Source organism: Pararhizobium sp. (genome assembly GCF_965279435.1).
Lineage (GTDB): Bacteria > Pseudomonadota > Alphaproteobacteria > Rhizobiales > Rhizobiaceae > Pararhizobium.
In genome coordinates this window covers 2998156-3108383 of the sequence record NZ_CBDIHY010000003.1, presented here as the reverse complement: position 1 = coordinate 3108383, position 110228 = coordinate 2998156, and the positions used below count along the sequence as shown (strand labels likewise).

Here is a 110228-nt window from a genome sequence, read left to right as displayed (position 1 = left end):
GCCCTGCACGCCTTGAGCATTGGCAGCAAAGATACCGATGGTCACATAGCCCATGTGGGCAACCGACGAATAGGCAATCAGCTTCTTGATGTCGGACTGCATCATCGCAACCAGCGATGTGTAGATGATCGCGACGACCGACAGCGTGAAGACGAAGGGCGCGAAATATTCAGACGCAAGCGGGAACATCGGCAGCGAGAAGCGCAGGAAGCCGTAGCCGCCGAGCTTCAGGAGAACGCCAGCCAGGATGACCGAACCCGCCGTGGGCGCCTGAACGTGCGCGTCGGGAAGCCAGGTATGGACCGGCCACATCGGCATCTTCACCGCAAACGAGGCGAAGAAGGCCAACCATAGCCAAGTCTGCATCTGCGCCGGGAACTGATAGGCGAGCAGTTCTGCAATGTCGGTCGTGCCGGCCTGCCAGTACATCGCCATGATGGCGAGCAGCATCAGCACCGAGCCGAGCAGCGTGTAGAGGAAGAACTTGTAGGCAGCGTAGACGCGCTCCTTGCCGCCCCAGACGCCGATGATGATGAACATCGGGATCAGGCCAGCTTCGAAGAACACGTAGAACAGCACGATATCGAGCGACACGAAGACGCCGATCATGAACACTTCCAACAGAAGGAAGGCAATCATGTACTGCTTCAGGCGCTTTTCGACCGAGAGCCAGCTGGCGACGACGCAGAACGGCATCAGGAAAGCCGACAGCACCACGAACAGCATGGAAATGCCGTCGATGCCAAGATGGTAGGAGATGCCAGTGCCGAGCCAAGCGTGCTTCTCGACCATCTGGAAGCCGGGGTTCGAATTATCGAAGCTCCACCAGATCCAGCAGGATAGCAGGAAGGTCACGACCGTCGTCAACAGCGAGATGTTCAGGATATTGCGGCGGCCGGAGGCGCTGTCTTCACGCGTCAGAAGCAGAAGAGCAACGCCGACCAGCGGCAGGAAGGTGACCGCGGAGAGAATGGGCCAATCGGTCATCAGAAGGAGCTCCCGAGCATCATCCAGGTAACAAGCGCCGCGATGCCGATGAGCATCACGAAGGCGTAGTGATAGAGGTAACCGGTCTGCAGGCGAACGACCCGGTCAGTCACGTCCATGACGCGGGCGGCAATGCCGTTCGGGCCATAGCCGTCGATGATCCGGCCGTCGCCTTCCTTCCACAGGAAGGTGCCGATGCGCTTGGCAGGACGAACAAACAGGAAGTCGTAGAGTTCGTCGAAATACCACTTGTTGAGCAGGAACTGGTAAAGACCGCGATGCTGCTCGGCCAAGTACTTCGGCGTCTCCGGCGAGCGGATATACATGTACCATGCCGTGACGAAACCGAGGAGCATGGCAATGAACGGGCTCAGAGCAACCCAAGCCGGAACGTGATGGAATTCTTCCAGCAGCTTGTTTTCTGCTCCGGTAAACAGCGCGCCCTGCCAGAATTCGGCATATTCATAGCCGTAGAAGTATCCCTCACCGAGGAAACCGGCAACCACAGCGCCGAAAGCCAGGATGTAAAGCGGAACCAGCATGACCTGCGGCGATTCGTGCACGTGATGCATGACCTCGTGCGAAGCGCGCGGCTTGCCGAAGAACGTCAGGAACATCAGGCGCCACGAGTAGAAGCTCGTGAACAACGCTGCAATGACCAGAAGCGTGAAGGCGAAACCGCCAACCGAGGAATGCGACGCATACGCCGCCTCGATGATCACGTCCTTGGAGAAGAAGCCGGCGAAACCAAACGAGGTAAACGGAATGCCAACGCCAGTGATCGCCAAGGTGCCGATCAGCATCATGGTGAAGGTCACCTTGATGTGCGGACGCAGGCCGCCCATGTGGCGCATGTCCTGTTCGCCATCAACGGCATGGATGACCGAGCCGGCGCAAAGGAACAGCAATGCCTTGAAGAACGCGTGCGTGAACAGGTGGAAGATGGCAGCGCCATAGGCCCCTGTACCGAGCGCCACGAACATGTAGCCGAGCTGCGAGCAGGTCGAATAGGCGATGACGCGCTTGATGTCGTTCTGGACGAGGCCGACGGTCGCCGCAAAGAATGCGGTGATCGCGCCAATGACGGTAACGACCATCAGAGCCGTCTGCGACAGCTCGAACAGTGGCGACATGCGGGCAACGAGGAAGACGCCGGCCGTGACCATGGTCGCAGCGTGGATCAGAGCCGAGACAGGTGTCGGGCCTTCCATGGCGTCCGGAAGCCAGGTGTGCAGCAGGAACTGCGCCGACTTGCCCATTGCGCCCATGAACAGCAGCAGGCAGACGCCGGTAATGGCATCGGCCTTGTCGAGCTGCATGCCAAACAGCTTGATGACGACTTGGCTGGCGTCGGCAGCGCCTTCGGCCGGCAGATAGCTGGCAGCGGCGGCAAAGATAGTCTCAAAACTGATCGAACCGAACAGGTAGAAGACGCCGAAAATGCCGAGCGCAAAACCGAAGTCACCGACGCGGTTGACGATGAAAGCCTTCATCGCGGCAGCCGATGCCGACGGCTTCTTGTACCAGAAGCCGATCAACAGATAGGACGCGAGGCCCACCCCCTCCCAGCCGAAGAACATCTGCAGCAGGTTGTCGGACGTCACCAGCATCAGCATGGCAAAGGTAAACAGCGACAGATAGGCAAAGAAGCGCGGCCGATGCGGATCGTGATGCATGTAGCCGATCGAATAAAGGTGAACAAGGCAGGATACCGTGTTGACGACGACGAACATGACGGCCGTCAGCGTATCAACGCGGAAAGCCCACTCGGCATCGAAGCTGCCGGACTGGATCCAACGCATCACGGTAATCTTGATCAGCTCCGTCTCGCCGAGCGCGACGTGGAAGAACACGACCCAGGACAGGACAGCGACAATAATCATGAAGCCGGTAGTGACGTATTCCGAAGCCTTGGCGCCGATCGAGGTGCCGAACAGGCCCGCGACCAGGAAGCCGATCAGCGGCAGGAAGACGATGGCTTGAATAATCGTATTCATTGGCCGCTCAGCCCTTCATCATGTTGACGTCTTCCACGGCGATGGAGCCGCGGTTACGGTAGAAGACGACGAGAATTGCAAGACCGATAGCAGCTTCCGCAGCCGCCACAGTCAGAATGAACAGGGCGAACACCTGGCCGGTGATGTCGTTCAGGAAGTGCGAGAACGCGACCATGTTGATGTTGACCGCCAGCAGAATGAGTTCCACCGACATCAGAATGATGATGACGTTCTTCCGGTTGAGGAAGATGCCGAAGACGCCCAGTATGAACAGGATGGCGCTGACGGTCAGATAGTGGGAAATACCGATTTCCATAATGTGTTCCTTGACCTCGCGTCCGTCTTAAAGGCCCTGCCCCGACTTCACCTTGACCACTTCAACAGCGGTCTTGGGCGAACGGGCAACCTGTGTGGGAATATCCTGGCGCTTGATGTTGTCGCGATGGCGCAGCGTCAGAACGATGGCGCCGATCATGGCGACCAGAAGAACCAGGCCGGCAATCTGGAAGAAGTAGACGTAGTGCGTGTAGAGCACGTCGCCGAGTGCGGCCGTGTTGGTTCGATCGGTGATTGCCGGGATCGGCATCGAGATCGACTTGGCAATTTCCGGCGAGAAAGAGCTGCCGCCGACCACGATGATCAGCTCGGCTGCCAGAATCAGGCCGATCAGCGCGCCGACCGGCGCATATTCAAGCACGCCCGACCTCAGCTGCGTGAAGTCGATGTCGAGCATCATCACCACGAAGAGGAAGAGAACCGCGACCGCGCCGATATAAACGACCAGCAGGATCATCGCCAAAAACTCGGCGCCCGTCAGAAGAAACAGGCCGGCGGCGTTGAAGAACGTCAGGATCAGGAACAGCACGGAATAAACAGGGTTCCGCGCAGAAATCACCATGAACGCCGACGCAACCGCGACGAATGAAAAAAGATAGAAAAAAAGAGCCTGCAGACCCATGATCGGTGCCTTTTTCGTCTTCCCCGGGTAGGCATGGCAGCGAGGCCATCCTTCCCACTGGCGCACCGGTTCATGCCGGCCACGCCCAAGATCAGTGTAACGCCCGCCTCAAACGGCAGGCGCAGTCCCCATGCAAAGTCTCAGCGGTACGGCGAGTCTATTGCGATGTTGCGGGCAATTTCGCGCTCCCAACGGTCGCCGTTCGAAAGCAGCCGGTCCTTGTCGTAGTAGAGCTCTTCGCGCGTCTCGGTGGCGAACTCGAAGTTCGGGCCCTCGACGATCGCGTCTACCGGACAGGCTTCCTGGCAGAAACCGCAATAGATGCACTTCACCATGTCGATGTCGTAACGGACCGTGCGGCGGGTACCATCGTTGCGCCGCGGGCCAGCTTCGATGGTGATCGCCTGGGCAGGACAGATCGCTTCGCAAAGCTTGCAGGCGATGCAACGCTCTTCGCCGTTCGGATAACGGCGCAGGGCATGTTCGCCACGGAAGCGCGGGCTGATCGGCCCCTTTTCAAACGGATAGTTCAGCGTTGCCTTCGGCGCGAAGAAATAGCGCATCGACAGGAAAAACGCGTTGACGAATTCCTTGAGGAACAGCGAACTGACGGCTTGCGACAGACCTGCCATCATCAACCTCCAAACATGCCGGCCTGGGAGGCGCCGGCTGATATTGCGAAACGGGGGGTAAACATCAGGCCCACACCACCAGTTTCAGCGTGACTGCAACAATGAAGACCATGGCGAGCGACAGCGGAAGAAAGACCTTCCAGCCGAGACGCATCAACTGGTCGTAGCGATAGCGCGGCACGAAGGCTTTCACCATGGCGAACATGAAGAACACCATCGAAGACTTCAGGATGAACCAGATGATGCCCGGAACCCAGTTGAGGAACCACACATCGACCGGAGGCAGCCAGCCGCCGAGGAAAAGAATCGTCGTCAGCGCGCACATCAGGCAGATGGCGGCGTATTCGCCGAGCATGAACATCATGTACGGGGTCGAGCCGTATTCGACCATGAAGCCGGCGACCAGTTCCGATTCCGCTTCAACGAGATCGAAGGGCGGACGGTTGGTTTCAGCCAGCGCCGAGATGAAGAAGATGATGAACATCGGGAACAGCGGCAGCCAGTACCAGTCAAGGAACGAACCAGGCAGGCCCATCATCGTACCGAGGCCATCGCGCTGCGAATTGACGATATCGGTCAGGTTCAGCGAACCGGCGCAGAGCAGCACGGTAACGATGACGAAGCCGATCGAGACTTCATAGGAGACCATCTGAGCTGCGGAGCGCAGCGCCGAAAGAAATGGATATTTGGAGTTCGATGCCCAGCCGCCGATGATGACGCCGTAAACCTCAAGCGAGGAGATGGCGAAGACATAGAGGATGCCGACATTGATATTGGCCATCACCCAGTTGGCGTTGAGCGGGATAACCGCCCAGGCTGCGAGCGCCAACGTCACGGAAACCAGCGGTGCGAGCAAGAAAAGGATCTTGTTCGAACCGGCCGGAATGACCGGCTCCTTGAAGACGAACTTCAAAAGATCGGCGAAGGACTGGAAAAGTCCCCACGGGCCTACCACATTCGGTCCACGGCGCATCTGCACCGCTGCCCAGATCTTGCGGTCGGCCAGCAGAACGTAGGCGATGAAGACCAAAAGCGCGACCAGAAGCAGCAGCGACTGGCCGATCATGATGGCCGTTGGCCAGACATAGGTCGAAATGAAAGCGTCCATTTTCGTCTTATTCCTTCGCGCTCATTCCGCCGCAGCTTTGAAGTTGTTGCGTGCCAAAGCCGAACATTCGGCCATGACGGCGGATGCGCGTGCTATCGGGTTCGTCAAATAGAAGTCTTTGACCGGAGACGCAAACACCGATTTGCCCATCTCACCGGCTTTTTGTGCAAGTGCGGCAATTTCACCGCTTGCGCCCGCCTCGATCATGTCGATCGCGGCGAAATGCGGGTGTGCCGTGTAGAGTTTCCCGCGCAATTCACTAAGCGAATCAAACGGCAGCTTCTTGCCAAGCACATCGGACAGCGCGCGAATGATCGCCCAATCCTCGCGGGCGTCGCCCGGTGCGAAGCCGGCGCGGTTGCCCATCTGAACGCGGCCTTCGGTATTGACCCAAAGGCCGGACTTTTCGGTATAGGTCGCGCCCGGCAGAATGACATCGGCGCCGTGTGCACCTTCGTCGCCATGCGAGCCGATATAGACGGTGAAGCCGGCGGTCTTGCCGGAGAAATCCATTTCGTCGGCGCCGAGCAGGAACAACACGTCTGTTCCTGTCAACATTTCAGCGGCAGACTTGCCCCCCTCACCCGGCACCAAGCCGAGATCGAGACCACCGACACGCGAAGCGGCCGTGTGGAGAACAGCAAAACCATTCCAGTCGGCAGTGACGGCACCAACGGCACCTGCGAGCTTGGCGGCTGCAGCCAGAACCGAAGCGCCATTACCGCCGGAGATTGCGCCCTGACCGATGATGATCATCGGACGCTCTGCCTTCTTCAGCACGCTGAGGAACTTGCCCTTGCCAGCGACGAGTTCGGCCAGCGAATCCGTGCCTGCGCCGAGATACTCATAAGAGTAGCGCAGTTCCGCTTGCTCGCCGATCACGCCGATCGGGAAATTCGCCATCCGGAACCGCTTGCGGATACGGGCGTTGAGAACCGATGCTTCAAAGCGCGGGTTCGATCCAATGATCAACAGCGCGTCTGCGTTTTCGATGCCCTGGATCGTCGGGTTGAACAGATAGCTTGCGCGGCCGAACGACGGATCGAGGGCTGCGCCATCCTGGCGGCAATCGATGTTGGTCGAGCCGAGCGAGGAGATCAGCGCCTTCAGCGCGAACATTTCTTCAACGGACGCCAGATCGCCGGCGATTGCGCCGATCTTGTCGCCGCTGGTCTTGGCCACTGCGCCCTCGATGGCGGCGAAGGCTTCGTTCCAGCTGGCAGGCTGCAGACGGCCGTCCTTCTTCACGTAGGGGCGGTCGAGACGCTGGGTCTTCAGGCCATCCCAGATGAAGCGGGTCTTGTCGGAGATCCATTCTTCATTGATCTCTTCATTGACACGCGGCATGACGCGCATGACTTCGCGGCCACGCGTATCGACGCGGATTGCCGAGCCGACGGCATCCATGACGTCGATCGATTCGGTCTTGCCGAGTTCCCACGGACGGGCGTTGAACGCGTATGGCTTGGAGGTCAGAGCACCAACCGGGCAGAGATCAACGACATTGCCCTGAAGCTCAGACGTCATCGCTTGTTCGAGATAGGTGGTGATCTCGGCATCTTCGCCACGGCCGATCAGGCCGAGTTCGGCAATGCCCGCGACTTCGGTGGTGAAACGGACGCAGCGCGTGCAGTGAATGCAGCGGTTCATCACGGTCTTGACCAGCGGGCCGATATATTTGTCTTCGACGGCGCGCTTGTTCTCGTTGTAACGGGTCGAATCGACACCGAAGGCCATTGCCTGATCCTGCAGATCGCATTCGCCGCCCTGGTCGCAGATCGGGCAATCGAGCGGATGATTGATCAACAGGAATTCCATCACGCCTTCGCGGGCCTTCTTGACCATTGGCGTGGTCGTGAAGACTTCCGGTGTTTCGCCGTTCGGGCCGGGACGCAGGTCGCGCACGCCCATGGCGCAGGAGGCTGCCGGTTTCGGCGGCCCTCCCTTCACCTCGATCAGACACATGCGGCAGTTTCCGGCGACTGACAGCCGCTCATGGAAACAGAAGCGCGGAACTTCGGCGCCGGCTTCTTCGCACGCCTGAAGCAGCGTGAAATGATCCGGGACCTCGATCTCTTTTCCGTCGACTTTCAGCTTTGCCATCTTAGTCTCAATCCTGTCTTTCGTTCACCAGCGTCAGCAGCGAACAGATATTATTAGGCACGCCAATCTTTGAGCCAAAACCACCGGTCCCGCCCGAAATTCAATCTCAGCCCGTCATCAGGGCCTTTGCCTGCGCGACCCAGCCGTCCCGCGTAATACGACCGGCAAAACCCAGCTGGTCGTCAAAACGCTGCACGTCCTTATCGCTCCACAAAGCGACATCGGCATAACGCCGCACGCCCATTCCATTCAAAACCTGCTCCAGCTTCGGTCCGATGCCGGAAATCCGCTTCAGATCATCCACCTGCGTTTCGACAACGCGGGCGGCCTTCTGCCGCTTCGGCTTTTCAGCCTTGGCCGGAACAACCGCAACCGGCTCGACAGCCGCCAGCTTGGCCTTTACCGGCCGAGCCTTGCTTGGGGCCTTACCGGGCGCCTTCGCCTTCACTACCGGCGCAGCGTTTGCCGCTGCAGCCGGTGTTTCCAAAGGTTCAGCCGCCTTAACCATCACATGCTTTTCATCCGCCACAACGCCGGTCTTCTGCGCCGTTTCGGCCAGTCCCTGCATCGCGCCGAGCATAAAACCGGCGATCTGGCTGGTCATTCCAAAACCGATCGCCGTGACCGCTGCCATTGCTGCCGCCGGGTGCTGCATCAGCGGATGCAGCGGCACCTTCGGCATGTCCTTCAACCATTCGGCCATGCCGAACGGATCGTTGCCGGCCGGGGACTCGGTCGAGGGGTTGGCAGGTCCTGCCTGCGTCCCCTTCCCCGTTTCGTTTCCCGGCTTGGCCATATTGGTTACTCCGCCGCAGCCAGCACCGCGCCATGCGACGATGAATTGCGGGTGTATTCGTCGATGCGCGCTTCCATCTCGGGACGGAAATTGCGGATCAGACCCTGGATCGGCCATGCAGCCGCGTCGCCGAGCGCGCAGATGGTGTGACCTTCGACCTGCTTGGTAACGTCGAACAGCATGTCGATTTCACGCTTCTGGGCGCGGCCCTGAACCATGCGTTCCATCACGCGCATCATCCAGCCGGTGCCTTCACGGCACGGCGTGCACTGGCCGCAGCTCTCGTGCTTGTAGAAGGCAGCGAGGCGCCAGATGGCCTTGATGATGTCTGTGGAGCGATCCATGACGATGATGGCAGCGGTGCCAAACGACGACTTGACGTCACGCATGCCGTCGAAATCCATCGGCGCATCGATGATGTCTTCAGCCTTGACCACCGGACAGGACGAGCCACCCGGGATGACGGCCAGAAGATTGTCCCAGCCACCACGGATACCGCCGCAATGGCGCTCGATCATTTCGCGGAACGGTGTGCCCATCGCATCTTCAAATGTGCAAGGCTTGTTGACGTGGCCGGACACCATGAACAGCTTGGTGCCGACATTGTTCGGACGGCCGATAGCCGAGAACCAGGAAGCGCCACGGCGCAGGATGGTCGGAGCAACGGCGATCGATTCGACGTTGTTGACCGTCGTCGGGCAGCCATAGAGACCCATGTTGGCCGGGAATGGCGGCTTGAGGCGCGGCTGGCCCTTCTTGCCTTCGAGGCTTTCCAGAAGTGCTGTTTCTTCGCCGCAGATGTAGGCGCCGGCGCCGTGATGGACGTAGATGTCCATGTCCCAGCCGAGCTTGTTGTTGATGCCCAGAAGACCGGCGTCATAGCACTCGTCGATCGCCGCCTGCAGCGCTTCGCGCTCGCGGATATATTCGCCGCGCACATAGATATAGGCAACATGCGCGCCCATGGCGAAGCTCGCGATCACGCAGCCTTCGATCAGCGTATGCGGATCGTGACGCATGATGTCGCGGTCCTTGCAGGTACCGGGCTCGGATTCGTCGGCGTTGACGACGAGATAATGCGGGCGGCCGTCGCTTTCCTTCGGCATGAAGGACCACTTGAGACCGGTCGGGAAGCCAGCGCCACCACGGCCACGAAGGCCCGAAGCCTTCATCTCGTTGATGATCCAGTCACGGCCCTTTTCCAGGATCTGCTTGGTGCCATCCCAGTGGCCACGGCCCATCGCGCCCTTAAGCGACTTGTCATGGATGCCGTAGATATTGGTAAAAATTCGATCTTTATCGTCGAGCATGGTTCACCTAACTTATCGCGGCTTCTTGCCGAAAACTTTGATGTATTCGGCTTCGCCGCCCTTGGCCAGCGCCTCAGCCTGCTTGACCCAGTCGTCACGTTCGATGCGGCCCTTGAAATTCAGATAGCCGTCCACCCATTCGCGCTCGACCAGCTTCCATCCCGCGACCTGCGCAAACGTGAAGATGCCGAGTTCGTGCAGGGTGCCTTCAATCTTCGGGCCAACGCCGGAGATCAGCTTCAGGTCGTCCGGAGCATCCGGCTTGGCAACGCCGGCGGGACGGTTCTTGTCCTCGAGCGATGGCTTTGCCGTAGCGGCGGCAGGCTTGGCGGGTGCGCCACCTTCAGCCTTGGTTTCGCCGGAGACCTTGTCGTTGGCGGCGGATTCGGACTTTGCCGTCACCGGTGTCTTCAAGGCCGGATCGGCTTCCGGAGCATCGGTCTTCGCACGTCCGGCATTCGACGGCTGTACGTTGACGGCAGTCTCGTCGCTGACCTTCTTGGCGCGTGGTGCTGCCGGCTTTTTTTCCGGTGTCAGCAATGTGCTCAGACCGCCAACCGGAGCCGAGAAGATCCGGTCGATCTGCGGGCCTGGCTTGACGTCGGCGCCCTTGCCTGCATCGAAACGGTCGATGATGTATTCCAGCTGCGGAACCGTCAGGTCTTCATAGGTATCCTTGAAGATCATCACCATCGGTGCGTTGACGCAGGTCCCCTGACATTCGACTTCTTCCCAGGACAGCGTGCCGGCTTCGTTCGGCGTCAGCGGATTGGGATGAATGCGCTTCTTGCAAAGGTTGATCAGCTCTTCCGAACCGCGCAACATGCACGGCGTCGTGCCGCAGACCTGAACATGGGCACGCGTGCCAACCGGCTTCAGCTGGAACTGCGTGTAGAAGGTAGCGACCTCAAGGGCGCGGATATACGGCATGGTCAGCATGTCGGCGATGCTTTCGATCGCTGCCTTGGTGACCCAACCATCCTGCTCCTGCGCCCGCATCAACAGCGGAATGACCGCAGATTGCTCGCGGCCCTTCGGATATTTCTTGATCGTGGCCTTGGCCCAGACGGCATTGTCCTTGCTAAACGCAAAGGCCGCTGGCTGGACGTTTTCTTCGGCTAGTCGACGAACGGACATTCTTCCCGCACCTTATCAGTTAATCGAACCGCACCGCGATGTCGTCAGGGTGACGAATTCGCAGGCATAGGCTGACTGGTCTTTTTGCAAAAATACGATGTAGCGCGTGCCGTTCGGCACTGCGGCCCTGATCTCGTAACCCTGGCTCAGAAGCCTGCCCATGCCGCTGCCCGACGAACTGCTGATCGCAGGGTCGCCGGACTTCGGCGCGGTTTCCTGCGCAAAGGCAGGGGCCGCAGCAAGCATCGAGGCCAAAATTGTCAGGGCCATTCTGCGCATCAACGATCAACCTCGCCGAACACGATATCGAGCGAGCCGAGAATGGCGGAAACGTCCGCCAGTTGGTGGCCGCGACAGATATAATCCATGGCCTGAAGATGGGCGTAACCCGGCGCGCGGATCTTACAGCGATACGGCTTGTTAGTGCCGTCGGAGATCAGATAGACGCCAAATTCGCCCTTCGGCGCTTCGACAGCCGCGTAAACCTCGCCCGCAGGCACATGGTAGCCTTCGGTGTAGAGCTTGAAATGGTGGATCAGCGCTTCCATCGAACGCTTCATCTCGCCACGCTTCGGCGGCACGATCTTGCCGTCAAGCGAGGAGACCGGGCCAATTTTGGCGTCGCCCAGCAGACGATTGACGCACTGGCGCATGATCTTGGCGGATTCGCGCATTTCGATCATGCGGATCAGGTAACGGTCGAAGCAGTCGCCGTTCTTGCCGATCGGAATGTCGAACTCCATGTCGGCATAGCATTCGTAAGGCTGCGACTTGCGCAGATCCCATGGGGCACCCGAACCGCGCACCATGACGCCGGAAAAGCCCCAGGCCCAGGCATCGTCCAGCGTCACGACGCCGATATCGACATTGCGCTGTTTGAAGATGCGGTTGCCGGTCAAAAGTTCGTCGATATCATCGACGGTTTTCAGGAACGGCTCGATCCACTTGCCGATGTCTTCGACCAGTTCGTGCGGCAGGTCCTGATGGACGCCGCCCGGACGGAAATAGGCAGAGTGCATGCGCGCGCCACAGGCCCGCTCGTAAAACACCATCAGCTTTTCGCGCTCTTCAAAGCCCCAGAGCGGCGGCGTCAGCGCACCAACGTCCATGGCCTGCGTCGTGACGTTCAGGAGATGCGACAGGATACGGCCGATTTCCGAATAGAGAACGCGGATTAACTGGCCGCGGATCGGCACTTCCGTCGCGGTCAGCTTTTCGACGGCCAGCGCATAGGCATGCTCCTGATTCATCGGTGCGACATAGTCGAGCCGATCGAAATAGGGCACGGCCTGCAGATAGGTCTTGGTCTCGATCAGCTTTTCAGTGCCGCGATGCAAAAGGCCGATATGCGGATCGACGCGCTCGACAATCTCGCCGTCCAGTTCCAGCACGAGACGCAAAACGCCGTGCGCCGCCGGATGCTGCGGGCCGAAATTGATGTTAAAATTCCGGACGTTATGTTCGTTCATGCCGCTTGCTCCGAGCCGAAACACCTTCGCGATAGCGTCGGTGCCGGCCTTCCTTGTTCTTACTGCTTTGCCTTCTCGTCGCCAGGCAGAACGTAGTCCGTTCCTTCCCAGGGCGACATGAAGTCGAAGTTTCGGAATTCCTGCTTCAGTTCGACGGGCTCATAGACGACGCGCTTGACTTCATCATTGTAGCGAACCTCGACGAAACCGGTCGTCGGGAAGTCCTTGCGCAGCGGGTAGCCCTCGAAACCGTAGTCTGTGAGGATGCGGCGCAGGTCCGGATGACCTGTGAAGAGGATGCCGTACATGTCGTAGGCTTCCCGCTCGAACCAGTCGGCGCCCGGATAGACGGCACACGCCGACGGCACCGGCTGATCTTCGCCAGTCGCGACCTTCACACGGATGCGCAGGTTCTGCTTCGGCGACAGCATATGATAGACGACATCGAACCGGTCAGGACGCTGCGGCCAGTCGACACCGCAAATATCCGTAAAGTTGATGAAGCCGCAGCGGGCGTCATCGCGTAGGAATGTCAGGAGCGCGATCAGATTGTCGGCTGTGGACGTCAGCGTCAGTTCGCCATAGCTGATGACGGCATCCGAAATCAACGCACCGCGTGTCTCGCGGATATAGGTGGCAAGTCCGTTCAGGGCTTCACTCATGTTCAGGTCCCCTGCCCTTACCGTTCGATCGTGCCTGTGCGGCGGATCTTCTTCTGCAGCAGGAGCACACCGTATAGGAGCGCTTCTGCCGTGGGAGGACAGCCCGGCACATAGATATCGACTGGAACGACGCGGTCACAGCCGCGCACCACCGAATAGGAATAGTGATAGTAACCGCCGCCATTGGCGCAGGAGCCCATCGAGATGACGTAGCGCGGCTCAGGCATCTGGTCATAGACCTTGCGCAGAGCCGGAGCCATCTTGTTGGTCAGCGTGCCGGCGACGATCATCACGTCGGACTGGCGCGGTGAAGCGCGCGGCGCAAAGCCGAAACGCTCAGCGTCGTAACGCGGCATCGACATCTGCATCATTTCGACGGCGCAGCAGGCCAGACCAAAGGTCATCCACATCAGCGAACCGGTACGGGCCCAGTTGATCAGCTCGTCGGTCGAGGTAACCAGAAAACCCTTGTCGGCGAGCTCATTGTTGATCTCGCCGAAATACTTGTCATTGCTGCCGATCAACTGGCCGGTCGAGGGATCGACGATCCCCTTCGGCTTAGGCGCAACGAGCGTCGTGCTGGATGTCAGTTCCATTCCAGCGCTCCCTTCTTCCATTCATAAATAAAGCCGATGGTCAGAACACCGAGGAACGACATCATCGAGAAGAAGCCGAACCAGCCCATATCCTTGAACGAGACTGCCCAGGGAAAGAGGAACGCTACTTCGAGGTCGAAGATGATGAAGAGAATCGACACGAGGTAGAATCGGATGTCGAATTTCATGCGGGCGTCGTCGAATGCGTTGAAGCCGCACTCATAGGCCGAAAGCTTTTCGTCGTCAGGCGCCTTGTGGGCGACGGCGAACGGCGCGATCAGCAGCGCCAGCCCGATAACCAGCGATATACCGATGAAAATCGCGATCGGAATGTAGGAGCCGAGAAGGTCTGTCATTGTATCCGTCCCTGCCTGCGAGGCGCGCTGGAGAAGCGCAAAACAAAGGCTCACAGGCCGAAAAATATGTTGCAACGCCAAAGTGGTTAGCGCAGCCAGCGCCGCTGTGCAAGCCTTCAGAACGGTTTTCACCCCCTTGTGTCGCGGGAATGAAGACCCGCCAAAAGTTAGCATCTCCGATGGGCAGGCGCAAATACCGTGGAATCCCCGCTGGCCCATGCCAGACAGACCACCAAGGCATTGGGCGGCAACGCCGGGGACATAAGGTCGCGCTTGCTAAAATCGATTGAAATCGAAACGCAAAAACCCCGAAGAGCTGGCACGAAGGCGCACTCGGCGCGCGAAGTGGAGCTGCAACCACAGTGCATGGCCCCTATCCGGCTTTTGCATGGGTGACGACAAACCCAGGCCGCTTCTGCCCGAAAATCGAAGGTGGCAGCGCAACACCAAGAGCTGTTTACGGCGCGCTTTGCAACCCAGGATGACAAGCACAATCCTCGCACAAGCTTACCTAGGTAATGTATTTCTAATTGAGGGAGAGGTCATGGATGATATCCTCTGGCATGAGAGTGTTTTACTCGAACTGAACGACCGCCAAGACGTGATCAGCGTGTCCAGTTCGCGGGAGGCGGCCGACCTGCTCCTCAACAACTGGCCGAAGAAACGCGGCCCGAGCTACAAGCTGGCGGTCATCACCTGCCTCGATTCGTTTCGCGGAAAACAACCTCCCGAACTTGTCCGGCAGGATCTGATCGCAGCGGCGATCGAAGCGCACATCTATGTGAAGCCACGCTCCATCAGCATCTGACGCCCTCGCCGGCAATATACAACGCGAGCGGCCGCTATCGGCCACCACGGACAAAGATCTTTCAGCAATTGCCGCAACGGAACAGAGGAAGGTCTGTATACCGTGAAAAAGATTGCGCATCATCGCTATCCCCTCTTTGCGGGGATGAGGCCACCAGCAGCACGACGGCATACGCCGGATATCCTCGAAGACGACAGATGGCGCGCCGGGCAAGCCGGCACATGCATGCCGCATACCGTGCGGATCAGCCTGCTGTGCGAGGGAGAGCGCTGCGGCGAAGCCAGACCGCTGACAGCCACTGACCTGCATGACATGCTTTCTTTCAGCTTCGGACTGGATGCCACAACAGTGCGTTTCGTCTGCAATCAGATGGAGGAAGCCGGCATATGCGAACTGCGCGATGAGACCGGCAGTTCGGGATATCTGATCGAGAGAATCCTGCATGCCTGACGGCATCAAACCTCAGAACTCCTGATCGTCGCGCCGCGTAGCGCAGACGGCAAGAACCGACCGGGACCAGAGGTCCCGTCGGCTTTCAAATCACACTTGCATTTGAAATCTTAGCGGAAAATGGCGCGAGTGACGGGGCTCGAACCCGCGACCTCCGGCGTGACAGGCCGGCACTCTAACCAACTGAGCTACACCCGCGCATTATAGTACAAAGTATCCGGACATAAGCAGAAACTGCTATTCTTGAAATGGCGCGAGTGACGGGGCTCGAACCCGCGACCTCCGGCGTGACAGGCCGGCACTCTAACCAACTGAGCTACACCCGCGCATTTCATTTCAAGTCGTCCAGATGCTTTTGCATCCGCTCGAAGCGGCTAGGCCGTTTCGATGAGCGGCTAACTACGAGGTTCGTCTTTGGGTGTCAAGCAGGTTTGGAGACAAAACCGTGACAGCCATCGAATTGTTTCCACAGGCATGAAAAAGCACCCGCAAAATTCCGGGCATGCCGGGGAAGCACTTCCCCCTGCAGCATAATTTGCCTGCTCAGCCCTCCCCTTTCCCGTCCGTCACGACCCTGCCGGTTTTCCACATCCGATTTATCAGGCGACAGCCAGCGTTCGTGGGACTTTGCAAAAAAATCGAAAAAATCTTCCAATCGGCTCTTGCGGTTTTCTGCCGATACGCATAGATCACGGCCACCGACGCGGCAGACATTGCTTCTGCTTCGCGACGGGCGATTAGCTCAGTTGGTAGAGCGCCTCGTTTACACCGAGGATGTCGGCGGTTCGAGTCCGTCATCGCCCACCATTCCTTTTTCTCTCCTAAAATTTCCTTCTCAACGCTGTCTTCAGCGTTTTTGCGCGCTTTCTTAAACAGCAGCATTGATGGCTCTTGTCATATGGCCGAGGCGTTGCCATTTGTCTGCGAGCGAAAAAGCCAGCCGATCCAGCTCGATAGAACAGAGAGCCAGGACTGGCGATCGGGCGGTGAAGGGGAAATGTCACATGAAAAAAACGATTCTGGCAGCAATGCTTGCCGCAGGTCTTGCTGCCTGTAGCGCAATGCCGGAAATAAGCCCTATCCCCGGCAGCATTACCTACGGTGGCCAACCGAAGACCAAGCTGACCAAGGCTCCCGTCGGCAGTGTCGTTCATCACCAGTTGAATGACCAATACGGCAAACGTGCCGAGGAAACCTATATCATCGAGCCTGACCGTTCCCTGCGGCTGGTGCGCAGGCATCAGATCATCGATCCGAACTGACCTGGCCCGCGTTAGCGGAGGGGTTTTGTGCCGGAGAATCAGAAGAATAACAGCGCCGCGCATCCTTCATGACGCGCGGCGCTGTCGTCAGTTAGACCTCTTCCTTCTTCCGGACCGGCGCCTTGCGCTTGGGCTCTTCCGGGGCGTCTGGCGAGTAAGGGGTTTCACCCTTCGGCGTCGGCGCCAGCAGGTTTTTCAGTGCAGACAGCCGGTCTTTCAGCAGTGGGCGGAAGCGCGTTGCACGAAAGGGCATATCGGCTGCGCCATACCCTTCCGGGCCGTCATCATTGCCCCTGTCGATTTCCGCCAGCTTCACACCGATGAATTCGCCATCAATGTAATGGCTGTAGGGGCCGACCCAGCGGATCGTGTAGATCTGCCCCTTGCGAATGCCCTGATCGATCGAGACGTTCTTGAACTTATCGTCGATACAGACGACCTTTTGTCCAACATGAAAATTGTTCATCGGTAAACCCCTTAAGCGGCAGTCTGTGGGCACATGCTCCCGAGACGTAAACCTTCGCCTTCAGATATCGGTGTTCGCCCGCCTATTGCAACGCGCAAACGGCAAGAATCATTGGCCCGTCTTCATGCGGCGCCTGCGGGATGCTTATTTTACCTGATATTGTTCGTCGCTGACCAGTTCCATCCAGTCGACCGCCTTGCCGTCAAGCGCCTCCTGGATGGCGATATGGGTCATGCCGGTCGTGGCCGTGGCGCCGTGCCAGTGTTTTTCACCCGGCGGGAACCAAACGGTATCCCCTGCCCTAATGTCGCGTACCGGTTCGCCCCAGGCCTGTGCCAAGCCGCTACCGGCGGTGACGATCAGTGTCTGGCCAAGCGGATGAGTGTGCCAGGCGGTGCGGGCGCCCGGCTCGAAGGTGACGGACACGCAGCGGATCCGCGCCGGTTCCGGCGCGTCATGTATCGGGTCCTGCCGCACGCTACCGGTAAAATACTCTGCCGGTGGACGAACCGACGGACGTGATCCACAGGCTTTGATTTCCATGGCAATGGGCTCCCTTGGTGTTTGCCGCCAATACAGCGGTCGTAATTCATGGCGGAACATAGCGCGTTCCGGCCCGATGTCTCCTCGACATCTCCGTGCCAGCTTCACAGACTGGATTATAGGCACAGGCATCGCTGCCGTCACAGCGTATGGATCGTTACGTCCGGGCAAGCCTTGTGGGCAATGTCGCAGAGATGCTGGTGATGGGTGAGATAGATCACCTGCCCGACCCCGGCCATATCGGCCATCAGCGAAAAAGCATGCTCGGCGCGTCCATCATCGAAAGTTTCCATGATGTCGTCGGCGATGAAGGGAAGCGATTCGCGCGTTGCGGCGATCTCGTGATACCCGGCCATGCGCAGCGCCAGATAGAGCTGGAAGCGGGTCCCCTTGGACAGGTCGCGTGCCAGTTTCGATCCGCCGCCGGCAGCATTGGCGATCAGGAATTCGTCGCCCTTCTCGGCCTGAGTCGTCAACCCCTCGTAGTCGCCGCCGCTAATGACGCTGAAGGCCGTTGAAGCCCGGCGCATCATGGCGCTGCGGTGACGCTCGCGATAGAGCCTGAGCGCCGTTTCACCGGCCAGAATGCCCATGCGCAGCCGCAGATAGACGGTCGCCCGCTCCTCGATCTCCGCCAGCACCGTGCGGCGTTTTTCCTCGATATGGGCGGCTGCATCGCCGCCACCGATGGCAGCCAGCGCCTTTTCGGCATCGCGGCGCTCGGCATGCAATTCGGCCCCGTCCCGCTCGGCTTGCTCAAGCCGGGCCTGCAGCGCCGCCATTTCCAGGCGCAGCCCGTCCGCATCGACGGCGCTCAACAGCATTTCCGCCTCGTCGGCTCGGCCGACGCCGAGCCGGGCGGCCAGATCGGTCTCCGCCTCGGCAATCCGTTCGCGCAAGCGCTGCCTCGCCTTGACCGTTTCCAGATGGGCTCCAACCTCCACCAGCGAGCCGCTCTCAAACAGATCAAGCATGCCGCGCTTCTGCGCATCGTGGCGTTCGCGCGATTCGCCCAAGGTATGCCGTTCGACTGTGCGTGCATCATTCTCGTCAGACAGGCGCCGGAACAGCGCTTCCTGCCGTTCGGCACCAGCCAATCGGTCGCGAATCGTCTGAATAGGAACGAGGGGCTCGTCGGACGCTGCGATGGTTAGCTTTTCAGCAAGCGTCCGGACGGTGGCCGCGAAGGCCAGTTGATCCTTGCGCATGCCATCGATTCGATGATCGAGATCCGCCTTGCGCTGAATCAGCTTATCCAGATCCTGAAGGATGGTTAGAACGGGGGCGATCTCCTGCGGTGACAGAGGCGTCGTTGCCTCAGCCAGCCACGTAGCCGCGATAGTCTCCTGCCAGCGCGCGGTCCACTCTGTCATGTCAGCGTCGGCCGACGCCCATGCGGCCGTCCGTGTGCGCAGAACGGTCTCTGCCCGGTCCACGGCTTCCGCAGCTGTGACATGCGCCCGGTGGGCCGCCTGCAAATCGTTGATGATGCGCTCGGCAAAAGCGATGGCATCTTCCAGCCGTGCCGGCATGCCCTTGGCAACGCCGCTATCCTGCAGCGCCTGCGTCAGACGCTCCATGGCCTTGGTTTCATCCGCTGCGGCCAGCCGAGCGTCCTGGCGCGCGACACGTAGCTGGTTGCGCACCTCCAGAACTGCCAACCGTCGCCCAAGCCACGCCACCAGCTGGTTGAGCTTGGTATCCTCGGGCAATCCACAGCCGATGGCTGACGTCGAAATCTCCGACCGAAGTGCTGTAATCGCCGCATGCGTTGCTGCATGCTGCTGGCGGAATGCGGCAAGCTTGCCGTTACGTTCGGCGAGAGACAGCGAGAGCCCGCGTGCCTGCGCAAGGTCCTGCGATCGCGCCAACCTCAGCGCGGCCGCCTCGTCGTCCTTCTGGAGCACCGTTTCGAAAACGCGGGCGCTATCACCGTCCAGCTGTTCCGCATGCACCTGCCAGGCACGGTCGCGCTCCTGGCGCAGCGTCAAAGCCGCATCGTCGGCGGCAAAGCCGCCTGTCCGCGTCAACTCCTGAAGCTTGGCCTCATCCGCAGCCGTCAGCGCCTTCTCTTCGGCGATCCGGTCATCGAGCCGCTTCAGCTGTTCCGTCAACGCTGTACGCCGTGCCGTCCATTCGGCGATTTCGGTTTCGTCAGGAATGGAAACGGCTGCTAGACTGTCCGCATCGAGTTGCGCTGGCGACAGCGTTGCAAGCTTGTCGGTCAGAGTGTCGTCCAGTGCTGCGATCTGGCGGTTTGCCGTTTGTTGCCGCAGCAGGCAATCATTTTGACGCAGCGTTCGCAGTACATCGGCCATAAGCGCCGGATCCCCGCCACACGAAGAACTTTCAGAAGCGAGTGACGCCTGTACCCGGAGAGCCTCCGCGTTTTCCGCTTCGGCAAGCCCCTTTTCCCGCAGGGCAGCATCCAGTCGCTCGCTCAGCGCGGCGTTTTTCTGGGCGAGATCCTGCAGCCTGCCGGTGACGGCGGCCGGCAGAATCAGCGCAGCGGCGTCAGGCATATCCGCCCGGTCCAGCCGGCCAACACGGACAGCAATATCAGCGATGATCTTAGCACGCTCGTCGAGGCGATTCGGCATGTCGCTGGCAGCCGTGCGGTGACGGGCTTCCAATCCGGAACCTTCCAGATCTCGGATATCACCGGCAAGCGCCAACACGGCGGCATCCCGCTCGATGGCGGCGATTTCGGTGGTTCTCCGGTCGATGTCGCCGTCCAGCTGCGCGAGACGGGCATCGATCTCGGTTTCGTCGCGCTGCAATTGCGGCAGAAGGACATGCCAGGCGGCCGGTGGTTCCGGCAGGTCGGCGAAACCAGCAAGGTCTGAGCGCAAGCCGCGCAACCGCGCCAGAAGCGGCAGCCCCTCGATGCGGTCGCGAGCATGATCGAGAGAAACGCGCAGTTCGGCCCGCGCCTTGACGGCAAGCTCATGCCGCTCGGCAGCCGCGTCACGCACCTTGCGCAGACCGGCGAATTCACGAGCATTGATATCGATGGCGGACTTTTCGTCCTTCAGCGCCTCGAGTTCGGCCTTCAGCTCCGCCAGCTTATGCTTGCGGCCCTGCGGCTTGTAGAAAGCGTCTGCCTGCGCCTTCAGGCCAGACAAGATGGCGCTACTGTCGGGCAGCCCAGAGCTTGCCGAAAACAGCAGGGCACCAAGCTCGCCCTCGCTTTTCAGGATGCTTTCGCCCCCCTTTTCGATACTGTCATCGTCGAGCGAGAACATCATTTGATAGGTCGCCCGGTCGATCGACCCGAGCGCTGCCGAAAACAGGTTGTCCGGCAGCGGCTGGTCATCAGGCCCCAGCAGCGAGTTCTGATTGCGCTTCACCCGCGAGACAGAATGCACCCTGCCGCCGGTCTCGATGACACCGCCGACCCGCATCGTCGCATAGGGATGCAGGAAGCCATAGCCGCTCAGCCGCTCGATGCCGAACAGCAGATCGAGGAATGCTGCAAACAGCGTCGATTTTCCGGCTTCGTTCGGGCCGTAAACAAGGTGGAAATCTGCCTTTCCGGGGCGCGCCTCGCCAAAATCCAGACTGCGGCCGGTGAATTTTCCATAGCGAAGCAGATCGAGACGGTTAAGACGCATCAGTGATCAGCCCCCGCATCACCGCCGTGCAGATAGGCAAGCACGTCATCGCTGCCGGCAAGCGCCATCGTCTCGGCCAAACGCCCGGCCGCCTGTTCATCGCTGGCCAGGCTTTCGCGCAATTCGCGCGGCAGCTGCGCCAACAGCTCGTCGATCACCGCCCCCGCTTCCTGGCGAAAGGCGTGCGACGCCAAAACATCGGTGCGAATTAAGCTGGCCAGTTCCTCCACAGGGTCTGGGCCGCTCAAGGCTGTGCCCGCGTCCATGCCCCGGCAATCGATATCGATCTTCTCGACCCAGCACCCGTTGAGGCCTGCGGCAAGATTGGTGATTTCGGCCAGCAGGAAATCGGGATCGCGGCGAAGTTTCCACGCGAGCGGCGTCGTGCCGGTCAGTGAAATTCTGAGGATGAGATGGTCGGCGCCCGCCTGATGTCGCAGCGATGCCAGAGTTTCTCCCACCCTCTCCAGCATCTGGCGCCAGTCCTGTGCACCACTGAGATCGATAGCAACGCGCTCAAACACCGCCTGCCCGATCTGATGCTCCCGGTATCCCAGCACACCATCATCGCCGACGGTGACCAGTGTTACCGTCTTTGGCCCTGCCTCGTTGATATCGCGGCCCTGCGGCATGCCCGGCATGACGATCAGTGGCGCCTCCGAATGAACCTGCCGCATATGGACATGGCCGAGCGCCCAATAGTCGAAACCGTGCCGCGCAAGCTCGGCGACGCTGGTCGGCGCATAGGGATCATGGCCCGGCGTACCGGCAAGGCTGGTATGCAGCATGCCGATATTGACGGCATCGGCGACCGGTGGATAAAAGGACGGCAGAAGGCTGTCGGGCGCGTGCGGATTGGCAAAGCTGATGCCGTGGATATGGACCTCCCGTCCATCGCCGAGAGACTTGGCAAGCACCGGCTTCGCCCGCCCGGCGAACACATGCACATTGGCCGGGAACGTCAACTCGCGCGTCATTGCCGACTGCGAATCATGATTGCCACGGATCAGAAACACCGCAATCCCAGCCGCTTCCAACCGGCGTAATTCGCTCGACAGATAGAGCGCCGTGTTCATCGAGGTCTGGGAGCCATCATAGAGGTCGCCCGCGATCAGCAGGGCATCGACACTCTCCGCGAGGCACAGGTCAACGATCCTTGCGAGCGCGGTCCGGGTCGCGCCGCGCACCAGCTCGGCGAGTTCCGGATTTTTCAGTGCAAGACTACGCAAGGGTGAATCGAGATGAAGGTCGGCGGTATGGACGAAACGAAAGGGCATAACCGACCATGGCCCGACGTCCGGCCCCGCGTCAATGCCGCCGAAGGCTCACTCCAATGTCTATTCAGCGCTTTCATCGTTGCAACATTATTGGGGAGATGCGGGACCTTGGCGCAAGGGGCCGGAATTAGACTTGACTATAACACTAACAATACCGTCATTTGACATGGCCCCTCATAATATCCATATGAAACATCATGAAATCCACATTTGAAGTCTCCGACAAGCTCTTTGAGCTTTACCATCGCGTCCACCGCCTCATCAACGAATCGATGACGGAGGAAGGTGTGTCGTTGGCACGCAGCAAGTTCCTGTTTTTCCTCAGCAAGCTTGGTCCCTGCCGGTCGACCGACATCGCCGGCGCACTGAATTTTGCACCGCGAACGGTGACGGAAGCCATCGACGGGCTGGAGCGCGACAAGCTGGTGGTGCGCAAGCCCGATCCGGAAGACCGCCGCGCCAAGATCGTTTCGATTACCGATGTCGGACGCGTTGTTCTCGAAGCCGCCGAGCATCCGCGAAAACAGCTGATCGAGGAAATCTTCTCGGCACTCGACGATCAGCAGCTCGACCAGATGCACGACATTGTCAGCCGGCTCGTCGCCAAGGCGGATGAAATCCGCAAACGCAAGGAAGCGGAAGGAAACAGCGAAACTGCAGCTGAATAGCTGCATCTCTCGCCGACCCCAGCAGGTTCAAATAAAAAGGCCGGAACATCATGTTCCGGCCTTTTCCGTTCTCCGATCCTTGAAGGCCTTACATGGCGTTCATCGTACCGATCGAGAAGAACAGGGTTTCGCCCGAGGAGCCGTCGACACCATCATTGTCGGTGACGACATAGCCGTTGCCGGCAGCATCGACGGTGAAGCCTTCGACCTTGTCGACGACGTAACCATTGGTGGCGCTCTTCAGGTCCGGAATGAGGTCACGAACCTCTTCCTTCGTCACGACCGGCAGGGTACCGCCAAGCTTGGCCGGCTTGAGGTCGGCAAGCGCGACACGGTAGAGCTTCTTCAGCTTGGCTGCATCGCCGATCAGGTTGTCACGCTCGATGATGTAGGCGTAGTCGCCGTTCGCGGTGATTTCGGAAAGGCCGACCCAGCCTTCTTCGGTCTTCTCGAGCGGATAACGCACGGCGCCCCATTCCTTCGAGGAAAGCTTGTAGGAAACGAGCTTCACAAAGCCCTTCTCGTCATCGCCCCATTCGCGCTGCATGGCCATCCACAGAACCTGGTCATCGCCTTCGCCAACGCTGGTGATGCCTTCGAAGCCAAAGCGCTTTTCGTGGGCACGCAGCTCGGCGGGAATGGCGATTTCCTTCTCGATCTCGCCCTTCTTGTTCACGTGAATGATCGCGTGGCTCACCAGCTTGTCGGCGTCACCTTCATTGGCGAGCCAGAAGCCGCCCTCACCGTCCGGCGTCAGGCCTTCGCTATCGAGCTTCTGGGCCGCTGCACCGTTGCGGGTGATGCGCAGAGCATCGACGATCTTCGCCGGCTTTGCGGTCGCATCGATCGTGAAGATCGTCGGCTGCGAGGCATAGAAGCTGTCATTGACGGCATAGAGCATGCCCGGCTTGTCCTTGACCGCAGCAAGACCGGAAAGCGCGCCGAAACCGATCAGATCTCCGTCCTTCTCGGTGGAGACGATCTGCGGATAGGCGGCTTCGCCTTCCGCACGCTCATAGATCATGACATGCGAGCGGGCGCCGCCATCTTCGACGAGGTCGGTTTCGTTGGCGGTCACGAACAGGTTGCGGCTCGCAATGGCGACAGCGCCTTCAGGACCGATGCCCGACGGCAGAAGCTGGAGAAGCTCCGGCTCGGCGCCGGTGTCCTTGTAGACGCCGACGACGGATGCGCGCTCGGCAAGCACGAAGAACAGGTTGTCATCACCGAACTTGGCGGCTTCCAGGCCTTCCGGCTCGGCGCCCTTCTTGTTGCGCTTGTCCGGGTAGTGACCGATCTTGGCGATCTCGCGCTCGAAGCCAGCACCGTTCTCGTAGAGAACCTTGCCGGTCTTGTCGAAGATAGTGAAGCCGCGGGCGCCGCCCTTCCAGTCGCCTTCATTGGCGACGACGAGACGGTTGTCGTCCAGCCACTTCACGGCGTCCGGCTCGCGCGGGACATCCTTCATCTCGCCGGTGAACTTCAGTGCACCGTCCTTCTTGGTGTCGATGCCTTCAAGGTTGACAGTGCCGGCGGAGAAATGGCTCTTCACGGTACCGGTCTTGCCGTCGATGATGACGATGTAGTTGTTTTCCTGCAGTGTCAGCGCGATCTCGTCCTGGCCATTGAAGGCGACGAATTCCGGCTCCGGGTCGTCGCCGGCGACATCGGCAAGGCCGGTCAGGGTGACGTGCTTGATCGAACCGCAATCAACGACGCCGTCCTTCAGCGACAGAATCACCAGATCGCCGGCCGGCATCTGCGGGATGGCGCCGTCATTGACCTCTTCGTCGCGCTCGTTTTCGATGGCGATCGCGGCAATCGTCTTGTCCTTGTTGAGGGCGATCGAGTCCGGCTGGCCGCCGAGGTCGCAGGTCGTGTCGATCGCCTTCGAGGCAATATCCACCTGTGCGAGGATGCCCGATGGCTTGACGAAGCTTTCGCGCGTGTTGATCGCGACAAGCGCCTTGCCGGCAGCGATCGTCACCGAGGTCGGCTCACCGTCGAACGCGACGGAACCGCCGGCCTTCGGGGCCTTGGCATCGGTGATATCGATAAAGCCGATCGCCTTGTTCGGGCTGTCTGAATAGACCAGCGTGTTGCCGTCCTCGCTGGCGGCAATGATTTCAGCCGAGGTAACGGACTTCTTATCCGTACCGGCCGGCAGATTGTCGGCGACGGCGAACGAGGCAATACGATTGAATACCGGCTCTGCACTGACAGCCGATGCGGTCGAGGCGGCAAGCACGGCAGCAAGTGCTGCGGTGAGCGAAAATGTCTTCACGGGATGTCCCTCCTGAGCAATGAATATGGAGGGGTTTTGATCGCGCTGTGTAACACCCGCATGACAGAGGATGTATATTAGACAACAACAAGGTGGCAGGCAAAGGCAGTCGCCCCAAACGAAAAGAGGCCCGGGGAAAAACCCGGGCCTCAAATCAACCTGCTATCGAACCGTTGGCGTTTTCGCCACGGTGCGGCAGACGAAACATGAAACTTAGTTCACGGCGTCCTTGAGACCCTTGCCGGCCGAGAACTTCGGCACGTTGCGGGCAGGGATATCAACTTCTGCGCCAGTGGACGGGTTACGACCCTTGGATGCTTCGCGGCGGCTAACCGAGAAATTGCCGAAGCCGACGAGGCGAACGTCGCCGCCGTTCTTCAGTTCTGCCTGGATAACGTCGAAGATTGCATCAACTGCAGAAGATGCATCTGTCTTCGAGAGTCCGGCCTTCTCGGCAACTGCGGACACGAGCTCATTCTTGTTCATGTTTCCACCCCTTTCAATACTGGTTCGAAACGACTCAATTTTAAAGCCGAGGGCAGCATACGCGCGACCCCCGCCTTGGCAAACCCAATCGCTCCGAATCCCATGGAATGCAAGGCTTTGCGAGAGGTTTTACATAAAAAAGACCGGCAAAAATGCCGGTCTTCCACTGTTTCCGTTCCAAATCGGTGCTTGCTTGCCGGCACGCACCGCTTCAGGTTCAAGTCAAGTGCCTAGTGGGCAATCAACCCGCCGGCGTCATCTGCCGGATCGGCTGCCGCAACCGGCACCGCCTGCTTGGCCGGATCCCATTCGATTGCGACCGGAACCCTGAGCAACGCATGCTGCAGAACCTCGCCAATATGCGAGACCGGAACGATCTCCATATTGTTCTTCACGTTGTCCGGAATATCCGCCAGATCCTTGGCGTTTTCTTCCGGGATCAGCACCTTCTTGATGCCGCCGCGAAGCGCCGCGAGCAGCTTTTCCTTCAGGCCACCGATCGGCAGGACACGACCGCGCAGGGTGATTTCACCCGTCATTGCCACGTCCTTGTTGACGGCAATCCCGGTCATGATCGACACGATCGCGGTTGCCATGGCCACACCGGCGGACGGACCGTCCTTCGGTGTCGCGCCTTCCGGCACGTGCACATGGATATCGCTCTTGTCGAACAACGGCGGCTCGATGCCGAAGTCGATGGCGCGCGAGCGGACATAGGATGCCGCAGCCGAAATCGATTCCTTCATCACGTCGCGCAGGTTGCCGGTCACCGTCATGCGGCCCTTGCCGGGCATCATGACGCCTTCGATGGTCAGAAGCTCACCGCCGACTTCCGTCCAGGCGAGACCGGTGACGACACCGACCTGGTCGGTGCGTTCGGCTTCGCCGTGGCGATAGCGCGGAACACCAAGATAGTCGTTGATGTTCTCGGCAGTCACTTCAACCTTGTCGGTGCGACCCTTCAGGATTTCCGTGACGGCCTTGCGGGCAACCTTCATCAGCTCGCGCTCAAGGCTACGCACACCGGCTTCGCGGGTGTAGGTCTGGATGATCGCCGACAAGGCACCGTCGGTGATCGAGAACTCCTTCGGCTGAAGCGCGTGGTCGGCAATCGCCTTCGGCAACAGGTGCCGCTTGGCGATTTCCAGCTTTTCTTCTTCCGTGTAGCCAGCGATACGGATCACTTCCATGCGGTCCATCAAAGGTGCCGGAATATTCAGCGTGTTCGCCGTGGTGATGAACATCACGTTCGAAAGGTCGTATTCGACCTCCAGATAGTGGTCCATGAACGTCGAGTTCTGTTCCGGATCCAGCACCTCCAAGAGAGCTGACGACGGATCGCCACGGAAATCCTGGCCCATCTTGTCGATTTCATCGAGCAGGAAGAGCGGGTTGGACTTCTTTGCCTTCTTCATCGACTGGATGACCTTGCCGGGCATCGAGCCGATATAGGTGCGGCGGTGACCGCGGATTTCGGCTTCGTCACGAACACCACCGAGTGCCATGCGGATATATTCGCGGCCGGTCGCCTTGGCGATCGACTTGGCAAGCGATGTCTTACCGACGCCCGGAGGACCGACGAGGCACAGGATCGGCCCCTTGATCTTCTGCGAACGTGCCTGGACCGCCAGATACTCGATGATCCGTTCCTTGACCTTGTCGAGGCCGAAGTGATCGAGTTCCAGCACCTTTTCGGCGTGGTTGAGATCCGTCTTGACCTTCGACTTCTTCGACCACGGAATGCCGAGCAGCCAATCCAGGTAATTGCGCACGACAGTGGCTTCCGCCGACATCGGGCTCATCTGGCGCAGCTTCTTGACTTCCGCGTCGGCCTTTTCACGGGCTTCCTTGGACAGCTTGGTCTTGGTGATGCGGTCTTCCAGCTCGGCCATCTCGTCGCGGCCTTCCTCGCCGTCGCCAAGCTCCTTCTGGATCGCCTTCATCTGTTCGTTCAGATAATATTCGCGCTGGGTCTTCTCCATCTGGCGTTTAACACGCGAACGGATACGCTTTTCGACCTGCAGAACCGAAATCTCGCCTTCCATGAAGCCGAGCGCCTTTTCAAGGCGCAGCTTGACGCTGGTCGTCTCGAGCATTTCCTGCTTTTCGACGATCTTGATGGAGAGGTGTGATGCAACGGTATCGGCCAGCTTCGAGTAGTCCTCGATCTGGCTGGCAGCGCCGACGACTTCAGGCGAAATCTTCTTGTTGAGCTTCACATAGCTCTCGAATTCAGACACCACCGAACGGCTCAGCGCTTCGACCTCGACCGGATCTTCTTCCGGCTCGGACAGCGGGTGTGCCATTGCTTCATAGAATTCTTCGCGGCCGGTATAGCCGTCGATCTCGGCGCGCGCACGGCCTTCGACCAGAACCTTGACAGTGCCGTCAGGCAGCTTCAGCAACTGCAGCACGTTGGCGATGGTGCCGATCTGGTAGATCGCAGCCGGTTCCGGATCATCGTCGCTGGCATTGATCTGGGTGGCAAGCATGATCTGCTTGTCGGTCCCCATGACTTCTTCCAGTGCGCGGATCGATTTTTCACGGCCAACAAACAGCGGCACGATCATATGCGGGAATACCACGATGTCGCGTAGCGGCAGCACCGGATAGGTCGCGCTCTCGATTGCCGGAGACGTTTTGCTCGTCATGTCATTTCCTTTCCGTCCCGTTTCCGGGCCCGTTACCCGAAGCGTTCAAGAGCGCTTCCGGTCCTCATTCTTTCCACTGTCAGGTGGAGTGTGTGACGTCTGTTTTCAACCCTTTGCCGACTACCGACCTGGGAGGCGGCATAGCCGGGTAGTAAACGGCATCTGACTGTTGCGGGCCTTGCCGCGGGAGTGAACGCACACGCTTCGTGCCGGGACACATCGACACAGAATCGTTACATAATCGCGTTGTTGTCCGCGTTTAGCAATCGCTGATTCTCTCGACTATTCCTTCAGCAGCAACATGCAGCGGTCAAGCTTTCAACGGATGGATATCCGCAAAATATGCAGGGCTGACCTGCACTTATTGCTTATGTGCGCGATGCCCGAAGACGCAGACCAAGCCTTTCGGCACATTTCCGCATAAAAAAGGCCCGCACATGGCGGGCCTCTTTGAAAAATGCCGATCCGATCAGGCTGAGACGTTGGCCTTCTCCTCGGAACGTTCCGAGTAGATGTAGAGCGGACGGGCCGAACCCTTGACCACCTCGTCGGAGATGACCACTTCGCGCACACCTTCCAACGTCGGCAGTTCGAACATCGTGTCGAGCAGGATCTTTTCCATGATCGAGCGCAGGCCACGGGCACCGGTCTTGCGGATGATGGCACGCTTGGCGATTTCGCGCAGCGCATCCTCGTGGAATGTCAGTTCCACGTCTTCCATCTCGAACAGGCGCTGGTACTGCTTGATCAGCGCGTTCTTCGGTTCCGACAGGATCTGGATCAGCGCCGGCTCGTCGAGATCCTCGAGCGTTGCCAGAACGGGCAGACGGCCAATGAATTCCGGGATGAGGCCGAACTTGACCAGATCTTCCGGCTCCAGCTCACGCAGGACTTCGCCTACGCGGCGATCTTCCGGCGACTTCACCGAAGCACCAAAGCCGATCGAGGTCTTTTCGCCACGTGCCGAAATGATCTTGTCGAGGCCGGCAAAGGCGCCGCCGCAGATGAACAGGATGTTGGTCGTGTCAACCTGCAGGAACTCCTGCTGCGGATGCTTGCGGCCACCCTGCGGAGGAACGGATGCGACCGTGCCTTCCATGATCTTCAACAGCGCCTGCTGCACGCCCTCACCCGACACGTCCCTGGTGATCGACGGATTGTCGGACTTGCGCGAGATTTTGTCGACTTCGTCGATATAGACGATGCCGCGCTGCGCACGCTCGACATTGTAGTCGGCCGACTGCAGGAGCTTCAGGATGATGTTCTCGACGTCTTCGCCGACATAACCGGCTTCGGTCAATGTCGTGGCATCAGCCATCGTGAACGGCACATCGATGATGCGGGCCAAGGTCTGGGCCAGATAGGTCTTGCCGCAACCGGTCGGGCCGACGAGCATGATGTTCGACTTTGCAAGCTCGATGTCGCTTCCTTTCGCGGAATGCGCCAGACGCTTGTAGTGATTGTGGACGGCAACCGACAGGATGCGCTTGGCCTGTTGCTGGCCAATGACGTATTCGTCGAGAACCTTGATGATCTCCTGCGGCGTCGGAACGCCATCGCGGGACTTGACCATCGAAGTCTTGTTCTCTTCGCGGATGATGTCCATGCACAGTTCGACGCATTCATCGCAGATGAACACTGTCGGTCCGGCAATCAGCTTGCGGACCTCGTGCTGGCTCTTTCCGCAGAAGGAGCAGTATAGGGTATTCTTGGAGTCACCGCCGTTGCTACCGCTGACCTTGCTCATATCACTTTCCTTCCAGCACGCCGGACACCCAGACAAGGTGTAACGGACTACTCAACCCGCTCCGCACATTTTGCGCGTTCATGCGCAAAATGACGGCGCTTTCGGGAGTACGAACCGGCCTCAAACAACCATGTTTGATGCCCGGCAGCAACGAATCTCCCACCGAATACCGAATGCTAGGACTTCAAACTTCAACATAGCATTAACGGTCGATACTAACGGCTTTGGCCTGCGGATAAAGCCCCATGACTATTACAAATGTGTCACAAATGCATCTATCCGCACACAAAAGCTTGAATTCACGCTTCAGCAGCGGATTCCATCGCCTCACGTGACGTGATCACCTTATCGACGACACCCCAGCTCAACGCTTCATCCGCAGTCATAAAGTGGTCACGATCAAGCGTCTGTTCAACCTCTTCCAAAGTCCGGCCAGTGTGCTTGACGTAGACTTCGTTGAGGCGGCGCTTCATTTTCAGGATATCGCGGGCATGCCGTTCGATGTCGGATGCCTGGCCCTGGAAGCCGCCGGACGGCTGGTGAACCATGATGCGGGCATTCGGCGTCGCAAAGCGCATGTCCTTGTGGCCGGCGGCCAGAAGCAGCGAACCCATCGAGGCGGCCTGACCGATGCACAGCGTCGAGACAGCCGGCTTGATGAACTGCATCGTGTCATAGATAGCCATGCCGGCGGTGACGACACCACCCGGCGAATTGATGTAAAGCGCGATTTCCTTCTTCGGGTTTTCAGCTTCGAGGAACAGCAGCTGGGCGCAGATCAGCGTTGCCATCTGGTCTTCCACAGGACCCGTCAAAAAGATGATGCGTTCTTTCAGGAGACGCGAAAAGATATCGTAGGAGCGCTCGCCGCGATTGGTCTGTTCAACGACCATCGGCACCAGAGCCATAGCGGTATCAACGGGATTTCTCATGTCAAACCTTTGTCTATCTGGTGCGCAAAACCGTTTGCACACCGGGAATCATCGGGAATATCTCTTGTCCATACATAGAGTGTCCAAGTACCCGACTTCAAGTCGCGAAGTCTTCATAACGTTAATACACGTCCCGCACCGGAACGTTGCCACCGCAGCGTATGCAGGATCGTTTAGCGTGTTCTAACGGTCAGGATAGGTGCAAACCGCCATTTTCGCTTTTCCACACAGGCTTTGGGGCATTCTGAGTGAAAAATCGGTAAATGCGGATCACAGTTGCGATTCGATCGGCAGAATACCGATGACGCCGGCGATCAGGCGGCGCCAGAAACCGACTTCCGGTTCGCGGCGAAGGACGCGCACTTCATCGCCTTCGCGGTCGTGCCAACGCAGGCGTCCCTTGTCGAGCGATAGCCGGAAGCTGTTTTCCGGGCTGGTTTCCGCATCGAAAATCGCCTCGACCTCTCTGACCAGCGCCGGGTGGGTAAAGAGCACGCCCATTTCCGTATTCAGAGACGCCGAACGGGGATCGAAATTCATCGAGCCGACAAAGCCGGTTTTTCCATCGACCGTGAAAGCCTTGGTATGCAGACTGGCGCCGCGCGAACCGAACAGCGACATCCGCTGCGGGTCGCCGAATTCATGCGTTGCCTTCAGTTCGAACAGCACAGCACCGCCCCGAAGCAGCGCCTTGCGGTAGTTGGCGTAGGCGCCGTGGACGGCTGCGACGTCCGTGGCGGCCAGCGAATTGGTCAGCACCTCGACCTTGACCTGCCGCTGGACCAGCCGTGAGATTTCGGCGATCCCTTGTGCACCGGGGATGAAATAGGGGGAAATCACCCGGACACCATGCTGCGCCGATGTCAGGGCCGGCATCAGTTCGCGCATGACCCAGTTGTTGCGCTTCTGCAGAAATGCCTTTTCCGGCGGATCCGACACCAGCATGGCAGCGCTTGTCCAATGCAGCACTGTACCGGCGGGCAATAGGGCACTGTCCGGGATCATCGTATTGACATGAGCCAGATAATCCCGGCCGCCGGGTGTCGCCGCGATGGTCTCCAGCTTCGCCCTGAAAGCCGGCAGGTAATGGGCGCGCGGCGTGCGCAGCAAGCCGATCGGCACCACCACCGGGCTGTTCCAGTAGCGATCGAAGACTACGGCGGCATCGTCGGCGACCGGCCCCAGCATCCAGACATCGAGGTCGCGAAAATTCGACTGTTCATCCGCATCGAAATAGGCGTCGCCGATATTGCGGCCACCGGCGATCGCCAGACGGCCATCGGCGATCCATTGCTTGTTGTGCATGCGCCGCGTGGCGCGGAAGGGCCGCATCATCATTTCCAGGCCGCGCTTCAACCGATCGGTGCGGGCGCGGCTTGGATTGAACAGCCGCACCTCGATATTCGCATGGCCATCCAGCGCCAGGCACATGCGGTCGTGCAGCCCGGCATTGATATCATCCAGCAGCAGCCGTACGCGGACGCCGCGATCGGCTGCCGCCAGCACTTCGCGTATCAGCATCCGCCCGGTCAGATCGTTCTTCCAGTAATAATATTGCAGATCGAGGCTGCGGCCTGCCCTGCGCGCCGACAGGGCTCTGAGTGCAAAGGCAACCATATTATCCGAGATCAGCGAAATTCCGTTGAGGCCGGCATGCTCGTCCAACAGAGGGGCTGCCAGCCGGTCGAGTTCTGTCTGATCGGCCTGCGGCTGCAGGGCAGTCGATGCCGATCCCTGAAGGTGGCGCCCGAAACGGCCATAGGCATAGACGGCAACCAGCGCCAAAAAGCCGAACACAGAAGCGGACAGAGCGACGATATGGGCGCGCATGCTACGACGGCCTGTTGGTCATGACTGAGCAGCGGAAACCGCCTCGACCGGTTTTCCCTCGCCAAGCGCGGCCTTGAGATCGATATAGGCCTTGATCGGCAGGTGATCGGACGCGACGCGGGAGAGTGGTGTGTTGTGCACCTCGACGGCTGTGACCAGATTGTGCGGACTGCCCATCACCCGGTCGAGCGCCAAAAGCGGAAAGCGCGATGGGAAACTCGGCACCGCCGTTGCGGCGTGATCGAAGATGGGGCTGAGCGAACTCAGCGCCGAGCGGCGGCCCATGCGCCACTCGTTGAGGTCGCCGATCAACAGCGTCGGCCGCTCCTCCGCCTCGCTGATGGCAGCGATGATCGCTTCCGCCTGGCGGGCGCGCGAATGCCGCAGCAGCCCGAAATGGGCGGCAACGATTCTCAGAGGACCGGCCTTCAGGTCGAGATCGACGACCAGTGCACCACGCGGCTCGACGCCGGGCAGCTTCAACTGATGAACCTTGGCAACAGCCCCTTCGCGCAACAGAAGCACATTGCCGTGCCAGCCATGCCCCTTGGCAGAGAAGGCAGCAATCGGCACCGCGATCAGATGACAGTCGCGGCGCAACCGTTCCAGATCGAGCAGCCCTGCCCGTTCGCCAAACCGTTGATCGGCCTCCTGCAGCGCGATGATATCAGCACCGATTTCGCTGATCACGTCGGTGGTGCGGCCGGGATCGAAACGGTTGTCGGTGCCAACGCATTTATGGATGTTGTAGGAGGCGATCACCGTGTCGCCGCGTTCGCCTGCGGGGTCCCTGCCTGCAAGCGACACGCGCTTACCGCGAATTGCGGCCAGAATGCCCTTTGACAGGCTGGTATGCGACGAAGCCATAGTCTCTCTCTGGTCGTTGCCGTTCATCATCCATGACATAGACATGTCGCACCGCAAGGCAAGACAGTATCCGGCATAAGCCTGTTTTTCGCCAAGTGAGCTAGAAATTTTCCGGGTGGGGAAATCTGGTAGCGGCAAGACAAACTCCTTGTCGGATACCCCGCACTGACCATAAATCAGCGGCGTAGTCCGTCATTTCATCCAGTGAGAATGCACAATGCCCGCACCGTCAGCCATTTCCATCACGCCTTCGACCCGCACCGCCAGCATCGACGTTCGCGATCCCGGCTTTTACAAAAACCCGCTCGCCACCTACGCCGCCCTGCATGCGCAATGTCCGTCGTTCTTCTGGGAAGAGCAGCAGCAATGGTATTTTGCCGGTTATGACCAGGTAAACAGCCTGCTGCGCGATCGCCGCTTCGGCCGGCAGATCCTGCATGTGGCGACCCGCGAGGAGCTGAACTTGCCGGAGCCCAAGCCGCATCTGGCGGATTTCGACCGGCTGGAGGCCCATTCGCTACTGGAAGTGGAGCCGCCGGCGCATACGCGGCTGCGTACGCTGGTCAACCGTGCTTTTGTCTCGCGCCAGATCGAACAGCTGAAGCCCGAGATCGCCGCACTCTCCCATTCCCTGATCGACGGTTTCGAGAAAGATGGCCAGGTCGAGCTTCTGAAGACCTATGCTGAAATCGTTCCGGTGACGGTGATCGCGCGCATGCTCGGCGTGCCGCTGGACATGGCGCCAAAACTGCTCGACTGGTCGCACCGCATGGTCAAGATGTACGTGTTCAATCCGACGGTCGAGACCGAACATGACGCCAACCGGGCTTCCGCCGAATTCGCCGATTATCTGAAGGGCATCATCGACTGGAAGCGGAAAAATCCTGCCGACGATCTTTTGACCCACATGATCACCACCGAAAAGGACGGCGAGCGGCTATCCGACGACGAGTTGATCTCGACGGCAGTGCTTCTGCTCAATGCCGGACATGAAGCCACCGTGCATCAGCTTGGCAACGCAGTGCGCACCCTGCTTGAGACCGGCACCTCGGTAAAAGACGTGTTTTCCAGCGATACGGCGACCGAACGGACCATTGAAGAAACAATGCGCTACGCTGCGCCGCTGCATATTTTCCAGCGTTACGCCCTGTCCGACATCGAGCTTGAAGACGGTATCAGCCTGAAAAAGGGCGATATGATCGGCCTTCTGCTCGGAGCTGCCAATGTCGATCCGAAGAAATTCTCCGATCCCCTCACCTTCCGCCCCGAAAGAAACGAAGGCGCCCACGTTTCCTTCGGCGCCGGCGTGCATTTCTGCATCGGCGCGCCGCTGGCACGGCTGGAGCTGAAATTGTCGCTGCCGATCCTGTTCGAGCGGCTGCCCGGCCTGCGGATGACAAGCGAGCCACGGATTAAGGACAGCTATCATTTCCACGGTCTGGAGCGGCTGGACCTGGCATGGTAGAGAAAGCGGCGCGGCTCACACGCCGCGCCAACTCACCTTTTACTCCGGAAAATCAGCACCCTCGGTCACGTCTGCCCAGGCTTCGAAATCACGGCGCAGCGTCTCGATCTTGGCGCGGCCACCGGCCAGCGCCGCTTTGCCCAAGAGTAGGCGTAGCGGCGGATTTTCGGCTTCGACAGCCTTGACGATAGCTTTAACGGCGCGCTCCGGATCGCCGGCCTGCTTGCCGCTCCGTTCCCGAATGACCGAGGCATTCTTGCCGGCCGTATCGCTGTAGTCGTCGATCGTCTGCGGTGCCTCATTGGCCGAACGTCCGGCCCAATCAGTTCTAAAGCCGCTGGGTTCGACCAGGAGAACCTTGATGCCGAGTGGCGCCGCCTCAAGCGACAAAGCCTCCGACAGGCCTTCGACGGCAAACTTGGTGGCGTTGTAGAAGCCAACGGCCGGTCCGCCGCGAATGCCGCCGATCGAGGATATGTTGACGACAGTACCGGAGCGTTGCTTGCGCATGGCGGGCAGGACGGCGCGGGTCATCGCTGCAAGGCCCCAGACGTTGATTTCGAACATGCGCCGGACTTCGTCCAGCTCGCTTTCCTCGACCGAACCGAAATAGCCGATACCGGCATTGTTGACGAGCACGTCGATGCGGCCGAAACGGGCAAGGGCCGCCTTGACGGCGACTTCGACCTCTTCTGGCTTGGTGACGTCGAGCTGCAAGGCCAGAGCCTTGTCTTCGTTGCCCTTGACGAGATCTTCGACCTGCGCCGGATTGCGGGCTGTCACGACGGTCGGATAGCCCAGCGATAAAGTCTGCTGTGCCAGTTCCCGGCCAAAACCGGTCGAACATCCGGTGATGAACCAGACGGGTTTATCGGCGTGAGACATTGGATTTCTCCTAATGATGGAAGAGACGGCGAGCGCCGCCCCGAGGGAACCTCCATCGGATATAGGACGGCTAAACCCGAATGACATAGTCCTTGCGAGTCGTTTCAATCACTTCCCAGGTTCCCTTGAAGCCGGGTCTGAGGATCATGCTGTCGCCGGCCTTCAGATGGGTTGCGGCACCGCCGTCTTCGGTGACGATCGAGATGCCGGACAGGATGTGGAAATATTCCCATTCGTCATAGACGATGCGCCATTTGCCGGGCGTCGCTTCCCAGATGCCGGCATAAATGCCGCCTTCGGCCTCCTCGAAACTCCAGGTGCGAAATTTTGGCGTGCCGGAGATCAACCGGTCTTCAGCCGGGGCGCCCGCTTCGGGCTCGAGTGCCGTCGGATCGAATGTCAGCGCGTGGGTCATGGCATGCTCCGCAATGGACAAAGAGATGGCCGGCGAACCGGCCATCTCTGGATGGATCAGGCTTTCGCCAGCGACTGTTCGAGATCGGCGATGATATCGGCGGCATCCTCGATACCAACCGACAGACGGACGACTTCCGGGCCAGCGCCGGCGGCCGTCTGCTGCTCTGCCGTCAACTGCCGGTGCGTAGTCGAGGCCGGGTGGATGACCAGCGAGCGGGTGTCGCCGATATTGGCCAGATGCGAGACCATTTCCAGGCCCTCGACAAAGCGCTTTCCGGCCTCGTAACCATCCTTCAGACCGAAGGTGAAGACAGCGCCCGCACCACGTTTGGAGTATTTCTGCTGCAGCGTGTGGTTGGCGTCGCTCTCAAGACCGGCATACTTCACCCAGGCAACCTTATCATGGCTGCTGAGCCATTTGGCGACGGCCAGTGCATTGTCGCAATGGCGCTGCATACGCAGCGGCAGGGTTTCGATACCAGTTAACAGCAGGAAGGCGTTGAACGGCGAAATGGCCGGCCCGAAGTCGCGCAGGCCCAGCACCCGGCAGGCGATGGCAAAGGCAAAATTGCCGAAGGTCGCGTGCAGTACCATGCCGGCATATTCCGGGCGAGGTTCCGACAGGATCGGGTATTTTCCGGATTTCGACCAGTCGAACGTACCGCCATCGACGATGACGCCGCCCATCGAATTGCCATGGCCACCCATGAACTTGGTCAGCGAATGCACGATGATATCGGCACCGTGCTCGATCGGCTGGATCAGGTAAGGTGTGGCCATCGTGTTGTCGACGATCAGCGGCAGGCCGTGTTTCTTGGCAACAGCAGAAATGGCGGCGATATCGACGAACGTGCCGCCCGGGTTGGCAAGGCTCTCGATGAAGATCGCCTTGGTGCGGTCATCGATCTGGCTTTCGAACGCGGCGATATCGTTGGTATCCACCCAGCGCACCTGCCAGTCGAACGACTTGAAGGCATTGCCGAACTGGTTGACCGAGCCGCCATAGAGCTGCCGGGCTGCGAGGAAATTGTCGCCGGGGCTCATGATCGCGTGGAACACCAAAAGCTGGGCCGCATGGCCGGAGGCAACAGCCAGCGCTGCCGTGCCGCCTTCGAGCGCCGCGACGCGCTCTTCCAGAACCGCCTGGGTCGGGTTCATGATTCGCGTGTAGATGTTGCCGAAAGCCTGCAGGCCGAACAGCGAGGCGGCGTGATCGGTATCGTTGAAAACGAAGCTGGTCGTCTGGTAAATAGGCGTTGCGCGTGCGCCCGTGGTCGGGTCCGGTGCTGCACCTGCGTGCACGGCGAGTGTGTTGAAACCGGGTTTGTTCGTCATGGATGTGTCCTCCCTTGATCAAGTTCGGCGCACTATTTCAGAGGCGATACCGTGCGGTCAAAGACTGTTTTGCCTGATTTGCACGCCGGGCGAGCAAGGAATTCCAAAATGGCGACGCATGGCCTTTAAATTCAGCCAACCAACCGCGGGTACTCGATCGCCGGACAGCGGTCCATTACCACCTGAATGCTGTTTTCCTCAGCCTTTGCCGCAGCTTGGTCGTCGCGCACGGCCAGTTGCGCCCAGATGAATTTGGGCCGGTTTTTAAGGGTAAGGATTTCATCGACAAGAGCCGGCAGCGCGTCAGCGGCCCGGAAAACGTCGACCATGTCGATCGACTCGGGAATATCGGCCAGCGTCGCATAGACCTTCTGGCCATGGATTTCCTTGCCGGCCTGGCCCGGATTGACCGGGAAAACCGTGTAGCCCTTGCGCAGCAGGAACGCCATGACACGATGGCTCGGCCGCTCGGCATTGGGTGATGCGCCAACAAGGGCAATGGTTTTCGTCGAGCGCAGAATGTCTGTCAGATAATAGTCCGGATACACATCATGATTCATCGTCGAGTTCCGCGCTTTATAATCGTTGAGCCGATCATTGGGACCGCATTCCTATCTGTCAACCGAGCATCTCCGGGTTCGCATGTAAATTTGCTGGAGACAACGGCTGGCGCGTGACCAAATCTGGCCTTCTGTCAAAATCGCATTGCTTTTAAAGCCTTACCACCGCAAAACTCGATGATTGCGCCGTCTTGCCTCTCTATCCTCCGTCTTCTCGCATTCCTGAAGGTTTCCCGTGCCTCTCGACGTCATTGCTCTCGTTCTGTTCGGAGCGCTTCTGCATGCGACCTGGAATGCACTGGTCAAGGCCGGAACGGATAAATCGCTCGATGCTGCGATGATTGCGCTCGGGGCAGCCGTCGTTGCCCTACCCTTCCTGCCCTTCATGCCCTTGCCGCATCCGGATGCCTGGCCATTCATCCTGGTGTCGGCGCTGTTTCAGTTTGCCTATTTCCAGCTTGTCGCCGCAGCCTACCGCGCCGGCGATATCGGCCTTGTCTATCCGCTAATGCGCGGCGTTGCTCCCTTGCTGGTGGCCGCGACAAGCGGCGCGATCATCGGCGAAAATCTCTCCAGCGGGGCAATTGCTGGCGTGCTGACGATCTCGACGGGCGTGCTGACGCTTGCTTTCGAGGCGCGCAAGGGTGGCAAACGTGCCATTCTGCTGGCGCTTGCCAATGCCGTTGTGATCGCCAGCTATACCTATGTCGATGGGATCGGCGCCCGGGTGGCACTCAACCCGATCTCCTATACGCTGTGGATGGCACTACTGCCGCCGGTGCTGCTTTTTTCATGGGCTTTTTCCAAGCGCGGCTTTGCCCCTGTGCTCTTCCACGTCCGCCATCAATGGTGGCGCGGGCTGATCGGCGGCGGCGGCTCGATCGGCGCCTATGGGCTGGCGCTGTGGGCGATGACAAAGGCCCCGGTCGCAACGGTCGCAGCCCTGCGCGAAACCTCGATCCTGTTTGCCATCGTCATTTCGATCGTCTTCCTGAAAGAACGCGCCAGCCTCTTCCGCATCGCCGCCGCCTGCTTGATCGCACTCGGGGCGCTGATGCTGAAGCTGGCTTGAAAAATTTGCGAGCATGACGTATGTACAAGATCACGTACAGAGGATCCACCATGAACGTCATCAGCCTATCCGAACTTCGCGCCAACATGGCAAAGCACTTCGACCGGGTCGAAGAGGATCACGACGAACTGATCGTGACGCGGCAGAACCGCGAACCGATGGTCGTCATGTCGCTCCGCGATTTTGAAAGCTGGAAGGAGACGATGTATCTGACATCGAACCCCGTCAACAAGGAGCGGCTGCTGCGGTCTATTGCCGAGCTTGACGAGGGCAAAGGCATCGAAGTCGATATCGATGCGCTCTTGTCCGCCAAATGAAAATCCAGTTTTCGCAGGATGCTTGGGAAGACTTGCAACATTGGATCGCGACTGATCATAAAACCCTGCAGAAAACTCTGAGCCTGCTCAAGGAATGCCAGCGCACGCCATTTTCCGGCACCGGAAAGCCTGAGCCCCTGCGCAATGAGCTCAAGGGCTGGTGGTCTCGACGGATCACACTGGAGCATCGGCTTGTCTACCGGGTTTCAGGGGCCGCTGAAAACCAGACGCTTGAAATCGCGGCTTGCCGAAGCCACTATTCCTGATCTCTCTTCCACTCCGGTGTCCGCTTGCCGAGAACCGCATCGATCCCCTCCTTCGCATCGGACTTCAGCATATTGTCCACCATCACCCCAGTGGCAAAATCATAGGCCTCAGTGATGCTCATCTCGGCCTGCTGATAGAACGCCCGCTTGCCGATTCGGAGCGCCTGCGGTGACTTCGAGGCGATGACGGCTGCGTATTTGTTGACGACCTGCTGCAGATATTGTTTCGGCACAATGCGGTTGATCAGGCCGAAATCCTTGGCGGTCGAAGCATCGATGGTTTCTCCGGTCAAGAGCATTTCCATCGCCTGCTTGGGATGGGCCGCACGCGAGACGGCGACCATCGGCGTCGAGCAGAACAGGCCGATATTGACGCCCGGCGTGCAGAAGGTCGAACTGTCGGTGCAGATCGCCAGATCGCAGCTTGCCACCAGCTGACAGCCGGCGGCGGTTGCCAGACCGTCGATTTCGGCAATGACCGGCTGCGGCAGCTGGTTGATCTTCAGCATCAGATCAGCGCAGAGCCGCAGCGACAGTTCGAAGAAGGCCTTGCCCGCGTCTTTGTCGGTGCGATGCGACGTCAGTTCTTTCAGGTCATGACCGGCACTGAACAGCGAGCCGGACGCTGCCAGGATCACAACCCGAATGTCTTCGGATTGGGCAACAGCATCAAGCTCCGCAGTCAGCGCTTCAAGCAACGCGATCGACAGGACGTTGGCCGGAGGATTGTTGAGCGTTAGGCGCAGCACATTGCCGGAAACCTCGCGCAGCAGCGGCCCACGGGGTTCTTCCTTGTGCAGGGGCACGATATCCGCCATCTCTCTTCTCCTTCGTCTCAACTGTCGTCACGGCTTGCCCGGATCTGCGCTTGGTACGCTGCCGCAAGCACCGTTTCAAGCGCCGCTGACATCGATAGGACTTTCGTCCGGCTTGCTCCAATGACCCGCAGGCCGGTAAAAGGCCTCCATATTGGGAGTGAACCATGCCTTTGGAACCGATCCTCACCGTCACCGATCTCAATCGTTTTCTCGAAACGGATTTTTCCGAGATGCATACCGACGGCAAGATCTTCGAGGTCATCGCCACCGGCCCGGGCTTTGCCACGATGCGGCTCGATCCGCAGCAAAAGCACCTGCGCCCCGGCGGCACAGTCTCCGGACCAACGCTGTTCGCGCTAGCCGATGTCACGGCTTACATCACCTTGCTCGCCCATATCGGCCCGGTGGCTCTGGCCGTCACCACCAATCTCAACATCAATTTTCTCAGAAAGCCCCAGCTTGGGCCGCTACAATGCACCTGCCGAATCCTCAAACTCGGCAAACGGCTGGCCGTGCTCGATGCGGCGATTTCAGAGCTTAATAGTGATGAACTGGTTGCCCATGCGACCGCGACCTATTCGATTCCGCCCAGATAATTTGTGGTATCAAAATACCCCACACCTAACCACATGTTTTATAACGGTATTTTTTCGAACCGGCCAAATCGGCAATCTTGACCGCATTTCATCCTTTGCGTATAAGCCGCACCAGATCGCGGTCCCTTGGGGCCGCTTTCATTTTTGGCTGGCTCAATGCCTGTCAAATTCAAGCAACAAGAAACGCCCGGCGGCAACGCATCGGGTTCAAACGAAAGAGTTTAACATGTCAACCTTCGTTCAGAAGCCTGCAGAGGTGGAGAAGAAGTGGATCCTCATCGACGCCGAAGGCCTCGTTGTTGGTCGCGTCGCTTCCATTATCGCCAACATCCTGCGCGGCAAGAATAAAGTCACCTACACACCCCACGTTGACGATGGTGACAATGTCATCGTGATCAACGCTGAGAAGGCTGTCCTGACCGGCAAGAAGTACACCGACAAGAAGTACTACTGGCACACCGGTTACCCGGGCGGCATCAAGGAGCGCACCGCGCGCCAGATCATCGAAGGCCGCTTCCCGGAGCGCGTTCTCGAAAAGGCTGTCGAGCGCATGGTTCCCCGTGGCCCGCTTGGCCGTCGCCAGATGAAGAACCTGCGCGTTTACGCCGGCACAAATCATCCGCATGAAGCACAGCAGCCAGTGACGCTCGACGTCGCTGCGCTGAACAGCAAGAACACAAGGAGCGCCTAATCGTGGCTGATCTCTCTTCTCTGAAAGACCTCGGCACGGCGACTGAAGCAACTGCTTCGGCTCCGGTTCATGTCCGCAAGGTCGACGCCCAGGGCCGCTCCTACGCGACCGGCAAGCGCAAGAACGCCGTTGCCCGCGTCTGGGTCAAGCCGGGCTCCGGCAAGATCACCGTCAACGGCAAGGAATTTGCGGCCTACTTCGCACGTCCGGTTCTGCAGATGATCCTGCGCCAGCCGATCTTCGCTGCTGCCCGTGACGGTCAGTTCGACATCGACGCAACGGTTGCAGGCGGCGGTCTTTCCGGCCAGGCCGGTGCCGTTCGTCACGGCATCTCGAAGGCCCTGACCTACTTCGAACCGGGCCTGCGCACGGTTCTGAAGAAGGGTGGCTTCCTGACCCGCGACAGCCGCGTTGTCGAGCGTAAGAAGTACGGTAAGGCCAAGGCCCGCCGTTCGTTCCAGTTCTCGAAGCGTTAATCGTTTCGAAAATCTCAATTTGAAAAAGGCGGGCTTTGTCCCGCCTTTTTCTTTGCCTTGCTTGCGCATGCCGTTGCCCCAAAACCGCTGCGCACTTTTGGGCGGCATGCGTTACAGCGGCAATTCCGTCGAGAACTTCAGTTCCCGCAGCACGAAGCTCGACACCACCGTGCGCACATGCGGATTGCGCATCAGATAGCGCGTCATGAAGGCCTCGTAGCTTTCCACGTCGCTCGCCCGGATTTTCAGCATGTAATCGAAGGCGCCGGAGAGTGCGTAACACTCCATGATTTCCGGCCGCTCCAGCACCACCGCCGCAAACGAGGCTACCGCCTCCTCGTGATGATCCTCCAGCGTCACATGGGCGATGACGCAGAGTTTCAGATCAAGCTTTCCCGGATCGAGCAACGTTACGCGCTTGCGGATGACGCCGTCGGCTTCCAGCTCCTGGATCTTGCGCCATGCCGAACTCTGCGACATGCCGGCCTTCTCGGCCAGCTCCGCCAGAGACAGGCTGCCATCGGCCTGGACGAGTTGCAGAAGCTTGCGATGGAAACTCCCAGATTCTTTCATAATTTTAGAAATCTCCGAAAAATCCTGCCAACATTATGGAGATATCCAGCACGAAAGAAAGAATAATCCTCCGATTCCGGAGCATAATTGCGAGGAAACACGCATCTGGGAGGACCGACGCCATGACCAAGCAAAGCAGCTACACCGCCAAACTGCCAGGCCCGGACGGGATCTATTCCTACACCACGGAGGAAGATGCCATCTGGGGCGAACTCTACGAGCGCCAGATGAAGCTGCTCGCCAACATGGCCTGCCAGGAATACTTGGACGGGGTAAAGACCCTTGGGCTGAGGCCAGACAAGGTACCGCAGCTAACCGATGTCGGCCGCCGCCTGCATGAGACGACCGGTTTCGGGGTCGAAGGCGTTCCGGCGCTCATTCCCCCCTCGCGCTTCTACGAACTTCTGGCACAGGGCAAGTTTCCGCTCGCCACCTTCCTGCGCCGCCGCGAGCATATCGACTATATCGAGGAGCCGGACCTGTTCCATGAGGTGTTCGGCCATTGCCCGCTACTCACCAACCAGAGTTATGCCAATTTCGTCCGCCATTTCGGTGAAGCTGCCGTCCGCCTCGGCAAAGGCTATTCCTGGCACCTGTTCCGCATCTTCTGGTTCACGGTGGAATTCGGCCTGATCAACACGCCGCAAGGCCGCCGCTGTTTTGGCGCAGGTATCGTCTCGTCGCCCAGCGAAGCCAAGGCCGCGACGGACGGCACGGCCTGCGAATTCCGGGCGTTCGACCTGATGAGTGTACTCAGAACCCCCTACCGCATCGATATCGTCCAACCGATCTACTATGTCATCGACAGCTTTGCCGATCTTGAAGCAATCGTTGGGCAGGATATCGGCGGCATGATCGACAAGGCCAAATCACTGGGCGACTTTGCCCCGGCGTTCGAAGCCAAGGCCTCATGAGAATCTGATTATCCGGCAGTGCTCCCATTCGGGGCCTTGCCTTCCAGCCGCCGATTGTCCAACGTCTGGCCAGACAACAGACGGGACCGATCATGGCCAACAAGACGATAGACCACGCCATCACCGCCACATCGCTGAAGAGCGCCGCCACCGACCCGACCCATGCCGGTATTCTCTCTTTCATGCGGCGCAAATACACCAAGAGCCTGAAGGGCGTCGATGCCGTCGTCTGGGGCATTCCGTTCGATGCGGCGACGTCCAATCGTCCCGGCGCCCGCTTCGGGCCGCAGGCCATCCGCCGTGCCTCCACCATCTTCGACAATGACCCGCAATATCCGTTCGACCGCGACCTGTTTGCGGACATGGCGACGATCGATTATGGCGACTGCCTGCTCGACTATGGTAATCACAGCAAGACGCCGGCGACCATCGAGCGCGAAGCCGCCAAGATCCTGAAGAGCGACGCCTTTCTCCTGACGTTGGGTGGCGACCACTTCGTCACCCTGCCGCTGCTGCGTGCCCACGCCGCTGTGCACGGTCCCCTCGCCCTCGTCCAGTTCGATGCCCATCAGGACACCTGGGCCGACGAGAAAGGCCGCATCGACCATGGCTCCTTCGTCGGACGTGCGGCGCGCGAAGGCCTGATCGATACCGCAAGCTCGATCCAGCTCGGCATCCGCACCCATGCGCCCGACGATTGCGGCATCCGCATTCTCTATGGCTACGATCTCGAGGAGATGAGCGCCGGCGAGATTGCCGACGTCATCCTGCATCATGTCGGCGACCGCCCGGCCTATCTCACCTTCGATATCGACTGCCTCGATCCCGCCTATGCGCCGGGCACCGGCACGCCGGTTGCGGGCGGGCCGTCCTCGGCGAAAATCCTGTCGGTGATCCGCAAGCTCGGCGCGCTGGTCATCAAGGGCGCCGATGTCGTCGAGGTGGCTCCAGCCTATGATCACGCCGATATCACAGCCATTGCGGGCTCCACCATCGCGATGTATATGCTCGGCCTTCATGCCGAACAGCTGGCGGAGCGACGCGGATAGCGACTGAACCCGCCCTGTTGTCAAACTGATTCAATTGCATGCCAAAGTGATTCCGAACGCTCGGATAATCCCTTGGCAGGACAGGATAAAACCATGAAACCGAAGATCTTCATCGATGGCGAACACGGCACCACGGGCCTGCAGATCCGCACCCGCATGGCTGGCCGTTCGGATGTGGAGCTGCTGTCCATTCCGGAAGCGGAACGCCGCAATGCCGCCATTCGCGAAGATCTTTTGAACAGCGCCGATGTCGCCATCCTCTGCCTTCCCGACGACGCCTCCAAGCAGGCGGTTTCGATGCTCGAAGGCAACAATAAGGTGCGGATCATCGACACCTCGACGGCCTATCGCATTGCGCCGGACTGGGCCTATGGCTTTGCCGAAATGGATGCGGCGCAGGCGGCAAAAATCCGCGATGCCCGTCTCGTTGCCAATCCCGGTTGTTATCCGACCGGCGCCATCGGCCTGATCCGCCCGCTGCGTCAGGCCGGTATGCTGCCGCAAAGCTATCCGATCACGGTCAATGCAGTCTCCGGCTATACTGGCGGCGGCAAGCAGATGATTGCGCAGATGGAAGATCCGGCCAATCCGGACCCCATCGACTCGCCAAATTTCCTCTACGGCCTGACGCTCAAGCACAAGCATGTGCCGGAAATGCAGACCCACGGCATGCTCGATCGTGCACCGATCTTCTCGCCATCTGTCGGCCGCTTCCCGCAGGGCATGATCGTTCAGGTGCCGCTGTTCCTCGATCAGCTGAAGGAGGGCACGACGCTCGAAACCATCCACGCTGCACTTGTTGCCCATTATGCCGGACAGTCGATCGTCGAGGTCGTGCCGCTTGATGTCAGCGCGAAGCTTTCGCGTGTCGATGCCGTCGAGCTTGCCGGCAAGGACACGATGAAGCTGTTCGTGTTCGGTGCTAACGGTGGCGATCAGGTCAATCTTGTCGCCCTGCTTGACAATCTTGGCAAGGGCGCCTCGGGCGCTGCGGTGCAGAACATGGATCTCATGCTGTCGGCATAAGGCCACTCTCACTTCAGGGCGTTCGCCGCCCCGCTCCGCGCGTGCGGAAAGGCATAAGCTGACATGGGCGATACTGGCTTCTTCGCGACCCTTTTGGCAAGGGTCGCGACCGCTCTGCCGGAGCACGGGCTCTATGTCCTGCTTATATGCACCTTCATCGCCGGTCTTGCCCGCGGCTTTTCCGGCTTTGGTGCCGCCCTCATCCTGATCCCGATCGGTGGCTCCATCCTTGGGCCGAAGATCATTTCGCCTGTGCTTCTTGTCATCGACACGATCGCGGCAGCCGGCATGTTGCCTGCTGCGTGGCGCGCCGCCAACCGGCGCGAGGTATTCACCATGGCATCCGGCGCCCTAATCGGCGTGCCGCTCGGCACCGCCGCTCTGGCCCTGGCCGATCCCTTGTACTTGCGCTGGGCCATCACCGTTCTTGGGGCGCTGATGCTGATCCTGCTGGTCTCCGGCTGGCGCTATCAGGGGCAACCGCGCGTATCGCTGACGGCCGGTGTCGGCGGCATTGCCGGAGTTTTCAGCGGCGCAGCGCAGCTGGGCGGCCCACCGGTCGTCGCCTACTGGCTGAGCGGCGCCAGCGACGTGCTGGTCATCCGCTCCAACTTGATGCTCTATTTCGTGATTTCATCGGCACTGACGGCCGTCACCTATCTGATCGGCGGCTTGTTCGTCGAGCAGGTCTTTGCACTGACGCTGGTCATCCTGCCGCTCTACGCTGGCGGACTTTACGTTGGATCGCGCCTGTTCGGCTTTGCCAAACCGTCGACGTTCCGCATTATCTGCTACGTGCTGATCGGTGCGTCGGCCATTCTCGGCATGCCCGCCCTTGACGGGCTGTTGCGCTGATCAACTGCGCACTTCGATTTCCAGCGGCTGCGGATATTCACCGATAAACGCCCGCCAATGGGCGACGGCGAGACCGAGCACAATCAGCGCGCCGCCCTGATGGGCGACACCCCAGCCGACCGGCACCTGCAGGATCAGCGTGGTGATGCCGATGATCGCCTGGATCGTCACCAGCACGAACAGCAGAACCGAACGGCGCGCATGCGTCGTATCCGGCGCGTTGCGCAGCGAGGCGATCATGTGCATCAGAACGAAGGCGAACAGCACATAGGCGCCGATGCGGTGGACGAACTGTACGGTCTTCGGGTTTTCAAACAGGTTGAGCCAGGCGGGCTGCTGGATGAACAGGTCCGATGGCACCAAAGAACCATCCATTAGCGGCCAGGTGTTGTAGGAGAGGCCCGCATCGAGCCCCGCCACCAGCGCGCCCAGATAAATCTGGAACAGCGCCATGCAGGCGATGATCGCGGCCATCTTCTTCGAACTTTTCGTCGGCGCCGGATCGTTGGCATGCGGCGCCAGTCCCCTGCCGATCCAGATACAGGAGGCGAAGATCAGACAGGCAATGATCAGATGAGTAGCCAGCCGGTACTGGCTGACTTCCGTGCGATCGGCAAGACCGGACGATACCATCCACCAACCGATGAAACCCTGAAACCCGCCCAGCGCCAGAATACCGACCAGCGGCAGTTTCAGCCGCGGCTCGATCTGGCCTCGTACCCAGAAGAAGGCCAGCGGCAGCGCGAAAATCAAACCGATCGAGCGGGCCAGCAGCCGGTGCGCCCATTCCCACCAGAAGATGGTCTTGAACCCTTCCACTGTCATATCGCTGTTGATCTGCTCATACTGCGGGATCTGCTTGTAGAGCTCGAATTCCTCCTGCCACTCGGCAGCATTCAGCGGCGGGATGACGCCGTGGATCGGTTTCCACTGGGTGATCGACAGGCCGGATTCCGTCAGCCGGGTCGCGCCGCCGACGAGGACGAGCCCGAACAACACCAGCACGACAATGCCGAGCCAGATCCTGATCTGGGTGCGATTGCGGCTGACCGTATCGATCTCGCGCGTAAGTCGCTGTTGCGTTGCCAAATCCGTGCTTGCCATCAAGGCCTCCACCTATCGAAATACACAGGCATCGCCGGATGGCGGCGATTTGTCTGAAGACCTGCGCATCAAAAGCGTTGATTTGCACCAGAGCAGCATGCAAAACAAGGCTTACCCCTTTGCGGCATGCCGTCGCGACCATTTGTCCGGCGAAACCTGCCAACCGGAAAGACCTGAATGCCCGTACGCCTGAGAAAACTGATCGGCACCGTCCTGATCATCATCCTCGTCATCGTCTATGCGCTGGCGGCCACCACCTTTGCCTCGCTCCGTCTCGGCACATCGCCGTGGTGGGTGCATCTGGCCTATTTCTTCTTCACCGGCCTGTTGTGGATTCTGCCCGCCATGCTGATCATCAAGTGGATGGAAAAACCCGCCAAGTCGCGGTGAGCCGAAAGACGACACCATGAAAATTGCAGTGATCGCCGATATCCACGGCAATGACCTCGCCCTTGAAGCGGTACTTGCCGACATCGCGGCGCAGGGCATCGACGACGTGGTCAATCTTGGCGATCACCTGAGCGGCCCGCTCAATGCTGCGCGCACCGCCGATATCCTGATGGCGCGCAATTTCCCGTCGATCCGGGGCAACCACGACCGCTGGCTGATTACGAAGGAACCGGCCGATATGGGCCGCTGGGATCGCGCCGCCCATGACGAGTTGCAGCCGCACCATCTCGACTGGCTGCGTACCCTGCCCCCGGCGCTCGTTCACCGGCAGGAGCTTTTTCTCTGCCACGGTACACCGCAGGACGATCTCACATATTGGCTGGAAGACCTGACAACCGAAGGCGTGGTCCATATGTCGGCGCGTCAGCGGATCGAGAGTTTCGCCGCCGGCATAGACTATCCCGTCATCCTCTGCGGCCATACCCATATTCCCCGCGCCGTCCACCTTGCCGACGGCAGGATCGTCATCAATCCCGGCAGCGTCGGCTGCCCTGGCTATGACGACGACGAACCGGTGTTCCACAAGGTCGAAACCGGCACTCCCGATGCCGCCTACGCCATCCTCTCGAAGGCGGACGGCCATTGGGACGTAACCTTCCGGCACGTCGCCTACGATCACATGGCGATGTCGCGGCTTGCGCATGAGCGTGGAAACAGGGAATGGGCCAACGCACTCGCCAGCGGCTGGGTCGGCGATTAAGCGGCGTTTTCAAGCGCCTCGATATCCGCACCGCCGATCGCAGCAATGTGCCGGGTGACCTTTTCAACCGGCCAGTTCCACCAGGCAATCGCCTGAAGGCGCTCGATGATGTCATCACTGAACCGCCGCTTCACCACCCTGCCCGGGTTTCCGGCGACGACGCTGTAGGCAGGCACATCCTTGGCAACGACGGCGTGTGCGCCGATGATGGCACCGTCGCCGATTGTCACCCCCGGCATGATCGTCGCCTTGGTGCCTATCCAGACATCATTTCCGACCGTCGTATCGCCACGATAGCCGCTGGCATAACCCGTGGGATCAAAACCGTCGCGCCATGCGCCGGGAAAGATGCCGAACGGATAGGTCGAAAAACCCTGCATGGCATGGTTGGCGCCGTTCATGATGAACACAACGCCTTCTGCCAACGCGCAGTACCGGCCGATATCCAACCGGTCGCCAATGAAATCATAGTGGTAGAGGACGCATTTCTCCTCGAAATGCTCTGGTCCTGCCGGATCGTCGTAATAGCTGAAATCGCCGGCGCTGATCAGCGGCGAACGGATGATGTTCTTTAGAAAGGCGATCTGCGGAAATGCGGCGACGGGGGTAACGGTACCGGAATCCGGCACGTCTTGATGTTCAGGCATGGGGATACTCCACCATTATGTCCAACAGTTATGGTGACATAGAGCGGTCCGGAAATGCGTGGGGATTACCGCGAATGGTCCCGACCTTGTTCAGTGGCGCATCGGTCTCTCCCTGAAAACAGTTGTCCGGCTTAACAGGGATGGCGGCAAAAATCCAATCTTCCCTCATACCTGATCGCCGCGCGGCCGCAGCGGTCGGTTTTATCCATTCGGTAACCGCATTTGATAAAACCCGGGGCGGGTAGCCTGATGCCCGTGCCATTTAAATGAAAATAAGGGCATGCTTGTTTTAGATGAGACGTCATCCCGTTCCCGGAACAGCAAGCGATCATGACCGACGTGGACTTCAACATCATGCCCGTTCGCAAGGCTCGCCGTCATGTCTGGCATGGCCGGCGCGACCAGGTGCGCGATATTGCGCTTGCTGAAGGCCTAACGCTGAGTGTTCACGTCAGCATGCAGGCGCTGGAAGCAGACTGGCGCGGGCTGGAAGCGTCCCCCAACACCTCCCTGCATCAGGGTTTCGACTGGTGCGCCGCCTGGGCTGCGACCCATGCCAATCAACTGCTGTTGGTTCGCGGCAGGATCGGCCAGAAGACGGTGTTCATCCTACCGCTCGAACTGGTCCGCGGCCGGTTGTTCCGGACGGCGCGGTTTATCGGCTCGCCACACAGCAACATCAATACCGGGCTTTTCGCCGAGGATTTCGATCCGATCACCTGCACGAAGCTGGCCGCAGAGCTGATTGCCGACCTCTCGGCCAAGCTGTCGCGCGTCGCCGATATCGTGACGCTGGAGAAAATGCCGTTCGACTGGCATGGCACAAGCCATCCTCTTGCCTCGCTGCCGGCGGTTCGCAACCAGAATGCATCGTATCAGCTACCGCTTCTGGAAAACTTCGAAGCGACACTTGCCCAGCTCAATGCCAAGCGCCGGCGGAAGAAATTTCGCGTTTCAGAAAAGCGGCTGGAAGCGATGGGAGGCTACGAGCATATTGTTGCCACGACCAGCGCTGAACGGCGGCAGATACTCGACCTGTTTTTCGAACAGAAGGCCATCCGCTTCAAGGCGCTCGGCCTGCCGAATGTTTTCCAGGACGAGGAAACCAAGGCGTTCTTCCATGCGCTTGCAGCCGTGGAGCCGACGCATGAAGGCCAACCGCTCGAACTGAATGCGATCCGTTTGCGGGGACAAGAGAATGGCCGTGTCGTTGCCATTGCCGGTCTGTCGCGCAAGGGCGATCACGTCATTTGCCAATTCGGATCGATCGATGACGATATCGCGGCGGACGCCAGCCCTGGCGAGCTTCTGTTTTACCTAATCATCCGAAAATGCAACGCCGAAGGTGTAAAGCTGTTTGACTTCGGCATCGGCGACCAGGGCTACAAGCGTTCCTGGTGCACGGTCGAGACTATCCAGCGTGATATCATCCTGCCTTTGACGCTGCGCGGACGTCTGGCGGCTTCGGTGCATCGCACCGCTGTCCGGCTGAAATCCGGCATCAAGAAGAACAAAAAGGTTTACGCCTTCGTGCAGCGTCTTCGCCAGCGCCGCCAGACACCCGGTACGGCACCGGTGGCGGAAACAGACGGCGACTGAAACAGCTTTGGTTGATCAGGCCGCCCGGCGGCCCGAATTTCCCGGCTGCGGATAACCCGTACCTGTCATCAGCACGATCTCACCAAAGCCCGCTTCACCGAAACCGGTGATGAGCTCGATGATCTCCTCGTTGCCGACGGCTGGAGCCGAAATGATGATCTTCGTGTCGCGTGCGCGCGTCACCCTACGGATCGCGTTGACATCGGCAGGTCCGCATTCGATCAGCACCGTGTCATAGGCGTTCGACAGGGCATCGATGATCATCTGCAACCGCTCGATGCCACGCATGGCCAGCACCGGATCGGCATCGCCTTGCGGGATGATATGCGCGTCCGACAGCCGGTCAGCATGGATCGTCTCCGTGAACGGAACTTCGCCGACCAGCAGATTGGTGATCCCGGCGAGATCGGCCGTTTGCGCCATCAGGCGTGTCGGGCAGGCTGAACCGGTCAGGTCGATCAGGACGATCTTGCGTCCCTCCTCGGCCACCATGCGCGCCAGTGCCACCGCATTCACCGAGCCCTCGTCGCCCGCAGGCGACACGGAGATCGCGACACGCACATCGTCAGCACTCAGATGGTCGGCAACCGAAGCAATCGAAAAATCGTCTTCTTCCGGCTCGGCGATCTCAGGTTCGGCCGGTTCCTTTGCGACAGCTGCCGCAACGACGGGTTCCCGGGAAACAATCGGCGCCGCCTGCTCAGGCACCGCACGGGTCACCGTTTCCGACACGGGCTGGATAACCGCAGGCTGGATGTCCAATGGCTCGTCGTCAAACATCTCCTCTTCCCTGCGTCCGACCGGGCGCAAAGCCCTGCCACTGAACAGTTCGGAGAGCATGATGACGACGCAGCTGACCAGGAAGCTGGCAAAGGCCGCGACAATGGTGATTGGCAGCACTTTGGGGAAGCTGACTTCGGTCGGCTCGACCGCCTGTGAAATGACGCGGGCATCGGCCGGAGCCGCATTTTCGCCGCTGCGTGACGTCGCCTCGCGATAGCGCGCCAGGTAGGTTTCCAGCAGTTGCCGCTGTGCCGTGGCTTCCCGCTCCAGCGCCCGCAACCCGACTTCGTCCTCACCGGCCTTCGCCGAATTCGCCTTCAACGTATTAAGCTGCGCAATCAGCTGGCGTTCGCGCAGCTGGGCGACGTTGGCTTCATTTTCGAGGCTGCCAAGGATTTTTTTGGTTTCGCTCAATATCTGCGTTCTGATCCCCTGAAGCTGGGATTTCAATCCCTTCAGGCGCGGATGGCCATCGAGCAGGGTCGTCGACAGATCGGCAATTTGCCCCTGGATGTTGGATTCGGTCTCCTTCAGCCGCTGGATCATCGGCGAGGCGACGACATCGTTGAGTGAATCGACGGCCCGGCCACTGGCAAGCGCCGTGCGCACGTTTTCCGCCCGCGCCTCGGCATTGGCCCGTTCGCCGCGCACGCGGGCAAGCTCGGTCGAAATGTCGTTCAACTGTTTGGTCGCAAACGTGCCACCGGATTCACCGGTCAAAAGCAGATCGGACGATGCACGGTAATCGGCCACCTTGGCCTCGGCGTCGCGGACCTTTTCACGCAGATTGGCGATTTCCGGCTCCAGCCAGCGGCTGGCCTCCGAATTGGAATCAAGCTTGGCGCCGCTTTGCAGCGACAGGAAGACCTTGGCCATCGCATTCGGGATCGCGGCGGCGAGCTTTGGGTCTTCCGAGGTGAACTGCATCGCGATTACCCGCGATTTCTCCACCTGATAGACCTGCAGCTTCTTCTGGAATTCCTTCAGCACACGCTCTTCGGGTGGCAGATCGAGCGGGTTCTTCTTGATACCGAGCATGACAAGCACATCGGAAATTGCCGACGGGTTCGTGGTCGGATCGAATTCCGGCAGCTCGTACAATTTCATCTCGCGGGCGACCTGCTTGATCAGATCGGCCGAGCGCAGTACCTGCACCTGACTGGAAATACCGGATTCGTCGAACGGGCTATCGGCCGTCTGCGTCTGCACCTGGTTGGCGCCGCTGAATTCCGCCTGACGCGATTCAATCAGAAGCCGCGCTTCGCCCTGATATTCGGGGCTCATCAGGTTGGCGCCGATAAAGGCCAGTCCACCGAATGCCACGGTCGCCAACAGCACCCTGCCCCGCCGGCGCCAGATGGCGCGGAACAGTCCGCCGAGATCGATATCTACATCCTGATGACCGTCGTTGACGCCCGACATGCGTTTTACCTCGAACCTTCACAACTCTGCGCCACCGTAAACAAACATGGTAACGCAACAGTTAATGCGGTTTGCCGATACAACTCATCCAAAACGCCTGAACCAGCGGTAAACTTCTCACCTATAGTAAAATTCTTCGCAGCCTTTACTGCCTATTAACCCTAACGGATTGATAACATCAGGCCATGACATGGTTTCTGGAGCGCGAGAGCCCGATGACATCCGCACGTATGAAAACAGGCCCGGCCTTGGCCGTACTCTCGCTGTGCCTTGCAATTTCAGGGTGCAGCAGCTATCAGCCCGCGCCCAAGGCTTTCCATGAAGCAACCATCCAGCCCTATCGCGTCGATAGCGGCGACAAGCTGCGCATCAGCGTCTTCGAGCAGGCAGGTCTCACCGGCAGCTACACCGTCGATCAGGCAGGCTACGTCGCCTTCCCGCTGATCGGTGCCGTACCATCACGTGGCCATACCCTGCCAGAAATGGAAAAGACCATCGCCAGCAAGCTGCGCGAAGGTTACTTGCGCGATCCGGATGTGACGATCGAGGTCGATCGCTACCGCTCCGTCTTCATCATGGGCGAAGTCGGCCAGGCCGGGCAGTATTCCTATGTGCCGGGCATGACCGTCCAGAACGCCATTGCCGTTGCCGGCGGTTATTCGCCGCGTGCCAACCAGGCCAATGTTGATGTCACCCGCAAGATCAACGGCCGCATTCTCACCGGCCGGGTCTCGATCTCCGACCCGATCATGGCCGGCGACACGATCTATGTACGCGAGCGGCTGTTCTGACGGCATGCCGGACCCACAGCCGCTGCGTATCATTCATTGTTTCAGGTCGCCCATCGGTGGAATCTTCCGGCACGTGCGCGATCTGGCGGAGGCGCATGCGCGGCAGGGCCATGAGGTCGGCATCGTCTGCGACAGCACGACGGGCGGAAGCTACGAAGATGCCCTTTTCGACGAGATAAGGCCGTTTCTGGCGCTGGGTCTCGTGCGGCTGCCGATCCGGCGGTCCGTTGGTCCTGCAGACCTCGCCGCACTGTGGAAAAGTTACAAGGAAATTAGAAGTTTGCAGCCTGATATCCTGCACGGTCACGGCGCCAAAGGTGGCGTTCTGGCCCGGATCATCGGCTCAGCCTTGCGGGTGAACAGGTATTGCGTTGCCCGTCTTTATTCGCCGCATGGCGGCAGCTTGCACTATAGCAAGAACAAGCCGTCCGGCAAAATCGTGTTCCTGCTCGAGCGTCTCCAGGAGTACCTGACCGACGCCATCGTCTTCGTTTGTGATTTCGAGCGCAGGACCTACGAGGACAAGGTCGGCAGGCCGAAAACCCGCAGGGAGCTCATCTATAACGGCATCGACGACCGTGATTTCGAGACCGTCTATGCCCGCCCGGATGCGGTGGATTTTCTCTATATCGGCATGCTGCGCGACCTGAAGGGGCCTGATCTTTTCATCGATGCCTTTGCCAGAACCGAGCGGAACATCGGCAGGCCGCTCTCTGCGATGATGGTCGGCGATGGTCCGCAAAAGGATGAATACGAACAGATGATGCTGGAACTTGGCCTTGGCCGCCGTATCCAGATGCTGCCGGCAATGAAGGCGCGCGATGCCTTCGCCTTCACCCGCAACGTCGTCGTGCCGTCACGCGCCGAATCCATGCCCTATATCGTTCTGGAAGCCCTGGCTGCCCGCAAGCCGGTGATTGCCGCGCGCGTGGGTGGCATTCCGGAGGTTCTAGGGCCCAATAGCGCCGCTCTCGCCAAGCCCAACGATGCCCAGTCGCTTGCCGACGTGATGACGGCCGCGATGACGCAGCAGGACTGGGCAGCGACAGTGATGCCCGAAGCCGAGGCCTTCAAGCAAGCCTTTGCAACCTCCACGATGTCCGCCAGCATGATGCGGCTCTATCGCCAGCTTGTGCCGGAAAAGGCCACCGGGCGGGGAACATCGGCGAAGTACCCGTAAGCGTTTCTTAGGGGCTTTCTGCTATCCCGAAGGGACACAACGGGCCGGGCGGATATCATGGACCAGATCGATAAACCGGATTCTTTCGACACCGACGCATTGCGCAAGAAGATTTCGGAGATCCGGACCATTGCGCCGGGTGAGAAACGGGACGACGAACCGAAGCGCGAACTCAATGCGCTGGCACGCAGGATTGCATCGCAGTTCCGCACCGATACCTATTCTCCCAACATGATCATCGGCCTGATGCGGCTGTTTGAATTCACCGCGCTGTTTGCCATAGGCTATGCCATCCACATGCTCTATGTCGCACCACCGCTAGAGGAACTGCTCGGCTATTGCGGTCTCATCGCCAGCGGCTCGGCACTAACCGTGATATTCCTGCAGCTTTGCGACGGTTATCAGGTCCCCACCCTCCGCTCGGTCACCCGGGCCATACCCCGGCTGATCGGCTGCTGGACGCTGGCCTTCGCCTCCATGACACTGGTGCTGTTTTTGCTCAAGACCGGCGAGAGCTTCTCTCGCCTCTCCTTCGGTGGCTGGTACGTGCTGGGTGGCATCTTCCTGGTTGCAGAACGCGCTTTTGTGGCGTTCTCCATCCGCCGCTGGGCCCGCAACGGCATCATGGAGCGCCGCGCCGTCATCGTCGGTGGCGGCCAGCCCGCCAAGGACCTGATCCGCTCGCTCGAACAGCAGACCGATAACGATATCCGCATCTGTGGTATCTTTGATGACCGTGACGAGCGCCGCTCCCCGGGGATCATCGCCGGCTACCCGAAGCTTGGCACTGTTGCCGAATTGGTCGACTTTGCTCGCCTTACCCGCATCGACATTCTGATCATCGCCCTGCCGCTATCGGCAGAGAAACGCATTCTGGAACTTCTGAGAAAGCTCTGGATTCTGCCGGCCGACATCCGGCTTGCCGCCCATGCCAACAATCTTCGATTCCGGCCGCGCAGCTACTCGCATGTCGGCCAGGTGCCGATGCTCGACATTTTCGACAAGCCGATCGCTGATTGGGATTCGGTGGCCAAGCGCATCTTCGACGTGTTCTTCAGTATCGTCGCACTGCTCGTTCTCTGGCCCGTGTTCATCGGTGCTGCGATCGCCGTGAAGATCAGTTCGCCGGGACCGGTCATCTTCAAGCAGAAGCGCCACGGCTTCAACAACGAGACGATCGACGTCTACAAGTTCCGCTCGATGTACACCAACATGAGCGACCCGACGGCGCGCAATGCCGTCACCAAGGGCGATCCGCGCGTTACCCGCGTCGGCCGTTTCCTGCGCAAATCCTCGATCGATGAACTCCCGCAAATTTTCAATGTGCTACGTGGTCAGTTATCGCTTGTCGGCCCGCGTCCGCATGCGGTTCTAGCCCAGACCGCCGAACGCACCTATTCCGATGTCGTCGAAGGCTATTTTGCCCGCCACCGCGTCAAGCCAGGTGTGACTGGCTGGGCGCAGATCAATGGCTGGCGCGGCGAGATCGACAATGACGAAAAGATCAAGTTCCGCACCGCTTTCGACCTCTACTACATCGAAAACTGGTCGCTGTGGCTGGATCTGAAAATCCTGTTCCTGACGCCGATCCGGCTGCTCAACACGGAAAATGCCTATTGAGCACGCCAGCCGCCACGCCTGCCGCAGCGTTTCGCCCGCAGATGGCTGCCGTCGCCATGCTCGGCTCGGCAATGGTGACCTTCGGCGTCTTCCTGTCCGGCTTCGTCATCGCGGAACCGGCTCCGTATGAAGTCTTCATGGCGGCCCTGATCGGCAGCTGGTTCATTTTCGGTCTGAAGATCTCGCGCTCAGTCGCGCCGCTTCTGGCTTTGCTCATCCTGTTCATGACCGGGGGCATTCTGTCGCTGACGGTGATGAGCGACCTGGCCACGGCACCGATGTACATGGCGGTGTCCGGCTTCCTCTGCCTCACATCGGTCTTTTACGCCGCCATCATCGAAGCCCGCCACGAGCGGCTGAAGCTGATCTTTGACGCCTGGGTTGCCGCCGGCGTCATCACCTCGCTGCTTGGCATTCTCGGTTATTTCGGCGCCATTCCGGGGGCTCAGAATTTCACGCTCTACGACCGTGCCAAGGGCGCCTTCCAGGATCCCAATGTTTTTGGCCCGTTCCTGGTCGCGCCCTCGCTCTACATGATGTACCGGCTGCTCACCGAGCGCATCACCACGGCACCGATCAGAGCCGTTGCCATCCTGATCATGGCGCTCGGGTTGTTTCTCTCCTTTTCGAGAGCCGCCTGGGCGCTCTATCTGTTCTGCGCCTGCGCGCTCGTCCTCGTCATGTTGTTGAAGGAACGCACCGGCGCGTTCCGTCTGAAAATTCTTGTGCTTGCGCTCAGCGGCGCCTTGCTGATGGTTGTGGCGCTCGTCGTCGCCCTACAGATTCCGCAGGTTGCCGACCTCTTTTCCAGCCGCACTCAACTCGTGCAGGAGTATGATGGCGGCCATCTCGGCCGTTTCGACCGCCACAAGATCGGCTTCCTGATGTCGATGGAAAAACCGCTCGGCATCGGCCCGATGGTGTTCAGCACGATGTTTCCAGAAGATGAGCACAATATCTGGCTGAAGTCGCTAACCTCTTACGGCTGGCTGGGTTTCGTCTCCTACGTCACGCTGATCATCTGGACGGTCTCGATGGGCTTTCGCTTCCTGCTGCTCGACCGTCCCTGGCAGCCCTATCTGATGATCGCCTGGATCGTGCTGATCGGCCATGCCGGCATCGGCAATGTCATCGACACCGATCACTGGCGGCATTTCTTCCTGCTGCTGGGCATCATCTGGGGCTGCGGCGCGCTCGAATACCGTCATCGCCGCAGCCTCAAGGCGCGGCAAGTGCGCCGCGCCTCCCCGGCGCCAACGCTGCGTTAACGTCAATCCTGTACATAGAGTGACACAGGTCGGCTCCACATCGGCACCGGCGGCGGATTGTCAGAATGAACATCGACCCCTTTATTCCCGGCGCTGAAAACGGCCTGCGCATCCTCCAGGTGCTCGAGCCGAGCGGCGGCGGATCAGGCCGCCATTTCCTCGATCTCTGCCGTGGTCTGCATCAGCGTGGCCACCATGTCGAAGCGGTCTATTCGCCGCTCCGGGCGGAAGACGCCTTCGTCCGCGAACTGAAATCGCTTGCCCTGCCCGCCGTGCACGCCGTCGCCATGAAACGGTCGCCCGGACTGTCTGATATCGCCGCCCATCGCGCCTTACGGTCCATCATCAACAACGGCACGCCCTTCGACATCGTCCACGGTCATAGCTCAAAGGCCGGCGCGCTGACCCGCCTGCGCCTGCCCGGTATCCATGCGCCGCGCGTCTACACCCCACATGCCTTTCGCACCATGGACCCGACGCTCGGCAGGATCGGCCGGCTGATCTACGGCAGCATCGAAACCATCCTGGCCAAGCTGTTCACCGATCACCTGATCTGCGTCTCCGACGACGAATATGCCCATGCCCTGTCGCTCGGCATGCCCGCCCGCAAACTCTCCGTCATCATCAACGGGGTGGCCCCGCCGCCGCTCGACATGGCAAACACAGTGCGGGCGAGTTTCGGCATTTCGGCAGATACGTTTGTCTTCGGCTTTGTCGGCCGTCTGTCGCCGCAAAAAGCGCCCGGACGCCTGATCGAGGCCTTTCGCAATGCCGCTTCACGGTTGCCCAATGCCGAGCTGATCATGGTCGGTTCCGGCGAGCTCGAACAGGAGGTTCGCACGGCGATCGCCGAAAGCGGTGTGCAGAAGCGCATTCGCCTGACGTCCGCCTTCACCGGCCCGCAGGCCGTTCCCGCCTTCGATGTTCTTGTCATGCCGAGCCGTTACGAGGCGATGTCCTATGTCATGCTGGAAGCCGCAGCCTCAGGAAAACCGATCGTCTCCACCGATGTCGGCGGCGCGTCGACCGCCATCGACAAGGACAAAAGCGGCCTGATCGTGCCCAATGACGGCGATACCGCCAAACTCGCCAACGCCATGGTGGAAAGTGCAAACCCGGAGCGTTACCGGCAACTGACAGAGGCGGCACTTGGCCGGATGGCGAATTTTTCGATGGGCCAGATGATCGACAAGACCGAAGCAGTCTACCGGCGGCTAGTCGCCACGCGATAGACGGCCGAATCGTCAAAGCGGCGCCCCGATCTGCTATCGGCAGGTGTATCCTGGCGGTCAAACCCCATTTGGCGGGATGCCGCAACAGGCCCAGTAGGGCGGCATGATCACCCTTGCGCGCACCAGCCCTGCTTGCCGCCGGATACGCGCCGGGCGAGCCCTTCGGACACCAGCATATCGCCGATCGAGCGCCCTTGCCCGACTGTCACCCGGGCATCCGGACCGGAGGCGCTGACCAGTTGGACTTCACCGGCATTGAGAAGCTCCCAGAGCCGTTTCTTTGCCAATGAGCCGAGCTTGCGCTCATCGTCGCACTTTGCCTGTTTGATTTTCGGTGTCTGGATATCGGCGATCTGTATCTTTCGCCGTCCATACCAGAACGTGCCGCCATCGACGACGCAGTTTTCCAGCGTTTCGGTGCAGAAATAAAACGCCCCAGGCTTGCGGCCGGAAGTCTTTTGCTCATCCATGGTTTTTAGCGCGCCGACATTCACAGCCGCTTGCTCAACCGGGCGCATCGCCGGCATCGCCAGTGCAGGCTTTGCCGAAGGCTGCGATGTCTGAACACGTTTTTCCGGAGCGGACTGTTTCTCCGCGGGCCGCGACTTGGCGATCGATGCCGTATAGAACGGCGCCGTCATCGGCAGGATCTGTGCGCGGTGATCGTAGACCAGGACCGCGCTCACCGACAACACGCCGGCCAGATACCACGGCCACATGCTTGTCCTGGTCTGCTTGCGGCTGGTGCGCCGCTTCTGACCTTTTCTGACTGCCGTCTTCGCCATCACCCAATCCCCGATTCGCCCGCGCATTGTCGCGGCAAGGGATTGCCGAAAACTTTAAGCATCGGGAAAATTTGTCGGTGCGAGCGAGATTGCGCTGTATCCGGCAACAGTGGAACCCATTCCGGCTTTTTCCAGCAATTTGCAGCATTTTCCAAAATCAGCACTTGCGCGCCAAGGTCCGATTATATACGGCTTTCCTCGGTTCGGAGCGTAGCGCAGCCCGGTAGCGCACTTGACTGGGGGTCAAGGGGTCGTGGGTTCGAATCCCGCCGCTCCGACCATTTTGTTTCAAGGACTTACATGCGGTCCTCGATATTCGGAAATCCCCCAGATTTCCCGCCGGGTAACAAAAGGGGTAACGGTTGATTACCCGCTCCCTTGTTCCTCCTCCTCCCCCATGATCAGATACCCTCGGGTAACGGGGAGAGAATCATATGCCTGATTCGAATGGTTCGAATACAATCTGGTTCTGGGACTTCCTCGCCAAAACACAAAACGTTTTTTGGCTTGAGTGGGCGAAGACAATCTTCGATCTGTTGAAGGGGATCGCTTGGCCACTGGTGGTATTCTTACTCTTCTTCATGTTTCGAGCCCAACTCCAGGAAAGAATAAAGCATCTTGTTTCGGCTGGCCCGACTGGTGCGGTATTCCAGCCATCTCAGCCGAGCGAGCCACCAACACCGTCAACCTTGAAAACGGTGCGTCATCCGATGTCTATGGTGAACGAGAACATAGAGCTAATCCAACGACAGCTCTTGGACATCCCCGAAAACGAGCGAACCACAAGGCTAATCTCAGCTTTGGCTGAGGCCCAGATTGAAGCACAGTTCGAGTTTTTGTTCGGCAGCGTTTTCGGAAGCCAGATTGCAGCGCTCAGAGTACTAGCACGCGGAATGGTCACTTTGGACGAAGCCAAAAAATTCTTTGAAGAGGAGGTCGTGCCCCTTAATAAAACGATCTACTCCGAGTGGGGATTCGATGAATGGTCGCGGTTCCTCACGAGCCAGCAACTGGCCGAAATCAATGGTGATCATGTTGAGATAACCGATCGCGGGAGGGACTTCCTTCTGTTTGTTGACGTGAAAAAAGCCGGGGTTCCGCGGTACAACTGATATCCGAATCTAGTCAGAGGTGGGTGTTTTGCCTGCACATCTTGTTTACTACTTTCGATTGTGGCCTTATCGCAATAACGAGAGAGGAGAATCGGATGGAATTATCAAAGACTGAAGCAATTCGGATATCACAACTTACACCGGCGCAGTTGGATGACGAGCTTCAAGCGGCGGGTTTTCGGGCTATGGCAAGACCGTTTCCGGAATACGAAGCCCCGGACGTCAAATGGGATCCTGTAGTTTTCCCCGAAGCGGGATCATTAGCCGATTCAATATTGGATGAGGTGAAATCCGATTCGCGTCGTGCGTTCCTGCTGTATCTTGTAGAAATCGACCGCGTCGTGTCTCGTTGATCTTTAACTAGAATTTTTTTCTTCAATTTCAATTTGCAGGGACTGAGATGTACACAGCATTTGATCCATTTTTAAACGTTGATACTTGGCACACCAGCCACCCAACCGATGATCGCCGCTTTTACATAGCCTTGGCCACGGTTGTTAAAAATCCCGGCTTCAGCCCGGATGAAATGGGAGAATACATGCGAAACTCCAAAGGCATCACCTTTGATACGCGCATCGAAAACCTCGTTCACAGCGCATGGGCTGTGCGGGAATATCTCCAGGCGACAGGCGTAATCCCCAGTCCATAAGCATTACCCAGCAGATTGATTTTAAACACAGGGATGACAAAGAATGCCCACTATTTCAAAGGCGGAGATTTGGCGCGGCGGAGAGACTTCTAACAAGGTCACAAAAGAACGAAGGAGCGTTTACGTCGGCACAGGGGGGCCAAACAAGGACCGGGAAACCGATGCAGGAGTTACGGTTCACCTGAGCCTCAAGTCGAAGGGAGGCGGTGTCTCAAACGTCGCGGTATTTTTCCCACCTACGACATTCGACGCAGTTGTTCGAGAGATGGTGAAAACAGATCGGGAAGCGACAATCGCTGCGTTTGCCAAAGCTGTTTTGAAGTGAACTTGTAGATTTGACGGTACGCCCCATCGTCCTGATTTCGGACGATGGGATAGTGATAGAGGTTGAGCGCCGCACGACTAAGGCTTCGCTTACATGTGAAAGATCGAGGATTACAATTCTGTGCCACATGCGACGATTAATCTGCCGACCGCTGCGTTGGAGCATGTTCTGTATTGGGCAGAAGACTTAGAGTCGTTTGCCTTGCACGATAGCCTGGTGATTGATTGCGGCGATGGGCGCTTTTTTTCGCCCTTCGCGATGCTTCTAACCGGCACAAAAATTAAGCTTTTTAGACAGCGAAATCCCAAGGTAAGGATAGAATTTCGGAACTTCGAGAAGCATGAATATCTAGCTCATATGGGTTTTTTTCATCTCTGTGGTCTAGATTACGGTCGTGAAGTGGGAGAAGCCGTTGGAGGTGAGAACTACCTCCCCATCACATGCATAGCGCGCGACCAGTTCTACGAGGCTGACTCAGACAAATATTCGGAGATCCAGGACCTCATCCAGCGCCATGTCGATCGTCTTGCTTTAGTTCTCGTTCGCGATAAGACTGACAATCCTGTGCTGTTCGATGTCCTGAGCTTTGGTGTTCGCGAGATGATGCGAAATGTATTTGAGCACAGTCAGTCTCAATCTCTCCACTACTGCGCACAATACTGGCCCAAAAGCAAAAAGGTTGAGTTTGCCATTACTGACTTTGGGGTTGGTATCCGGCGAGCTCTCGCTGAGAACCCGAATTTTAGATATCCGTCCGATAAAGAGGCCATTGAATGCAGTCTCTGGCCGAGCGTTTCGGGCAAAACCCACTTGCCTCCAACATCCCAGACTTGGGGGAACTCTGGATACGGTCTTTTCATGACAAGCTCACTCGCTAGATGCGGCGGCAATTTTGTCATCGTGAGCGGATCCAAAGCCATACACCTCACTCGCAAGAACAAATACAACTACGATACTGCATTTCCGGGCACGGCGATTCGGATGAACTTTGCAGCAGATGAGATCGGCGACGTCCAAGCTCGCCTTTCAGAGTTCAGGATTGAGGCACAACGACTTAGTAAACTCGCTGGCGGTTCCGCGCGTCCACCTTCCGCAATGTCATTGTTGCTTCGAAAGCCGCTTATCCGTAGGTAAGACCGTGCCTAAGCCGCGATCTGGAACTCCCGATCGAAGACTGCCGGCGAGATCGTCGGGAATGGCAGGATGCTGCCAGGGGTAGGCTCGGCTTTAGCTTCCGCAATACGTTTCCGATAGTGCCAAGTATTCCGGCATTTCGGCCCGCAGAACCTCGCATTTCCGTGCTTAGCCTCGAACGTCTTGGAACACACGCAGCACTCGAATTCGCTGGTCTTCCAAGCGACCATTCGGCAGGCAACACTGCAATACTGCTGCCTCCGACCGCCCTTCTGATGATCGACGAACGCCGCCTGGCATTGCCCGCAAGTCCGGTGTCGGGTCGGGTTCGTCTGCGCAATGTTGGCGCAATCGTATGAACAGAACTTCTGGTCGGCGTATGCGCTGCGATATGGTGTCGTGCATTGCCTGCAGGCCCGTTCCGGCGCCGTGAGGTGAGAAAGTACGTACCAGCTGTGGGCGTAGGCCTGCCGGTTGGCGTACCGGTTGAGGTCAGGTTTGCAGAGAGCGATGGCGTTTTTGCAGATGAATGAACAGTAGCGCTCCCGATTAGCGATCATTTCATCTGGGAGATCGCAACTGCAGTGGAGGCACCGCTCTTTTCCGCTGGTGTATTGCCGCTGCCCCTGAAACCAAGTGGGGCGCTTTGCTCCCATTTTGTCAAAGGCGGCGGAGATCAGCGCGGCCGATTCATCGTCGGATGGCTGCCATCCATTTCCTGCGAGGCAAAGAACAGACCGGATGCTGGCGCGGATCGGACCCTCACTCTCAAAAACCGACAGGCGGTAATCCTTCAGAATATCAATTATTTCGCCGACGACGCGGTTGCGCATCTTGCCTTGGATCAGCGTTTTGCGAGGCCGGATTTTTCGAGTGAAATTCGAAAGGTGAACCATTTTAGCCTCCCGGAAATATTGCGTCGAAAAGTGTCGGCGCCAAATCGCCGGCGGGGCGTTGCTTGGCCGGTTTGGTGCCGTCGCCCGCCGGCGCGTGGGTGGCTGCGTAATGCGAAAGGAAAGCTTGATCCATCGCTGTAATCACTTCGACGTGGTGAGGCTGCAGCGGCCAGCGCATGACACGGCTGTAGGACTCGATATCGACGTACGATATCGCATTCGGGCCACCCATGTGCCACGTACGGGCGCGGTGGAGATCGACGAACCATTGCCAGTAAAGCTCTCCGCCGGCCGGAAGCCGCGGACGGCCGCCGTCACGAAGGTTGCTGCAAAGCGCCTCAACCATCTGGCCAAGCATCCGCATCAACGCTTCCTCGGATTGGCGTTGATCTGTTTGACACGGTCAGGCATCGTCTTGTTGTAGTTGGAGATCCCGGTAGTGGTTGCCGCTCTGGCTTCCTCCTGAGCGACCCTCTTGGTGTAGGCGCGCAAAGCGCCGTCGTCGGCGACGGAGACCTCCACGGCGACGTTGACGTCCTGATGGCCACCACCCGCACCACGGAGATCAACGGGGATCCGGCGGCCGTCCGGCAGCGGTACGGCGGCTTCTGGTCCGGCCTCCGCGAATATTGACGGGCGATCGGAAACGCCGCCCTTGGCGAACGTTGGCATGCCGACGGACCTCATACCCGCCCAGGGATCAGCCGAACCGCCGCCGCCCAGCAGACCGCCCAAGAATCCGAAAAGACCCCCGCCGCCGCTGCTCGCGTTTTTCACCTGAAAAATCGCGTCGAGGACATTATCGACCAGAGTGTCTGCTAGCTTAGACAGACCGTTGATCACGGCATCGGTGGCACTCACACCATTGCGCATGTCCTGGATGAAACCCGACGTGACATCTTTGCTTGTGCTTGCCCAGTTTTCTGCAGCTTGTCGGACGTTGTCTTGTTTCTCCGCAAGCTGCTCGGCCGCCACGGAGGCGTCAGCATAGCCCTGAGCGAGCGCATCCATGTTGGCCGTCATTGCTGGCGTGATCGCAATACCGGCGTTCTGTGCAGCGGTCAGCAAGTCCTGCTTGGCGCGCGCCTTCTCGACTGCGAATCCATAGTCATCGATCAGCGGATTGACGCCAGCCTGCGCGGCGGTCTCCGCCTGAAGGGCGGAGGTACGCTCTTTGATGGCGGCAATTTCACGCTGCAGCTCATCCACTGATTTGGACGAGCTTCCCTTGCCGCCGCCCTTGGTCGAAGGGGGAACCGAGTAATCGGACAGGCTGATCGGTTTCACAACTGGCGTCGCAGGCAGACGGCTGGTTTTTGGGGTGGCGCCGGTGCCATCAAACGCTTGATTGATGCGGTTCTGAATAGCGTCCCCTTCCATGCCGGCGCCGATCGGGCGGCCGTTGAGAACGTCTTGGTTGGCCTTGGAAATCGCAGAGAGGACGCCGGGCAATCCGCCCAAGGCGTTTTTAAGCTCGTTCACCTTCGAGATCCCGCCGGCCAACCAGCCTACGAACTTGCCAAGGTCACTCTCGGAGACCTGCGACACGACGGCGCCGAACCCCTGCACAAACCCGGCCAGCTCCTGCAGGGCGCCGCCCATGATTTTGCTGGCGCTGGTCGCGTCGTCCAGTTTTCCCGCAGTGTCGACCAGAACATTTTGCAGGCGGACGAAGTTCTGCGAGACGGTCATTTCCGACGAGGCGACCTTTGCCTCGAGCGTGGCCGCTCCCGCCTCAAATGCTCGGAAGAACGCCTCGCTGCTAACCTTGCCATCAACCACGAGCGTGCGCAGACGAGAGACGGAGCCGCCTGCCTCCTTCAGGCCAGCAGCGACGGCTTGCGCGATTGTGGGGGTGCCTTCGAGGACAGAGTTGAATTCTTCAGCCCGGACCACCCCACCGCCAAGCGCTTGGGACAGCTGGAGGAGCGCGCCGCTGGCCGCCTGCGCGTCTGTTCCGCCCACGCGCAGCGCCAGGGAGACCTTATCTGTGAAATTGATCAGCTCGGCCTGCGACACCCCAAGTTCCTTTTGGGTGAGCGAGAGGCGCGAATACAACGTCGCCATTGATTCAATCGGCGCGGCATTCTTCTGCGCGGATGCATACAACGCATCGTAGACCGCCGTCAGCTGCTCGCCCTCGAGTCCTGCGACCTTCAGGGCGTTCTGGATGCGGGTCGCGGTATCAATGAGCTGTTGAGCCGCTCTAAGCCCTGCGGTCGTCACCAGGCCAGCGGCGAATGTTTTGCCGAAATCACCGACACGGCTTCCCACGGAAGCGAAAGCCCGGTTGATCCGGAGCGTCGATCTGATGGCGTCGGCCTCCATCTGCCTTGTGGCTTTTCGGCTGGACAGCGACATTTCGCGGTATGCGCGCGCGGTCACGCCGGCGGCTTTGGCCATTTGTTTTTCGAGGGCGCCGATCTTGGCGATCACTTCGATGGCAAGCTGTTCGTTGTCGGCTGGCATAGCAGCACTCCTTTACGCGAAGGCCCACTCGGCCATGTCGCCTTCGAAATCGTCATAGGATGAGCGTCCAGAATCGCCGGCGGCGGCGCGAGCGACGGCCATGGCGCTGGCGACGGCGCCGTCAATCCGGTCTTTTGATTTGCCTTTGTGGAAGGTCGGCACGTCGGTTTTCGAGGTGTCCATTGCGATGTTCTCGAAGTTCCAACGAAGCACCGGGTGCGCACCGTGGCGGAAGTTCCGCCCGACGATCGCGCGCTCGAGGACTTTCGCGGCCGGTCCCATCGTCACCCAGCCCTGGCGCATTTCGACCACCTGCGATACGCCGTCTTTCTGCAGACTGTTCATCATCTGCCGTCCGAGATGCGGATCGAATGCGATTTCGCGTACGTTGAACCGGGCGGCAAGCTCGCGGACCTGATCTTCGACCGCGTCGAAATCCACGACATTGCCTTCGGTCGGGGCAATGAATCCATCCTTGGCCCACTGCGGATATGGCACACCATCACGGTCCGCGCGCCGCTGCAGGTTGTCGCCTGGGCAGAAATACCAGGGCCACACAACGAATTCGTCGTTGATCTTCCAGCACGCCACGATGACGGTCAAATCCGTGGTCGATGACAAGTCGACGCCCAGCCAGCACGGATGCTGTTCGGCCTCCATCTCCTCGAGATCGACTACACCGGCGCCCTCGTCATAGGTCCGCATTTCAACGAATGGCGACAGGCTGTTATCCTGCCGGATCCCCAAAAAGAATTGCTCGAATGCCGCCCGGTCCGACGGCCGCTCCTTGGCCTCAATAGCAAGCTGTCGGAGGGATGGCAGGTCCGGATAACCGTATGCAAGGCCGGGCAGAACTTTTGCCCATGTGGATTCATCATCCCATTGGTCGTCGCGGCTGCCTTCGAAAACAATGGGGAGGAATGTGGGATCAATGACCTCGCTGGACTGCACCTTTTTCGCGTATTCGTAGACCGCGAAATCAGGGGATTCATTGCCTCGTCCGGCGGTCGTTGCTACGATCACCAACGATCCGGCCACCTTCGATGCACCAAGGCGCATCGCTTGCCAGAGATCGGCCTTCTTATGAGCCCAAAGCTCATCCACCAGGACGAACGTCGGCGTTCTCGCATGCGCACGAGATCCATCCGATGCCATCGCCTCGAAAAAGCTTCCACTCTTCGGATGCGTGAGCCGGTTCTTCGAGTCGACCGGCCGGGACGCGCCGGCGAGCTGCGGGATTTCGTCAACGATGGACATGGCTTCTTCGAACGCCACGCGGGCCTGTCCTTGGTCAGCCGCGACAACAAAATTCTGGCCACGCGGAATACGTTCTGGGCCGTATGTGTGCAAAAGCGCTAGGGATGCCGCCAGTGAGGTCTTCCGCGAACCCTTGCCAACCTGCAAGTAAACCGTCCGAACCGTACGGGCGCCGTGCCCTGTGGCCGGTCCATAGATCGCCTTGACAATGCGCTCAAATGGCGGGTCAAGCTGGAAGGCCTTCCCCGGCAGACGACTCTTAGGATGTTTCAGGAGGCGCAGGAAATCGACGGCGCGCTGGCCGTAGCCGAACGGATCGGCGATCGGGGAGTCATCATAGATCCATGCCAGCCCATCCATCGTCAGCGTCTCCTTCCTTTTTCGGGGTGAAACCTGCTTTCGATCGTGCGGCCGGGCTGATTCCGAGTTCGGCAGCAAGGCGAGCCGTGGCGTCCAGAGCTTTCGACAACAGGCCGGAAGCCGGGTTTGGTTTCAGTTTTTCGTGAGCGCTGGATACCAGCAAGCCATGCTTGGCAATCGCGACCTGGCATTCTCGCACCGTCCAGCGGGCGACGAGATAAGACTCGAGCAAGCCCAAGGCGGGCGTGGTGAGGATCTGGCGCTCTGCCATATCGCGGCCGATCGCATCCCACTCGGCAATGAAATCCGCTGGGATGCATGCCGGCGCCTTCGGCACGCCGCTCAATCCGCCATCAACCGCTTTCAGATCCGCCTTGCGGCCTCGTGTACTCACTGATTCACCGCTCGAATGCATCTGAGTTCAAGGCCTTTGCGGCGTTGAATCTCTTTGATTTCCTTGATGTTGAAATAACCACCGTCGAAATGGACGCGGTCCGCATTGGTGACGCCGTCGAGATACCTGCAGCGAAAAATGATGACCGTTTGGTCGGTCGCGCCGTGCTCGACAAACTCTTCGGTGGAGGATTGGACGACTTGCGCACGCAAGGTCGCAAGGGCAGCGAAACCGGGTGTCGGAGTGCCATAGTCATCCACGCCACCGGTATCGTAACGGTCAATCCGAATGGTCTTATCGAGGTTTCCTGCGCGCATTTCACACCTCCTCAATGATGGCTTCGACGGTGACAACGGCATGCGAGGTCAGGCCGTCCGAATCTCGCAGAAATCGGGTGCGGGAAACGTAGGCGTCAACACAGTGGAAGCCGCTGTCCAGCGCCAGGCGACCAGCTTTGACGGTCGCGCGGATGGCGCCTGCGATGGCCTTGCAGCCTGCCGTGCTCGGCTCCCGCTTCCAGACATGCAGATCGGCCACGATGCGGGTTCGCGTGCGGCCTATGGTGCCGCCGTCATCTACCGATACGCCTTCGCCGATGACTATGCTCGGGTCAGGGTTTGGTCGCTCGTTCCTGTCCAAAATGGATGCCGCCGGCACCAATGCAGTCACCGCGGGCGTGGCCACAAGACGGCTGCGAAGGCCTTTTTGAAAGACAAGTTCAGCACTCACTTCGAACCCCATGATTCTTTTGCGGCTTTGGCAAGTGCACGACGCATTTTCGAGGCCACTTTCTTCTTGTTGATATCAACAGCGGGCCAGAAATATGGCTGTGCATCTGCGGTTTTCGTGCCGTATTCGACAAGGTGCGGATAGCGAACCTGGTCGTTGCCGACGGTCACCATTGCCGCGCCTTCAGGCACAACGGTGCGGCCGCCGGGTTGGGAATATTCCGGTGTCGACTGTCCGGCCGGCGTGACTTCGATCGAGTCGATGAGATCGCCTGAATCCTTCGACGCCTGCGCGAAATGCCTGGCGTCCGCTGCGATAATTTCAGCACCCTCGATCGCAGCCGCCGCTGCAGCTTCCTTGACGCGCGCCGGGATCGCGTTCAGCCGCTGCATGATGCGTGACAATCCGCCGTCCTTGGCCATGGTCAGAAACTCCAGTTGCGGTAATCTCGAATGATGTCATCGAAACCGTAGGGCATGATCTGCGCCGAAACCCCGATCGCGGTCGTTTCACGATTTTCGTAGAGGTGCGCAGCCAGCATTGCGACGGCATGTACAAGCGCTGGTGGAATTGGCTCCTGGTCAGCACCGCCATATGTCGCTTCGATCCGGTAGCCCAGTTGCCGCTCTGCGATGTTCTGAGACGCGGCAATCAGGCGGGTCAGCAGGGCATCATCACCGGCTCCAAGGTCATCGAAGAGGTTCAGTTGGGCCTTCAATTCGGCGATTGTCAGGATCATCTGGCGGACCTTTTCGGCGATAAAAAACTAAAGCTAATTAAAAAACATCCTGCGCGTCTCTCCCCCCGCCGGTCCCTTTGATCGACCGAAAGTCTGGGACCACCCGGGTGTGCAGGTCAGGTTGCGGAAGCGTTCTTGCGCACGACGTTCGAATTGACCGCCAAGCTGATGTTAAGCTTCATGCTGTCATTAGCGCCGTCGAGCTGTTCGTTGGCGGACATGATCAACGCGGCAAACTTGCGTTCGGACGGCTTGGGGCTGGCGCCGACGGCAGGTGCATCATTGAAAACCAGCTTGAACCCAAAGGCGACTTTACTCTTCTCGGCCGCGATGGCGGCTAACTGGCCGGCATCTGCGTAATTGATCGACGCAACCACCTCCATCGTTCCTGCGGAGCGCGTGCCCTTCAAGGTGATGTCTCGTGCTCTACCGATATGGGACACTGTGGTTGCCTGCGAGGTATCGCCAAGCGATCCAAGGTTCTCTAGGCCAGTAATCTCAGTCCACACCATCGACGTGAAATCTGCCTCGACAAGATCTTCGTCGGTATCGTCCATCGCTGTACCGATGTAGAGCTTGGCGCCTGCTGTTGCGAATACGGGCATAGTCAGATCCTTTCCTTCCGCTCACGGGCGGCGTCTCGTTGATTGCAACGCTGGCAGCCTGGTCGCCAGTTCGAGCGAACCATGCGTAAGTCAGGCCGTTTGGCGATGCTGATGGTGTGCATGACGACGACGGCCTTTGCCCCGCATCCGCACAGTTCGTTTTCTGGTTTGGAGAGGAACGCCTTCGCCTCCCTCTGCCATTCGGCGTCATACCCACGCTTCCGCGCAGATGGCCGCTTGGTGTCGAACCGAGCCTTGCGCTCCCGCGTCCTCGCTGCCTGGCACGGACACATCACTCCCGAAGGAACAATCTTCCCACACTGGCAGATGCGAGGCGCGCGGGTTGGCATGGTCAGGCCACCGGACGCTTGGCCGCATCACCCTTGAGAAGCACCAAGGACGCCGCGATGCTGGTGCCACCGTTCTTGGTCGCCACGACGCGCAGATATCGCTTGAAGCCGATGTAACCGGCCTTCACGACGCTATCGGCGGCGAGGCTTGCCGGGAGCGCGCCCTTGAGCTGACCTGCGGCGACGTCGGTGAAATCACCGCTTGTCGTGGTGTCGCTTTCCTGGAGTTTAACCGTGAAGTCGCCGGCACCGACTATGGCCCCGGTTGTGACGACCACTGCAACGGCGTTGAACCCGAGAGTGTCGAGCGCTGCGCCAGTGGTGGTGGCGGCGAGGACGGCCGGTGCAATGGCCGTGACAATGCCGATATTGGAAATGAGGTCACGCATGTGAATGCTCCTTGTGAACGATGACGCCGGGCAGTTACGCGGCCGACATTTTCAGCTTTTTGAATTTGGCCGGCTGCAGGACACCGCCACCGACACGACGAGTTGCGTGAATGCGGGTGATGCCGTTGGTTGCAAGCAGGTAAGGATTCACCAGGATGCTCAAACCCACACGATCGACGATGCGGTAGCCGCTGAAATCGCCAAAGACGATCGGCGTCGAGCCATTGGCGATGTCTGGCATGTCCGGCAGCTCGATGACAGGGCGACCAAGGATGGTTTCCGGCTGACCAAGCTGGAACGATGGCTGCCAAAGGAAACGGCCGTCACCGTCCTTGAGTAGGCGCAGCTTGCCGAGCGTGGTGGAATTCATCGCCCACGTTCCGGCGTTGCGGTACTGGGTGGGTAGGCCATACATCAAGCCAATGAGGGCGTCGGGAACGATGGTGCCGGTATTCGTGTTGGCAACCGAAGCGATATCGTCGTTGGTGAGGAGGCCTTCGGGCTCCAGTGCGCCATTACCGAGAACAAAGGCGCGGCCTTCCTTCTGGCCGAAGTCGTCGGACAGTGCCAAGCGGACTTCGGCCTCGGCCTGACCGGCGCTGTCGGCAAGGAGCTGGTTGGAAATATCGACATAGGTGTTGACTTCCTTGACGACGATTTCTTTCTGACCGAAAGTCGGTTCCGAACCTTCCTGCGCCTGAAGTTCGCCTTTCCATTTGGCGTTAGTGATGCCAGTGCGCGACGGATACGAGACCGACGGCGACGAGGTGGAGCGGACGGAGGCAACCGAGCGAACGGGCGAAACCAACACCAGGTCACGAATGAACTCCGACGACATTTCGGCAGGTGCCAGGAAACCGCCCTGTGGATCCGACGAAACTAGCAGGGTCTTCTGATCTTCCGCAGGAAGCTGGTTGCCCAGGCGAAGATAGGCTGCAAACGCCTTCGTTTCAGCCGCGGAATCTTCCGACTTCTGCTCCTTCTCGCTGCCCGGACGGTTTGATTTCGTTTCGAGATCCTTCAGCCGGCTTTCCAGTTTGGATGTGTCCGACTTGGTCTCGACTTCCTTCAGGCGAGCATCGACAGATGCCTGAAGATCCTCGAGCGCCTTGGTGACAATGCCGGTGGCGTCGTCTTCCTCGCCTTTGCGGACGAGAGTGGCGCTGGCCAGCAGAGCCGTTTTCACAATATGCTGCATTTTCCTAACTCCTGATGCGCGCGGCGGCGCGGTTGATCATCTCGGCCATCGCGATGGCTTGGATTGCGGATTTCGCGCTGGTCACCCGGGCGCCGGGATGCATTCCGATGGTGACAATCGAGATTTCCATCAGCTCCAATGCGGAGATTGTTCGGCCGCCGCCTTTGCAAGAGACCGATTTTTTGGTGACGAAGCCGACTGATAGCGCTTTCACACTGCCGGACTTGACCAGGGCGTGCACTTCACGAGCCCGGGCGACGTCATCGATCAGCAGCCGTCCCTTCACCTGCAGGCCGGATGCATCCTCGGAAGCGGAGGACCAAAATCCGATTGGTTCGTTCAAATCGTGCCCAAAAAGCATCGGAATAGGCAGCGACACGCCCTTGAAGCTGCCGGGCTCGATAATGTCGCCAACTCGATCGGGCGTGCCGAACGGCCAGGCAAGGCCGCTGATTTCGCCGGTGTCGGTCGCCGCGATCTTCGTTTCAAAATAAAAGCGTTCCATCAGCGGCACCTCCGGAGTGCGACCAAAACCAAGACTGTGAGAAAGAAAATCGAAAGCAGGATTGCCAATTGAGGGTCGCTCATTACGCAGCTCCCTTGATGAAATTGGCCCGGGTACCGGCGAAGGCGTCAGCTTGTTCGCGAACCCACGACACGGAGAGTAGCCGGACGGCGTTATCATGGGTGAGCGGGAGCGGTTGACCATCCTGGGCGATATCCCAGCGCAGCACGCATCGGGCCAACATTGCGATGGACTCGGCTTCTCGGTGCTCGGCAGATACACGGCCGTCAGCCATTGCCAGTTCCCCGATCCGGTCCAGCATAGTCAGGCGCGCGCGGCGTTGTGTCTCCGAGTCCGGACCGGCCAACGTCATTTTCAAGCCAGTTGGAACGTTGGTGACAGGATGCAAAAGCTCAAGCTCGGCACCGCGATCGCAGTCCTCAACCGTGCTAAACACGTCATCAAGCCGCATCGGGCGTCTCCTTTGCAGGTTGCTTGCCGGGCTGGCTGTTGCCGGTGTTCGGATTTGCGTAAGTCTCTCCGCCAGCATAGGGCGGCAGGTCGAGCAAAGTCGTCCGGGCTTCATTTGGATTCATCGCGCGCGAGCTGATCAGGCTGCTTGCCGCAGTCGCTCTCGAAACCAGATCGACGTTGCTGTAATCATCGCGTTCGAACCGTGCCCGGTAACGCAGGCGTTCTTCCGGCGTAAAAAGCCCACGGCGCATTGCCGCCTCAAGTGGGCGCATCCAGAATTCGAGGCCGGAAAGCCATTCTTTGGAGGCCTGTTCGGCATTTGCCCAAGTTGCTCGGTCGAAGTCAAAAATGAGCTGTGGCGGTGTTCTGAAAGCCCTGCAAACCTCGATCACCACGTGCTTCCACAGACCGAGAAATTCAGAATCGACAGATGAGAAGGTTAGCGGGCGAAAGGTGGCGCCGTCATAAAGCACCGCGCTACGACCGGAATTCGCGCTGCCCTCATGGTTTTTCCGCCATGCCTCGATCAGTCTTTTCATGCCTTCGTCGCCGATTGGCTTTGGGGATTCGATCACGCCGCCAGGACGCGCGCCCGATCGGAACAACTGGCCGGCATGTCGCTCCATCTCCTTCAGAACGCCGATGCTTTCAGATGCCAGCGTCAAGGGGCATTTCGTGAAAGGACCGCGAAGATGAATGATTTCGTCGGGCGCCGTTGGACGATTATTGATCCTGAAGCTCGGCTCACGCCGGCCATCGCCCGAATAGTCAACCTGGAAATGGCTCGGCTCATAGGCGACGATTTCGCGGATCTCGCCCGATACCCGGTTCGACCAGGACAGGGAGCCCTTGTCGTAGCAGAGCGCGCCGGCAATGGCGTCGCGTACCCATTCAAAGCTGCTCGTCCAACCATTCACGTCACCGTCCAGCAACACGGCTACGGGATGCGAGGTGTCGACCACCCATTCCTCGCCCTCAAGCCGCTCCACATTCAGCTTCAGGCTGGCGATGGAGGCGGAGACCAGATGAACGGCAGAAGCGACGACAGGGACCGTCAAGGCGGTTGCCAGGCTGACCGAATTGCTCGGCACTTGGCCGCCGGTGAATAGCGCGAATTCCTCGACCGTCGGCTCGGCCAACGATTTGGTTTCTGCGATGGGTGATTTTCTGGACCAAAAGCTCATGGTCCAGAATCTGCCTGCTCCGCGCCGAAATCCCTATCGGGTTCAGTGGGTTGGAGCGGGTTTGATTATGTTCTGGCGGATCACGGCTATTTGAGGAACCAGATGAATATGGCACCAGCCACCACAGCGGCATCCATCACCGGCCTAGCTGCGGCAAGACTCGCCCATGAATTCCGAGTGACAACCATACCGAATATAGTTCCGGCAACAAATGCGACCACCGGCCAGTACCATTTGAGATAGATGAAGCCCCAAACAAAAAGCGACAGCGTGGCTATGGTGGCTGCCACCGAAAGCGCCAGGATCAATACGGCCTGATCAACCTGACCACCTCGAGCTCCAACCAGATTTATGCGGGCGCCGAGTAGGCCGATCACAATGAGACCGACGTATAAAACAAGCATGATTCCTCCCACGGATTTCGGGCTCAATGTTTCAGAGACGCCTCATGTCCGCAACCGGAACGATCTAGGTCCGGAAGAAGGCAAGGAGATCTGCCTCGTGGACACAGTACCTCGTGCCGATTTTTTTGATCGGAGATCCCTCCGCATTTGCGAGCGTGCCCCTGACGAAATCAGCCGAAGTTCCGATCCGCGCGCCGATAGCTTCAGCTGTCCACAGGATCCGGCTTCGTGCCTCGGGCGCCAGCATTCGGTCAAGGGCTTTGGGTGAGATCGGTTTTGTCATCGTCTCGTCCTCCGCGTATGTCGTGGGGTCTCGGGCACCCCGCGCTTTCGCTCTTCCGTCGCGATGCCGGCAGCCTCAAGCAAGCGGACGATCTGTTTCGCATCACCTTTGAAAAACTTGATTTCAGAGGTAGTTGGCTCGCCATTCTTTATGACGCGAAAGGCGACCATCTCGCCGTCGCTATCGTTGTGCCAACCGGTATCTTCGAATTCGACATAGAGAGGAGGAAGCCAGATCGATTTCATTTCGCACCTCCCACGTTCCCGAGCGAGGCTATGTCTTTCAAAAGAGAGTCTTGAGCTTCCTGCACGTCGGCGGCAGATCTCGCGGACGCCAAAGCATCCTGCGCCAGCTCAAGAAAGATCTCGAACAAAGCCGCGTGGACTGTTTGACTTCTCGTCAGGCATCGGCTGTGGTTTTTATTTTTGGTCACGCGGCATCTCCTTTGAGTTGGAAATAGATGCTTTTCGCCCGTTGAGACTATCGTCCTGGTTAAGCCCTGCCACAGTGAAAACGGCGCTCCAGAATGCCTCGATCTCTGTACAAATTTCTGCCGGCGGGCGGGCGACCTTGTTTTGTTGGAACACCAGCCCCTCGTTGACCTTGGCCATGTAGGCGCGAAAGCCGCTCGGTGTTTTGCATCGGCGAATGTTGTGCGCGCAGTGTCTTATTTTTCCGAGACGGTGGGTCATCGGCAGGTGGATGAGGGTAAATCGATCTGGCTGTTTCCATTTCAGCAGCGGCACTTCGTCGTTATCGTCTTTCATGGTCATGGTTTCATCTTTCTATGCGAAGCATCCATGTCAGATTTTCTGTGGCGCTGATAAAAGACCCCCTGGTTGATATCTACTTGAAGATATCAACCCAGTCGGAGCTTCAGCGAAGACGGCGAAGCCAAAGGGGGTCGAGCAGCACGGTAAAAAACCGATCGGAGGTTCTATTCGGAGGTTCCTCTAAGGTTACCTGACGGATCTACGTAGCTTGAAATACGTAAAACCGTCACATTGCTCTACGTAGATCCGTCACATTGCATGGCTGTACTGAATGCCGGAAATCCGTCACATTGGGATACTGAAATTCGAATGATAGCGTGTCGCGCAACCCCTTCTTTTTCTTGCTCAAAAGACCGGCGGCGACTAGTGACGCAACCCCGTCGCGAACGGTTCGAGGTGACAGGTCGCATTCCTCCGCAATCTTTGCGTATGAGGGGTCACAGCGACCGGTTCTTCTGTTCAGATACTTATCGATCAAGGCCAGTCCGACACGCATGCCGCTGGCTGGGAGATGCGTCCGGTATAGCCACCTCCGCCATGTGTGTGGGGCGTGCGCGATCTCAAGGTGAGTTTGTCTCCCCATGCGCGCCCTCCTTCCTTAGATCGGCAGCCTGAGCGCACGCTTTGCAGGCTTCGGCAGCGGACAGGGAAAATCGATCTTTAAGGGCCGGCACGATCGGCCGGGGCGGCTCCGCCTGCGCGGCCAGCCAGAGCGCTGCAGAACTCACGATGGTCTCGCGGGAGGCGCCATCACGCCCCCCTGTCTGTTCGGGCGTGCGGTTCATTCGGTAGCCCCGTCAGGGAGTCTGATCATCGTGCACCAGGACAACGTGTCGGCCGTACTGGTCTCGATCTCTCCCGCTCGCACTAACTCAAAATAAGCCTCGTGCCCGGGTAGTGCCTCTTCTAACAGCTGGAGCGTTTCGAGAATGTGCTCATGCATCGAGATCCACGACATCGGCCCGGCCTCACGAAGTTTGGCCACGATTATCTTCCGGGCTTCTACGAGCCAGTCCATGCTGCTTGGATCATCTACAAACCGGTAGGCCTCCCCTCGTGTAAAATTCAAAGCGTACTCGGCTTCGGCTTCCGCGATGTAAATGTCGGGTTCGTCGTTTCCAAGACTGAAGATGTCCTCGCGGATCAGCATGTCGAGGACTGATACGGAAGGGCGTTCGAGGTTAATTTCAGAGATTTCGGAGATGTCCGAGTGCAGCCTAAGCCACGCAAGTTCGGACTGCTCGTCCTTTTTAGTGTCAAGCGCTTTGGCCATGGCCTCCAGATACTTTCCAAGTGCGAGAAGCTCGGCACGAGACAACGTTTCCAGGTATGCCTTTGGCAGTTTGGCGGCTTCGAACACGGCACGTGCTTTTGCGCGTGCGTCATCGGTCATGGGATGATCCATGGTGAAAACTCCAAATTTTGAGGATTGGTTAAGCGGCCGAGTTGGCGCGGATTGCCGGTACTTTGGTGCGCATTCGAAGATCAAACGCGTCGAGTTCTGTCACGTCAAAGAATCGTTGGCGGTTTACTTGCATTGGGCGAGGGAACTCTACCGAATCGTCGGAGAGCCATCGATGCAAAGTCATAGTTGTGATACCACCGTATCTTGCGCATACGGCTGATGCGGTGATGTATTGCTTCTGATTGTCCTGCATATCGCCCTCCTAAATGACAACTATTCATTACGAGAACATACAAATAATGCAGAAAAAACACTTAACGCAACAACAAAAGACGTTAAGAAATACGTTAACCAAAAACGAAAGTGCTAATATCCCAGGAGTCTATTAGGGTTTTGGCACTTTCATTTTTTTCGTTTCGGAGGGCTAATTGTGCACTTTACGCATTGGAACGATGTTCGAAACTTTCTCGCCAGCGAGCACAAGGACAAAATCAGCCCAAGCCAAAAGTGCGTCCGCTTTCTCCTGGGAGTAATCGAACCTATTGTAGATCGCCGCAACGCCGCTCACCACGCCACCTTTGTGATTAAGCACCGCCTCGACAACGTGGATGGGCTGACCGAGCCGGGCCATGGAGCTCGCTGCGGTGCGCCGGAGATCATGAAGGCCCCACTGCGGGAGTGAGACGCCATCACCGCCCCCTCCCCGTTCCTCGGCCTCCTCCCGCATGATTGCGAGCATGGTCTTATCCAGACGAGCTTTCGAGCGGGAAAAGCCGGAGACGCTAGTCTCGCCCGTCGTCGTAAAGACGTGTTGCGATTTGCCGACGCGATTTATGCCTTGAAGGATCTCACATGCGATGGGTGCGAGCGGCACGAAGTTTTCTCTGCCGTTCTTCGATCGGATTTTCGGAATCAGCCAGTGAGGTAGATCGACGTCGAGAGCCAGCTCTCGCCAGTCCAATCCCGCGACCTCTTGCCGGCGCTGTGCCGTCAAAAGCAGAATTCGCCACATTTGCCCAAAGGGATAATCGAATGCTGCCGTGGCCTTCCAGAAGATCCTGATTTCCTCGTCTGACAACACTCGATCGCGAGAGGTTTCAACTGTCTGCTTTTTCATGCCAGCCATTGGCGAAGTCTTGAGGATATCGCGCCCGACGAGCCACGTGAACCAGGTGCTCAATGTCGCAAAAACCCTGTTCGATGTAACAGGGCTCCCCCGATCTACAATGTCGTCCAGCAGCTTAACGATGTCGCCTTTCCGGAGATCACGGACATCGCGACCGAACCAAGGTCCGGGATACGCCGCGGCAGTCTCAGGGTCTCGATAGCCGGTTATTTCTTTCCGAAACTGCCGCTGTGTTTCCGTCCAACTCCTATTCTTGGGCTTCGCATAGCGTTCGATAAATTTCGTCGCCAGGACCTCGGCAAGGAAGCCAGTGTCGTCTTGCTTCGCGGCAACCGCCTTCTCCACCTGCGCCTTTTTGATCTCGGAAGGGTCTCGCCCCTCCTCGAGCATCTGGAAGGCCTGGTGCGCTGCCGTGCGAGCTTCCGGCAACGTCATCGCCGAACCGATCGACGGCTCCCCCTCGATCGGGTGTTCTCGATCGATGATCACCGAACCGATTGTGAGCTTTTTTGGTTTGCCCTGGAATCTGTATCGAAATGCCCAGGACTTGCTTCCGCTTGGCTGCACAACCAGATGCAAGCCAGGCGCCGCAGCGTCGGGATGCTCTTCCCTACCCGCCGGATTTCCCTTTACTGCCTTCACCGCCATAACTGTAAGCGTCTTTGCGCTTCTTGCCATCCGACATCATCCTGTTACCCCGGGTAACATCGAAGCCTCGTTAGCAACTGTTACCCCGTGTTCGATCACTAGTCGCAACATATGCCAACAATCCTTAATTCACAACGGATTGACGACATTCCAGTGTTATGATTAGTGATACCACTTTAGGGTCAGCATATTTCTGGGGGTCAAGGGGTCGTGGGTTCGAATCCCGCCGCTCCGACCATTTTCTCCTTGAAGTCCCTGTCAAAATCACCTTTCCATTTTCTTCAGCTACCGGAAGAAGTCGGACGAATGGGTGACGGGGCATGCTTAGGGAGCCGAGTATCCCATAAAAGTCCTGATCCTCCGATATCCGGTTCCATTCACGTGATCCTCGCACGACCGTGCAGCAGCGGACCAATGCACCACCTTATATGATGAAGAAATCGGCATTGGTCAGCGCCAGGTTATGGGCCACCGTGGCGAATTGAACGGCTGCTGCGCCACCTGCTCCATCCTTGTCATAGCTGACAGCGCCAGTCGCCGCATTGTAGATGATCCGGTCAGATGCGTCCGCAGCGGCAGTTCCGATATGAAAGGCAGCGGCGGCAAGCGTGCCGGTCACGCTGAGGGCGGTGAATACGGCATTCTCCAGCCGCATCGTATCATTTGGAACGGCGAAATCGCTGATAGTGTCGATGTTGGTTGCGCCAAGCGCGGTATTGAAGACAAACGTATCGTTGCCGGCCCCACCGATCAGGAGATCATTTCCAAGGCCACCGTTGATCAGATCATTGCCTGCGCCGCCGGATAGCCTGTTGGCATGATTGCCGCCATAGATCTGGTCGTTGTACTGGGTACCGATGACATTCGGTATGTTTGTCACCGTGTCGGTGTTTCCGAACCCGTCCTTCGCGGTGTCTGCCGGCAAGCCACCTTGAGCACCATTACCGAGCAGGTTGACGATGACGCCCAATGTTCCGCCACCAGCTGCATCCCGGCTGTAATCGACCGTATCCAGCCCGGAATTTCCATTCAGGAAATCGTTGCCCCGGCCGCCGATCAGCGTGTCGGCACCACCACCTCCCCGGATGGTATCGTTGCCAGCGCCACCGTTGAGAACATTGGCAAGACCATCGCCGGTCAGGGTGTCGGCGCCCGAGCCGCCGGTGACGTTCTCGATGTTGCGGATCGTGTCTTCCGCTACGCCGCCCACGGTGACCGTTGCATTGGCGGCACCCTTGAGTGCCGCCACGACAGCACCCGCCTTGTCGCTGTAAACTGCCGTATCCAACCCGGCCCCGCCATCGAGTACGTCCTTGCCCAAACCACCGGTCAGCAAGTCATTGGCTGCAAGCCCCCTGAGGGTGTCGTTGCCAGCTCCGCCGTTCAGCCCATTGGCGAGGCCATCACCGGTCAAGGTGTCGGCCCCCGAACCGCCGGTGACATTTTCGATATTGCGGATCGTGTCCTCCGCTACGCCGCCAACGGTGACGGTTGCATTGGTGGCACCATTGAGTGTCACGACGACGGCGCCTGTCTTGTCGGTATAAAGAGCCGTATCGACGCCAACTCCGCCATCCAGCACGTCCTTGCCGGCGGCACCCTTAAGGATATCATTCCCGGCATAGCCGGAAAGAACGTCGGCCAGCGGTGTGCCGTTCAGCGTGTCCGCGCCGCTCAGGGCAAGGCTGAGAAGTCCCTGTGTGTTGTTTTGCGCCGCATAGGTGTGAACGGTCGTCGCGGCGATGCTCAAGCCGGTGATCAGCAGCGCGTTGCTGCCATTGATGACATAGCGCACCGATGTGACGATGCCGCCGGTTGGCACGTGAGCAGCATTGAACGTGAAGCCGCTGCCCTGGAATAGAGTGTAGTTCGTCGCATTGTCGTAATACTTTGCCGATGTCGGCGATACGGTCGAAAAATCGTAATCGTACAGCCCGTCGACCTGAAGCGTATTGAATTTTATCGGAAATGCAGTTCCGCCGCTGACAACAGCCATTTCGCCCTCCACAGCCAAGAGTATATGAGACCTACACCATATACTCCAAACCGATGGCCGGTCGATCACTTGAAGCACTCATAGCTCTAAGTGTTTACGTGGTGCCGAACAGGCAGCGCGCCTGCCCCATAGAACGACGATTGGCCATCAATGGACCGAAATATCGGTCTCCGGCTCTTCCAGGAACGATTCGATGCCGTCGCGTTCGACGGTAGCCAAAAACTCTTCGAAGGCTTCCTTGTCCGTGGCGAATGGCTCTTCCCAGACGGTCAGGCCCTCGTCCTGATCGACCACTTCCATTGTCCAGCCGTCAGTGCTGCCTTCCTTGCGGAAGATATCGACGAGCACGGTGATGTCGTCTTCAGTGAATTCGCCGGAAAAGTCAGAATGCTCGATCTTCTGTTTCTTTGTCATGGTGGTTATGCCTGTTTCGTATGGGTGATCGTGGCGGTGAGCCGGCCTCTGGAGCGTTCACGCGTCGCGCTGCCCTCAAGCCGCTTGGCCGCTTCCTTGATGTCAAGCGGCGCAAAAAGAGTGCGGTACTCCGGCCTAGTCATCGCTGCCTCCATCGAGAATTCGGTTTTCCCGGCCTCGACCAGCCGTTCCAGACCAGTTGTCCCGGGCTTGTAGACCAACTCTTTTGCTGCCTCGACGCCGCCTTTCAGAATGACAAGACGGCGAAACAGAACCGGCCGGAAGCCGATCCCGGCACAATGATCATAGAGCGCCAGCATCTCGCTATGAAACTTTGCCTGCAGGGTCTTGTTCATCTCGTTCTTTTCTCATTCGCAAGCGGAGATATGGATCGCCGCCGCGTGCGCCAAGAGCCTTTCTACCCGACCGGCGCGACGATCAAAAGACCGCCCTCGGCGCCAATCGCCCTCAGCCTTCAGTCCCGAACCGCAATCTCCGCTTCGGCAGCCGCCGCCAGAAAGGCTTTTCGCGCGTCTTCAGCCGGGCGTTTGCCTTCGACGACTTCGGCGCAGATTTCCAGCGCCCGGTCCAAAGCCGGTGCATCCTCCAGCGGCCAGTCCTCGATCATCGCCCAGGAGGCCTCGGTGGTATTGGCGATCGTCACGTATTTGCCCGGCCCTTCCAGGGCAAGCGTTACAGTCTTCGTCCAGGGCTTTTCCATTGTCATGCCTTGCTCAAAATTCAGTCGGGGTTCGTACCATGAACGGGATGATGGCACGAGAAGAAAGCAGCGGCGAAGGGCGGCCGTGGTGCTCAGCGCACCTGATCGAGCAGGCGCTTGCACTCCAGGAGATCGTAGAGTGCTTCCTGCAGCAGCCCCCTATCCTCCTTGCCGACCGATGTCTTGCCGACAGAAATTTCCGGCGTTTCATCATTGCCGCCGACAAAGGAGAAGAACCGGCGGCTGGCCGGCGCCTTGGCGCGGCCGACGATCTGGTCGTCCTCGGGATTGCCGAGCTTCGGCTGGACCTGTTCCTCGATATTGGCGGCAGCGAGCGCCTCGACGGTTGCCAGGTCGCCGCTGGCAATCGCCGCGACGAACTTGTTGCCGTTCATCTTCAACAGCTTCTGCACGCCCTTGATCGTGTAGCCGTGATCGTAGAGCAGATGGCGGATGCCCTTGAGAAGATCGACGTCTTCCGGGCGGTAATACCGCCGGCCGCCGCCACGCTTCATCGGCTTGATCTGCAGGAAACGTGTTTCCCAGAACCTCAGCACATGCTGTGGCAGGTCGAGATCGTCGGCAACTTCACTGATGGTGCGAAACGCATCCGGGCTCTTGTCCATGTCTTCCCCCATTCCGCATCGAACATGCGCGGCATTTGGCACGCGGATTTAGCCACGAGTCTCTGTCGCCGCGTTTGCGGATGATTACACGAATCATGCGCATTTCAACGGCTTATGGACGTGTTTTCAACCACTTTAATGATGGAATATCGAATTAGGCGGCCGGGGATTGTGGTTTCAACTTGGCCTTGCGCTGCAAATGCGCCTTGAGCACGCGCTGCTTCAGCACGTTGGACGCCTTGAACGTCATAACGCGGCGGGGAGAAATAGGGACTTCCTCGCCGGTTTTCGGGTTTCGCCCGATGCGCTCGTTCTTGTCTCTGACCTGAAACGTCGCGAAGGAGGAAAGCTTGACGCTTTCGCCGCGCACGATGGCATTACAGATTTCGTCAATCACGGTCTCGACCAATTCTGCCGATTCCGTTCGGGAAAGACCGACCTTGCGAAAAACCGATTCGGCCAGGTCTGCTCGTGTCACCGTTTTTCCGCTCATCTTCCCCCACCGATTTTCTTGAAATATCGATTAGCCCGGAAAGAGTATTGCCCTTGTCCATTCCGGTCAAGCGTCTGCACCATATCACATTTTTTTACCAGCGCAGCAGTACGGAACCCCAGGTGAAGCCGCCCCCCATCGCTTCGAGCAGAACGAGATCACCCTTTTTGATACGTCCGTCCGATGCTGCGACATTCAGCGCCAACGGAATCGAGGCTGCCGAGGTATTGCCGTGAAGATCGACGGTAACCACCACTTTTTCAAGCGGAATGCCGAGTTTCTTGGCGGAACCGTCGATGATCCGGCGGTTGGCTTGGTGCGGCACCAGCCAGTCGAGATCGTCGGCGGTCGTGCCGGTCGCCTCGAACGCGGCCTCGATCACGTCGGTGATCATGCCCACCGCATGCTTGAAGACCTCGCGGCCCTCCATGCGCAGATGGCCGACCGTGCCTGTCGTCGACGGACCGCCATCGACATAGAGCTTTTCCTTGTGGGCACCGTCGGAGCGCAGCTGCGCTGTCAGGATGCCGCGATCGGCCGTTGTGCCGTTGCCTTCCTGGGCTTCGAGAATCAGCGCGCCGGCGCCGTCACCGAACAGCACGCAGGTCGTGCGGTCGTTCCAGTCGAGAATACGAGAAAACGTTTCGGCACCAATGACCAATACCCGCTTGGCAAGGCCACCGCGAATATAGGCGTCCGCCGTGGTCACGGCAAAGATGAAGCCGGAACAGACCGCCTGCAGATCGAAGGCTGCACCATGGTGCATGCCGAGACGGTTCTGGATATTGACGGCGGTTGCCGGAAACGTGTTGTCTGGCGTCGACGTCGCAACGATGATGACGTCGATATCGGCAGACGTCAGGCCGGCATTGGCGAGAGCTGCGCGCGCAGCCCCTTCACCGAGTGAGGCGGTGGTTTCCCCCTCGCCCGCAATATACCGCTGGCGAATACCGGTACGCTGCACGATCCACTCGTCGGTCGTGTCGACCTTCTCTTCCATTTCGCGATTGGTCATCACCTGCTTCGGGAGGGACGCCCCGAAACCGCGAACCACAGAACGGATCATGCTTTTCAAACCTCGTCTGCCGTGCCGGTCGCTGCACCTTCGGAAGGGCGCGAGGCATGGTATTTTTGCAAATCGTTTTCGATCTTCGCCTTCAGCCCGTTGCGGACCATGTCGTAGCCGACATCGATGGCGGCGGCGAAACCTTCGGCGTCGGTTCCTCCATGACTCTTGATCACGACACCATTAAGGCCGAGGAAGACGCCGCCATTCACCTTTCGCGGATCCATCTTCTCGCGCAGCCGGTCAAAGGCGCCCTTGGCGAGGATGTAGCCGATCTTGGCAAGCAGCGTGCGCGACATCGCGGCGCGCAAATACTCGGCGATCTGGCGGGCCGTACCTTCGGCAGTCTTCAACGCAATATTGCCGGAAAAGCCCTCGGTCACCACCACATCGACAGTACCACGGCCGATATCGTCACCCTCGACGAAGCCGAAATAGTCGATGCTGTCGATGCCGGATTCGCGCAGCAGGCGCCCGGCTTCCTTGACCTGTTCCTGGCCCTTGATTTCTTCGACGCCGACATTGAGCAGGCCAAGCGTCGGACGCTCGACCTCAAACAATGCACGCGCCATGGCGCCACCCATCAGGGCAAAGTCCATCAGCTGCTGTGCATCCGCACCGATCGTCGCGCCGACGTCGAGCACGATGCTCTCGCCTTTCAGCGTCGGCCAGATAGCCGCGATGGCGGGGCGCTGAATGCCCTGCATCATCCGCAGGCAGAACACCGACATCGCCATCAGCGCGCCGGTATTACCGGCGGACACGACCACATCAGCCTCGCCCTTGTTGACGGCTTCGATCGCCTGCCACATGCTCGCCTTGCCACGGCCGCGTCTGAGCGCCTGGCTCGGCTTCTCGTCCATGGCAATCGCCAGTTCGGAGGCATGGAACGTGCAGTTTGCTTTAAGCTTCGGATATTTTTCCAGAAGAGGAGCACATTGATCTTCAAGACCGTAGAGGGCGAAACGGATATCGGGATGCCGTTCAAGCGCCTTGGCGGCGCCCGGAATGACGACCTGCGGACCGAAGTCGCCGCCCATCACATCTAGAGAAATTCTGACCACGCGTGCCCTATCCTTTTTTCCTGCCACACTGCATGTTTCGTCCCGGCGCAATCAGTCTGGGCGTTGGAGACACACGTGTTTTCATAACGTTTGAGACGTAACGGCCCCACTCACGGGGCAAAACGGCCCAACGGGCTGGATTTCGGCCAAAATACCGTTTTTCACTGAGGTGACAACCGAATTGTGCCACACACTGCCGTTCACTCAGTCCTTTTTCCAATCCTTGAGGGCCGCGAAGGGATTGGGGCGGACATCATCTTTTTCGCTGCTTTCGATCCGCTCCCCGAAGCTCACCCCCGCTTTTCGCGGATAGGGATCGATGGCGAGTGCAGCATGTTCGGTAACGGTGACGCCGACATCGATGGTGTCGCCGGTAAACATGTCGGGGAGATCGGGACCTTCCGGATCGAGAATCATCTCGCCGCTGTCGTTGGCGGCAATCCGCGCCAGCCGCGAGCCTTCCGGCACGAAGATCGCTTCGACGGGTTCATCGATCTGCGATTCCACCGGATCCAGCGTAACCACGCAAGCCTGGACGATCCTCGCCTTCACCCGGCCCTTGATCTTGACGCCGTCCCTCTTCCAGCGCGCAATCTGCAACTCGGCTGCCAGCGACTTAACCTCCAGGACACCCCAGAGATCGCGCAAAGCCTTGCGTTCGGCCTCATTCGCCTCGAGGCGAACCGTCACGGCATTGGCGGAAATATTGCCGACCTTGACCGGATAGGAAAATGCGGGTTTTTCGTCGTGGTTCATCGTCTGGTCCTTTCGGGCGGCGCTGCCGCCCAAGATAGTGCTGCCGGTTAGACCGATGTCAGGCGGCCGCTTGCGGCAGGTCGATCCGGCCGGTTTCTACGACATCCTCGCCTTGCAGCGCAAGCTGGGCTTCGGCAGCCAGCAGATAGTCGGCGAGCCCGAGCATCGATAAAGCCTGATCGTCGGTCTGCGGATGGAAATTGCGCTTCAGTGCTGTGGCAAGCTCATTGCGATTTCCGCGCTCCAGAGCGGCGGCATAGCTTTCGAGCCGGCCATAGAACATCGAGGCAAACTTCTTCATGCGTTTGGGCACGCCGACATCGCCGACGCCGAGTTCGCGGATCGAATGATCGACGTCCTCGAAGAACGCATCGATGATCTCCTGGGCAATCTCCTGGCCGGCCCGCTGCGAGCTGCGTGTGCGGCGGAAATAGAGGATCAGCGATGCCGACAGCATCTCGAAACGGCCCATCACAGTGTCCGGCACGTCAAGGTCGGTATAGAGGTACGGACGGCGGGCGGCGGCGGTCAACAGCGCGTATTGGCGCTTTACAATGGCCACATTGCCGTTTTTTTTGCCAAACAGTCCGAATATCATCATAAAGCCCAAGTTTGCCTGCTTCAAAATGCGCTAGCCCGCGCATCCTGTTATTGCATGATTGCCGAAGCTGGTTTACCGAAGCAGGCACGAAATGCAATGGCGCATCTGCCAGCGTTACCTTGGGGGAGATGTCGTTGACGAAACGGTATTTCAGGTCAGACATGAAATTTCTGAATAACGTCGCCTTTACATTGGCAATTTGCGTAACCACCCTTTCCGGCTGCAAGACAGCCGATATGCTGAACACCAGCGAAACCATCAATCAGGGCTATGTCGTCGACCAGGAGACATTGGCTCTGGCACCGGTCGGCTCCAGCCGCGAACAGGTGCTTTTGTCGCTGGGAACACCATCGACAACCGCGACCTTCGACAATGAAGTGTTCTACTACATTTCCCAGAAGCGTCAGCGCCCGGTCGCCTTCATGAAGGCGAAGCTGGTCGATCAGAGCGTGCTTGCCGTCTATTTCGACAAGGATGGCGTGGTTTCGCAACTGGCGCACTACACGCTCAAGGACGGCAAGGTCTTCGACATGATTTCCCGCACCACGCAAACCGGCGGCAAGGAAATGACCTTCCTCGGCCAGCTGCTATCCGGCAACGGTATCGGCAAGAGCATGGCGCAGTCGGTACTGGGTAACAGCAACAATAACAACAATCGGAATGGCCGATAAGGGCGATAGCCCGGCCGGCGATTAATCTTTCGATAGCTCCGCGACACTCTTTGGCGCCGCGGAGCGAATTTTAGCCATACTTATCCTGCGAGAACAGCCAATAGCAGCAGCGCTACGATGTTGGTGATCTTGATCGCAGGATTGACAGCTGGACCTGCAGTGTCCTTGTAGGGGTCGCCGACGGTGTCACCGGTGACGGAGGCCTTGTGGGCTTCCGAACCCTTCAGGTGACGCGTGCCATCCTTGTCGACGAAACCGTCTTCAAAGCTCTTCTTGGCATTGTCCCAGGCACCACCACCCGACGTCATCGAGATGGCGACGAAGATGCCATTGACGATCACGCCAAGAAGCGAAGCGCCAAGTGCTGCAAAGGCAGATGCCTTGGAGCCGGAAATCAGCAGCACGCCGAAATAGACGACGATCGGTGCCAGCACCGGCAGCAATGACGGCACGATCATTTCGCGGATCGCCGCCTTGGTCAGCATGTCGACCGCACGGCCGTAATCGGGCCGGTCGGTTCCTGCCATGATGCCGGGCTTTTCGCGGAACTGACGGCGGACTTCCTCCACCACGGCACTGGCCGCACGGCCGACGGCCGTCATGGCGATACCGCCGAACAGGTAAGGGATGAGACCGCCGAAGATCAGGCCAGCGACGACATAAGGGTTGGACAGATCAAACGAGATCGTACCGACATCGGCGAAGTACGGATACTTGTCGCCATTGGCGACGAAGTACTTCAAGTCGTTCGAATAGGCGGCAAATAGTACCAGGGCGCCGAGGCCAGCAGAACCGATCGCGTAGCCCTTGGTGACAGCCTTGGTGGTGTTACCGACAGCATCGAGCGCGTCGGTGGACTTGCGGACTTCCGGAGGAAGACCGGCCATTTCAGCGATACCGCCGGCATTGTCGGTGACCGGACCGAAAGCATCGAGCGCCACGATCATGCCGGCAATGCCGAGCATGGCGGTGACGGCGATACCCGTGCCGAACAGGCCTGCCAACTGGTAAGTCGAGATGATGCCGCCGACGATGACGAGCGCCGGAAGCGCTGTGGATTCCAGCGACACGGCAAGGCCCTGGATAACGTTGGTGCCGTGGCCGCTGACGGAGGCCTGGGCGATAGAATTGACCGGACGCTTGTTGGTGCCGGTATAGTACTCGGTGATCACCACGATCAGTGCGGTGACCACAAGGCCGAGAATACCGCAGATGAACAGGTTGGTACCGGTGATGTCCTTGCCCTCGACAGTGCCGATCGAGCCCCAGCCGATAGTCAGCGACGTGGCAACGGCGAGGCCGACGATCGACAACAGGCCAGTGACGATCAGGCCTTTGTAGAGCGCGCCCATGATCGAGCCGTTCGAGCCGAGCTTGACGAAGAAGGCACCGATGATCGAGGTGATGATGCAGGCACCGCAGATGGCCAGCGGATAGCTCATCACAAGGCTGAGATTGGCCCCGCCAGCAAAGAAGATTGCAGCCAGAACCATGGTGGCAACGATCGAGACGGCATAGGTTTCAAACAGGTCGGCCGCCATGCCGGCGCAGTCGCCAACATTGTCGCCGACATTGTCGGCGATGGTGGCCGGGTTGCGTGGATCGTCTTCCGGAATACCGGCTTCCACCTTGCCGACCAGATCGCCGCCGACGTCTGCGCCCTTGGTGAAGATACCGCCACCGAGACGGGCAAAGATCGAGATCAATGAGGCGCCGAAGCCGAGCGACACCAAGGCGTCGATCACGTCACGGGAGCCTTCGGCAAGCCCAAGGCCGGCCGTCAGGATGAGATAGTAGATGGTGACGCCGAGCAAAGCCAGGCCTGCAACCAGCATGCCGGTAATAGCGCCGGACTTGAAGGCGATATCGAGACCTGCCGCGAGACTGACGGAGGATGCCTGCGCCGTGCGGACATTGGCGCGGACGGAAACGTGCATGCCGATGAACCCGGCCGCACCCGACAGAACCGCGCCGATCAGGAATCCGATGGCGGCTGTCACGGAGAGAAGAACCCAGGCACCGACAAAGACAACGGCACCGACGATGGCAATGGTCATATATTGACGTGTGAGATAGGCCTGCGCCCCCTCGCGTATGAAGCCTGCAATCTCTTGCATGCGGGCATTGCCCTGATCGGCAGATAGCACCGATCGCGTCGCCCAGATGGCATAAACCACCGAAAGCAACCCGCATGCGATAACGCCCAGAAGTATGGTCATTTCGCGATTTCCTCCGTTTAGCCTACGGGCTCACTCCGTTCCGCAGGCCCCCAAAAAGCGCAGCAGCCCAAGCCTCCTCTTCAAGCATGGGCCGCGTACGTGGCTGCAGAGTGCTGTGGCGAATCGGGATCGTCAAGCCGCGAAAACCGGAAAAACCCACGTTTTTCGGTATGTTGGCGGTGGCTTACAGGAGGGAAATACCACTTTCGGCGGTAAATCTCAGACTGCCCGCCGCCTTTCGGCGACAAACAGCGAAATGAGCAGCAAAAGACAGAATACTGTCACCGGCCAGACGGCGGCGCTCAGCATGTCCCAGCCATAGGCTGTCAGCACCTTGCCAGAGCCGAACGAGGCAAGTGCGACAGTGCTGAACAGGATGATGTCGTGGAACCCTTGCACCTTGTCGGCTTCCTGCGGCCGGTAGCTGGAGGCGACAATCGCGGTCGAACCGATGAAACCGAAATTCCAGCCCGCCCCGAGCAGGATCAGTGCGCCCCAGAAATTCCACAGCGCAATTCCCGCATGCGCCACCAGCGCGCACAGCATCAGGATGACCAAGCCGCAGGCAACCACTCGTTCTGCGCCAAAGCGGCTGACCAGCATGCCGGTGAAGAAGCTCGGGGCAAACATCGCCAGCACATGCCACTGGATGCCGAGTGTCGCCAGATCCTGCGAAAAACCACAGCCGACGACCATGGCGATCGGTGCACCGGTCATCATGAAGGTCATCAATGCATAAGTGGAGATGCCGCAGACCATGCCGGTGAGGAAGCGCTGGGTCAGCACGATCTCGCGCAACGGCCGGATGGGGCCGACGGCGGCGGTGCCCGAGGCCGGACGCAGATCCGGCAGCCGCAGGAACGCCAGAATGGCGATGGCCGCGAGGCACGTGGGAACGAGCGCGATGAAGGCACCGGCAAAGAACACCGGCGCCAGCGCATCCTTGGTCAGGATAACCAGCTGCGGCCCGAGCACGGCGGACACCATGCCGCCGGCGAGTATCCAGGAAATCGCCCGTGGCTTGTAGAATCGGGGAGACGCATCAGCGGCGGCAAAGCGCAGTTTCTGGGTAAAGCCACCAGCGATGCCCGATATGCACAGGCCGAGCGCGAACAGCCAGAAGTCGCTTTGAAACAGCGCATAGGCGGCAACCAGTCCGCCGCCAGCGCCCAGAAGAGCGCCGACCATGAAGGCTGCCTTGCGGCCGACAAACCGGGACATGGCGGCGACGAAAACCGCGCCGAGGGCGACGCCGACATTGAAACCGGTCAGCGGTGCCGTCGCCAGCGACTTGTCGTCGCCAAGCAACTGATAACCGGCGACGCCGCCAACGGAAAAGACAATCGGGCCGATCGTGCCGAGAATGGCCTGAGCCGCCGTCAGCAGATAGACATTGCGGCGGGCGCCGGACAGTTCATGATCCATGCCCTGCACATTGCCTGCCTGCCCTGTCATTGCGTGACCTTACTTCTTGACGTCGGTTCTGATCGTGCGGGCGATCCGGTCGAGCACGGCATTGACGAGCTTCGGTTCGTCCTGTTCGAAGAAGGCCTTGGCGATCTCGACATATTCGGTAACGATCACGGCGACCGGAACGTCCTTGCGTTCGCGCAATTCGAACGTGCCGGCGCGCAGGATGGCACGAACGGTCGAATCGAGACGCGATAGTGCCCAGTCGTCCTGCAGGGCCGTGCCGATCAGCGGATCAAGCAGGCGCTGGTCGCGCACGACGCCAGCAACGATCGAGCGAAACCACGAGGCATCTGCTTTAAGATAGGTATCGCCGTCGATTTCCTGGCCGAGCCGGTGCGTTTCATATTCAGCGACGATCTCGAGCACGCCGGTGCCGCCGACATCCATCTGGTAAAGTGCCTGAACGGCGGCAAGACGGGCTGCGCCGCGCTGGTTTGCCTGCTTGATCGGCTGGTCGGCCGGCGGGTTGGTAGGAGTGTCGCTCACTGTTCGCCGCCCAGCTTGATCTTCAGGTCGATCATGGTCAGCGCCGCACGGGCAGCAAAGCCGCCCTTGTCGCCTTCGCTCTTCTTGGCACGAGCCCAGGCCTGCGCGTCGTTTTCGACGGTCAAGATGCCGTTGCCGATGGCAAGGCTTTCGCTGACGGCAAGATCCATCAGCGCACGTGAGGATTCGTTCGAGACGATGTCGAAGTGATACGTCTCGCCACGGATGACCATGCCGAGCGCGACGAAACCGTCATACTCGGTGGCGCCATTGTCGATGCCGTCGAGCGCCATCGCGATCGCCGCCGGAATTTCCAGCGCGCCGGGAACGGTCACGACATCATAGGTCGCACCCGCATCCTTGAGTGCCGATGTAGCGCCATCGAGCAAAGCGTCAGCCATATCGTCATAGAAACGCGCTTCCACAATCAGGATATGTGGTTTTTCGGTATCGGACATTTGTCACCTGTCTGAAATTGGGGGCCGGACATCTCCAGCGCAGGCGGCGGTCAAACCACGCTGGAGCCCGGTTGGCAAGCATTTTTCGCGGTTTGCATGGATTTGGACGGGCGTTCAACCATCACTCCATGCGGAACAGCTGAAATTGCCGCCATCTTTTCAATCCGATGGCGTCTCTATACAAGTTTTGCCGAGGTGGAGAAAAACATGACAAAGATAGAAAAGCCCGTCGTCAGCCCGGCCGAACTTGAGTTGGAGCACTGGCAGGAAGGCACATTCTTTGAATCCCGCGACGCGGCCTTCGGCGAACGGCTCGGTCTCAAGGATCTCGGCATAGGTTACGGCGAAGTCCCGCCGGGGAAATCCGGCTGCCCATTCCACAATCACCATATAGAGGAAGAGCTGTTCGTCATTTTGAGTGGCGAAGGCGAATACCGGTTCGGACCGGATCGCTATCCCGTCAAACAGGGCGATGTGCTCGGCGCTCCCGCCGGTGGCCCGGAGACGGCCCATCATCTGATCAATACCGGCACTGTTCCCCTCACCTATCTGTCCATTTCGGCCAATGCGAAGGCCGAAATTGTCGAATATCCGGACTCGGGCAAGTTTCTCGCCAAGTCACGCGCAACCCCCGGCGGAAAACCTGTCTTCCGTTTTGTCGGACGCAAGCAAAGCGAAACTGATTATTGGGACGGCGAGCCGGGAATCTGATCGAATACCGGAATCATCATTTCAAACGGACTGAACAGCCTCATGCACAGCGTCCCTACCATCGAAACAGAACGCCTGATCCTGCGCCCCTACCGCCGCGACGACTTTGTCGCCTATGCCGCGCTTTTTGCCGATCCTGAAGTCACCCGCTTCGTCGGCGGCATCCCGTTTTCGCGGGAACAGGCCTGGACGCGGTTCCTGCGCCAGATCGGCATGTGGCACTATTTCGGCTTCGGCTTTTTCGCTTTGCAGGACCGCGAGACCGGCCAGTTTATCGGCGAAGCCGGCTTTCACGACCTGCATCGCGGCATCAGCCCTTCGGTCGAAGGCACGATGGAAACCGGCTGGGCGCTGTCGCCACGCTCGCACGGCCAAGGCCTTGCAACCGAGGCCGTCACCGCCGCAATAAAGTGGGGCGACCAGCATTTTCCATCGCTGAAGAAGACCTGCATCATCGATATCGGCAACCGCGCCTCGCTGAGGGTCGCCTCGAAACTGCAGTTCAAGGAAACCGCGCGGACGACCTATCACGGGGCGAATGTGATTTTGCTGGAGCGCTAGATCGCCACCTCTTCGCACGCTGCATCGATCCGCGGACGGCATGGCTCAGCTGGGCCAAGGCTGCCGGAAGCCATACCTCCATGTTCGTGTTTCCCTTTCAGGTGGTGATATCGCGCCCCTTCACCGGTGCCGAAATGAGAGGGCGGAACTACTAAAGAAGAGGTAGGCTGGCTGACGTTTTCAACCAGCACGATGTGTTATTTTCGTAGATCTGGAAATGCCCTCGGTGCCCACCCAATCAAATCCACAGGATCGGCACACAGCAGCCAGTCATGATCGCCATCACGATAAACGTGACGGCGCTGTTTATCCACGTGCCTGAATGTCAGAGGGCAGCGTGATTGCAGGAAAGCGCGCGGGACCACCATGGTGAACATCATCATAAACAGCGGATTCGGATATGACATCCGCGACATCGACTTCAGCGAAATCCTCAACGCTTCGTCCTATACCCGCAGCGCAACAAGCTTTGTCGCGCAATACGCGATGGGCAAGGAAGAGTTTTCCGGTATCAATTTCGCCTATGACAGAATGGGCGCACCGATTGGTGGCACCGTCAAGAGCTATGCCACATGGCACCAGGCGACGAAGGCATTCCTGGTCGAAGGCCTCAGTGTCTCCATCACCAGCATCATCAATGCCGCAAAAACAGCCAGTACCAGCGATGATTTCAACGTCATTTCCAATGCCCTGGCGGGTGCCGACAACTTCAAGGGCGGCAATGGCAACGACTACGTCAAACTGTTCGGCGGCAACGATGTTGCAACAGGAAATGGTGGCAACGATACGATATTCGGAGGAACCGGAAACGACACCATATCCGGTGGCGACGGGAACGACTGGTTGAGTGGCGACGCAGGCGCCGACAAGCTCGACGGTGGCGCGGGAACCGATACCGCAGCCTATTCGACAGCAACAGTGGGGGGTACGGCGAGCCTTGCCAATGCAGCCTTGAATACCGGTGACGCCAAGGGTGATGTCTATGTCTCGATCGAATATCTGACCGGCTCAAATTATGCCGACAAACTCTACGGCAATGCCAGCGCCAATCTTCTATCCGGTGGGGCAGGCAATGACCTCCTGTCCGGGGATGCGGGCAATGACACGCTCAGAGGCGGCGCGGGCGCGGACAGGCTCGATGGCGGAGTGGGCACAGACACGGCAAACTATGCCGGCGCAACGGCAGGCGTCACGGCAAATCTCGCCAATGCGACCGCCAATATCGGCGACGCAAAGGGCGATGTCTGTGTCTCGATCGAAAACCTGACCGGCACGAACTATGCCGACAAGCTCTACGGCAATACCGGCGGCAACGTGCTGTCCGGCGGGTCGGGCAACGATCTGCTGTCGGGCGATGCCGGCAATGACACGCTTTATGGTGGCCTCGGCGCCGATAGCCTGACGGGCGGTGTGGGTGCCGACACCTTCGTCTTCAAGGCCCTGTCTGACACGACAGTGACCACAACCGGCCGCGATACGATCTTCGATTTTTCCGGCACCGGCGGTGACCGGCTGGATCTGTCGGCCATCGATGCCAACTCATCGGTATCAGGTGATCAGGCATTCACGTTTATCGGGACCGCAGCATTCAGCGGCAAAGCCGGTGAACTGAACTACAGCAAGCAAGCATCGGACACCTATATCTACGGCGATATCAACGGCGACAAGACGGCGGATTTCGCCATCCATCTGGATGACGCCGTCATGCTGTCGAAGGGGTATTTCATTCTCTGAGCAGAAGGACAAGACCAATACGGAAGGCGTTGCCGGCCGTATTGGTCGTCCGCCACCATGGTGCATCGGCGGCGGAGAAAGCTCTACTCGGCTTTCGGCGCCGGAAACTCTGCGAGACGTGCGGCATAGCGGGCCATCGTGTCGACTTCGAAATTGACGAAATCGCCGGCCTTGCGCTCACCCCACGTCGTCACCTCCAGCGAATGACGGATCAAAAGCACGTCGAAATCCGTGCCATTGACGGCGTTGACCGTCAGGGATGTGCCATCCAGTGCAATGGAGCCCTTTGGGGCCACGAATTTCGCCAGATGGTCCGGCGCGCGCAGGCGAAAACGGGTGGCCTCGCCTTCCGCCTCGACAGAGAGGATTTCGGCCTTGTCATCGACATGCCCGGACACCATGTGACCGCCCAGTTCGTCGCCGATCTTCAGCGAGCGCTCCAGATTGATCTTCTGATTGACCGTCCAGGATGAAATCGTCGTCAGCCGCAACGCCTCTTCCCAGGCCTCGACCTCGAACCAGCGGCCGTTGGCGCCTTCTTCCGGCAACGTCGTGACCGTCAGGCAGACGCCGGCACAGGCAATCGAGGCACCGATGTCGATGCCCTTCGGATCATAGGCGGTGGCGATGCGCAGCTTGATGCCCTCATCAAGGGGCGTAATGGTTTCGACGGTGCCGATATCGGTGATAATGCCGGTGAACATCAGGGGATTCTTTCGTATTCGTAGGTGTCGAGAAGGTCGTCACCAAATGTGTCTGTCCGCCTGTGGACGAAACCCACCGGGATCAGTTTCCTGTCAATTGGGGATGGTACCCCCTCCTCGCCAAGGGTGAGCGGTGCGGTAAACAGAAGAATCCGGTCGACCAGCCCGTCATTGAGGAATTGCTGCGCCGTGCGCGCGCCACCTTCGACCAGAAGCGAGGACACGCCCCGCGTGGCCAGTGCGGCCAGAAGATCGGCCGGCACCTTCGGGTCGCAGACCACGACCTCGACACCGGCTGCCTCCAGTGCCTGCTGACGCGCCAGAAAGGCGACCGAGCCATCACTCTGGCCGGTGACGACCAAGACCGGCACGACGCGCGCCGTCTGCGCCAATTTGGAGGTCACCGGCAGGTCGAGATCGCCGTCGATGACGATGCGCAACGGCGAGCGGTGCTCCAGTCCGGGGATACGGGCGGTCAATTCCGGATCGTCGGCAATCGCCGTACCAATACCGACGAGGATGGCGTCGGTCTCAACCCGCAGCCGGTGGACGATTTCCCGCGCCGGTGCGCCGGTGATGGACACCTGTCCCTGCCCCTTGATGCCGATCATGCCATCGGCGGAAACGGCAAGTTTGAGAGTCACATACGGCCGGTTGTTACGTTTGCGCATGAGGTAGCCCTCAAGCTCGCGCTCGCCGTCTTCCTCCAGCACACCGGTGACGACCTCGATGCCGGCATCGCGCAGTTTCTCCAGCCCGTGACCGGAGACGCGCTCATCCGGATCGACCACGGCGACGACCACCCGGGCAACACCGGCCGCAACCAGCGCGTCAGCGCAGGGTGCCGTCTTGCCGTGATGGGAACAGGGTTCGAGGGTAACATAGGCCGTGGCGCCGCGGGCAGCAGCTCCAGCAGCGGCCAGAGCCTGCGTCTCCGCATGCGGCCTGCCGCCAAGCGCCGTGACCGCGCTGCCGACGATCTTCGGGCCATCTCCATCATTGCGGACGATGACGCAGCCGACGGACGGGTTGGAACCGGTGGCCCCGAGGTGCTGGTGTGCGAGGCGCAAAGCCTCTGCCATGAAACGCTCGTCTTCAGCCATATCGATGCCCATCCCTCACCCTTCAGACGTCAAACGCCGCCCTTTCGGGCGGCGCAAGTATTGGCATCCATCAGGCGCCGGGATCCCGCGCAATCTTGGCACTGATCTCGGCGATCACCTTCTCGAAATCATCCGCATGGGAGAAATCGCGATAGACCGAGGCGTAGCGGACGAAGGCAACGTCATCGAGGCCTTTCAAAGCCTCAAGTACCTGCAGGCCGATCTCCTCCGACGGAATTTCCGTTTCGCCGGAGCTTTCCAGCCGCCGGACGATGCCCGACACGGCCCGCTCGATCCGGTCGCGGTCGATCGGCCGCTTGCGCAGCGCGATCTCGAACGACCGCAACAGCTTGTCGCGGTCGAACGGCGCCTTGCGGCCGGTCTTCTTCAGGATCATCAGCTCCCTGAGCTGCACTCTTTCGAAGGTCGTGAAGCGGCCGCCACAATCCGGGCAGATGCGCCGGCGGCGGATGGCGGCGCCGTCCTCCGCAGGACGGCTGTCCTTCACCTGGCTGTCTTCCGATCCGCAATAAGGGCAGCGCATCAAGGCTCCTTCTGGAGAGGTCTGGGATCAGAGGTACGGGTACATCGGGAAACGATCGGTCAGCTTGACCACGTTTTCGCGAACACCAGCTTCAACGGTGGCATTGCCTTCATCGGAATTGGCGACCTTGAGACCATCGAGCACTTCGACGATCAGGTTGCCGATTTCGCGGAAGTCCGCTTCCTTGAAGCCCCGTGTCGTACCGGCAGGCGTACCTAGGCGAACGCCGGAGGTGACGAACGGTTTTTCCGGATCGAACGGAATGCCGTTCTTGTTGCAGGTGATGAAGGCGCGGCCAAGCGCGGCTTCCGCCCGCTTGCCGGTGGCGTTCTTCTTGCGAAGATCTACCAGCATCAAATGGTTGTCGGTGCCGCCCGAGACAATATCGAGGCCGCCGGCGACCAGAGTTTCCGACAGCGCCTTGGCGTTCTTGACGACCTGGGCAGCATAATCCTGGAATTCCGGCTGCAGCGCTTCACCAAAGGCAACGGCCTTGGCAGCGATGATGTGCATCAGCGGGCCGCCCTGCAGGCCCGGGAAAACGGCCGAGTTGAACTTCTTGGCCAGATCCTCGTCATTGGTGAGGATGACACCGCCACGCGGACCGCGGAGCGACTTGTGCGTCGTGGTGGTGGCAACATGGCAATGCGGGAACGGCGACGGGTGCTGGTTACCGGCAACGAGGCCGGCAATGTGCGCCATATCGACCATCAGGTAAGCACCGACTTCGTCGGCAATCTCGCGAAAACGCTTCCAATCCCAGATGCGCGAATAGGCGGTGCCACCGGCGATGATCAGCTTGGGCTTGTGCTGCCGAGCCTTTTCGGCAACGGCGTCCATGTCGAGCAAGTTGTCGCCTTCGCGCACGCCGTAGGAAACGACGTTGAACCACTTGCCAGACATGTTGACCGGCGAACCATGCGTCAGGTGACCGCCCGAGTTGAGGTCGAGGCCCATGAACGTGTCGCCCGGCTGCAGCAGCGCCAGGAACACGGCCTGGTTCATCTGCGAACCGGAATTCGGCTGGACGTTGGCGAAATTGACGCCGAACAGCTTCTTGGCGCGCTCGATGGCGAGTTCTTCGGCGATATCGACGAACTGGCAGCCGCCGTAATAGCGCTTGCCCGGATAGCCTTCGGCGTATTTGTTGGTCATGATCGAGCCCTGCGCTTCCAGAACGGCGCGCGAGACGATGTTTTCAGAGGCGATCAGCTCGATCTCGTGACGCTGGCGGCCCAGTTCCTTGCCGATCGCGCCGAAAATGTCCGGGTCGGTATCGGCAAGCGTGCGGGTGAAGAAAACATCGGGATTGACGGCTGAAACGCTCATTGTGAAAGCTCCTCGAGAGACTGTGGCACGGTGTTTATCGTCCTCGCATGGCAAGGGCAATACGGGCTGTGCGATTTGCGCCATTTCCCACATCTGCAGCGCCGGGAATGCGACAGTGCCCCGAAACGCAAAAGGCCGCGTCCTTTCAAAGGGACGCGGCCTCGGCTCAATAAATGCAGATCGGCTTATTGCGGCAGGTTGTCGCGCTCGACGGAACCGGCGGCCTGTTCGATGCCGGTGGTGGTCTGCAGCGCCAGTTCCTGCTCGCCGTCCATCTCGTAAATGTCGTCGCGGAACTGCACGATGCCGTCGGTGGCTGCCCAAGCAGTGATGTACTTAAAATAGACCGGGACTTCGACCGCCAGCTTGATCGGGGAATTCTGGCCGGCGCGGATCGTTGCCTCGATCTGCTGACGCGACCAGCCGGGGGTGTCGCGCAGCAACCAGGTCGTCAGATCGCGGACGTTCTGAACACGAACGCAGCCGGAACTCTCGAAGCGGGCGAGCTTGTTGAACAGGCCCTGCTGCGGCGTGTCGTGCATGTATTCATTGTTCGGGTTGTGGAAGTTGATCTTCGTCGAAGCCATGGCATTGGTTTTGCCCGGATCCTGGCGGAAGGTCAGATTCGGCGCCTTTTCGGCATTCCAGTCGATCGTCTCCGGGGAGACTTCATTGCCCTTGCCGTCGATCAGGCGGATCGAATTCTTCGTCAGATATTCCGGATCCTTGCGCATCAACGGAACGATGTCCTTTTCGACGATCGAGCGTGGCGATGTCCAATAGGGGTTAAGGATGACCTCGTAGATCTTTGAGTTGATGATGTGGGTCTGGCGGCTGATGCGGCCGACAACGGCCGTATGGCGGGTCGCAACGCGGCCATTTTCAACGGCCTCGATATAGGCTGCCGGAATATTGACCAGCACGTAACGCTCGCCGAGATCACCCGACATCGACTGCAGGCGGACGATATTGGTGTTCAACTGACCGAGGCGCACATCGGCGGCGATGTTCATCGCCTTGACGGAATATTCGCCGAGCACGCCGTCTGCCGGCAGGCCGTGACGCGCCTGGAAGCGCTTGACGGCACCATCGACGTTACTGTCGAAGGAATTGGAAATGCCGGCGGATTGCGGCAGGTCGCCCGAGATGATGAGACGCTGGCGCAGGGCCTGTACGGAGGGATCGACAACGCCCATTTCAAGGCGAACCGACGAATTGACCTGCGGCCAGCCGCCGGCCGAAACGATCTGCTGGTACTGGCCAACGGCGTTCTGGGTATTGGTCAGCGTATTGATGCCGAAGATCGGCGTGTTGGAGACGACTGCCGTGGCGCTGCGCGAAGCCTTGGCGTCGAACTGGTCGTCCCAGGCGCCGCGGCGCGGTGCATTGATGATATCGTCAAGCGCATCCTGCGCAAAAGCGCCACCGGCGAATGTTGCAGCGCCGAAAGCCGCCGCCGAGGCCAGAAAGCCACGACGCGACAGTGCATCAATTCCGGGTTTCTTCGACATGTTTCCTACCATCCAATGCTGCTACGCAAAACGCAGAGCTATCACGAACACGGTTAACAAACGTAAACTATACTTGCAGCTCCCTGCCCGCCGTTCACATTTGTGAGATCATGAATGCATTTAGCGGCCAGTCACCGATTGGCAACAGAAGCAACGCAAAAACCACATTCTCATGCCTCGTCGCTGTCACAGTAATATGGCCGATTCGTGTCGCCACCCGCGACCTCAGACGTCACAGCGCCCGCCTTGAACCGGTGCGGTATTCCGGAGACACCGCCGCCGTGTTTCACCAGGCGCTCAGGAATCGGTGAAGAGACCGCACTAGGCGTTCATTATTATAAAACAGGGAAATGGCGCGTAAACGCGCGGCGGATTGATCAGATGCCAGAAGGTCACCAATCTTCAGCGCCCCGACGAGCATCGCTCCAGTCGGTAACGCATCAATCAGGCCCAAAAACGGTGGTGCTGGGCGTCCTATGTCCGCTTCTTATCCTGCGGCCCTTAAGCCGCAGGAGAGGAGAAACAGCAGTCAGTTTGCAGTGCTGATCAGAGCTTGTAGAGCATCGTGTCGTTCCAGAAGCGGTCGAGGCGCTGCAGGAGCTTGTTCATCTGGCCGAATTCGTCGGTACCGATGCCGCCGACCTTCTGGATCGAGCCGATATGGCGCTCATAGAGCTTGGCAACCGTTTCCGCGATCTCCTGGCCCTCGTCAGTCAGGCTGATGCGGACCGAGCGGCGGTCGACGCGCGAACGCTGGTGATTGATGAAGCCGAGATCAACCAGCTTTTTAACATTGTAGGATACGTTGGAGCCGAGATAGTAACCACGCGAGCGCAGTTCACCGGCCGTCAGTTCCGAATTGCCGATGTTGAAGAGGAGAAGTGCCTGGACGGCGTTGACATCGGAGCGGCCCGACCGGTCGAATTCGTCCTTGACGACGTCGAGCAGGCGACGGTGAAGACGCTCAACCAGGTGGAGGGATTCCATGTAGAGCGAACGGATCGCATCTTCGTGGGGATCTTTGACGGCAACGGCCTGCGGTTTCATTTTGGTGTTCATGATGACTGCCTCACTGTTTTGTTTGGCGGTGTATGTTTCTCTTCCCGCCTTGAGGTAGACACTATCGAATACGTATAAAATTCTACTTAAACACCAGCCTTAACAGCGCCTTACTATCCACAGCCCTTGTATCAGGGTAAATCAATTCTTGCAGCCCGCGCCTGGCGTACCCGCTGATAGAAGATCGCGGCCCGGAAAAGCACGAAGGTGACAGCCACTGCGGCATGCAGACTGACGAGCAGCGGCTTCTGCCCGAAGATCTGCGGATATACCGCAAACATGACGATTTCCGCCCCCGCTGCCGCCACCCAGATGACCGGTCCCCAGGACACCAGCAGCCACAATCCGAGCGCTGCGACGGGGTAGACGACGGCAAGGGCCGTGGCTGCCACGCGCCACGGCACCGGCAGCAGATCGAACCGCCCGCCACCGCCGAACGAGAAGCCGATCAGCATTGCCCAGTAGTTGAGGCCGAACCAGAAACACGACACCGCCACCAGCCGCAGGAACAATCCGAACAGCGTCTCGGTCATCGACAGTTTGGGGATTTTTACAGAATCACGGGCCATGGCGGCGAAGATAGGTCGCCGGCGGCCGCTTTGCCAGACGGTTCTTTTCCCGGTCCGGCAGCACGATGGCTGTATCGCTGAGGCCCGAAGCTGCCACCCCGTTATCAGGCGCAGCAGAAGCCGCCATGGCAATACCGGCCCTACGGCTGCTGATTACCGCCGGATGATCTTGTAGAGAGCAGCAACGACGCCGATGCCAAGAAGCGGCCAGCCGGACCAGAAAATCCCGTGCCATGTCAAAACATTGATTCCGGCAATTCCCAGGCCGATGACGCCAAGGCCGAGAAGGATCCGGTCGTAACGGCTTTGAATGGCCACCCAGACCAGGGCCGAACACACTGCCAGCCCTAGAACCGGCCAGGCCGACCAGAAGACGCCCTGCCACGACATAATATTGATGGCAAGCAGGACCGCAGCCGCCAGCGCCGCAAGCCAAAACATTGGGCGAATTAGCGCCCACAGTTTCTCCATCGGTGCAGCGGAGCTAATCTGTGCCGGCCGGCGAGCTTCCACGTCCGGCTTTGCATTGATGCTGGGCGCTGCATCAGCAGGCGGCAAGGCCTCTACAGGACCCTCGCCAATCCGCACGGCGTAACTGGGCACGGCGTCGGCGATATTCTTGACTGCCAGCGGCCCGAGGAAATCAAAGTTGACTGCCACCTTGTTGCGGACCTGATCGTAGACCGTATTGGAGATGACGATGCCGCCGCCAGTGGCCGATGCCTGCAGGCGCGCGGCAATATTGACACCGTCACCATAGATATCATCGCCATCAACGATCACATCGCCGAGATTGATGCCAATGCGAAACAACATGCGCCCGTCGGCCGGCCGTGCGGCATTCTGGTCGGCTAGCTCGTTTTGAACATCCATCGCGGCGCGCACGCATTCGACGACACTCGGAAACTCGGCGATCACGCCATCGCCCCAGGTATTGATGACCCGCCCGCCATGCGCCTCGATCAGCCGGGACATCGCATCGCGGTAATGCTTCAGCATTGCCAGCGTGCCCTCCTCGTCCTGCCCCATCAGGCGCGTGTAGTCCTGGACGTCGGCGCAGAAGATCGTCGTCAGTTTGCGTTGTGTGTCGCGCAATGCTTCGCTCATGATTCCCCCCTGCCCCTCCGAACCAGGTTAGCCCGGTTGTCTATCCAAGGATATGGGGATTGCGACGTACAGGAAAAGGCCCGGAGCCAGCGGCCACCGCAATCCTTATCCGTCGCAAGAGGCTTGCCGGTATCTTATGCCGGTTCCACGCCGTTCGGCCGCAACTGAACGCGCTGGTGCTCTCCAACGGGCTGATTTTCACCAGATGGTCGCGGGAAAAAAGATTGCGAGAATTTACAAAAGAAATTTTGAGCGGGCACTATTTGTATGCCGCACTGCTCAGCAATTCTGTCTGGTAAGCCAGAACTTGAACTCTTGTCTTCTGCTTTCGGGCGGGGCTTTGTCAGGATTTGCTGCAGGACACTTCTCCGCATATATGTCCTTTTCCCAGTCCGACCCACCGGCTACGTCCCTTCAAAAGCAAAAAGGGCCCCACGTCTGGAGCCCCTTTTGAACTTCAAGCCTTACTTCGTATAGACGATCTTGCCGCCATTGGCGGCCGTCTGAATGCCGATGACATTTTCGAGCTGGACGTTTTTCGCTTCAAGCGTTGCCATCAGGGCCGGATCGTTCTGGATTTCGGTTTGCGCCTTGGTGATGGATTCCGGCGATGGATTGCGATAGGTCGCGGGGATCGACGATGTGTCGGTGCTGGCGTTGCTCTCATCGCCGACATTGACGATGGTGATCATGTCGTCCGCCATCATCGACGTGGTCGAGCTTGTCGTCTGTGCATAGGCGTAACCACCGAGCGACGTTGCGGAAAGAGTAGCCGCCAGGGCCAGTTTGACAATCGTGTTCATGGTCTTCTCCTTTGGTTTGGAGGCCATTCACCGCTCACCGGTGACATTCTGTTCGGCTCTCCATAAGACGAGGCCAAAACCGGACAGGAGCCAAATGGTTCCTTGACGATCACGGTTTCGTGACGGGGAGCCATGCGCTGGCAACCCGAATTTCCGGTCACGAACCGGCGGCAACGCTACTCAGCGTGATGCGGTCAGCGCGTGGTTGCAGACGACTGACATCGCGAAGTTCTCCCCCTCGAGGCGCGGGCAAAGGGATGGTGAAACGCCGCACCTCGGGCATTTTCCTTTGACGATGGCCCGTGATAAACCGCCAGCAGATGAGACCAAGCTGACGAAAGACGATCGCCATGACCGACAAGACACATGCCGTTGACCTCATTACCGGCCATCGCCGCATGCGCCGCAACCGCAAGGCCGACTGGAGCCGACGGATGGTGCAGGAAAACCGGCTGACGGTCGATGATCTGATCTGGCCGATCTTCATTGTTCCCGGCACGAACATCATCGAGCCGATCGACGCGATGCCCGGCGTCAACCGAATGAGCATCGACAAGGCCGTGGAAGCGGCAAAATTGGCCGCCGATCTCGGCATCCCGGCGCTTGCCACCTTCCCGAATGTCGATATGTCGCTGCGCGACGACACCGGCTCCAACAGCCTTGCCGCCAACAACCTGATCAACGAGACGACTCGGGCCATCAAGAAGGCCGTGCCGAATATCGGCGTCATCACCGATGTGGCGCTCGATCCCTTCACCAGCCACGGCCATGACGGCATCCTGCGCGGCGGTGAAATCGTCAACGACGAGACGGTGACGCAGATCGCCAGGGCTGCGGTCCTGCAGGCCGACGCCGGTGCCGATATCATCGCCCCATCCGACATGATGGATGGCCGCGTCGGCGCCATCCGCCGGGCGCTGGATGCAGCCGGCCACCAGAATGTCGGCATCATGGCCTATGCCACCAAGTTCGCCTCGGCCTTCTACGGCCCTTATCGTGAAGCGATCGGCACCAGCGGCCTGCTCAAGGGCGACAAGAAGACCTACTATATCGACCCTGCCAACGGCACCGAGGCGATGCGTGACGCCGCTCTCGACGTCGAGGAAGGCGCCGACATGCTGATGGTCAAGCCCGGCCTGCCCTATCTCGATATCTGCTGGCGGATGAAGGAAAGCTTTGGCCTGCCGGTCTTTGCCTACCAGGTGTCGGGCGAATATTCGCAGATCAAGGCGGCCGCTGCCAATGGCTGGATCGACGGCGAGCGCGTCATGCTCGAAACCCTGCTTGCCTTCAAGCGCGCCGGCTGCGACGGCATTCTCAGCTATTTCGCTGTTGACGTGGCCCGGATCCTGGCCAGGCGCTGACGCCTGTCCCGTCTGATTCGCCTGCGCAGATCACAAAAGCCGCGCGCTCTTTAAACGGGCGCGCGAAAAACTCTAACGCGGTTGCGGCCGGCATCCTTGGCCCGATAGAGGGCGTCGTCGGCGTGGACGAGAATATCATTCCACGTCAGCGCCCCCCCGCCCGCGACACCAAAGCTTGCCGTCACGGTCAGTCTCTCGCCGTCAGGAGCCGTCAACGCGCAATTCTCGATCGCCTTCCGGAGCTTGCGTGCCATGCAAGCGGCTTCAGCCAGCGAGCCGCTTTCCCGTAAAATCGCAAACTCTTCACCACCGAAACGGGCCACGTACCCCGATGCGCCGGTGGAATGGCGCATCAAATCGGTAATGATGCGCAGAACCGTGTCACCAAAGGGATGGCCGTAGCGGTCGTTGATCGATTTGAAATGATCGATATCCAAGAGGATCAGGTATTTCGCCGCGTCTTCCGCCAAGGCTGCCGCGTGGTCCTCGATCGCACGCCGGTTGAGAAGGCCTGTCAGTCCATCGGTTGCGGCAAGGATTTCGAGTTGGCGTGTCAGCAGCGCACGCTCGCCAAGCCGCTGCGAAAGAATGCCGATGGCACCGTACAGTCTTCTGATTTCCCTGACCTCGCCCGGCGCGGAAACGAGATCGGCGGGACGCTCATCGGCCAGCGCGACAACAGCCTGTGCGCCCCTCAGCAAAGGCCGCAGGATATAGATCTGAACGGCGGCGACGAGGCCGAGAACCAGCATCAGCAGCACGGCCGTGGTCAGTCCGTTGCTGTAAAGCGCCCACAGCGCGTCCTGTTCCCGGGTTTCAAACTGGCTGACGATCTCGCTCAGGTAGATGTTTCTCAAGTCGCCCAATGGCTGCATCAGCGCCACGTAGCGCTTGGTGAGGTTCCCTCCGTCAAGGGAGAAGCGGCCGCTCCTGCTGCCGATCGCCATCTGCTCATCAATCAGCGCAAGGCCCTGCTGCATGAAAGTGTCTTCCACCTCCTGACGCTTCAGCCGGATCGTATCGGATACCGGTAAAGCCGAGCGCGGGCCGACCAAATCCCAGACTTCAAGCAGCCTGCCGCGTGCGCTGCTGCTGGCCGCGACATCCTGTGGCGTTATGGCCGTTCCGGCCACCATGGGTGCAATCAGATAGGAGCCCAAACGCCCGGCATATTCACGCAGGTCGCTCAGCGCGATGCCCTGCACGACGATGGTGGCGAGATCCGGATCCCGTCTGAGGATTTCTCCGCTCTGCCATTCGACGATCCTGCGGTAAGCATCCCTTGCAGCAAACATGGTGTCAATGGCCGCATGAATCTCTTCATAGCGGCGGACCTGCCCCTGCTGTTGGCCAATGGCTGTGATCAGGCCACGGGCGGCGGCAAGCCGCGCGCGGACGTCATCGATCATGGCATCCGGTATGTCTCGCCGCTCAAGTTCAGCCAGCGCCGCATCGGTACTGCCGACGAAATTGTGCCATTTCAACCGCGCTTCAGCCCGGCCAGCGTCCGATGCGGTCATCAGGCTGTTGGCGGGTCCTCTTTCTGCGGAAATAAGGTTTGCCGCGTCGAAGATGGCGGTGAACTGACCCATGTTCTCCGCACCGGCATGCGCCTTGCGGAAAGCCTCGATGGAGGCCGATATCGTCGACGTTGCCAGCAGCAACGTGCAGACGACAGCCAAAAGCGCCATAAACCAGAGACGGCCTTTCAGACCGCCGAACCGGCCAGTGTTGGTATCTGCATAGAGGCTGAGGGGCATGGCAAGGGACCGGTGACTGCGAATGCTTGGCTGCTATTCAACAAACCGGTTGGGAACCAGTGTCTTTTAGGAAGACGAGCCTCCCAGATTTGCAGTGCTGCGCCACCGTTAGCATATTCAGATGAACGCAGGCTGAAAACCTGTCAGAAATGGCCTGCCCATGACTTGCCACCCTGACGGGCATGGCTTATGCCGCACACCATCAACCATCACGAATTTGCCTGCCGGATGGATTTGCATTTTTACCGTCGCTCCCCATATCAGGAAGTGAACTGGAGACACAGACATGAGCGTGCAGGACGAAAACCTTAGAATTCCGAGCAATGACTGGCGGGCCTATCAGGGCGTGCTCAGCCGGCGCGTCATGGCGTTCGTGATCGACTATGCGATCGTCGCTCTTTTGTGGATCCCCGCCGCTGTCGTGGTGTTCTTTCTCGGTATCCTGACGTTCGGCCTCGGTTTCTTCCTTTATCCCGTGCTGTTTGCCGGCCTGGCGATGCTGTATTTCGGCATCACGGTCGGCGGCCCGAAACAGGCTTCGCCGGGCATGAGCATGATGGGGCTGGCGATCGCCCGCACCGATGGACGGCCGATGGATTTTCTCACGGCAATCGTCCATCTGGTGATCTTCTGGATCGCCAATACGGTCTTGACCCCGCTCGTCCTGCTGGTTGGCCTGTTCACCGATCGTGGCCGGTTGCTGCATGACCTGCTCATCGGTACCGTGACGGTGCGCCGCGACGCCTATTGATTGGCTTGGCTAACGACGGGATGCCGATGTTATCCCGTCGCCGTCATATGGCCTACCGCCGACAAACCAAAGGTTTACTGCATCACAACGCGACAGTTCAAAAAGTCGCGATTGACCTTTTATAATCTTGCGCCATGCTAATGTTTTCGAAGCGGCCAAGAAGAGCGATCTCCGCACCACATGAACACGCAAACTACACCGTCCCCGCAATTCTATCTGACCGCGCCGGCAACCTGCCCGTATTTGCCGCAGGAAATGGAGCGGAAGGTGTTTACCCACATGGTGGGCGAGCGGGCACCAGAACTTAACGATCTCCTCACCCAGGGCGGTTTCCGCCGGTCACAAAATATCGCCTACAGGCCGGCCTGCGAAAGCTGCCGGGCCTGCGTTTCCGTGCGCATCGTCGCCGGTGAATTTTCACCCACCCGCTCGATGCGGCGCATCCTGGCGCTGAACAGCGATGTGGTCTCGACAGAATACCCGGCAGAACCGTCCAGCGAGCAATACAGCCTGTTTCGCCGCTATCTCGACCATCGCCACCAGAAAGGTGGCATGTCCGACATGTCCGTGCTGGATTATGCGATGATGGTCGAGGATACCCACGTCAACACCAAGATCATCGAATACCGGCTGAAGGTTGAAGGCGATGGCATCGGCCTGGCGCAGGGACCGCTGATCTCGGCAGCACTCACTGACAAGATGGGCGATGGCCTATCGATGGTCTATTCCTATTTCGACCCTGACGTGGCTGACCGCTCGCTCGGCACCTTCATGATTCTCGATCACATCCGCAAAGTGAAGGAACGTGGGCTGCCGCACGTTTATCTTGGCTATTGGGTCAAGGGATCGCGCAAAATGGACTATAAAACAAAGTTTCTGCCGCAAGAGCACCTTATGGCCCAGGGCTGGGAGCGCTATACAGGATAAAGTGCTCCCACCTGACAGGACGAAATCTTGAGTGAAGCCATCGATGCCGCCCACCACCGCCGCGGACTTCTCATCACCGGACTTGGCGGCCTTGCCCTCTCCTTCGACATTCCACTGATCCGCTCCGCCGATGGCGAGGTCTGGTCGCTGCTGGCAGTCCGCAGCCTCTGCACATTTGCCGTCGCGCTGATCGCCTGGGTCGTGCTGAACAAGTTCCTCGGCCGGAAGATCGCGCTGGTCCCTGGCAAGGCCGGGCTGCTCGCCGGCCTGTTCTACGGCCTCGGCTCCTTCACCTTCCTCCTGTCCGTCTTCAATACGGCGACCGCCAATGTCGTCTTCATCGTTGC

General features: G+C 59.2%; 121 protein-coding genes and 4 tRNA genes (2 of these 125 only partly in view). 38 read left to right on the top strand and 87 right to left on the bottom strand.

All coding sequences use genetic code 11. From position 1 onward, the window contains the following. From ACQY8Q_RS20785 to ACQY8Q_RS20715, 15 genes are all read right to left on the bottom strand, one after another. Window positions 1-987 carry the 5' portion of an NADH-quinone oxidoreductase subunit M gene (locus tag ACQY8Q_RS20785; protein WP_428428293.1) on the bottom strand. The gene continues 525 nt to the left of window position 1, outside the view, so 987 of the gene's 1512 nt are visible here — the first part of the coding sequence; the start codon lies at window positions 985-987; the stop codon falls past the left edge of the window. Beyond that, complete coding sequence (gene nuoL, locus ACQY8Q_RS20780) at window positions 987-2984, bottom strand: NADH-quinone oxidoreductase subunit L (protein ID WP_428428292.1); 1998 nt, start codon at window positions 2982-2984, stop codon at window positions 987-989. The genes ACQY8Q_RS20785 and nuoL overlap by 1 nt, the downstream gene beginning before the upstream one ends. Before the next feature lie 7 nt (window positions 2985-2991). Beyond that, complete coding sequence (gene nuoK, locus ACQY8Q_RS20775; protein ID WP_318417772.1) at window positions 2992-3300, bottom strand: NADH-quinone oxidoreductase subunit NuoK; 309 nt, start codon at window positions 3298-3300, stop codon at window positions 2992-2994. A gap of 27 nt (window positions 3301-3327) precedes the next feature. After that, window positions 3328-3942 (bottom strand): NADH-quinone oxidoreductase subunit J, encoded by a 615-nt coding sequence (locus ACQY8Q_RS20770; RefSeq protein ID WP_428428291.1) that lies wholly within the window; start codon window positions 3940-3942, stop codon window positions 3328-3330. 140 nt (window positions 3943-4082) lie between these two features. Next, on the bottom strand, window positions 4083-4574 hold the full coding sequence (nuoI, locus tag ACQY8Q_RS20765; protein ID WP_428428290.1) for an NADH-quinone oxidoreductase subunit NuoI: 492 nt from the start codon (window positions 4572-4574) through the stop codon (window positions 4083-4085). A 64-nt stretch (window positions 4575-4638) separates the two neighbouring features. After that, window positions 4639-5682, bottom strand: coding sequence for an NADH-quinone oxidoreductase subunit NuoH (gene nuoH, locus ACQY8Q_RS20760; protein WP_428428289.1), 1044 nt, complete (start codon window positions 5680-5682; stop codon window positions 4639-4641). Window positions 5683-5703: 21 nt separating this feature from the next. Continuing rightward, the gene (gene nuoG, locus ACQY8Q_RS20755) at window positions 5704-7785 is read right to left on the bottom strand and encodes an NADH-quinone oxidoreductase subunit NuoG (RefSeq protein ID WP_428428288.1); all 2082 of its coding nucleotides are present in this window, start codon (window positions 7783-7785) and stop codon (window positions 5704-5706) included. 106 nt (window positions 7786-7891) lie between these two features. After that, window positions 7892-8581 carry a hypothetical protein gene (locus tag ACQY8Q_RS20750; RefSeq protein WP_428428287.1) on the bottom strand — a complete coding sequence of 230 codons (690 nt, stop codon included), beginning with the start codon at window positions 8579-8581 and terminating at the stop codon, window positions 7892-7894. 5 nt (window positions 8582-8586) lie between these two features. Then, window positions 8587-9891 carry an NADH-quinone oxidoreductase subunit NuoF gene (gene nuoF, locus ACQY8Q_RS20745; protein WP_060641218.1) on the bottom strand — a complete coding sequence of 435 codons (1305 nt, stop codon included), beginning with the start codon at window positions 9889-9891 and terminating at the stop codon, window positions 8587-8589. Window positions 9892-9903: 12 nt separating this feature from the next. After that, window positions 9904-11028, bottom strand: a complete 1125-nt coding sequence (locus ACQY8Q_RS20740; protein ID WP_428428286.1) for an NADH-quinone oxidoreductase subunit E — start codon at window positions 11026-11028, stop codon at window positions 9904-9906. 15 nt (window positions 11029-11043) lie between these two features. Continuing rightward, window positions 11044-11307 (bottom strand): hypothetical protein, encoded by a 264-nt coding sequence (locus ACQY8Q_RS20735; RefSeq protein ID WP_428428285.1) that lies wholly within the window; start codon window positions 11305-11307, stop codon window positions 11044-11046. Further along, window positions 11307-12497, bottom strand: a complete 1191-nt coding sequence (locus ACQY8Q_RS20730; RefSeq protein ID WP_428428284.1) for an NADH-quinone oxidoreductase subunit D — start codon at window positions 12495-12497, stop codon at window positions 11307-11309. The genes ACQY8Q_RS20735 and ACQY8Q_RS20730 overlap by 1 nt, the downstream gene beginning before the upstream one ends. A gap of 59 nt (window positions 12498-12556) precedes the next feature. Then, complete coding sequence (locus ACQY8Q_RS20725) at window positions 12557-13159, bottom strand: NADH-quinone oxidoreductase subunit C (protein WP_037107735.1); 603 nt, start codon at window positions 13157-13159, stop codon at window positions 12557-12559. Between the two features lie 17 nt (window positions 13160-13176). After that, the gene (locus ACQY8Q_RS20720; RefSeq protein ID WP_037107732.1) at window positions 13177-13755 is read right to left on the bottom strand and encodes a NuoB/complex I 20 kDa subunit family protein; all 579 of its coding nucleotides are present in this window, start codon (window positions 13753-13755) and stop codon (window positions 13177-13179) included. Then, the gene (locus tag ACQY8Q_RS20715; RefSeq protein WP_113245918.1) at window positions 13746-14111 is read right to left on the bottom strand and encodes an NADH-quinone oxidoreductase subunit A; all 366 of its coding nucleotides are present in this window, start codon (window positions 14109-14111) and stop codon (window positions 13746-13748) included. Before ACQY8Q_RS20715 ends, ACQY8Q_RS20720 begins: the two co-directional genes overlap by 10 nt. Before the next feature lie 544 nt (window positions 14112-14655). Here ACQY8Q_RS20715 and ACQY8Q_RS20710 point away from each other — a divergent pair. Further along, entirely contained in the window at window positions 14656-14919 is a 264-nt protein-coding gene (locus tag ACQY8Q_RS20710) for a DUF982 domain-containing protein (RefSeq protein ID WP_428428283.1), read from the top strand. A 102-nt stretch (window positions 14920-15021) separates the two neighbouring features. Beyond that, window positions 15022-15369 (top strand): hypothetical protein, encoded by a 348-nt coding sequence (locus tag ACQY8Q_RS20705; RefSeq protein WP_428428282.1) that lies wholly within the window; start codon window positions 15022-15024, stop codon window positions 15367-15369. A gap of 121 nt (window positions 15370-15490) precedes the next feature. Here the strand turns inward: ACQY8Q_RS20705 and ACQY8Q_RS20700 are convergent. From ACQY8Q_RS20700 to ACQY8Q_RS20690, 3 genes are all read right to left on the bottom strand, one after another. Further along, a tRNA-Asp gene (locus ACQY8Q_RS20700) sits at window positions 15491-15567 on the bottom strand. A 51-nt stretch (window positions 15568-15618) separates the two neighbouring features. Beyond that, a tRNA-Asp gene (locus ACQY8Q_RS20695) sits at window positions 15619-15695 on the bottom strand. Window positions 15696-15790: 95 nt separating this feature from the next. Continuing rightward, window positions 15791-16024 carry a hypothetical protein gene (locus tag ACQY8Q_RS20690; protein ID WP_428428281.1) on the bottom strand — a complete coding sequence of 78 codons (234 nt, stop codon included), beginning with the start codon at window positions 16022-16024 and terminating at the stop codon, window positions 15791-15793. A gap of 76 nt (window positions 16025-16100) precedes the next feature. On the opposite strand from ACQY8Q_RS20690, the gene ACQY8Q_RS20685 reads away from it, so the two are divergent. Then, window positions 16101-16176: transfer RNA gene (locus ACQY8Q_RS20685), tRNA-Val, on the top strand. 197 nt (window positions 16177-16373) lie between these two features. Continuing rightward, entirely contained in the window at window positions 16374-16631 is a 258-nt protein-coding gene (locus ACQY8Q_RS20680) for a hypothetical protein (RefSeq protein WP_428428280.1), read from the top strand. 91 nt (window positions 16632-16722) lie between these two features. Here ACQY8Q_RS20680 and ACQY8Q_RS20675 read toward each other — a convergent pair whose 3' ends face one another. The 4 genes from ACQY8Q_RS20675 to ACQY8Q_RS20660 form a co-directional block, all read right to left on the bottom strand. Beyond that, window positions 16723-17097, bottom strand: a complete 375-nt coding sequence (locus ACQY8Q_RS20675) for a CAP-Gly domain protein (RefSeq protein WP_428428279.1) — start codon at window positions 17095-17097, stop codon at window positions 16723-16725. Window positions 17098-17241: 144 nt separating this feature from the next. After that, window positions 17242-17640 (bottom strand): (R)-mandelonitrile lyase, encoded by a 399-nt coding sequence (locus tag ACQY8Q_RS20670; RefSeq protein ID WP_428428278.1) that lies wholly within the window; start codon window positions 17638-17640, stop codon window positions 17242-17244. 140 nt (window positions 17641-17780) lie between these two features. After that, on the bottom strand, window positions 17781-21254 hold the full coding sequence (locus ACQY8Q_RS20665; protein ID WP_428428277.1) for an AAA family ATPase: 3474 nt from the start codon (window positions 21252-21254) through the stop codon (window positions 17781-17783). Continuing rightward, entirely contained in the window at window positions 21254-22531 is a 1278-nt protein-coding gene (locus ACQY8Q_RS20660; protein ID WP_428428276.1) for a metallophosphoesterase family protein, read from the bottom strand. Before ACQY8Q_RS20660 ends, ACQY8Q_RS20665 begins: the two co-directional genes overlap by 1 nt. Before the next feature lie 197 nt (window positions 22532-22728). On the opposite strand from ACQY8Q_RS20660, the gene ACQY8Q_RS20655 reads away from it, so the two are divergent. After that, window positions 22729-23199: a MarR family winged helix-turn-helix transcriptional regulator gene (locus ACQY8Q_RS20655; RefSeq protein ID WP_428428275.1), complete on the top strand. Its 471-nt coding sequence runs from the start codon at window positions 22729-22731 to the stop codon at window positions 23197-23199. Between the two features lie 88 nt (window positions 23200-23287). On the opposite strand, the gene ACQY8Q_RS20650 is transcribed toward ACQY8Q_RS20655, so the two are convergent. From ACQY8Q_RS20650 to ACQY8Q_RS20620, 7 genes are all read right to left on the bottom strand, one after another. Further along, the gene (locus ACQY8Q_RS20650; RefSeq protein ID WP_428428274.1) at window positions 23288-25483 is read right to left on the bottom strand and encodes an esterase-like activity of phytase family protein; all 2196 of its coding nucleotides are present in this window, start codon (window positions 25481-25483) and stop codon (window positions 23288-23290) included. A gap of 213 nt (window positions 25484-25696) precedes the next feature. After that, window positions 25697-25969 (bottom strand): DNA-binding protein HupB, encoded by a 273-nt coding sequence (hupB, locus tag ACQY8Q_RS20645; RefSeq protein ID WP_037107702.1) that lies wholly within the window; start codon window positions 25967-25969, stop codon window positions 25697-25699. A 230-nt stretch (window positions 25970-26199) separates the two neighbouring features. Then, window positions 26200-28620: an endopeptidase La gene (gene lon, locus ACQY8Q_RS20640; RefSeq protein WP_428428273.1), complete on the bottom strand. Its 2421-nt coding sequence runs from the start codon at window positions 28618-28620 to the stop codon at window positions 26200-26202. A 469-nt stretch (window positions 28621-29089) separates the two neighbouring features. Next, entirely contained in the window at window positions 29090-30367 is a 1278-nt protein-coding gene (gene clpX, locus ACQY8Q_RS20635; RefSeq protein ID WP_068953387.1) for an ATP-dependent Clp protease ATP-binding subunit ClpX, read from the bottom strand. A gap of 299 nt (window positions 30368-30666) precedes the next feature. Further along, window positions 30667-31299 (bottom strand): ATP-dependent Clp endopeptidase proteolytic subunit ClpP, encoded by a 633-nt coding sequence (gene clpP / locus ACQY8Q_RS20630; RefSeq protein ID WP_428428272.1) that lies wholly within the window; start codon window positions 31297-31299, stop codon window positions 30667-30669. A 270-nt stretch (window positions 31300-31569) separates the two neighbouring features. Next, a complete protein-coding gene (locus ACQY8Q_RS20625) occupies window positions 31570-33129 on the bottom strand; it encodes a phospholipase D family protein (protein WP_428428271.1) in 1560 nt (519 codons plus the stop codon). An 18-nt stretch (window positions 33130-33147) separates the two neighbouring features. Then, on the bottom strand, window positions 33148-33996 hold the full coding sequence (locus tag ACQY8Q_RS20620; protein WP_428428270.1) for an endonuclease/exonuclease/phosphatase family protein: 849 nt from the start codon (window positions 33994-33996) through the stop codon (window positions 33148-33150). 217 nt (window positions 33997-34213) lie between these two features. On the opposite strand from ACQY8Q_RS20620, the gene ACQY8Q_RS20615 reads away from it, so the two are divergent. Further along, window positions 34214-35461, top strand: coding sequence for a cytochrome P450 (locus ACQY8Q_RS20615; RefSeq protein WP_428428269.1), 1248 nt, complete (start codon window positions 34214-34216; stop codon window positions 35459-35461). Between the two features lie 39 nt (window positions 35462-35500). Here ACQY8Q_RS20615 and ACQY8Q_RS20610 read toward each other — a convergent pair whose 3' ends face one another. The 4 genes from ACQY8Q_RS20610 to ACQY8Q_RS20595 form a co-directional block, all read right to left on the bottom strand. Beyond that, window positions 35501-36346: an oxidoreductase gene (locus ACQY8Q_RS20610; RefSeq protein WP_428428268.1), complete on the bottom strand. Its 846-nt coding sequence runs from the start codon at window positions 36344-36346 to the stop codon at window positions 35501-35503. A gap of 70 nt (window positions 36347-36416) precedes the next feature. Next, on the bottom strand, window positions 36417-36761 hold the full coding sequence (locus tag ACQY8Q_RS20605) for a cupin domain-containing protein (RefSeq protein ID WP_428428267.1): 345 nt from the start codon (window positions 36759-36761) through the stop codon (window positions 36417-36419). A gap of 56 nt (window positions 36762-36817) precedes the next feature. Next, the gene (locus tag ACQY8Q_RS20600) at window positions 36818-38098 is read right to left on the bottom strand and encodes an O-acetylhomoserine aminocarboxypropyltransferase (RefSeq protein ID WP_428428266.1); all 1281 of its coding nucleotides are present in this window, start codon (window positions 38096-38098) and stop codon (window positions 36818-36820) included. Between the two features lie 131 nt (window positions 38099-38229). Then, the gene (locus tag ACQY8Q_RS20595; protein ID WP_428428265.1) at window positions 38230-38658 is read right to left on the bottom strand and encodes a CoA-binding protein; all 429 of its coding nucleotides are present in this window, start codon (window positions 38656-38658) and stop codon (window positions 38230-38232) included. A 235-nt stretch (window positions 38659-38893) separates the two neighbouring features. Here ACQY8Q_RS20595 and ACQY8Q_RS20590 point away from each other — a divergent pair, with 235 nt between their 5' ends. Genes ACQY8Q_RS20590 through ACQY8Q_RS20580 form a run of 3 tightly spaced genes read left to right on the top strand, consistent with a single transcriptional unit; the run spans window position 38894 to window position 40313 of the window. Next, complete coding sequence (locus ACQY8Q_RS20590; protein ID WP_428428264.1) at window positions 38894-39730, top strand: EamA family transporter; 837 nt, start codon at window positions 38894-38896, stop codon at window positions 39728-39730. Between the two features lie 50 nt (window positions 39731-39780). Further along, window positions 39781-40047, top strand: coding sequence for a type II toxin-antitoxin system prevent-host-death family antitoxin (locus ACQY8Q_RS20585; protein WP_113245990.1), 267 nt, complete (start codon window positions 39781-39783; stop codon window positions 40045-40047). After that, a complete protein-coding gene (locus ACQY8Q_RS20580; protein WP_428428263.1) occupies window positions 40044-40313 on the top strand; it encodes a Txe/YoeB family addiction module toxin in 270 nt (89 codons plus the stop codon). The genes ACQY8Q_RS20585 and ACQY8Q_RS20580 overlap by 4 nt, the downstream gene beginning before the upstream one ends. On the opposite strand, the gene ACQY8Q_RS20575 is transcribed toward ACQY8Q_RS20580, so the two are convergent. Further along, complete coding sequence (locus ACQY8Q_RS20575; RefSeq protein WP_428428262.1) at window positions 40304-41131, bottom strand: enoyl-CoA hydratase; 828 nt, start codon at window positions 41129-41131, stop codon at window positions 40304-40306. The genes ACQY8Q_RS20580 and ACQY8Q_RS20575 overlap by 10 nt on opposite strands. Before the next feature lie 164 nt (window positions 41132-41295). Here ACQY8Q_RS20575 and ACQY8Q_RS20570 point away from each other — a divergent pair, with 164 nt between their 5' ends. The 3 genes from ACQY8Q_RS20570 (at window position 41296) to rpsI (ending at window position 42894) form a co-directional block, all read left to right on the top strand. After that, entirely contained in the window at window positions 41296-41727 is a 432-nt protein-coding gene (locus tag ACQY8Q_RS20570; protein ID WP_428428261.1) for a PaaI family thioesterase, read from the top strand. Between the two features lie 226 nt (window positions 41728-41953). Continuing rightward, a complete protein-coding gene (gene rplM / locus ACQY8Q_RS20565; RefSeq protein WP_060641245.1) occupies window positions 41954-42418 on the top strand; it encodes a 50S ribosomal protein L13 in 465 nt (154 codons plus the stop codon). 2 nt (window positions 42419-42420) lie between these two features. Continuing rightward, complete coding sequence (gene rpsI / locus ACQY8Q_RS20560) at window positions 42421-42894, top strand: 30S ribosomal protein S9 (RefSeq protein WP_060641246.1); 474 nt, start codon at window positions 42421-42423, stop codon at window positions 42892-42894. A 111-nt stretch (window positions 42895-43005) separates the two neighbouring features. On the opposite strand, the gene ACQY8Q_RS20555 is transcribed toward rpsI, so the two are convergent. Next, window positions 43006-43467, bottom strand: a complete 462-nt coding sequence (locus ACQY8Q_RS20555) for an Lrp/AsnC family transcriptional regulator (RefSeq protein WP_426229968.1) — start codon at window positions 43465-43467, stop codon at window positions 43006-43008. Window positions 43468-43589: 122 nt separating this feature from the next. Between ACQY8Q_RS20555 and ACQY8Q_RS20550 the strand changes: the two genes are divergently transcribed. From ACQY8Q_RS20550 to ACQY8Q_RS20535, 4 genes are all read left to right on the top strand, one after another. After that, on the top strand, window positions 43590-44381 hold the full coding sequence (locus tag ACQY8Q_RS20550) for a phenylalanine 4-monooxygenase (protein WP_428428260.1): 792 nt from the start codon (window positions 43590-43592) through the stop codon (window positions 44379-44381). Between the two features lie 92 nt (window positions 44382-44473). After that, window positions 44474-45430, top strand: a complete 957-nt coding sequence (gene speB, locus ACQY8Q_RS20545) for an agmatinase (protein ID WP_428428259.1) — start codon at window positions 44474-44476, stop codon at window positions 45428-45430. Between the two features lie 93 nt (window positions 45431-45523). After that, complete coding sequence (argC, locus tag ACQY8Q_RS20540; protein WP_428428258.1) at window positions 45524-46456, top strand: N-acetyl-gamma-glutamyl-phosphate reductase; 933 nt, start codon at window positions 45524-45526, stop codon at window positions 46454-46456. A 63-nt stretch (window positions 46457-46519) separates the two neighbouring features. Next, window positions 46520-47311, top strand: a complete 792-nt coding sequence (locus ACQY8Q_RS20535) for a sulfite exporter TauE/SafE family protein (RefSeq protein ID WP_428428257.1) — start codon at window positions 46520-46522, stop codon at window positions 47309-47311. On the opposite strand, the gene ACQY8Q_RS20530 is transcribed toward ACQY8Q_RS20535, so the two are convergent. Beyond that, a complete protein-coding gene (locus ACQY8Q_RS20530; RefSeq protein ID WP_428428256.1) occupies window positions 47312-48415 on the bottom strand; it encodes a COX15/CtaA family protein in 1104 nt (367 codons plus the stop codon). A 177-nt stretch (window positions 48416-48592) separates the two neighbouring features. Here ACQY8Q_RS20530 and ACQY8Q_RS20525 point away from each other — a divergent pair, with 177 nt between their 5' ends. Together ACQY8Q_RS20525 and ACQY8Q_RS20520 are read left to right on the top strand one after the other, a co-directional pair. Next, a complete protein-coding gene (locus ACQY8Q_RS20525) occupies window positions 48593-48805 on the top strand; it encodes a DUF2842 domain-containing protein (protein ID WP_428428255.1) in 213 nt (70 codons plus the stop codon). A 16-nt stretch (window positions 48806-48821) separates the two neighbouring features. Further along, window positions 48822-49565 carry a metallophosphoesterase family protein gene (locus ACQY8Q_RS20520; protein WP_428428254.1) on the top strand — a complete coding sequence of 248 codons (744 nt, stop codon included), beginning with the start codon at window positions 48822-48824 and terminating at the stop codon, window positions 49563-49565. On the opposite strand, the gene ACQY8Q_RS20515 is transcribed toward ACQY8Q_RS20520, so the two are convergent. After that, the gene (locus ACQY8Q_RS20515) at window positions 49562-50212 is read right to left on the bottom strand and encodes a CatB-related O-acetyltransferase (RefSeq protein ID WP_428428253.1); all 651 of its coding nucleotides are present in this window, start codon (window positions 50210-50212) and stop codon (window positions 49562-49564) included. The two genes, ACQY8Q_RS20520 and ACQY8Q_RS20515, sit on opposite strands and share 4 nt — an antisense overlap. Before the next feature lie 330 nt (window positions 50213-50542). Between ACQY8Q_RS20515 and ACQY8Q_RS20510 the strand changes: the two genes are divergently transcribed. After that, window positions 50543-51811, top strand: a complete 1269-nt coding sequence (locus tag ACQY8Q_RS20510; RefSeq protein ID WP_428428252.1) for a GNAT family N-acetyltransferase — start codon at window positions 50543-50545, stop codon at window positions 51809-51811. Between the two features lie 15 nt (window positions 51812-51826). Here the strand turns inward: ACQY8Q_RS20510 and ACQY8Q_RS20505 are convergent, their stop codons facing one another. Continuing rightward, a complete protein-coding gene (locus tag ACQY8Q_RS20505; RefSeq protein WP_428428251.1) occupies window positions 51827-54016 on the bottom strand; it encodes a GumC family protein in 2190 nt (729 codons plus the stop codon). Between the two features lie 230 nt (window positions 54017-54246). On the opposite strand from ACQY8Q_RS20505, the gene ACQY8Q_RS20500 reads away from it, so the two are divergent. The 5 genes from ACQY8Q_RS20500 to ACQY8Q_RS20480 all read left to right on the top strand — a co-directional run bounded on the left by ACQY8Q_RS20500 (window position 54247) and on the right by ACQY8Q_RS20480 (window position 60107). Next, window positions 54247-54807 carry a polysaccharide biosynthesis/export family protein gene (locus ACQY8Q_RS20500; protein WP_428429834.1) on the top strand — a complete coding sequence of 187 codons (561 nt, stop codon included), beginning with the start codon at window positions 54247-54249 and terminating at the stop codon, window positions 54805-54807. A 4-nt stretch (window positions 54808-54811) separates the two neighbouring features. Further along, window positions 54812-55987 (top strand): glycosyltransferase family 4 protein, encoded by a 1176-nt coding sequence (locus ACQY8Q_RS20495; RefSeq protein ID WP_428428250.1) that lies wholly within the window; start codon window positions 54812-54814, stop codon window positions 55985-55987. A 57-nt stretch (window positions 55988-56044) separates the two neighbouring features. Then, window positions 56045-57607 carry an undecaprenyl-phosphate glucose phosphotransferase gene (locus ACQY8Q_RS20490; RefSeq protein WP_428428249.1) on the top strand — a complete coding sequence of 521 codons (1563 nt, stop codon included), beginning with the start codon at window positions 56045-56047 and terminating at the stop codon, window positions 57605-57607. Between the two features lie 41 nt (window positions 57608-57648). Beyond that, on the top strand, window positions 57649-58875 hold the full coding sequence (locus tag ACQY8Q_RS20485; RefSeq protein WP_428429833.1) for an O-antigen ligase family protein: 1227 nt from the start codon (window positions 57649-57651) through the stop codon (window positions 58873-58875). Window positions 58876-58940: 65 nt separating this feature from the next. Beyond that, on the top strand, window positions 58941-60107 hold the full coding sequence (locus ACQY8Q_RS20480) for a glycosyltransferase family 4 protein (protein WP_428428248.1): 1167 nt from the start codon (window positions 58941-58943) through the stop codon (window positions 60105-60107). 107 nt (window positions 60108-60214) lie between these two features. Here the strand turns inward: ACQY8Q_RS20480 and ACQY8Q_RS20475 are convergent, their stop codons facing one another. Next, on the bottom strand, window positions 60215-60892 hold the full coding sequence (locus ACQY8Q_RS20475) for a hypothetical protein (protein ID WP_428428247.1): 678 nt from the start codon (window positions 60890-60892) through the stop codon (window positions 60215-60217). Window positions 60893-61096: 204 nt separating this feature from the next. On the opposite strand from ACQY8Q_RS20475, the gene ACQY8Q_RS20470 reads away from it, so the two are divergent. The 6 genes from ACQY8Q_RS20470 (at window position 61097) to ACQY8Q_RS20445 (ending at window position 64112) form a co-directional block, all read left to right on the top strand. Further along, window positions 61097-61173, top strand: a tRNA-Pro gene (locus ACQY8Q_RS20470). 153 nt (window positions 61174-61326) lie between these two features. Beyond that, window positions 61327-62004 carry a hypothetical protein gene (locus ACQY8Q_RS20465; protein WP_428428246.1) on the top strand — a complete coding sequence of 226 codons (678 nt, stop codon included), beginning with the start codon at window positions 61327-61329 and terminating at the stop codon, window positions 62002-62004. Between the two features lie 95 nt (window positions 62005-62099). After that, the gene (locus ACQY8Q_RS20460) at window positions 62100-62357 is read left to right on the top strand and encodes a hypothetical protein (RefSeq protein ID WP_428428245.1); all 258 of its coding nucleotides are present in this window, start codon (window positions 62100-62102) and stop codon (window positions 62355-62357) included. A 47-nt stretch (window positions 62358-62404) separates the two neighbouring features. Beyond that, a complete protein-coding gene (locus tag ACQY8Q_RS20455) occupies window positions 62405-62653 on the top strand; it encodes a hypothetical protein (protein ID WP_428428244.1) in 249 nt (82 codons plus the stop codon). 43 nt (window positions 62654-62696) lie between these two features. Then, the gene (locus tag ACQY8Q_RS20450; protein ID WP_428428243.1) at window positions 62697-62978 is read left to right on the top strand and encodes a hypothetical protein; all 282 of its coding nucleotides are present in this window, start codon (window positions 62697-62699) and stop codon (window positions 62976-62978) included. A gap of 120 nt (window positions 62979-63098) precedes the next feature. Further along, window positions 63099-64112 (top strand): hypothetical protein, encoded by a 1014-nt coding sequence (locus tag ACQY8Q_RS20445; RefSeq protein WP_428428242.1) that lies wholly within the window; start codon window positions 63099-63101, stop codon window positions 64110-64112. An 8-nt stretch (window positions 64113-64120) separates the two neighbouring features. Here the strand turns inward: ACQY8Q_RS20445 and ACQY8Q_RS20440 are convergent, their stop codons facing one another. From ACQY8Q_RS20440 to ACQY8Q_RS20280, 33 genes are all read right to left on the bottom strand, one after another. Then, window positions 64121-65008: a hypothetical protein gene (locus ACQY8Q_RS20440; RefSeq protein WP_428428241.1), complete on the bottom strand. Its 888-nt coding sequence runs from the start codon at window positions 65006-65008 to the stop codon at window positions 64121-64123. Window position 65009: 1 nt separating this feature from the next. Continuing rightward, window positions 65010-65372: a phage tail assembly chaperone gene (locus ACQY8Q_RS20435; RefSeq protein WP_428428240.1), complete on the bottom strand. Its 363-nt coding sequence runs from the start codon at window positions 65370-65372 to the stop codon at window positions 65010-65012. Next, on the bottom strand, window positions 65372-67477 hold the full coding sequence (locus tag ACQY8Q_RS20430) for a tape measure protein (protein WP_428428239.1): 2106 nt from the start codon (window positions 67475-67477) through the stop codon (window positions 65372-65374). The genes ACQY8Q_RS20435 and ACQY8Q_RS20430 overlap by 1 nt, the downstream gene beginning before the upstream one ends. Before the next feature lie 12 nt (window positions 67478-67489). Beyond that, window positions 67490-69094 (bottom strand): terminase large subunit, encoded by a 1605-nt coding sequence (locus ACQY8Q_RS20425; RefSeq protein WP_428428238.1) that lies wholly within the window; start codon window positions 69092-69094, stop codon window positions 67490-67492. Beyond that, window positions 69069-69509: a phage terminase small subunit P27 family gene (locus ACQY8Q_RS20420; protein WP_428428237.1), complete on the bottom strand. Its 441-nt coding sequence runs from the start codon at window positions 69507-69509 to the stop codon at window positions 69069-69071. Before ACQY8Q_RS20420 ends, ACQY8Q_RS20425 begins: the two co-directional genes overlap by 26 nt. Next, window positions 69485-69805 carry a phage head closure protein gene (locus ACQY8Q_RS20415; RefSeq protein WP_428428236.1) on the bottom strand — a complete coding sequence of 107 codons (321 nt, stop codon included), beginning with the start codon at window positions 69803-69805 and terminating at the stop codon, window positions 69485-69487. The genes ACQY8Q_RS20420 and ACQY8Q_RS20415 overlap by 25 nt, the downstream gene beginning before the upstream one ends. Window position 69806: 1 nt before the next feature. Then, the gene (locus ACQY8Q_RS20410; protein WP_428428235.1) at window positions 69807-70217 is read right to left on the bottom strand and encodes a DUF3168 domain-containing protein; all 411 of its coding nucleotides are present in this window, start codon (window positions 70215-70217) and stop codon (window positions 69807-69809) included. Then, window positions 70214-70639, bottom strand: a complete 426-nt coding sequence (locus ACQY8Q_RS20405) for an HK97-gp10 family putative phage morphogenesis protein (RefSeq protein WP_428428234.1) — start codon at window positions 70637-70639, stop codon at window positions 70214-70216. Before ACQY8Q_RS20405 ends, ACQY8Q_RS20410 begins: the two co-directional genes overlap by 4 nt. Before the next feature lie 2 nt (window positions 70640-70641). Next, the gene (locus ACQY8Q_RS20400) at window positions 70642-70956 is read right to left on the bottom strand and encodes a head-tail connector protein (protein ID WP_428428233.1); all 315 of its coding nucleotides are present in this window, start codon (window positions 70954-70956) and stop codon (window positions 70642-70644) included. Between the two features lie 116 nt (window positions 70957-71072). Then, window positions 71073-71561 carry a hypothetical protein gene (locus tag ACQY8Q_RS20395; protein WP_428428232.1) on the bottom strand — a complete coding sequence of 163 codons (489 nt, stop codon included), beginning with the start codon at window positions 71559-71561 and terminating at the stop codon, window positions 71073-71075. Between the two features lie 352 nt (window positions 71562-71913). After that, window positions 71914-72300: a hypothetical protein gene (locus ACQY8Q_RS20390; RefSeq protein WP_428428231.1), complete on the bottom strand. Its 387-nt coding sequence runs from the start codon at window positions 72298-72300 to the stop codon at window positions 71914-71916. A gap of 34 nt (window positions 72301-72334) precedes the next feature. Then, window positions 72335-73498, bottom strand: coding sequence for a phage major capsid protein (locus ACQY8Q_RS20385; RefSeq protein WP_428428230.1), 1164 nt, complete (start codon window positions 73496-73498; stop codon window positions 72335-72337). A 4-nt stretch (window positions 73499-73502) separates the two neighbouring features. Further along, window positions 73503-74003: an HK97 family phage prohead protease gene (locus ACQY8Q_RS20380; protein ID WP_428428229.1), complete on the bottom strand. Its 501-nt coding sequence runs from the start codon at window positions 74001-74003 to the stop codon at window positions 73503-73505. Between the two features lie 82 nt (window positions 74004-74085). Further along, complete coding sequence (locus ACQY8Q_RS20375; protein WP_428428228.1) at window positions 74086-74475, bottom strand: hypothetical protein; 390 nt, start codon at window positions 74473-74475, stop codon at window positions 74086-74088. Beyond that, the gene (locus ACQY8Q_RS20370; RefSeq protein WP_428428227.1) at window positions 74465-75616 is read right to left on the bottom strand and encodes a phage portal protein; all 1152 of its coding nucleotides are present in this window, start codon (window positions 75614-75616) and stop codon (window positions 74465-74467) included. The genes ACQY8Q_RS20375 and ACQY8Q_RS20370 overlap by 11 nt, the downstream gene beginning before the upstream one ends. Before the next feature lie 131 nt (window positions 75617-75747). After that, a complete protein-coding gene (locus ACQY8Q_RS20365; RefSeq protein ID WP_428428226.1) occupies window positions 75748-76065 on the bottom strand; it encodes a hypothetical protein in 318 nt (105 codons plus the stop codon). A 279-nt stretch (window positions 76066-76344) separates the two neighbouring features. Next, window positions 76345-76593: a hypothetical protein gene (locus tag ACQY8Q_RS20360; protein WP_428428225.1), complete on the bottom strand. Its 249-nt coding sequence runs from the start codon at window positions 76591-76593 to the stop codon at window positions 76345-76347. Beyond that, window positions 76590-76781: a hypothetical protein gene (locus ACQY8Q_RS20355; RefSeq protein WP_428428224.1), complete on the bottom strand. Its 192-nt coding sequence runs from the start codon at window positions 76779-76781 to the stop codon at window positions 76590-76592. Before ACQY8Q_RS20355 ends, ACQY8Q_RS20360 begins: the two co-directional genes overlap by 4 nt. After that, a complete protein-coding gene (locus ACQY8Q_RS20350) occupies window positions 76768-77121 on the bottom strand; it encodes a hypothetical protein (protein ID WP_428428223.1) in 354 nt (117 codons plus the stop codon). Before ACQY8Q_RS20350 ends, ACQY8Q_RS20355 begins: the two co-directional genes overlap by 14 nt. A gap of 226 nt (window positions 77122-77347) precedes the next feature. Further along, window positions 77348-77704 carry a helix-turn-helix domain-containing protein gene (locus ACQY8Q_RS20345; protein WP_428428222.1) on the bottom strand — a complete coding sequence of 119 codons (357 nt, stop codon included), beginning with the start codon at window positions 77702-77704 and terminating at the stop codon, window positions 77348-77350. Between the two features lie 198 nt (window positions 77705-77902). Next, window positions 77903-78514, bottom strand: a complete 612-nt coding sequence (locus tag ACQY8Q_RS20340) for a hypothetical protein (protein ID WP_428428221.1) — start codon at window positions 78512-78514, stop codon at window positions 77903-77905. 40 nt (window positions 78515-78554) lie between these two features. After that, entirely contained in the window at window positions 78555-78779 is a 225-nt protein-coding gene (locus ACQY8Q_RS20335; protein WP_428428220.1) for a DNA-binding protein, read from the bottom strand. Window positions 78780-78950: 171 nt separating this feature from the next. Next, a complete protein-coding gene (locus ACQY8Q_RS20330) occupies window positions 78951-80330 on the bottom strand; it encodes a tyrosine-type recombinase/integrase (protein WP_428428219.1) in 1380 nt (459 codons plus the stop codon). A gap of 394 nt (window positions 80331-80724) precedes the next feature. Then, window positions 80725-82296, bottom strand: coding sequence for a calcium-binding protein (locus tag ACQY8Q_RS20325; protein WP_428428218.1), 1572 nt, complete (start codon window positions 82294-82296; stop codon window positions 80725-80727). Window positions 82297-82443: 147 nt separating this feature from the next. Further along, a complete protein-coding gene (locus ACQY8Q_RS20320) occupies window positions 82444-82710 on the bottom strand; it encodes a hypothetical protein (RefSeq protein ID WP_428428217.1) in 267 nt (88 codons plus the stop codon). 5 nt (window positions 82711-82715) lie between these two features. Then, the gene (locus ACQY8Q_RS20315; protein ID WP_428428216.1) at window positions 82716-83066 is read right to left on the bottom strand and encodes a hypothetical protein; all 351 of its coding nucleotides are present in this window, start codon (window positions 83064-83066) and stop codon (window positions 82716-82718) included. Window positions 83067-83185: 119 nt separating this feature from the next. Continuing rightward, window positions 83186-83431, bottom strand: a complete 246-nt coding sequence (locus ACQY8Q_RS20310; protein WP_428429832.1) for a DUF982 domain-containing protein — start codon at window positions 83429-83431, stop codon at window positions 83186-83188. Between the two features lie 92 nt (window positions 83432-83523). After that, window positions 83524-84057 (bottom strand): MerR family transcriptional regulator, encoded by a 534-nt coding sequence (locus tag ACQY8Q_RS20305; protein ID WP_428428215.1) that lies wholly within the window; start codon window positions 84055-84057, stop codon window positions 83524-83526. Window positions 84058-84211: 154 nt separating this feature from the next. Beyond that, window positions 84212-84550 (bottom strand): integration host factor subunit alpha, encoded by a 339-nt coding sequence (locus ACQY8Q_RS20300; protein WP_113316049.1) that lies wholly within the window; start codon window positions 84548-84550, stop codon window positions 84212-84214. Window positions 84551-84644: 94 nt separating this feature from the next. Continuing rightward, window positions 84645-85616 (bottom strand): beta-ketoacyl-ACP synthase III, encoded by a 972-nt coding sequence (locus ACQY8Q_RS20295; protein ID WP_428428214.1) that lies wholly within the window; start codon window positions 85614-85616, stop codon window positions 84645-84647. 5 nt (window positions 85617-85621) lie between these two features. Then, window positions 85622-86680: a phosphate acyltransferase PlsX gene (gene plsX, locus ACQY8Q_RS20290; protein WP_428428213.1), complete on the bottom strand. Its 1059-nt coding sequence runs from the start codon at window positions 86678-86680 to the stop codon at window positions 85622-85624. Between the two features lie 204 nt (window positions 86681-86884). Further along, on the bottom strand, window positions 86885-87436 hold the full coding sequence (locus tag ACQY8Q_RS20285) for a YceD family protein (protein ID WP_428428212.1): 552 nt from the start codon (window positions 87434-87436) through the stop codon (window positions 86885-86887). Window positions 87437-87494: 58 nt separating this feature from the next. Further along, window positions 87495-88034: a ubiquinol-cytochrome C chaperone family protein gene (locus tag ACQY8Q_RS20280; RefSeq protein ID WP_428429831.1), complete on the bottom strand. Its 540-nt coding sequence runs from the start codon at window positions 88032-88034 to the stop codon at window positions 87495-87497. Between the two features lie 131 nt (window positions 88035-88165). On the opposite strand from ACQY8Q_RS20280, the gene ACQY8Q_RS20275 reads away from it, so the two are divergent. Continuing rightward, the gene (locus ACQY8Q_RS20275; protein ID WP_428428211.1) at window positions 88166-88708 is read left to right on the top strand and encodes an outer membrane protein assembly factor BamE; all 543 of its coding nucleotides are present in this window, start codon (window positions 88166-88168) and stop codon (window positions 88706-88708) included. An 80-nt stretch (window positions 88709-88788) separates the two neighbouring features. Here ACQY8Q_RS20275 and ACQY8Q_RS20270 read toward each other — a convergent pair whose 3' ends face one another. The 4 genes from ACQY8Q_RS20270 to ribH all read right to left on the bottom strand — a co-directional run bounded on the left by ACQY8Q_RS20270 (window position 88789) and on the right by ribH (window position 93344). After that, window positions 88789-90927 carry a sodium-translocating pyrophosphatase gene (locus ACQY8Q_RS20270; protein ID WP_428428210.1) on the bottom strand — a complete coding sequence of 713 codons (2139 nt, stop codon included), beginning with the start codon at window positions 90925-90927 and terminating at the stop codon, window positions 88789-88791. A 219-nt stretch (window positions 90928-91146) separates the two neighbouring features. Next, on the bottom strand, window positions 91147-92382 hold the full coding sequence (locus ACQY8Q_RS20265) for an MFS transporter (RefSeq protein WP_428428209.1): 1236 nt from the start codon (window positions 92380-92382) through the stop codon (window positions 91147-91149). A 9-nt stretch (window positions 92383-92391) separates the two neighbouring features. Then, window positions 92392-92886: a transcription antitermination factor NusB gene (gene nusB, locus ACQY8Q_RS20260; protein WP_113245252.1), complete on the bottom strand. Its 495-nt coding sequence runs from the start codon at window positions 92884-92886 to the stop codon at window positions 92392-92394. After that, window positions 92883-93344: a 6,7-dimethyl-8-ribityllumazine synthase gene (gene ribH, locus ACQY8Q_RS20255; RefSeq protein WP_113316057.1), complete on the bottom strand. Its 462-nt coding sequence runs from the start codon at window positions 93342-93344 to the stop codon at window positions 92883-92885. Before ribH ends, nusB begins: the two co-directional genes overlap by 4 nt. 207 nt (window positions 93345-93551) lie before the next feature. Between ribH and ACQY8Q_RS20250 the strand changes: the two genes are divergently transcribed. From ACQY8Q_RS20250 to ACQY8Q_RS20240, 3 genes are all read left to right on the top strand, one after another. After that, window positions 93552-94055 (top strand): cupin domain-containing protein, encoded by a 504-nt coding sequence (locus tag ACQY8Q_RS20250; protein ID WP_428428208.1) that lies wholly within the window; start codon window positions 93552-93554, stop codon window positions 94053-94055. A gap of 42 nt (window positions 94056-94097) precedes the next feature. Beyond that, complete coding sequence (locus ACQY8Q_RS20245) at window positions 94098-94616, top strand: GNAT family N-acetyltransferase (RefSeq protein WP_113245255.1); 519 nt, start codon at window positions 94098-94100, stop codon at window positions 94614-94616. 366 nt (window positions 94617-94982) lie between these two features. Then, window positions 94983-96350, top strand: a complete 1368-nt coding sequence (locus tag ACQY8Q_RS20240; protein ID WP_428428207.1) for a calcium-binding protein — start codon at window positions 94983-94985, stop codon at window positions 96348-96350. Between the two features lie 83 nt (window positions 96351-96433). Here the strand turns inward: ACQY8Q_RS20240 and ACQY8Q_RS20235 are convergent, their stop codons facing one another. From ACQY8Q_RS20235 to ACQY8Q_RS20190, 10 genes are all read right to left on the bottom strand, one after another. Beyond that, on the bottom strand, window positions 96434-97054 hold the full coding sequence (locus tag ACQY8Q_RS20235) for a riboflavin synthase (protein WP_428428206.1): 621 nt from the start codon (window positions 97052-97054) through the stop codon (window positions 96434-96436). Next, entirely contained in the window at window positions 97054-98169 is a 1116-nt protein-coding gene (ribD, locus tag ACQY8Q_RS20230; RefSeq protein WP_428428205.1) for a bifunctional diaminohydroxyphosphoribosylaminopyrimidine deaminase/5-amino-6-(5-phosphoribosylamino)uracil reductase RibD, read from the bottom strand. The genes ACQY8Q_RS20235 and ribD overlap by 1 nt, the downstream gene beginning before the upstream one ends. Before the next feature lie 58 nt (window positions 98170-98227). Further along, window positions 98228-98701: a transcriptional regulator NrdR gene (nrdR, locus tag ACQY8Q_RS20225; RefSeq protein ID WP_037107514.1), complete on the bottom strand. Its 474-nt coding sequence runs from the start codon at window positions 98699-98701 to the stop codon at window positions 98228-98230. Window positions 98702-98728: 27 nt separating this feature from the next. Beyond that, window positions 98729-100030, bottom strand: a complete 1302-nt coding sequence (glyA, locus tag ACQY8Q_RS20220; protein WP_428428204.1) for a serine hydroxymethyltransferase — start codon at window positions 100028-100030, stop codon at window positions 98729-98731. A gap of 185 nt (window positions 100031-100215) precedes the next feature. Next, a complete protein-coding gene (locus ACQY8Q_RS20215) occupies window positions 100216-101541 on the bottom strand; it encodes a L,D-transpeptidase family protein (protein ID WP_428428203.1) in 1326 nt (441 codons plus the stop codon). A gap of 546 nt (window positions 101542-102087) precedes the next feature. After that, window positions 102088-102600: a transcriptional regulator LdtR gene (gene ldtR / locus ACQY8Q_RS20210; RefSeq protein ID WP_113245260.1), complete on the bottom strand. Its 513-nt coding sequence runs from the start codon at window positions 102598-102600 to the stop codon at window positions 102088-102090. 131 nt (window positions 102601-102731) lie between these two features. Next, entirely contained in the window at window positions 102732-103169 is a 438-nt protein-coding gene (locus ACQY8Q_RS20205) for a DUF6163 family protein (protein WP_428428202.1), read from the bottom strand. Then, the gene (locus ACQY8Q_RS20200; protein WP_428428201.1) at window positions 103159-103296 is read right to left on the bottom strand and encodes a hypothetical protein; all 138 of its coding nucleotides are present in this window, start codon (window positions 103294-103296) and stop codon (window positions 103159-103161) included. Before ACQY8Q_RS20200 ends, ACQY8Q_RS20205 begins: the two co-directional genes overlap by 11 nt. Before the next feature lie 26 nt (window positions 103297-103322). Continuing rightward, the gene (locus ACQY8Q_RS20195; protein ID WP_428428200.1) at window positions 103323-104276 is read right to left on the bottom strand and encodes an adenylate/guanylate cyclase domain-containing protein; all 954 of its coding nucleotides are present in this window, start codon (window positions 104274-104276) and stop codon (window positions 103323-103325) included. A 464-nt stretch (window positions 104277-104740) separates the two neighbouring features. Beyond that, a complete protein-coding gene (locus tag ACQY8Q_RS20190; protein ID WP_428428199.1) occupies window positions 104741-105079 on the bottom strand; it encodes a hypothetical protein in 339 nt (112 codons plus the stop codon). A 350-nt stretch (window positions 105080-105429) separates the two neighbouring features. Between ACQY8Q_RS20190 and hemB the strand changes: the two genes are divergently transcribed. Further along, window positions 105430-106443 carry a porphobilinogen synthase gene (gene hemB / locus ACQY8Q_RS20185; protein WP_428428198.1) on the top strand — a complete coding sequence of 338 codons (1014 nt, stop codon included), beginning with the start codon at window positions 105430-105432 and terminating at the stop codon, window positions 106441-106443. A gap of 50 nt (window positions 106444-106493) precedes the next feature. On the opposite strand, the gene ACQY8Q_RS20180 is transcribed toward hemB, so the two are convergent. Beyond that, window positions 106494-108203 (bottom strand): diguanylate cyclase, encoded by a 1710-nt coding sequence (locus ACQY8Q_RS20180; RefSeq protein WP_428428197.1) that lies wholly within the window; start codon window positions 108201-108203, stop codon window positions 106494-106496. A gap of 286 nt (window positions 108204-108489) precedes the next feature. On the opposite strand from ACQY8Q_RS20180, the gene ACQY8Q_RS20175 reads away from it, so the two are divergent. The 3 genes from ACQY8Q_RS20175 to ACQY8Q_RS20165 all read left to right on the top strand — a co-directional run. Then, complete coding sequence (locus tag ACQY8Q_RS20175) at window positions 108490-108954, top strand: RDD family protein (RefSeq protein ID WP_428428196.1); 465 nt, start codon at window positions 108490-108492, stop codon at window positions 108952-108954. Between the two features lie 180 nt (window positions 108955-109134). Continuing rightward, window positions 109135-109881 carry an arginyltransferase gene (locus ACQY8Q_RS20170; RefSeq protein ID WP_428428195.1) on the top strand — a complete coding sequence of 249 codons (747 nt, stop codon included), beginning with the start codon at window positions 109135-109137 and terminating at the stop codon, window positions 109879-109881. Window positions 109882-109908: 27 nt separating this feature from the next. Beyond that, window positions 109909-110228, top strand: the start of a protein-coding gene (locus ACQY8Q_RS20165) for a DMT family transporter (RefSeq protein ID WP_428428194.1). Its footprint extends 586 nt past the window's final position; the window shows 320 of its 906 coding nt (coding positions 1-320); the start codon lies at window positions 109909-109911; its stop codon lies off the right edge, out of view.

Excerpts from the sequence above, each read along its gene's own strand:
- nuoL (WP_428428292.1), bottom strand. The coding sequence starts at position 2,984 with ATGAATACGATTATTCAAGCCATCGTCTTCCTGCCGCTGATCGGCTTC.
- nuoK (WP_318417772.1), bottom strand. The coding sequence starts at position 3,300 with ATGGAAATCGGTATTTCCCACTATCTGACCGTCAGCGCCATCCTGTTC.
- ACQY8Q_RS20770 (WP_428428291.1), bottom strand. The coding sequence starts at position 3,942 with ATGGGTCTGCAGGCTCTTTTTTTCTATCTTTTTTCATTCGTCGCGGTT.
- nuoI (WP_428428290.1), bottom strand. The coding sequence starts at position 4,574 with ATGGCAGGTCTGTCGCAAGCCGTCAGTTCGCTGTTCCTCAAGGAATTC.
- nuoH (WP_428428289.1), bottom strand. The coding sequence starts at position 5,682 with ATGGACGCTTTCATTTCGACCTATGTCTGGCCAACGGCCATCATGATC.
- nuoG (WP_428428288.1), bottom strand. The coding sequence starts at position 7,785 with ATGGCAAAGCTGAAAGTCGACGGAAAAGAGATCGAGGTCCCGGATCAT.
- ACQY8Q_RS20750 (WP_428428287.1), bottom strand. The coding sequence starts at position 8,581 with ATGGCCAAGCCGGGAAACGAAACGGGGAAGGGGACGCAGGCAGGACCT.
- nuoF (WP_060641218.1), bottom strand. The coding sequence starts at position 9,891 with ATGCTCGACGATAAAGATCGAATTTTTACCAATATCTACGGCATCCAT.
- ACQY8Q_RS20740 (WP_428428286.1), bottom strand. The coding sequence starts at position 11,028 with ATGTCCGTTCGTCGACTAGCCGAAGAAAACGTCCAGCCAGCGGCCTTT.
- ACQY8Q_RS20735 (WP_428428285.1), bottom strand. The coding sequence starts at position 11,307 with ATGCGCAGAATGGCCCTGACAATTTTGGCCTCGATGCTTGCTGCGGCC.
- ACQY8Q_RS20730 (WP_428428284.1), bottom strand. The coding sequence starts at position 12,497 with ATGAACGAACATAACGTCCGGAATTTTAACATCAATTTCGGCCCGCAG.
- ACQY8Q_RS20725 (WP_037107735.1), bottom strand. The coding sequence starts at position 13,159 with ATGAGTGAAGCCCTGAACGGACTTGCCACCTATATCCGCGAGACACGC.
- ACQY8Q_RS20720 (WP_037107732.1), bottom strand. The coding sequence starts at position 13,755 with ATGGAACTGACATCCAGCACGACGCTCGTTGCGCCTAAGCCGAAGGGG.
- ACQY8Q_RS20715 (WP_113245918.1), bottom strand. The coding sequence starts at position 14,111 with ATGACAGACCTTCTCGGCTCCTACATTCCGATCGCGATTTTCATCGGT.
- ACQY8Q_RS20710 (WP_428428283.1), top strand. The coding sequence starts at position 14,656 with ATGGATGATATCCTCTGGCATGAGAGTGTTTTACTCGAACTGAACGAC.
- ACQY8Q_RS20680 (WP_428428280.1), top strand. The coding sequence starts at position 16,374 with ATGAAAAAAACGATTCTGGCAGCAATGCTTGCCGCAGGTCTTGCTGCC.
- ACQY8Q_RS20675 (WP_428428279.1), bottom strand. The coding sequence starts at position 17,097 with ATGAACAATTTTCATGTTGGACAAAAGGTCGTCTGTATCGACGATAAG.
- ACQY8Q_RS20670 (WP_428428278.1), bottom strand. The coding sequence starts at position 17,640 with ATGGAAATCAAAGCCTGTGGATCACGTCCGTCGGTTCGTCCACCGGCA.
- ACQY8Q_RS20665 (WP_428428277.1), bottom strand. The coding sequence starts at position 21,254 with ATGCGTCTTAACCGTCTCGATCTGCTTCGCTATGGAAAATTCACCGGC.
- ACQY8Q_RS20660 (WP_428428276.1), bottom strand. The coding sequence starts at position 22,531 with ATGCCCTTTCGTTTCGTCCATACCGCCGACCTTCATCTCGATTCACCC.
- ACQY8Q_RS20655 (WP_428428275.1), top strand. The coding sequence starts at position 22,729 with ATGAAATCCACATTTGAAGTCTCCGACAAGCTCTTTGAGCTTTACCAT.
- hupB (WP_037107702.1), bottom strand. The coding sequence starts at position 25,969 with ATGAACAAGAATGAGCTCGTGTCCGCAGTTGCCGAGAAGGCCGGACTC.
- lon (WP_428428273.1), bottom strand. The coding sequence starts at position 28,620 with ATGACGAGCAAAACGTCTCCGGCAATCGAGAGCGCGACCTATCCGGTG.
- clpX (WP_068953387.1), bottom strand. The coding sequence starts at position 30,367 with ATGAGCAAGGTCAGCGGTAGCAACGGCGGTGACTCCAAGAATACCCTA.
- clpP (WP_428428272.1), bottom strand. The coding sequence starts at position 31,299 with ATGAGAAATCCCGTTGATACCGCTATGGCTCTGGTGCCGATGGTCGTT.
- ACQY8Q_RS20625 (WP_428428271.1), bottom strand. The coding sequence starts at position 33,129 with ATGCGCGCCCATATCGTCGCTCTGTCCGCTTCTGTGTTCGGCTTTTTG.
- ACQY8Q_RS20620 (WP_428428270.1), bottom strand. The coding sequence starts at position 33,996 with ATGGCTTCGTCGCATACCAGCCTGTCAAAGGGCATTCTGGCCGCAATT.
- ACQY8Q_RS20615 (WP_428428269.1), top strand. The coding sequence starts at position 34,214 with ATGCCCGCACCGTCAGCCATTTCCATCACGCCTTCGACCCGCACCGCC.
- ACQY8Q_RS20610 (WP_428428268.1), bottom strand. The coding sequence starts at position 36,346 with ATGTCTCACGCCGATAAACCCGTCTGGTTCATCACCGGATGTTCGACC.
- ACQY8Q_RS20605 (WP_428428267.1), bottom strand. The coding sequence starts at position 36,761 with ATGACCCACGCGCTGACATTCGATCCGACGGCACTCGAGCCCGAAGCG.
- ACQY8Q_RS20600 (WP_428428266.1), bottom strand. The coding sequence starts at position 38,098 with ATGACGAACAAACCCGGTTTCAACACACTCGCCGTGCACGCAGGTGCA.
- ACQY8Q_RS20595 (WP_428428265.1), bottom strand. The coding sequence starts at position 38,658 with ATGAATCATGATGTGTATCCGGACTATTATCTGACAGACATTCTGCGC.
- ACQY8Q_RS20585 (WP_113245990.1), top strand. The coding sequence starts at position 39,781 with ATGAACGTCATCAGCCTATCCGAACTTCGCGCCAACATGGCAAAGCAC.
- ACQY8Q_RS20580 (WP_428428263.1), top strand. The coding sequence starts at position 40,044 with ATGAAAATCCAGTTTTCGCAGGATGCTTGGGAAGACTTGCAACATTGG.
- ACQY8Q_RS20575 (WP_428428262.1), bottom strand. The coding sequence starts at position 41,131 with ATGGCGGATATCGTGCCCCTGCACAAGGAAGAACCCCGTGGGCCGCTG.
- ACQY8Q_RS20570 (WP_428428261.1), top strand. The coding sequence starts at position 41,296 with ATGCCTTTGGAACCGATCCTCACCGTCACCGATCTCAATCGTTTTCTC.
- rplM (WP_060641245.1), top strand. The coding sequence starts at position 41,954 with ATGTCAACCTTCGTTCAGAAGCCTGCAGAGGTGGAGAAGAAGTGGATC.
- ACQY8Q_RS20555 (WP_426229968.1), bottom strand. The coding sequence starts at position 43,467 with ATGAAAGAATCTGGGAGTTTCCATCGCAAGCTTCTGCAACTCGTCCAG.
- ACQY8Q_RS20550 (WP_428428260.1), top strand. The coding sequence starts at position 43,590 with ATGACCAAGCAAAGCAGCTACACCGCCAAACTGCCAGGCCCGGACGGG.
- speB (WP_428428259.1), top strand. The coding sequence starts at position 44,474 with ATGGCCAACAAGACGATAGACCACGCCATCACCGCCACATCGCTGAAG.
- argC (WP_428428258.1), top strand. The coding sequence starts at position 45,524 with ATGAAACCGAAGATCTTCATCGATGGCGAACACGGCACCACGGGCCTG.
- ACQY8Q_RS20535 (WP_428428257.1), top strand. The coding sequence starts at position 46,520 with ATGGGCGATACTGGCTTCTTCGCGACCCTTTTGGCAAGGGTCGCGACC.
- ACQY8Q_RS20530 (WP_428428256.1), bottom strand. The coding sequence starts at position 48,415 with ATGGCAAGCACGGATTTGGCAACGCAACAGCGACTTACGCGCGAGATC.
- ACQY8Q_RS20525 (WP_428428255.1), top strand. The coding sequence starts at position 48,593 with ATGCCCGTACGCCTGAGAAAACTGATCGGCACCGTCCTGATCATCATC.
- ACQY8Q_RS20520 (WP_428428254.1), top strand. The coding sequence starts at position 48,822 with ATGAAAATTGCAGTGATCGCCGATATCCACGGCAATGACCTCGCCCTT.
- ACQY8Q_RS20515 (WP_428428253.1), bottom strand. The coding sequence starts at position 50,212 with ATGCCTGAACATCAAGACGTGCCGGATTCCGGTACCGTTACCCCCGTC.
- ACQY8Q_RS20510 (WP_428428252.1), top strand. The coding sequence starts at position 50,543 with ATGACCGACGTGGACTTCAACATCATGCCCGTTCGCAAGGCTCGCCGT.
- ACQY8Q_RS20505 (WP_428428251.1), bottom strand. The coding sequence starts at position 54,016 with ATGTCGGGCGTCAACGACGGTCATCAGGATGTAGATATCGATCTCGGC.
- ACQY8Q_RS20500 (WP_428429834.1), top strand. The coding sequence starts at position 54,247 with ATGAAAACAGGCCCGGCCTTGGCCGTACTCTCGCTGTGCCTTGCAATT.
- ACQY8Q_RS20495 (WP_428428250.1), top strand. The coding sequence starts at position 54,812 with ATGCCGGACCCACAGCCGCTGCGTATCATTCATTGTTTCAGGTCGCCC.
- ACQY8Q_RS20490 (WP_428428249.1), top strand. The coding sequence starts at position 56,045 with ATGGACCAGATCGATAAACCGGATTCTTTCGACACCGACGCATTGCGC.
- ACQY8Q_RS20485 (WP_428429833.1), top strand. The coding sequence starts at position 57,649 with ATGGCTGCCGTCGCCATGCTCGGCTCGGCAATGGTGACCTTCGGCGTC.
- ACQY8Q_RS20480 (WP_428428248.1), top strand. The coding sequence starts at position 58,941 with ATGAACATCGACCCCTTTATTCCCGGCGCTGAAAACGGCCTGCGCATC.
- ACQY8Q_RS20475 (WP_428428247.1), bottom strand. The coding sequence starts at position 60,892 with ATGGCGAAGACGGCAGTCAGAAAAGGTCAGAAGCGGCGCACCAGCCGC.
- ACQY8Q_RS20465 (WP_428428246.1), top strand. The coding sequence starts at position 61,327 with ATGCCTGATTCGAATGGTTCGAATACAATCTGGTTCTGGGACTTCCTC.
- ACQY8Q_RS20460 (WP_428428245.1), top strand. The coding sequence starts at position 62,100 with ATGGAATTATCAAAGACTGAAGCAATTCGGATATCACAACTTACACCG.
- ACQY8Q_RS20455 (WP_428428244.1), top strand. The coding sequence starts at position 62,405 with ATGTACACAGCATTTGATCCATTTTTAAACGTTGATACTTGGCACACC.
- ACQY8Q_RS20450 (WP_428428243.1), top strand. The coding sequence starts at position 62,697 with ATGCCCACTATTTCAAAGGCGGAGATTTGGCGCGGCGGAGAGACTTCT.
- ACQY8Q_RS20440 (WP_428428241.1), bottom strand. The coding sequence starts at position 65,008 with ATGGTTCACCTTTCGAATTTCACTCGAAAAATCCGGCCTCGCAAAACG.
- ACQY8Q_RS20435 (WP_428428240.1), bottom strand. The coding sequence starts at position 65,372 with ATGCGGATGCTTGGCCAGATGGTTGAGGCGCTTTGCAGCAACCTTCGT.
- ACQY8Q_RS20430 (WP_428428239.1), bottom strand. The coding sequence starts at position 67,477 with ATGCCAGCCGACAACGAACAGCTTGCCATCGAAGTGATCGCCAAGATC.
- ACQY8Q_RS20425 (WP_428428238.1), bottom strand. The coding sequence starts at position 69,094 with ATGGATGGGCTGGCATGGATCTATGATGACTCCCCGATCGCCGATCCG.
- ACQY8Q_RS20420 (WP_428428237.1), bottom strand. The coding sequence starts at position 69,509 with ATGCATTCGAGCGGTGAATCAGTGAGTACACGAGGCCGCAAGGCGGAT.
- ACQY8Q_RS20415 (WP_428428236.1), bottom strand. The coding sequence starts at position 69,805 with ATGCGCGCAGGAAACCTCGATAAGACCATTCGGATTGACCGTTACGAT.
- ACQY8Q_RS20405 (WP_428428234.1), bottom strand. The coding sequence starts at position 70,639 with ATGGCCAAGGACGGCGGATTGTCACGCATCATGCAGCGGCTGAACGCG.
- ACQY8Q_RS20400 (WP_428428233.1), bottom strand. The coding sequence starts at position 70,956 with ATGATCCTGACAATCGCCGAATTGAAGGCCCAACTGAACCTCTTCGAT.
- ACQY8Q_RS20395 (WP_428428232.1), bottom strand. The coding sequence starts at position 71,561 with ATGCCCGTATTCGCAACAGCAGGCGCCAAGCTCTACATCGGTACAGCG.
- ACQY8Q_RS20390 (WP_428428231.1), bottom strand. The coding sequence starts at position 72,300 with ATGCGTGACCTCATTTCCAATATCGGCATTGTCACGGCCATTGCACCG.
- ACQY8Q_RS20385 (WP_428428230.1), bottom strand. The coding sequence starts at position 73,498 with ATGCAGCATATTGTGAAAACGGCTCTGCTGGCCAGCGCCACTCTCGTC.
- ACQY8Q_RS20380 (WP_428428229.1), bottom strand. The coding sequence starts at position 74,003 with ATGGAACGCTTTTATTTTGAAACGAAGATCGCGGCGACCGACACCGGC.
- ACQY8Q_RS20375 (WP_428428228.1), bottom strand. The coding sequence starts at position 74,475 with ATGCGGCTTGATGACGTGTTTAGCACGGTTGAGGACTGCGATCGCGGT.
- ACQY8Q_RS20365 (WP_428428226.1), bottom strand. The coding sequence starts at position 76,065 with ATGCTTGTTTTATACGTCGGTCTCATTGTGATCGGCCTACTCGGCGCC.
- ACQY8Q_RS20360 (WP_428428225.1), bottom strand. The coding sequence starts at position 76,593 with ATGAAATCGATCTGGCTTCCTCCTCTCTATGTCGAATTCGAAGATACC.
- ACQY8Q_RS20350 (WP_428428223.1), bottom strand. The coding sequence starts at position 77,121 with ATGACCATGAAAGACGATAACGACGAAGTGCCGCTGCTGAAATGGAAA.
- ACQY8Q_RS20345 (WP_428428222.1), bottom strand. The coding sequence starts at position 77,704 with ATGGGGAGACAAACTCACCTTGAGATCGCGCACGCCCCACACACATGG.
- ACQY8Q_RS20340 (WP_428428221.1), bottom strand. The coding sequence starts at position 78,514 with ATGACCGATGACGCACGCGCAAAAGCACGTGCCGTGTTCGAAGCCGCC.
- ACQY8Q_RS20335 (WP_428428220.1), bottom strand. The coding sequence starts at position 78,779 with ATGCAGGACAATCAGAAGCAATACATCACCGCATCAGCCGTATGCGCA.
- ACQY8Q_RS20330 (WP_428428219.1), bottom strand. The coding sequence starts at position 80,330 with ATGGCAAGAAGCGCAAAGACGCTTACAGTTATGGCGGTGAAGGCAGTA.
- ACQY8Q_RS20325 (WP_428428218.1), bottom strand. The coding sequence starts at position 82,296 with ATGGCTGTTGTCAGCGGCGGAACTGCATTTCCGATAAAATTCAATACG.
- ACQY8Q_RS20320 (WP_428428217.1), bottom strand. The coding sequence starts at position 82,710 with ATGACAAAGAAACAGAAGATCGAGCATTCTGACTTTTCCGGCGAATTC.
- ACQY8Q_RS20315 (WP_428428216.1), bottom strand. The coding sequence starts at position 83,066 with ATGAACAAGACCCTGCAGGCAAAGTTTCATAGCGAGATGCTGGCGCTC.
- ACQY8Q_RS20310 (WP_428429832.1), bottom strand. The coding sequence starts at position 83,431 with ATGGAAAAGCCCTGGACGAAGACTGTAACGCTTGCCCTGGAAGGGCCG.
- ACQY8Q_RS20305 (WP_428428215.1), bottom strand. The coding sequence starts at position 84,057 with ATGGACAAGAGCCCGGATGCGTTTCGCACCATCAGTGAAGTTGCCGAC.
- ACQY8Q_RS20300 (WP_113316049.1), bottom strand. The coding sequence starts at position 84,550 with ATGAGCGGAAAAACGGTGACACGAGCAGACCTGGCCGAATCGGTTTTT.
- ACQY8Q_RS20295 (WP_428428214.1), bottom strand. The coding sequence starts at position 85,616 with ATGATCCGTTCTGTGGTTCGCGGTTTCGGGGCGTCCCTCCCGAAGCAG.
- ACQY8Q_RS20285 (WP_428428212.1), bottom strand. The coding sequence starts at position 87,436 with ATGAACCACGACGAAAAACCCGCATTTTCCTATCCGGTCAAGGTCGGC.
- ACQY8Q_RS20280 (WP_428429831.1), bottom strand. The coding sequence starts at position 88,034 with ATGATATTCGGACTGTTTGGCAAAAAAAACGGCAATGTGGCCATTGTA.
- ACQY8Q_RS20275 (WP_428428211.1), top strand. The coding sequence starts at position 88,166 with ATGTCGTTGACGAAACGGTATTTCAGGTCAGACATGAAATTTCTGAAT.
- ACQY8Q_RS20270 (WP_428428210.1), bottom strand. The coding sequence starts at position 90,927 with ATGACCATACTTCTGGGCGTTATCGCATGCGGGTTGCTTTCGGTGGTT.
- ACQY8Q_RS20265 (WP_428428209.1), bottom strand. The coding sequence starts at position 92,382 with ATGACAGGGCAGGCAGGCAATGTGCAGGGCATGGATCATGAACTGTCC.
- ribH (WP_113316057.1), bottom strand. The coding sequence starts at position 93,344 with ATGTCCGATACCGAAAAACCACATATCCTGATTGTGGAAGCGCGTTTC.
- ACQY8Q_RS20250 (WP_428428208.1), top strand. The coding sequence starts at position 93,552 with ATGACAAAGATAGAAAAGCCCGTCGTCAGCCCGGCCGAACTTGAGTTG.
- ACQY8Q_RS20245 (WP_113245255.1), top strand. The coding sequence starts at position 94,098 with ATGCACAGCGTCCCTACCATCGAAACAGAACGCCTGATCCTGCGCCCC.
- ACQY8Q_RS20240 (WP_428428207.1), top strand. The coding sequence starts at position 94,983 with ATGGTGAACATCATCATAAACAGCGGATTCGGATATGACATCCGCGAC.
- ACQY8Q_RS20235 (WP_428428206.1), bottom strand. The coding sequence starts at position 97,054 with ATGTTCACCGGCATTATCACCGATATCGGCACCGTCGAAACCATTACG.
- ribD (WP_428428205.1), bottom strand. The coding sequence starts at position 98,169 with ATGGGCATCGATATGGCTGAAGACGAGCGTTTCATGGCAGAGGCTTTG.
- nrdR (WP_037107514.1), bottom strand. The coding sequence starts at position 98,701 with ATGCGCTGCCCTTATTGCGGATCGGAAGACAGCCAGGTGAAGGACAGC.
- glyA (WP_428428204.1), bottom strand. The coding sequence starts at position 100,030 with ATGAGCGTTTCAGCCGTCAATCCCGATGTTTTCTTCACCCGCACGCTT.
- ACQY8Q_RS20215 (WP_428428203.1), bottom strand. The coding sequence starts at position 101,541 with ATGTCGAAGAAACCCGGAATTGATGCACTGTCGCGTCGTGGCTTTCTG.
- ldtR (WP_113245260.1), bottom strand. The coding sequence starts at position 102,600 with ATGAACACCAAAATGAAACCGCAGGCCGTTGCCGTCAAAGATCCCCAC.
- ACQY8Q_RS20205 (WP_428428202.1), bottom strand. The coding sequence starts at position 103,169 with ATGGCCCGTGATTCTGTAAAAATCCCCAAACTGTCGATGACCGAGACG.
- ACQY8Q_RS20200 (WP_428428201.1), bottom strand. The coding sequence starts at position 103,296 with ATGGCGGCTTCTGCTGCGCCTGATAACGGGGTGGCAGCTTCGGGCCTC.
- ACQY8Q_RS20195 (WP_428428200.1), bottom strand. The coding sequence starts at position 104,276 with ATGAGCGAAGCATTGCGCGACACACAACGCAAACTGACGACGATCTTC.
- ACQY8Q_RS20190 (WP_428428199.1), bottom strand. The coding sequence starts at position 105,079 with ATGAACACGATTGTCAAACTGGCCCTGGCGGCTACTCTTTCCGCAACG.
- hemB (WP_428428198.1), top strand. The coding sequence starts at position 105,430 with ATGACCGACAAGACACATGCCGTTGACCTCATTACCGGCCATCGCCGC.
- ACQY8Q_RS20180 (WP_428428197.1), bottom strand. The coding sequence starts at position 108,203 with ATGCCCCTCAGCCTCTATGCAGATACCAACACTGGCCGGTTCGGCGGT.
- ACQY8Q_RS20175 (WP_428428196.1), top strand. The coding sequence starts at position 108,490 with ATGAGCGTGCAGGACGAAAACCTTAGAATTCCGAGCAATGACTGGCGG.
- ACQY8Q_RS20170 (WP_428428195.1), top strand. The coding sequence starts at position 109,135 with ATGAACACGCAAACTACACCGTCCCCGCAATTCTATCTGACCGCGCCG.